The following is a 115,343-nucleotide window of genomic DNA, read 5'->3' on the forward strand; positions in this document are numbered from 1 at the left end:
GCTCGTCTATACCGCGTGTATCATAATTCCACACTTTGTTAATGTCCCACGCGCTGCCCTCGTTGCGGGTCAGGCGGAACAGGGCATCGTACAAGCCCGATTTATCGTACAGATAATCAAATTTGCCGTTATAGATATAGTTTTTGTACTCGCGCACATCATAAGCCTCGCCAATAAATATCAAACCGGGAAACTCTTCCTTTAATCTTCCTATCACCCATGCCCAAAACTCCATAGGCACATGTTCCACCATATCGCAACGGAAAGCGTCAATACCTTTTGAGGCCCAATAATGTAGAATATCATACATTTTATGCCACACCGATGGCACAGGATCAAAATGCACCTGGCGGTTATTCATATAATCCACCCCATAATTCAGTTTCACCGTCTCAAACCAATCGTTGATGGACGGCGTGGCGCTAAAAACATCGTTACCGGTTGCCCTGGCAGGGTTCTCATCAAAATGCCCGTCTTTTAGCGGGTGCTTAAACCCATCGCCGCCGGGATTATAGCCAGCCGGCGTAACAAAGGGCTGACCGGGGATATAGTAATAATCGTTTTGGCCATCGAAAGCTTTGGTATGATCATCATCTGCCCCAAAATCGCGTATGCCATCGGGCTTAACATCCGAGTGGTAGGAACGGGCTACGTGATTAGGCACAAAATCCATGATCACCAGTAAACCGTTGGCTTGGGTACGCTTAATTAGGGCTTCGTATTCGGCCATACGGTTAGGTATATCAACGGCCAGGTCGGGGTCTACATCGTAGTAATCCTTAATAGCATAAGGTGATCCGGCGCGACCTTTGATCACATCCGGATCGTCGTTAGGGATGCCATAGGCCGAGTAATCGGTCATGGTGGCGTGCTCAATTACCCCGGTGTACCAAACATGGGTAAAACCCATCAGCCTGATTTCCTGCAGGGCCTTATCGGTAATATCGTTAAACTTGCCAACGCCGTTCTCTTCAACCGAGCCGTAAACTTTGTTAAGGGTTTTGGTATTACCGAACAAGCGCGGCAGTAACTGATAGATAACTAATTTATGATCGGGGAAGGATGCTGCCATTTCTATTATTACGTCTCTCTCTGCATATCAGCCAACCGGCTGATACCTTGTTTAGTTTTTGATGAATTGGACGGCGATATTAATTAAAATAATCTAAATGTTATATAAATGTGAACATCTTGCGTTCATACTGCATTGCGATTGCATCGCGAAGAAGCGTCGCAGACGCTGAACCATTTTAAGCACTCGTCACAGACGAACGCAAGAAATTTAAAACACAATGTCATTGCGAGGTACGAAGCAATCGCACAGCCAAAGAGCATATATGCATAGTTCGCGATTGCTTCGTACCTCGCAATGACAAGTAGTGGTTAGTGTTTAAAAACCTCTTCCGTGCCCGCGCCTACCGAGTGTTCCTGGTCATATATCAGCAAGTCTATATCCGTATCCGATAAATTCTTTACCGTTACACCTTCCTTGCTTACCGTAATTTTTATAGAAACACTTCTGAACCCGATATGGAACGAAAAAGAAGTCCATTTCTCCGGCAGGAAGGGATTGAACGACAATTTCCCGTCGCGCACCCGCATACCGCCGAAACCTTCCACCACCGACATCCAGGTGCCGGCCATCGAAGTAATATGGCAGCCGTCCTCGGTATCGTTATTGTAATCGTCCAAATCAAGGCGCGATGTGCGCAGGTAAAACTCGTAGGCGCGTTTTTCGTCGCCCAGTTTGGCTGCTAATATGGCGTGTACGCAAGGCGACAGCGACGATTCGTGTACGGTACGTGGCTCATAAAAATCAAAATTGCGGCGGATGGTATCCATATCGTACCTATCCTCGAAGAAATAGATCCCCTGCAATACATCGGCCTGTTTAATATAGCATGAGCGCAGGATCCTATCCCAACTCCATTTTTGATTGATGGGGCGGTCGGCTGCCGGCAGGTCTTTTACTAAGATCTGCTCCTTATCCAGGTATCCGTCCTGTTGTAAAAATATCTGCTGCTGTTCATCGTACGGGTAGTACATTTTAGCGATGATATCCTTAAAACGCGCGGTTTCGGTATCGTAATCAAAGCCGATCTTAGCTGCCAATGCATCGTATTTTGCCTTGTCGGATGCTTTTAACTGATCAGTAATTTCCAGCGCGTACTGCATACACCAAACAGCTATGGTGCTGGTATACCAGTTATTGTTCACGTTATTTTCGTACTCGTTTGGCCCGGTGACGCCCAGCATTACATACAGTTGCCTGTCAGCCGACCAGGTAATGCGCTGCGACCAAAAGCGCGCGATAGCCAGCAATACTTCCAAACCGTAATCGGCCAGGTAAGCTTCATCGCCGGTGTAACGGACATAGTTGAATATGGCAAAAGCGATAGCCCCGTTCCGGTGGATCTCCTCGAAGGTGATCTCCCACTCGTTATGGCATTCGGTACCGTCCATGGTTACCATGGGGTATAGCGCCGCGCCGTTGTTAAAGCCTAATAGTTTGGCGTTATCAATAGCCTTGCCCAATTGCTTGTAGCGGTAAAGCAGTAAGTTGCGGGTAACCTGCTGCGGCGCGGTAGACAGGTAAAACGGCACACAATACGCCTCGGTATCCCAATAGGTTGAGCCGCCGTACTTCTCGCCCGTAAAACCTTTGGGGCCGATGTTCAGGCGGTCGTCCTCGCCGGTATAGGTTTGGTTTAACTGAAAAATATTAAAGCGGATAGCCTGCTGCGCTGAGGCATCGCCCTCGATAATAATATCGTTATGCTCCCATTTTTTAGCCCAGGCAGCGGCTTGCTCGGCCAGCATGGTGTCGAAACCTTTGGCGCTTACGCGATCTAATGTGGATTTGCATAGTTCAGCCAATTGTTCGGCCGGGTGGTTTTGTGATGACAGGTTAGCGGCGTATTTATAGATGGTAACAGATTGCCGGGTGCCAATTTGATGTTTGATATTAGCCCCTACATATTTTTCTTTGGTAAAGGGCTCACTTTTTAACACCCTTGGGTCACCATTCACCAAGGTGGTAAATTTCATACCTGTCGCTACTTCAAAGCCGGTTTTTTTAGTACGCATATGTACATAACCACCATCAACCCAGGCATCCTTGCCTACTTCATCCCAAAATTTTTCATCATAGTTAGCATCTTGGTTTTTTACATCACCGTCTATAAATGGATTTATAACCAGTTCACCGGCAAAATTTATAGATGTGATTTGATATTTAATAGCCGCTGTTTCATCGTCGGCCATGCTACAAAAACGTGTAGCCTCAACAACTACTTCTTTATTGCCTTTTGTTTTAGCCCTAAACCTTCTCTTTAGATATCCCTCTTTCATGTTCAGTTCACGATAGAAGTCGCTAACTGTGCAATGGGCTAAATCTAATTGCTCCCCATCTAAATGTATATCAATCCCCACCCAATTAGCCGCATTCAGCACCTTGGCAAAGTATTCGGGATAACCGTTTTTCCACCAGCCTACGCGGGTTTTATCGGGATAATATACCCCGGCTACGTAGTTGCCTTGCAGGGTTTCGCCGCTGTAGGCTTCCTCAAAGTTGGCCCGTTGCCCCATACGGCCGTTGCCCAGGCTAAAAATACTTTCGGATATTTTATGCAGATGCGGATCGAAGCCCTCTTCAATGATCCGCCATTCGTCAATTTTTATGTAGTCTTTCATAAACCCCCAAGCCCCCTAAAGGGGGAGTAATTAAATCAAAATTTATATTTTATTAAGCAGCCATTCCTCCTGCTCCCCCTTTAGGGGGCTGGGGGGCGGCACTTCATATAGTCCCTTTACTACCATATCAGCTTTAGTTAAAACAGACGGTTCGCCTATCCCTACAGCTTTCATCCCCCCTGCTTTTGCAGCTTCCACACCGGCAATGGCATCTTCAAAAACCACGCATTGGGATGAGTTTACACCCAACTCCTCTGCCCCTTTCAAAAAAACTTCGGGATCTGGTTTGGCTTTGGTGACTTTATTACCGTCGATAATGGCATCAAACAGACTGGTCATCCCTATTTTATCCAGTATCATCATAGAGTTTTTACTGGCCGATCCTAAAGCAGTTTTAATCCCGGCATCACGGCAAGCCTGTACAAACTCCCTGGCGCCGGGTAATATCTCATCAGGTTTCATGTGACTGATCATATCTACATACCAGGTATTTTTGCGATTAGCCAGTTCCTCCTTTTCAGCTTCGGTTTTGGTAACGCCACCCATTTGCAGGATAATCTCCAGCGAGCGGGTACGGCTTACGCCTTTCAGCTGTTCGTTATCATGTTCGGTAAAATCAAAACCCAGTTCGTTAGCTAAACGCTTCCAGGCCTGGTAGTGGTAAATGGCAGTGTCTACTATAACACCGTCCAGATCAAAAATACAGGCTTTTATGTTGCTCATCTCAATGGGCGAAAGGTACAAAATAGCCTTAAATACAGGCGGATTTGTTTAAATCTTTTGAATATGAAACCGTAACAGTTTTTACGCCGTAGGTGCTACATGTTTGTAGCTAACAAGCAAAATCCGGATTGCGCCATAGGTGCTACCCTTTTCTTCATCTGCAAAATAAAGGGTAACCCCTAACGGGGCATTATATACTTGAATATATTACTACAAACAGGTAGCACCTACGGCGCACAGAATTATGCTACATTTTACCCGCTTTGCTCAAAACAAAGAGCGCGCCGGCCGTAACCCACTCGTTCATCCGGGTTTTACTTGTGCCCCCCCAATCCACATAATCGGCGTTTAAGGCAATTTGTTGCGATACTTTATAATAGCTTTTCCCGGCCGGCCAGCCGCCGCCGGGTAATTGTTTGCTTTGCAGCAGATCGATTGCGGCCTTACACCTTGTATCATTAATAAAACCGGCTTCGGCCATCCCTTTTAAGCCGGCCAAAATATCATAGTGCCAGTATAAAGGGTAGTGCAGGCTTGTAAATTCGGGGTGGATCAGTTCGCCGTTACTTTGCTTTTTGTACAAATCCCGCTTCAGGAACACTTCAGCAGCCCGTTCCGCGGCTTTGGCAGCACTGGCGCTGCCTGTTGTTTGCGCATACAACGCTAATCCCCGTAAGGGTAACAAAGTTTCCATAAACGACGAATGGGTGGCATCGGGGTTTTTATCGCAGTTCCAGCCGCCGTCCGGCCATTGCCAGTGCAGCAGGCGTTCAACTAAATCATCCAAACGATTATCCTGTAAACCCAGTTTCAGCAGCATATATAAGGTATTGCCTTGCTGCGATGCGCAACGCCTGTGCCTGCCCTGCATAACGGGGACGCCGGCTTTTTGATAAGCTTTAGCCTGACTACCGGCTTCAAATTCGGTATAAAAACCTTCATCCAGCCAATAATCCAATAGTGCATTTTTTATAGGGATCAGTTGCTCATCTCCCGGTGGATAACCGATATCTGCCAGCGAGGCCATCACCCAGTGCGCCCCCTGCCATTTGACGTAAACACCCCGGCCCTGATTGAGTTGCGGATCATTTAAACCACTTAAGAGCTTTTTCGCTACTTCGCTATTCCTGATCTCATTTTGTAAGGCCAGCATTGAGGGGCTGTTCATATCCTCGCCTAAAACATGCGCCCTTATCTTCCAGCAGATGGATGGATTGGGAGATTGTAATAAAAGGTTGATCAAAGCCTGCAATACGTATTAATTTAGAGATTCCTGCATACTATGGCTCATATGATAAGTAACGTTATGATACCTGATAGAAGCCGCATTACAATATATTGTGGCTACGCTATCGGCATAAATAACATGCAGGGTACAATTTGTTTCAAAATGGAGCGGCTCCTGCCTGTTATGGTTCAGCGTGTTTAATATATGTTTTATTTTTCTGGCATCGGTATAATTAACCGTAACAGAATCTGCCACATCGCGGTAAAGCACCACCTTTATCATTTTTACGCCCGTACTGCTTACCAGGTGATTTTTACATCCCGCTAATATGATCACAACCACGATGATAAAATACCGCTTCATACTGCCCCGCTTAATTGAGTTTAAATTTAACGAAGCTATTTGGTAAAAGTGCAAATGTGGTGTAACAGCACTGTTATAATTTTAGCATTTGATTGCCGCATACGTCTCTTCATAAATAATTTACAAAAAAATGAAGGTATAATAAACATTAAACCCCTGCCTTTTGCAGGGCAGAGGTTTATTTGCAGGTTTAAATTAGTTTTAAGCGCAACTATAAAATATAGTATACATTAGAAGTTGTGGTTTTAGCCTGGTGTGTTTTGTGCTGTACCTCATCGTGCTGGCTATCGTTCAGCATTTGCTTTAAATCGCGCTCAATGGTTTGCGATATGGCTGTGGTAGGGGTATCAGTAGGTTTATTTTCAAACGGGTCCTGTAAATGGATAGCCATTTTCTCGACCAGTAAAAACGCGGCTGCTATCGCTACAATCAGCGGTACTTCAAAAATACCGAAGTATTCTATCAGGCCAAAAGGCAGTAACGCGATGAACAGGTACAAGCAAAAATGAATATACAAGCTATAAGTTGATGGGAAAACCGTGTTCTTTATCCGCTCGCATTTGCCCATGGCATCGCAAAGGCGGGTCAGTGTGCCATCAATCTGTACTTGCTGGTAATCGTTCAGCCAACCGTTTTTATAAGCCAGGCGCAAATCTAAACCGTGTAGTTTGAGCAGGCTATTGGGCATATTAGTAAATCGACGGGTAAATTGCACCTCCTCATCAACCAAAAAGTCGATGCTGCGGATGTAACTGTTTTGCCCGCGCAAAGTTTGGCTAAGGCTATAGCACCAGGCTATCTGGCGGTTTACATAGCGTTTTTTAAATACCTCCACCTCTTCTGATGCATCATCTGTATTTAAAAAAGTGGTAAGCTGCCGGGTTAATGAGCGCGACTCGTTTACAATGGCGCCCCATATACCGCGGGCTTCCCACCACCTGTCATAAGCCTGGTTTGATCTAAAAGCCAGCAGGAGAGATATAATAGTGGCCAAAATAGCGGGTACCGCTATGGGGATAGAGATGCGCCATGTTGGGAAAAATTGGTGGACCAGTGCTATCAGCACCGCGTAAGCAGTTACCATCAATAATTCGTTCTTTATTTTCCCAACAACATAATTTACCGGGATATTATCTTTTAGTAACATAGTTTTATTGTTTAAACAGGTGAAAAAAATACCAGGGCGGTCTTAAGCCTGCTCCAGTTCTAATTCCAGTTTTTGGATCCTCACTACCCTTTCGGCAGGCTGTACTTTGGTGAACGCCGATAAGCTTAATACCGGGTATCCGCTTCTTTGTACCAGCAATTCGGGGGCTATGCTGTTAGCGGTCAGTTTTTGATAGGTATGGCCGTTTAACATCACAATCATATCTATCTCTTTTGCTTCTAAAAAGTTTTTAAATACGGCTACAGTGCTGCCATAAAAAAACTCGGCGTGTAAAATTCCTATTTGTTCCGGGTGTTGCTGCCTTAAAAAAGTTAATTGATCTTCAAACTCGCCGCCAATGTGCAGGTATTCGCGGCTGCGGCGTTTCAGCATCAGTAACTCGGTAATAGAATCGGATAATTGCAGGAAATGAACCAGAGAAATATTGAACTTTTGGTCTGGGTGCTTCGCTATTAAAGTATTTACAGTTAATAATGTAGCTAAGCTAAAATCAGTTGGGATCAGGATGTTTGTGGTTTTCATGGTATGATGCTTTTTTGTTAACTATTGTTGTTTGATACAATAGTCGGCACCACGCATTAAAACGGTTTAAGAGCCAGATTAGAATCTGATTAGAATTTAATTTTCTTTAGAATGATGAACAGGGAGCATAATCCGGATCTCCGTGCCCTCATTTTCTTTAGATAGGATGGCGATGCTGCCTTTATGCAAACGAATAATATTTAAGGCCAGCGGTAAGCCAACGCCATGCCCGTCAAATTTCCCGGTATTTGAGGCACGGAAAAAAGGTTCGAAGATATGCTGAAGGTCTTTTTCGGGGATGCCGATACCTTCGTCTTTAACGCTGATGATCACACGGCTGTTTTCTTCAAGCAACTTGATGATTACTGTTTTATTGTCCGAATATTTACAGGCGTTTAAAGCAATATTACTAATAGCCAGTTTCATCAGATTGCTGTTCCCTAAAACGGTCAACTGATCCAGATCTTGCGGCAGGTCAGAAAAGTCCATGCGGATATTGTTTGATGGGATAATATGATCAACCGATTCCTTGATCTGCCATACCAGTTCATCCATCCTGATCACTTCCCATTTTTGCTTTTGACCATCAAACCCGGTTTGCGCCAAACCCAGCAGACTGGTTAATATATCCTGCAGGCTTTGCGCGCTTTTTAATATCTCGGTTAAAGTTTGCTGTGTACTGATATCATTAACATTGGTTTTTTTTAGCGCCAACTCGGCTTCGCCTTTTATTACGGCCAGTGGGGTGCGTAACTCGTGCGATGCATTACTGATAAAGTTATTCTGCGTTTCAAAAGCTGTCTCAAGCCTGTCCAGCATATCGTTAAAGGTTTGGGTCAGTTCGGCTATCTCGTCCTTACTCTTATAATCCTCTAACCGCAGGTGCAGGTTGCTGGCGGTAATGGTATTCACTTTTTTGATGATCTTCCGCACCGGCCTGAAGGTATCGTACGAGAACCGCCGGCCAATAAAATAAATCAGTACCAAGGATATCAGGAAACCGGTGATCAATATCTTCTCCAGGTTTTCCAACTCCTTAAAGCCATAAGGGTCAATGGCCGAAACGATAAAGATCACCTTCCCCTCAGGCAAGTTTGTCACCTTTCCGGCGTAAAAAATATTGCCGGTTTTATAGCGTGCTTTGCCTTGTTCTAAAATATCTTTAATTAAAGGCGCGGGGATATGTGGTACCGGTTTGCCGTTTAAATAATCGGCCGGTGTTAAGGTATATTGCTTTTCGTTTTGTAAATGCTCCAGGTAGCGCTGCCTGATCTCCTTATACATACCCAGGCTGTCTTTATCGCTTAGCTGGTGCATTTGGGCGGCAATATTAGCGCGTGCCTCTAAGCGCTTATAAAAATCATCGAATGTAAATTGGTGTACAAAGTAAAATATAGCCCCGCTTAGCAGCACTATAACCGTTGTGGTTAAACCAAAAAACAATAAAGCCACCTTGCGCTGTATACTCATTTTTAGTTGCCGCTTTCCTTTAAAATATAACCCATGCCTATTACCGTATGGATCAGTTTCGGTTCAAAATCCTTGTCCAGCTTTTTGCGCAGGTAATTAATATATACATCAACCACATTGGTGCCCATGTTAAAGTCAATATTCCAAACGTGTTCCAGTATTTCTATGCGCGATAGCATATGGTTTTTATTCTTCACCAAAAATTCTATCAGGCGGTATTCTGTAGCAGTCATTTCAATTAGCTTATTGCCACGCTTTACCGATTTTTCGTCCGTGTTTACAACCAGATCGGCTACCTGTAATACATTGGCCGATGGCGTTGGCCCGGCATTACGCCGTGCCAGCGTACGGATGCGTGCATTCAATTCGGCCAGGCTAAAGGGTTTAATCATATAATCATCGGCACCGGCATCTAAACCAGTTACTACGTTTTCGGTAGTGCCAAGGGCTGTCAGCATCAATACCGGCGCGGTTTGGTTGGCTTGCCTTAGGTTGCGGCAAAGTTCAATCCCGTTAATGCCGGGCAGCATAATATCCAGTATAATCAATTGAAAATCCATCCTGACGGCCATATCCAAACCGGTAATACCATCCATCGCCACGCTGATCTCATGGCCCTCAGCCGTCAGGTCGCGCTGAATGATGGATACTAACTGCGGTTCATCTTCAATTAAAAGAATCTTCATTGCCGCAAAGCTATTTAAAAAATGGTTTGAAGGCAACCCGCCTGTCGTAAGCCTAAAATTGGGTTAACACAACTTAACACAATTCGGGGGTTTTTCGATTTAAATATCTACAAATCAATATTTTAGCTTTTTATTGTGTTAACCCAATTGAAATCATCAAGTAATTGATAATCAAATCTTTACATTTTTTCAATATTTTCTAATAATGTAATTTCGTGATCAGCAACATCAAGCCTTACTCAAACCTTCCCCAAACGCACGCTGCTTTAGCGATGGCGCAAGAAGAAGGGCCTAAAAAGACTCATATCATTTTAGCATTTGCCCTCCTTTGCATATATTGCTTCATCAAACTATTCACAACAAATGAAGGTTACAAAGGCGCTGATATCTGTATTAGCTACGATAGTACTTATCCTGGTACTGGAGATCAAATGGAGCGATTCTATTCCGTCAATAGCCGTTTTCCTGAACCCGGCCACCGGTTTCTGGCAAAACGCCGACAGCAAGCATATCATTAAGGAAAGAAAACTAAAACTGAAAGGGCTGCAGGGCAAGGTAACCATCAAATATGATGAAAATATGGTGCCCCATATTTTTGCCGAGAACGAGCACGACCTGTATTATGCCCAGGGCTATGTTACCGCCGCCGACCGCCTGTGGCAAATGGATATCCAAACCCGCAGCGCGTCGGGCCGCCTATCTGAAATTGTTGGCCCTAAAGCATTGGAAGTTGACCGCTATCACCGCCGCATGGGCATGGTTTACGGCGCCGAAAACACTTTGAATGAAATGATGAAAGACCCGCGTGTGGCTGTAATGGTTAACGCTTATACCGAGGGTATTAACACTTATATCCATCAGCTATGGAAGCGTGATTATCCGATAGAATTTAAGCTGCTGGATTACGAGCCGGAAGACTGGAAACCGGTTAACTGTGCGCTGCTGCTCAAATTAATGTCTGAAACACTTGCTGGCAGTACCGATGCCCCGGCCATGACCAACGTATTGAAAAAGTTTGGCCCTGAGGTTACTAACGACTTATTTCCCGATTATCCTTATCGCGAAGATCCAATTATTCCGGCCGGCACCAAATGGGATTTTAAAGCTTTACCCCTGCCCAAGGCATCTGCCGATTTTATCAATTCAATGGTAGCTCCGGTTCAGCATAAGGAAAAAGTGGAAGGCATTGGCAGTAATAACTGGGTAATAGCCGGCAGTAAATCGGCCAGCGGCTACCCTATTTTAGCTAACGACCCGCACCTGAATTTAACGTTCCCATCTATTTGGTACCAGATACAGCTTTCGGCGCCGGGCATCAACACCACCGGGGTTTCTATTCCGGGTACGCCTTGTGTGGTTATCGGCTATAACAATCATATCAGTTGGGGCGAAACCAATGTGGCTGCAGATGTGCTTGATTTTTATCGCATCAAATTTAAAGACAGCAGCCATAACCAATACTGGTACAACAACAAATGGAATAAAACCACTAAGCGTACCGAGGTGATCAAGATCCATGGCCGCGCGCGCTTTACCGAAACGGTGTATTACACCCATCATGGCCCGGTAGTTTATGAAAGCGCGGATAAAAGGCCAAAATCGCGCGGGGACATCCCGGTAAGTGCCGCGGCACGCTGGATAGCGCACGATAAATCGGCAGATATCCTGACCTTTTACCTGCTTAACCGGGCTAAAAATTACGACGATTACCGCAAAGCCTTAAGCTATTATACCGCGCCTGCGCAAAACTTCATTTTCGCTTCCGCGGATAAGGATATCGCCATGACGGTTAACGGTAAACTGCCGCTGAAATTTAAGGAACAGGGTAAATATATTTTAGATGGCACCGACCCGGCCAACGACTGGCAAGGCTGGATCCCGGCCGAACAAAACCCCTCAGCTAAAAACCCGGCACGGGGCTATCTGAGTTCGGCCAATCAATCATCAACAGACTCGAGCTATCCTTATTATATCAATTGGAGCTTTGGCCCATACGAGCGCGGCAAGCGCATTAACGACCGCCTAAGCACCATGAAAAATGCCACTGTTGATAGCATGCGCTTATTACAGGGGGATACCTACAGCATCAGGGCGCATGATGTTTTACCGGCTATGCTGGCTGATATTGATGCAGCTAAACTAAACGGGCAACAGCGGCAGGTATTGCAATTAATTAAAAACTGGGATAAACGCTTTGATGCCAATTCGGTTGGGGCTACTATATATAACGAGTGGTGGGGTAAATTTTACACCACAGTATGGTCCGACTATTTTGAGAGCAAAAACAAGGAACTGATGCTTCCATCGCAGGACCGTACGATAAAGCTGCTGTTAAAAGAGCCTCAATCCAAATGGTTCGACCGGATAAAAACGCCGGCCAAAGAAACAGCCGTTGATTTGGTAAACCGTTCCTTTACCGCCGCGGCAGATTCGTTATTGCGTAGGTATGGCAAGCCCGGCCAGGCCTGGGAATGGGGACGGGTAAAACATACCTACATTAACCATTTAGCCAACCTGGATGGCTTTGGCACGGGCGACTTTGTTGCCGGAGGTATTGGTTCAACAGTTAACGCGCTGAATAACGGACACGGCCCATCGTGGCGTATGGTGGTGCAAATGGGGCCTAAAGTGCAAGGGTACGGCATTTTTCCGGGGGGCGAATCGGGCAATCCCGGCAGTTTATATTATGACGATATGCTAAAAACCTGGCAGGACGGTCAACTGAAGCCCCTATTATTCCTGCAATCGCCAACCGAACAGTCAACCCGTATTAAATCAACCTTAACCCTTAGCAGCAAATAATATGTTATTCATCATTATACTCATCCTATCCCTTATAGCCGGCTTTATTACCCCCTGGTGGGTGGCGGCTATTATTGCTTTTGTAACCGCGTTATACGCAGGCAAGAAACCAGCGCAGGCATTTTGGTCGGGTTTTGCGGCCGTATTTATTGTTTGGGTGGTGCTGGCCTTGTTTAAAAGCGTGCCTAATAACCATGTACTGGCCAGCCGTGTAGCCGTACTTTTCCACCTGCCAGGCTGGACGATACTATTGATCCTCACCTCGCTGATAGGCGGTTTGGTTGGGGGTATGTCGGCCTTATCGGGGGTGTTGGTGCGGAAGGTATGGGACAAATAACACTTTTTCTAAACGGCCACCCCCTCATGAATATCTGTCCAAATCTCTTTTGAAATAAACCGTCACGATCATTATGCCAGATTTCTTCGCCACCAGATCAAATGCTGCAACAGTGTTAGTCAAGCTTTTGCGGTCTTTTCCAGGTCACATAACGCCACAGAGGGTTGCTTTAGATCTTTTTAAACATCCCGATTACCCGAGCATGCTTTCACTTAGCGACGTTCTTACTAAAATGCATATCAAGAATGATGCATACCATGCTGACTTTGAACGCCTCTCAGAACTCAAGTGCCCATTTGTCGCTTATACCAATATGAGAGATCAAGTGTATGTACTGGTGGAGAAGGTAACGAATAAGTATTTTATCATTTCCAGTCAAAAGGAAAGCAACCAGAAACTGCCGACCGCAAAATTCAGGCTTATTTACAAAGACCTAGTCCTTACGGCGGAAAGGCCGGCAAATGTGCCACTTAACTCACGTATCCAAAAAGCATTGGCTCGTTTGCAAGGGCCACTGATTTCATCGGCTGTAATAGCGGTTTTTATAACAATGCTATGCTTTGATTCAGATTATTTCAAATATCTCGACCTACCTGTCATGGCGCTCACGGTGATAAAAGCAATAGGCCTCTCAACTGCGGTGCTGCTATTAATACAAACTATTGATAGCGATGATCCCTTGGTGCAACGCATGTGTGGAACTGATAAGAATGCTGATTGTAAAGCTATACTATCGTCCAGCACAGCAAAGGTTTTTGAGGGATTAACCTGGAGTGAGGTCGGATCTTATTACTTTGCTGGTACTATTTTAATCTTGTTCTTTGGTTCACACTCCTCCGCAAAAATGGAATGGCTAAGCCTGCTCAACCTCCTGGCACTGCCTTACACTTTTTATTCTATTTATTACCAGGTAAGTGTAGCAAAAAAATGGTGCCGATTATGTTGCATCGTTCAGGCAGTTCTTTGGGCTGAGTTCATAACGATGGTCCTTACAAAAGGATATATCTTACACGCACGTTCGTCGATCACGGATCGCAAAGATATTGCAATGATCTTCATTTGCCTGGTAGTCCCGGTTTTGTTTTGGTTGATAGCAAAACCTGTGGTCAGGCAGGCAAAACTTTATTGGCCCCTCAAAGAGCAGGCTGATCATTTTAAATATAACATGTCGCTGTTCAAAATGCTCCTTGAAGCTCAAACACAGTTCGTATCGCCCGACTCGTCCTGGAGCATCACATTAGGCAGTTCCACGCCTGAACATGTTATAACAATAGTTTCTAATCCTTTTTGTAAACCCTGCGCCGAAGCACATCGAGATTTAGAGGATCTGTTGGCGGGTAACGAACTTCTGCAGATCCGTATCATTTTCAAAGGAGGCGACCAGAAAGATCATAGGGCCGAGGTGCAACGACACCTGATGGCTATCAAGTTCGAGGGCAATGATCAACTTATGGCTGATGCGCTTCATACCTGTTATGCCCAACATGGAAAGAATTATGATAGGTGGTCTCTGACTTATCCTGTAAGCGAAGGACATAAACTCGCCAGCAAAGCGCTGGACCGTCAGTGGGAATGGTGTATTAATGCTGGTATTAAAGGGACCCCGGCCGTTTTTTTAAATGGTCGCTTACTCCCTTCTGCATATCAATTAGCTGATCTGAAATATATGCTGGAATGATCAAGCTATAAGACCAAGGCGATTGATTAAACTACGAAGCAACTTAGTACCATTCCCTAAGCTACTTCGTAGGATGATTTGCTTTGTTCACTAAGCACAATTGGTAACTGATAAACACCTATCATACTCTGTACAGAAACTATAACCGCAGACTAACGTAGGATCTGTCTGGGAACATACATAATATGGCCCGCTTTCATCGTAACATTGCCATAGAATAGGTGCGTCTCCACCTTTGATGTTTTTTAATTCATCTCTTGTTAGTTTTTTCATGTTAATAGTATTTAAAGGTTTATAAAGACAATGTAAAAAGATATAATGACAAAAACAATTTTAATTAATATTTAATATTGCATGTCGCTCGCTCTGATAGAACTAATCGTGTCAATTCTTTTCTATCTAGTATATCATCCCCATTGGGTTTGTTATTGTATAATTTTTAATTCTAGTTGAGCGACATGCTATTAGAAAAATAGCAAATAAACCGTAAGCCCATCGAGGAGGCGACATACTTTACCTATTTTATTAAAAAAGATGTAGACACACAATAGTTCGGAAGTGGGTCATGTAGGTATTCGAAAGATTTCAACACCTCAGATGATTATAGATGTATTATGATAATGCAGTTTACAAAACTATTCAACATATTCTCCTTATACTTTGCCCGAACATAAGTAAACACTGTATCAACCTGATTATAAAATGCGTTTTATGTCAATTTAGCATTCATTTGTTCATACCATATAAGATCTTACAACGCAGCCGCATCCCTTGTTACCGTATGGATATCGGGGTTTACGTAATCGTTCTCTATCAAACCATCGCGCATACGCACAATGCGGTGGGCGTGCAGGGCAATGTCTTCTTCGTGCGTTACTAATATAATGGTGTTGCCTTTGGCGTGGATATCTTCCAGCAGGCCCATAATTTCGATAGATGTTTTGGTATCCAGGTTACCGGTAGGCTCATCGGCCAGGATGATGGACGGATTATTGATCAGCGCGCGGGCCACGGCTACACGCTGGCGCTGCCCGCCCGAAAGCTCGTTAGGTTTGTGATCCATACGGTTACCTAAGCCTACGTTTTTCAAAGCGCTTTCGGCACGTGCTATACGGTCGGCTTTATTCGTGCCCGAATAAATTAATGGCAGGGCCACATTATCTAAAGCGGTATTACGTGGTAACAAGTTAAATGTTTGGAAAACGAAGCCAATTTCCTCGTTACGTACTTCAGCCAGTTCATTATCGGTCATGTGGCTCACATCAATGCCGTTTAGGATATACTGGCCTTTGGTTGGGGTATCTAAACAACCCAAAATATTCATCAGGGTTGATTTACCTGAACCCGAAGGGCCCATCAGCGCCACAAATTCGCCTTTATTAATGGTCAGCGAAACAGATTTCAGCGCGTGAATTACTTCCGAGCCGATCACATATTTACGTCCGATATCTTTAATTGTAATTAATGGCTTAGTTAATAATGGCTCCATGCAGGTGTTTTTTGTTGCTTTGACAGCGGTAAGGTAGTAAATGTTACACGCCAATTTAATTTTATGTGCAAATGTGCGTATATGCAGATGTGCAGATTATTATCGGTAGAAAATCGCGCATGTTCATATCATTTGCACATCCGCACATTTGCATATCTGCACATTTACCCTATCACTTTAGCCACATGGAAAAAATCCTGATCCTTTTTAGGGGCGTTTAACAGGGCTTCCTCATGGGTGATCTCTTGCTTAACCACATCCTCACGCAATACATTGGCATCGGTATTCATATAAACCAGGGGTTCAACGGTTGATGTATCCACCTCGTTCAGCTTATCCATAAAATCCAATATCCGGTTCATGTCCTTTATGGTTTCCGTTTTTTCTGCGGCAGATAGTTCCAGCCGGGCCAGGTGGGCAATTTTATCAACGGTATCCTGATCGATCTTCATGCGTTTACAAATGTTTATTTAACGAAGTTACGGGAATGATCTGAATTTACAATCAATTAGGTTAAGCTTGCTACATTTAAACGATGGCGGATGCAGGGATTGACGGCGTATCACCCTCTGTTTTTTGCCGGATGATCCCGTAAACCTGGTCGCGCAGGGTATCAGCATCTTCAACTGTCAAATGAGCGGTCTCGATAGGCTTATGCACATAAAACCGGGCAATGCCGGGCCGGGTGCCGTATTGGGTACCATCGTCCCAAAACATTTTCCAGGCGTTGGTGCCGCTTACCGGGATAATAGGCACTTTCTGCTCGATAGCCAAGCGGAACGGGCCATTTTTAAACTCAACCAATTGCGGCGGATAGTGCGGCGGGATGCCGCCTTCGGGAAATATCACTAAGGTTATACCTGCCTGTAGGCGTTCCGCAGCTTTTTTAAAGGCCCGGTATGATGACATTTTGCTGGCCCGGTTTACCGGGATATCCACCGTACGGAAAAACAGGCCGGTCACCAGGCCGTCGGTCAGTTCCTCTTTACCCATAAAGCAGCAGTCGTTTTTAACCATCATGCACATGGCCGATATATCCAGGTTAGAGGTATGATTGGGACAGATAATATAGGTGCGGCTCCAGTCGACAGGCTCCTCATATTTAAACTTGTAGAAAAACCCGGCCAATGCCGAGCTTAAAAAGGCCCAGGCCGCGCGAAACTTGTTCAGAGTATGGTAACGGCCCGGCTTGCGCGAAAACGAATAAAAGAAAGGCCAGAATATCAAATACAACAGGGCAACCATCAGCACATAAAAATAGCTGTGCGCTTTTTTTAATATCAATTTCATCTTTACCAAAAATATAAAAAATACTTACTTTCGCCACATGATGGAAACTGTTGTTAGTGGTATCCGGTCGACCGGGAAATTACATTTAGGAAATTACTACGGAGCTATTCAAAACTTCGTAAAAATGCAGCATCAATATAACTGCTATTTTTTTATAGCCGACCTGCACTCGTTAACTACCCACCCCACCCCTGATGACCTGCATGGCAACATCAAACAGGTGTTGGTAGAATATCTTGCCGCGGGTATCGACCCGGAGAAGGCCACTATTTATATCCAGAGTGACGTGCCAGAAATAGCAGAGCTATACCTGTACATGAACATGAACGCCTATATGGGCGAGTTGGAACGCAGTACATCATTTAAAGATAAAGTACGCGCCAACCCCGATAACGTGAACGCCGGTTTATTAACCTACCCGGTATTAATGGCGGCCGATATATTGATCCACAAAGCCACTAAGGTACCCGTGGGTAAAGACCAGGAGCAGCACCTGGAAATGGCGCGCACCTTTGGCAACCGCTTTAACCGCCTGTATAATAACGATTACTTTCCCGAGCCTTATGCCTTTAGCTTCGGCGAAAGCCTGGTGAAGATACCCGGACTGGATGGTAAGGGTAAAATGGGTAAATCGGAAGGTGAAGCTAACGCGGTTTACCTGTCTGATAGTCCGGAGGTGATCCGTAAAAAAGTAATGCGCGCCCTCACCGATGCCGGCCCCACTACCGAAAACCAGGAAAAACCGGTTGAGATACAAAACCTGTTCGACCTGATGAAAGTAGTATCAACACCTGATACTTATACCCATTTTGATAATCTGTACAACACGATGCAGATCCGCTACGGCGACTTGAAAAAGCAATTAGCCGAAGATATGATCATAGCCACCGCGCCCATCCGTGAAAAGATTAACGATATTGCTGCCGATGCGCCTTATTTGCGCCAGGTGGCCCGTCACGGCGCTATTAAAGCCCGCGAAAGCGCCCAGAAGACCATTAAGGAGGTAAGGGAAATTATTGGGTTCAGGAGTTTTTAATTGTTATTTATCATTATATTATCAACTTACTTAGTAAAAAATAATATACTTGTATAATAACATATCGAAACAATAACCTTATAAAATTTACGGATGCACATTGCTATTGTAGGAAATATCGGGGCCGGAAAAACAACACTTACTGAGTTGCTGGCAAAAAATTACGGCTGGGAACCCTTGTACGAAGCGGTTGATAACAACCCCTACCTGGAAGATTTTTACAGCGATATGAAACGCTGGAGCTTTAACCTGCAGATCTATTTCCTCAACAGCCGTTTCCGCCAGATTGTTGATATCCAAAAAAACGGTCGTAACATATTACAGGACCGTACCATATACGAGGACGCCTTTATATTTGCCGAGAACCTGCACGATATGGGCCTGATGACCACCCGCGATTACGAGAATTACCGGGCCATATTTGATAACATTACCGCTTTCATCAAACCACCCGATCTGCTGATCTACCTGAAGGCATCGGTACCAACGCTGGTAAATAATATTCAGCGCCGCGGCCGCGAATATGAGAGTGGTATCCGGTTGGATTACTTATCTAAGCTAAACGATAAATATACCAAATGGATCAACGGTTATGATTTGGGCAAATTGCTGATATTGGATAAGGATAACCTTGATTTCACCAATAATACCGAAGATCTAAGTACCATCATCCAGTTGATAGAGCGGGAGATTAACGGGTTGTTTTAAATCTCAAAACACAAAACATTATGTCATTGCGAGGAACGAAGCAACCGCACACCCAAAGAGCAGATATGCATTGTTCGTCCCGATAATTATCGGGATACCTCGCAATAAAAAACTTATAAAAGGCACAATGAAAAAGTGGCTTTATTTTATTCTTTCTTCCGTAATAATGATCTCCTGCCAAACTAAGGAGAAAAAAATCAATTTGGGTAAAACCCTTGATTTAGGTGAATTTACAATAAGCGTACCTAAAGATTGGAAAAGTGAAATCCCTAAAGATCAGGAAGATTCTTTCGTTGGCTATATAGCCGGACCTGCTGTTAAGTTAATGTTTGATTGCAGCAACATGGGTTATGCAAACCATTTATTAGAAACAGAATCCGAATATTTAGAAAGTAAAGATTGGAAACACGAAAGCTTTTTTTTAAAGCCAGGTGTAACATATACGGCAAATTTCAATGTCCATAATGAAAAGATGAGGCAAATGAAAGAAAAGGGCATTACTGATTCTTCATTAATTAAAGTTGAGGCAGACCCCAGTTATGAAACTATTGAAAAGTTACACGCTCCAACAGCACAGCAAAAACTAAAATATCCAAAAGCCGATTATATTGCCGATCTAACATATAGGGACAGTACCATTTTTGTGCCCATAGAAATTCCTGAAGAAATAAAAACCCATCATATTCAGATTGACAGCACCGACAAATACATCGTTAAAACTATTTGGCCTAAGGTAGCTGGCAGGGGTATGACCGGCGTATATATGCACAGCCGGTCATCAAGCTTTAATTTTCAAATGAACGGTAGTGACCTGACACCAACAGATCAAAGTTTAGCCTTACAAGCATTTAAAACTATTACATTTAAAAAATGAAAATCCTTGGCATTATCCCCGCACGTTACGCCTCCACCCGCTTTCCGGGTAAACCGCTGGTTGATATAGGCGGCAAAAGCATGATACAGCGGGTGTATGAACAGGCCAAAAAATGTGAGGCTTTGGCCGATGTATTTGTAGCTACGGACGACCAGCGGATCTTTGACCATGTAATTGCTTTCGGCGGTAAAGCCGTTATGACTGCCGACACGCACCCCAGCGGCACCGACCGCTGCGCCGAAGTAGCCCGCCTGCACCCTGAATACGAGATTGTGATTAACATACAGGGCGATGAACCGTTTATAGATCCCGGGCAGATCACAAAAGTAGCCGGCTGCTTTGACGACCCGGGCACCCAACTGGCCACCCTCATCAAAAAAATAAACACCACCGGCGAACTGCATAACCTGAGTACGCCCAAGGTGATCATCAATACCAAAAACGAGGCTATTTATTTTTCCCGCTCGCCCATCCCCCACGTGCGCGGGCAGGAGCCGCAAAACTGGCTGTACCATAATACCTACTACAAGCACATTGGTATTTACGGTTATAAAAGCGACGTACTGCAGCAAATTACCCAACTGCCGGTATCATCATTAGAGAAAGCCGAAAGCCTGGAACAATTGCGCTGGGTAGAAAACGGTTACCGCATTAAAGTAGCGCTAACTGATATGGAAAGCCACGCGGTGGATGTGCCGGAGGATTTGGAAAAGTTGAAGTATTAATCCTTCAAAACTGTTAAAATTTTAAAACCTTAGTATCGTTTAACAAACAATTAAACTTATCTCCCGCAATGAAATATTTAAATACACCTACACTTCTATTTAGTCTGCTTTTCCTGTTTGCTTTAAATGCAAACGCGCAATCTGAAGATTATGTAATTAATATTAACGGCGATACCGTTAAATGTGAACTTAGCTTATATAGCTTGGGTGGGCCAAAATATAAGGTACCTGATGGTAAGAAAGAAAAAATAGACATTGAAAAGATAAAAGAGTATTACCATGCGTCAAATGACCTGCGTTTTCGGGCGGTTTATGTAGACACTTTATCTAAACCCAAGTACATGCAGGTGATTGAAAGCGGTCCGATTTGCCTATATCAGTATGCACCTGCTAATTACAGTGGTACTATGGGCATGCTTACCACTTCGGCAATACAGTGGTTCGTAAGCAAAAAAGGTGATAGGGCAATCGCTTTAAAAAGTACCAGTTTATTAGGAAGCGGCAACAAGCAGGAACGTAAAGACACCTTATCGGAAATGCTGAAGGATAAGCCTGAAATTTATAATAAATACGTGGCTGATGACAAATTTAGCTTCAAGCAGATAATTAACCTGGTTCACCTATACAATACCGGCCAACCATATCAAGTACCACAGAAAAAGCCCGACCCAAATGCTAAAAAGGATGATATGTATTGATACTTCCCTCTAAGGCTTCAATAACAGCTACATCCTTTGCCGAGAGCATGCCGACCGGCTTAAAATAGCTATTCGCAAATTGGCTTCGCGGGAATATGCCGATGTGTTTCGTAATCATCCTGTCATACATCATTCCCAACTTTTCAACATTTACCAACAACTTCCCCGCATTCCGCAATTTTTCTTACCTTTGTATCCCGTACACAAACAAACTCCATGACTAAATATATCTTTGTTACGGGCGGCGTTACTTCGTCGTTAGGAAAGGGAATTATATCAGCATCGCTGGCTAAACTCCTTCAGGCACGTGGTTACCGCGTAACTATTCAAAAATTCGATCCTTACATTAATATCGACCCCGGAACCCTTAATCCGTACGAGCATGGCGAGTGCTATGTAACCGAGGATGGCGCCGAAACCGACCTTGACCTGGGCCATTACGAGCGCTTTTTAAACACCCCTACCTCGCAATCAAACAATATTACTACCGGCCGCATTTATCAAAATGTGATCAACCGCGAACGTGAAGGCGCTTTCCTTGGTAAAACCGTACAGGTAGTACCACACATTACCGACGAGATTAAACGCAATTTCCGCATTTTAGGCGAAAGCGGCGATTATGATATTGTGATCACCGAAATTGGCGGCACCGTAGGCGATATCGAATCGCTGCCGTTTGTGGAGGCTGTGCGCCAGTTTAAATGGGAAACAGGTTCGGGCAACGCGCTGGTGATCCACTTAACATTGATCCCTTACCTGGCTGCAGCGGGCGAGTTAAAGACCAAACCTACCCAGCACTCGGTTAAAATGCTGCTGGAGTATGGTATCCAGCCCGATATTTTGGTTTGCCGTACCGAACATCATATTAACCAGGATATCCGCAAAAAAATAGCCCTGTTTTGCAACGTTAACGTAAACGCGGTAATTGAATCTATCGATGCATCCACCATTTACGATGTGCCTTTGCTGATGTTGCGTGAGCAGTTAGATAAAACCGTATTAACCAAATTAAAGCTGCCTAATAAAAACGAGCCCGATCTGGAAAACTGGAAGGACTTTTTAGGCCGGCTTAAAAACCCTACTGCCGAAATTCGTATTGGCCTGGTAGGTAAATATGTGGAGCTGCCCGATGCTTATAAATCCATTATCGAATCGTTTGTACATGCCGGCGCTAAAAACGAGTGTAAGGTAAAGGTAGTCACCATACAATCAGAACACTTAACTCCCGAAAACGCTATTGATAAACTGAAAGGCCTGCATGGCGTTTTGGTTGCACCCGGCTTTGGCCAGCGTGGTTTTGAAGGTAAAATAGCCGCCATTAAATACGTACGCGAAAATAATATCCCATTCTTTGGCATCTGCTTAGGTATGCAATGCGCTGTTGTTGAATACGGCCGTAATGTGCTCGATTTAAAAGATGCCAGCAGTACAGAAATGAACGCGCAAACCCCGCACCCGGTAATAGCCATGATGGAAGACCAGAAAAACATCAGGAATATGGGCGGCACCATGCGTTTAGGCGCATACGCCTGCGATTTAAAAAGCGGCAGTAAAGCAGCGGCCATTTACGGTAAAACACGCATCAGCGAGCGGCACCGTCACCGCTATGAGTTTAATAATGAGTACCTTAAAGCGTATAAAGAAGGCGGCATGACCCCATCGGGCATCAACCCCGACAATGGTTTGGTAGAGATTGTTGAACTTAAAAACCATCCATTTTTTGTTGGCGCGCAGTTTCACCCCGAATTAAAATCGACAGTTGCTAATCCTCACCCACTTTTTGTTAACTTTGTCGCCGCTTCGCTGGCTTATGCCCGCAAAAATTAATGTACTTTAAGAAATAATGGATAGAAATACATTCACAGGATTATTCCTGATCATGATCATACTGGTGGGTTCATTCTTTTTAATGAGGCCATCTGACGCTGATATCAAGAAAGAGAAAGAAAGAAACCATCTCGACTCGTTAAAAAAAGCCGGACTGGCAAAAGCCCCGGCAGCGGCAACCGCAGCTAAATTTGATACGACAAAACACAATGGTGCAGTTGATTCGGCTGTTTTAAAAAGTCCTTTTGGTGCAGCTACCGTTGGTGTTGACCAATTGGTTACTTTAGAGAACCGCGACCTGCGCGTAAAGATCAGCGCTAAAGGCGGCCGTATCTATTCGGTTGAGTTAAAGGATTATAAAACCTTCAGCAAAAAACCGGTCATTTTATTTGAAGGCGGCGACAACCATTTTGGATTGAACTTTAAAGCCGGCGATAAAACCATTTACACCGATGGATATTACTTTAAGCCAAGCGCTGCTAATTTAACCGTTGCCGGTAAAGATTCGGGTTCGGTAACTATGCGTTTAAGCTACAGCCCTACCCAGTATATCGATTACGTATACACCCTAAAAGGCGAAGGCTACAAAGTTGGTTTAAACATCGTACCAACTGGTTTAGATAATGTAATCCCTAATACCGGCACCTTAAACCTGCAATGGACCGCCAACCTGCGTAAACAGGAGAAGGACTTAAAGATGGAACAGCAATACAGCACCGTGTATTTTAAAAATACCGATGGTGATGTTGACTACCTGAGCACCGGTAAGGACGATCAAAAAACCATCAGCGATAAAAAATTGCAATGGTTCTCGTTCAAACAGCACTTTTTCAGTAACGTAGTGATAGCTAAACAGGGTATCAGCAATGCCAGCCTATCGGTAAGCTCTAACGAAACCGATACCGCGCTTGTTAAGCAAATGAAGGCTAACGTGTTTATCAATAAAGATAATGCCGGTACCTATCCGCTGGAATTATACTTTGGCCCTAACCGTTTCTCAACCCTGCAACTGCAAGGTTACGATCTGGAAAAACAGGTTGACCTGGGCTGGGGACCGTTAAAATACATTAACCGTTTTGCGGTATTGCCTGTATTTAACTTCTTTAACCAGTTTAACTGGAACTATGGTTTAATCATTTTAGCATTAACCATTATCCTTAAACTGGTACTTTCTCCGCTGACCTACAAGTCATACCTATCCATGGCTAAAATGCGTGTGCTGAAGCCGGAGATGGACGAAATTAAAGCTAAAGTTGGCGAAGATAACCCTACTTTGTTACAACAAGAATATTTAAAGCTATACAAAAAAGCCGGTGTAAACCCACTGGGGGGCTGTTTGCCTTTAGTGATCCAAATGCCGATAGTGATCGCGTTCTTCCGCTTTTTCCCAAGTTTGTTTGAACTGCGCGGACAAAGCTTTTTGTGGATGCATGATCTGTCTACCTACGATTCGGTTATTAAATTTGGTACCAGCATCCCGGTATTGGGAGATCACATCAGCTTAATGTGTTTGCTGATGACCATCTCAACCCTGATCTATACCTACTTCAACAATCAGATCTCGGGTGCAACCGGTCAGATGAAATATATCGGCTACATCACGCCTATTATTTTCTTCGGCGCGTTGAACGGTTACCCATCTGGTTTGAACTATTATTACTTCCTGGCTAACATGCTTACCTTTTTACAGCAATACCTGATCAAGTTCATGGTTGATGATAAAAAGATCCATGCCCAGATCCAGGAAAATAAAAAGAAGCCTGAAGAGAAGAAAAAGAAATCAGGTTTCCAGGCCCGCATGGACGAAATGCTGCGCCAGCAGGCACAGGCTAAGAAGAAGTAGTTTTTAGTCCGGAAGTCGGGAAAGACCGGAAGTCCGAAAGATAGAATTTTGTAAAACCGATAAGCAGAAGCTTATCGGTTTTTGCTTTAAATAGTCAAAAAACTTTCGATCTTCCGGACCTTCCCAACTTGCTGACTTCCGGACTTAGAAAAATCTTTCGGACTTTCCGTCTTCCGGTCTTTCGGACTCCAAACTAATTAACTAACTTTGTTAGCAATGTACGCGATTGTAGATATAGAAACCACAGGCGGTCACGCCAGCGCCAACGGGATAACCGAAGTGGCTATCTGTATTCATGATGGTATGCAGGTAACGCACCGGTACCAAACACTGATCAATCCCGGCAGGGACATCCCTGTGTATATCCGCGCGCTAACGGGCATCAGTAACGAAATGGTGCAGGATGCCCCGCCTTTTAAACAAGTAGCGCACGAGATCTATCAATTACTGCACGATAAGATCTTTGTAGCCCATAACGTTAATTTTGACTATTCTTTTTTACGCTATCACCTGGCTGCTTCAGGGTACGATTTAAATTGCAATAAGCTATGCACGGTAAGGTTAGGCCGTAAAATATTGCCTGGCCTTCCTTCCTACAGTTTGGGCAAGTTATGCCATCATTTAGGTATCACTAATGAAAACCGGCACCGGGCCATGGGCGATGCCTCGGCTACTTCCGAATTATTTGGTTTGCTGTTGCGCAGCGATACCAATAAGCATATTTCCGCCTCGTTAAAGCATAACTCTAAAGAGCAAAACCTGCCGCCGCATTTGGCTAAAAACGTTATTGAAACGTTACCATTAATGCCGGGCATATATTACTTTCACGATGAAAAAGGTAAGGTAATTTATGTAGGTAAGGCGGTGAATATTAAAAAACGGGTATGCAGTCATTTTAGCGGCAACAACCCTAACCAGCAACGCCAGGAATTTTTAAAGAATATTTTCCATATCAGCTATCAGGAATGCGGTACCGAGCTGATGGCCTTAGCGCTGGAGGCAGTAGAGATCAAAAGGCTATGGCCTAAATACAACCGTTCGCTTAAACGCTTTGAGCATACTTTTGGCCTGTATACTTATATAGACCAACGCGGGTATTTGCGTTTAGCGGTTGATAAGCACCGTAAACATGCCCATGCAGTTCATAACTGCCGCTCGCTGCTGGAAGGCTATAACCAACTGCAGCAATTGATTGATGAGTTTGAACTATGCCCTAAGCTGTGTTTTATACAAAAGAACAGCGAACCATGTACCAGCAGCCATAAAGACCAATGCGCCTGCAATGGCCATATAGACGCGGATACCTACAATGAAAAAGTAGAACTGGCCATTAACAGCCTGAAAGAACAACTCCCTACCTTTGCTTTACGCGACAGGGGCCGCAATTACGACGAACAAAGCTGTATGCTGATTGAGAACGGCCGTTTTTATGGCATGGGCTATATCCCTAACGATTTTGAAGCCGATAATCTGGAAGTCTTAAAAAACCACCTCTCTCCCTATCCCGATAACGGCTATATCCGCAACATGGTGCTTGGCCATGCAGAGCGTTACCCCGCTAAGAAATTTGATTTTTTGGCTGTATTTGCTTAATTAAACACCATTATGGCGCAATAAATTAAGTCAAAAGTCATCACGCAAAATTTGATGGATGACTTTTGACTTCACACTTCTGAGCTTATTTCCCCGGCTCTAACTGGGTAGTTACCCCAATCCTGTTCCAGGCGTTTATGGTAATAATGGCCATAATGATCTGTGCCAGGTAGGCGGGTTCAAATAATTGAGCGGCTTTGTTATAAGTATCATTTGACACCCCATGATTACTGATCAGCGTTACCTCTTCAGTAAGGGCCAGTATGGCTTGCTCCTGTTCATCAAAGAAAGGGGTTTCGCGCCAGGCTGATAAAGTATAGATTCTTTGCTCGGTTTCACCAGCTTTGCGGGCATCAATGGTATGCATGTTTAAGCAGTAGGCACAACCATTTATTTGCGATGCGCGAATTTTGATCAGGTCCTTGTGTTTGGTAGTTAAACCGGTAGTTTCCATGTAGTGCTCAAGGGCCAGCATTGCTTTGTAAGCAGCAGGCTCGGCTTGGTTAATTTTAATTCGTGTGCTCATTTTCTTATTGTTTTGATATAACAAAATTGGGCATTAATATGCCCTCAAAAAATGAACTGAGTTTAAGAAATTAAACTTTTTTGGCCCTTAGCCGGCTCAAAAACTGCGGTGTAAAGCCCAGGTACGATGCCAGCATATACTGGGGCACACGCTGGGCAAAGCCTGGAAACAGGCTGATAAAGTGCCGGTAACGCTCCTCGTCGCTTTGGTTAAATATAAAACCGATACGGCGCTGCGATGCCACAAAAGCTTTTTGCATCATTATCCTGAAATAGCTTTCCATCTGCGGGATCTGTTCAAACACAAAAACACGGTTTTGCTCTGTCAGCAGCAGCATTTCGCAGGCCTCAATGGTTTGGATATAGGTAGTAGATGGGGCATGATTGAGCAGACTGTCCTGGTCGGCTATCCACCAGCTCTCTAATCCAAACTGGATGATCTGCTCGTTGAATTTACTATTCACAAAATATTGGCGGGCGCAGCCTTTGATGATGAAGTAATTACCCGGGCATAGTTTACCAGCCTCTAATACGTATTGTTTCTTTTTAAACTTTTTCAGTTCCAGTTTGCTGCAAAGCAGTTCCTCATTCTGGGCGCTTAGTGATACGTATCTTTTAATATGGGCTAAAATTTCGGGATACATGGTATTATTCAGATGGAGTTACCGGTTTTTCCTGCTCAAACACACTGGCTTTACTTTTCAATTGCTGTTCTACAGCTTGTTTTAAAGCCTCGTAATCGCCAGTAGGGATAATTGTTAAACTATTGGCAGGCATTAATCCGCTGGCAGTAGTAGTTATTACCGGTAAGCCTGCTGCAATAGCCTTTAACAATAGCCGGGGCCGATGCTCTATATAAGCCGGATAAACAACCATACTGATATTTTCAAACACATTGCGCACGGCAAATTCGGTAAAAACCCCATCCCAAAAATCGGCTCTTTCCATCGCCTTTCCTGTTATCACTACCTGCAGGTTTAATTCAAGAGCCAATCTTTTAACTTCATAAGCGCCCTTACGGCCAAGTGATGATGCCGGGAACAAGATCCTGTTATTTTTTATCACCTGCTTAGCCGCTACTTTAGGCAATACCCATTCTAACCTGATGGCTTTATTATTGAAGATATCAGCTACCCCCTTATGCGGTGTAATAATATGGCTCGATTTGGTTAATGCCCTATTTTCTATATCTACCAATTCTTGCGGCGCCCTGAAATCATTAAGTGTACTGCTCTCCGGGAACTTAGTATGGGCAAAATCCAGTTGTTCGTGCAACTTTTGCATGGGCAGGCAGATCATCAATACATCAAAGGTACGGCCACCCAATACTCCCTCCTGCCATAAATAAGGCAACAGGTTTTGCGCAATAACCAGGTGGGTACTTGCCAGCGGTATTTTACGCGCAGCCGCTTTTGCCACTTTTTCATCCAATTGCAGCATGACGGAAAACACATTGCGTTTTGCATACCAGCGCATAAGCAAGGCCCTTTGCAGGGTGGCAAAAAAAGTAGAGCGGGCATTCGCGGGATTTTTTAGAGACCAGTTATATCTGCTGTTGGAGATGAACCGATTTTTCAATACAGGTATAATAAAGAAATCCGTTTCGGCAGCTATGGATTTGATATATTCATCAAACTCGGCCCATTTATCGTCCAAAATGTAGGTGGTAATTGCCGTTTCGCGTTTTGCCGGGGCGCCTTCGGGATGTTTAAAGCATTGGTAATTACCACAGGAATAACAATCGTTTAAGATTGAGGATGACAAAAATGCTTGCGGAGGCTGCCCTTGGGGATTATTTTTTGTTGCGCTCCTGAATCTAACCACCAATTGATCTGCCGTAATATCAACCTCTATCCTAAAAGCATAGGCCGATTTAAACCGCAGATCTACATAATTCCATTTTACCGTAGCATCCCGGTCCCGTTCGGCCAGCGAACCCTTAATTACGTAGGTATGCTTGTGGCGTTCAATGATCTCAAAATCAGCTTTCAGGGCCGCGTCATACAAGGCATTAGATAGCTGGCACAATCCGCCGGCTATGGTTGGGATGATGCAGCCTTCCCTAATCTCGCGACCGACGACATACTTTTTGCCGATATTAGGATTGCCGATATGCTTCCAAAAACTGAATACTTTACCGGCAGGCACTTCTAAACCATTTAACTTTTTAGCGGCTAAACGTAAATTTTGTACTTTACCTGCAGTAAGTATCCAATTGAGTTGGTTATCATCGGTATTCCATAATTCACTGTCGGATATGGCTATTACAGGATCATGTATTAATTGTTTCCCGTCACGAAATTTAGCCGGGCCGGATATCAAATTCAACGCCTGCCTTTTTACTATAAATAGCGATACCTTTAAGCGAAACTTGGCTTCGCTTAGCAAATTATGCTGTTCGGCTAAAGGATTTCCACGGCGCATCGGCTTGGTTGAATTAGTTGCTAACGTTATGGCTGATCATATCGTATATTCTTCAGGTTTAAATAGTTAATTCTCGTAAACAATGAATGTTATTACTGCGCTTAAAGTACCAACTGCTGATGCAATTTTTCCAATGTTTTCGCCGCATCGGTGCATAAACCCGGGTGAACTTTAGAGCATTGCACAACCGTACTGCGGGTAGCCGTTAACCACCGGAAGCGCGATGCCGCGTCCAGCAGGGCTATTGGGCCACCTTGCGGGCTGCCGGTACAAATATACTCGAACATGCACAGGTGCTCCCGCAGTTCGTCCATATCCGGCTGGGTAGAAAAGCATTTCATCCGGCTGGCATCAAGCGTGTATATAGCTTGCAGGAATTTCTGTTTAGCACAATACAATATTACGCCTACGTTGATAAATTCCTCGCGTTCAACCCTGGGCACAACGCGGATGACCGCATACTCAAATAAGTGCCGTTCTTGCATGGTCTGCTTCGTTTACAAAAATTTGTGATGACGCGATACGGGTTTCCAGAAACCGCGCGTAAATGTCTCTTATTTCATCTGGGGCTTCCTGCCATTCCACGGCTATCCACTCATCCGGGATCAAATTGACGATTGAGCGGATAACTTCCGGGGTCAGGATAGCTTTCAGTTCGGTATCTGCCGCCTCCAGTTCGGATGCGTACTCCAGCAGCACATGGTCTTTTACCTGTACAAACGGACGTTTAGCCTGCTCCTCCCAATTATGCCAAGAATGATGGAAGTACAAAGCCGCGCCATGGTCTATCAGCCATAATTCGCGGTGCCAGGTCAGCATATTGGTATTACGGGGTGTACGGTCTACATTGGTAAGCAGGCAATCCATCCAAACTATTTTAGAAGCCAGCAAAGGATCAACCACCGTAACCGACCGGTCGAAAGTAATCGCCCCGGATAAATAGTGCAATGCCAGATTAAGGCCTACGCTGGCTTTTAGCAGGTCCTGTATCTCTTCGTCGGGTTCGGTACGGCCAAAGGCGGTATCCAGGTTGGCAAATACCAGTTCGGGGATCTTCAGACCAATTTTACGGGCTATTTCGCCGCCTATCAGTTCGGCTATCAGGGCTTTTACACCTTGTCCCGCCCCACGGAATTTAAGGACGTAAAGGAAACCGTCATCTGCCTCGGCAATAGCGGGCAGTGAGCCACCTTCGCGCAGGGGTGTAACATAGCGGGTTACATTAACGGTTCGTAATTGTGGTGGGGTGTTCATTTCGAACAAATATATAGATTTAACAACAGAGGTCGGCATTGCAAAGCGACCGCTATCGTTAAAATTCAGCCCAAAACGTTATACTTACGGTCAGGATGCAACAGGATAGCAATTTGAAAAATATACCATAACATAGAGCAAAATTTGCTACCCTATTAGCATTTTACCCAATAAAACCTATTAAATACTAACAAACCGGCAAAACCTAATGGCTTTATAGCAGCTTTAGCAGCGCGGGCTTTGTAACATCTATGATAAAATTGCAATTATGAAAAAGAAACTGGTGACAAAAGCAATGATGATATGCTTGCTGCCGTGTTGTTTATTTATTGCCGCTAAAGCACAAACAACACCCGGAAAAACATACAACGTGAAAGATTTTGGCGCCACCGGCGATGGACAGACACTGGACACCGACCCGATCAACAAAGCGATTACTACAGCGGCAGCAGCGGGTGGCGGCACAATCTATTTCCCGGCTGGCACTTATGCTTCGCACTCCATCCGTCTAAAAAGCCATATCAGCTTATATATCGATCAGGGGGCTACCATTTTGGCGGCGCCATACAATGCGGGCGGCAAGGGTTACGATGAACCCGAACCTAACGATTGGGGCGATAAACTACATTACCAGGATTTTGGCCACAGCCACTGGCATAACAGCCTGATATGGGGCGAGAATTTAGAGGATATCAGCATAATGGGGCCGGGTACCATTTATGGCAAAGGCCTTACCCGTGAAACACCCCGCAGGGTTGGCGAAGGTAATAAAGCCATTGGCCTTAAACTTTGCCGCAACGTGATATTAAAGGATTTTACGATACTGCTGGGCGGTCATTTCGGGATGCTGCTCACGGGTATCGATAACATGACGATTGAGAACATTAAGGAAGACACCAACCGCGACGGTATGGATATTGACGGTTGCCGTAACGTGCGTGTAGCTAATTGCACCGTAAACAGTCCGTGGGATGACGGCATTTGCCTCAAAAGCTCCTTTGCGCTGGGCTATGCGCGGGCGACCGAGAATGTGACCATTACCAATTGCCAGGTAAGCGGGTTTGACCGTGGTACACTGCTGAACGGCACTTACATGCGTACGGAAGGTAAAATGGTACCCGACCGCCAGGGGCCTACAGGCCGCATTAAGTTTGGTACCGAGGCCAACGGTGGTTTTAAGGGCATTACCATTAGTAACTGCATCTTTCAATACTGCCGTGGTTTGGCTTTGGAGACGGTAGACGGCGCATCGCTGGAGGATGTGACCATCAGCAATATTACCATGCGCGATATTGGCAACTCCCCTATCTTTTTACGTTTAGGCGCCCGCATGCGTGGTCCCGAAGGTGTGCCGGTTGGCAACCTGAGGCGGATCCTGATCAGTAATATTACTGTTTACAATGCCGATTCGCACTTCTCATCCATGATCGTCGGTATCCCCGGTCATAATGTGGAGGATGTAAAGCTGAACAACATCCGCATTTACTACCGCCAGATAGATTCGCCGCTGGTTAAGATACAGCATGCGGTACCCGAACATATTAAGGATTATCCTGAACCTGAGCGCTTTGGTGTGATACCGGCCTACGGCTTCTTTATCCGCCATGCTCAAAATATCGAACTCAACAATGTTGAAGTAAGCTATATGGGAAAAGAAACCCGCCCCGCCGTGATTTTGGAAGACGTAAAGGGCATCAGCCTGATTAATTTCAAGGCGCAAACCCCGGCCAATGTACCGGCCATTGTTTTGCGGGGAGTAGATGGGTTTAGCATCCTGTCGTCTCCATCTATCCCGGCAACTAAAATTAAAAAAGAACCCGTGCCGCCAACCGCGCCCGATCCGCCGGTGAATATGCGGCAGAAATAAATAAAGATCCAAAACACTAATCATCATTATCCACATGAATATAGCACATCATATCAAAACCAAACTACTGCTTCCCGCCATTGCACTCTCGGTTAGCGCGGTATCATCTTACGCCCAAAAAGCTAACGATGTAACTACTCCCCTGCACCTGCTTAAGCCGGCGTACGTTACCCCTTATGGTGAAACCAAACAGGCTGATGTTAAGGCGGTACTGGACAGGGTGTACCATTACCTGGATGGCGCTACACCCTACCAGCTGATAGATAAAGACAGTAAAGAGGTGATCACCGATTACAGTAAAGCTAACTCCAACAGCATATTTAAACCCGGCGATTTTCGACTGACCAGCTATGAGTGGGGTGTTACCTATACTGGGATGCTGGAAGCAGGTGCCGCCACCGGCGATAAAAAGTTTACCGAGTATACTACCAACCGCGTAAAATTCATCAGCGATGTGGTTGCCGGTTATAAAAACTATCTGAAGGCATCGCCTAAGGCGGTAACGCCGGTACGTTCGGTATACGATCCGCATGCGCTGGATGATGCCGGGTCTATAGCCGCATCGATGATCAAAACGGTCAGGGTAAATTCGTCAATCGCCACCTTAAGGCCGATAATTGATAATTATCTGAACTATATCATGACCAAGGAGTTCCGCCTGCCTGATGGTACCCTGGCACGTAACCGTCCGCAGCCTAATACCTTGTGGCTGGACGATTTGTACATGAGTCTGCCTGCCATAGTGCAAATGGGCGTATTAACCGGCGATAAAAAGTATTTTGACGAGGCTGTTAAGCAGTATCGCCTGTTCTCAAAACGGATGTTCAATAACGAAAAAGGCCTGTATATGCACGGCTGGGTGCAGGATATGGACCCGCACCCGCAATTCCACTGGGCAAGGGCAAACGGCTGGGCTATCCTGACCAAAATTGAACTGTTAGATGCCCTACCCGCCAATCATCCCGGAAGGGCAGAAATACTGGCGATGCTTAAAAAACATGCTTATGGCTTAGCCCAGCGGCAGGACGGGACCGGCTTTTGGCACCAGTTGCTGGACAGGAACGATTCGTACCTGGAAACATCGGCTACGGCTATTTACGCCTATTGCTTTGCCAGGGCTATCAACAAGGGCTGGCTGGATGCAAAAGCTTACGGACCGGCCGCATTACTGGCCTGGAACGCGGTAAGCACCAAGGTGAACGACAAAGGACAGGTAGAAGGTACTTGCGTAGGAACGGGGATGGGCTTCGATCCGGCATTTTACTACTACCGCCCTATCAACACCTTTGCGGCGCATGGCTATGGCCCTGTGTTACTGGCCGGGGCCGAGATCTATCGTATGCTGGAGAAACACCCGTTTGTGATTAACGACAGTTCGGTACAGATCAATAAGTAAGGTTGCAAACGTCACCGCGAGTTTGATAATGGACTTTTGAGGGGTTGTCACCCTGAGCTTGTCGAAGGGTGCGTGCGTAGGCCTGCCCACTATGGTTCGACAAGCTCACCATGACACCTTAAGCTCATGATATAAATTAGAGAATTTAAAAACCAATAATAAACCTGTTATTATGAGAACAAAATTATACACCATTATGGCCGCCGCGCTGTTGATCAGCGTTTCGGCATCAGCACAGATCGGGAGGCGGTTTCCGTCTGAACGTAAAGTGGTAAAAGACCCCGTTACCGGGACCATGCTTACCTTTTTAACCAGCACACCAGCGGGCGACTCCAAGATCTATCAAACACATAATCAATGGACATCCGACAGCAAATGGCTCATTTTCAGATCAAACCGGGCACGTAACGAAGCGATAGCGGTAAACGAACAAACCGGCGTAATGGTACAGGTAACCGAAGGCGGCTATACCGGCATGCTGAATATATCCCGTAAGGAAATGAAGCTTTTTTTTATGCGTAACCCTAAAGCGGGCGCGCCGGCTGGTTCGATGGAAATTGTAGAGGTTGACCTGGCTAAAGTTTTTGCGGATAGCGAAGCCGGCAAAATGAAATCGGCCGATAATTATCAGCGCGTTTGCGGCACCACCCCGCCCGAAATTGGCGCGGGCGGCGATATGGCGCTTGACGGTGGCGAGGACTGGGCTTACTTCCGCATAGGAAAAGCCGAGGCCGGACGGCGCATTGCCGCGGGGACTAAACTGGAAGCTGCTTTCGGTCCGCGTAAAATGGGCGCCGGTCCGTCGGGTATTGCGGCTATGAATATTAAAACCGGGCAGATAAAGCATGTGGTTGCGGTACCGTTCCAGGTTGGGCACATTCAAACCAACCCATGGATGCCGGGCGAGATTGTTTTTTGCTGGGAAACCGGCGGCAAATCGCCGCAGCGTACCTGGATCGTAAATTCGGACGGTACAGGTTTGCGCCCGCTTTACCCCGAATCCGAATATGAATGGGTAACACATGAAGCCGTAATTACTAAAGACGAAGTGGCCATAGCCATTATGGGCCACCGGCCGGTAGCGGGAACTAAGCCTGCTGCCGCCGGAACCGCGGTAGGCGGTGCAAACCCGGGGCAGGAAGCTGATTGGGGGCCATCAGGTACACGCGAAAAACCTACAGGATTGGGTATTGTCAACATCCGCACAAGGGAAATGATCATTATAGGCCAAACACCTTCGGGCAGCGGTTTGTGGCACGTAAACGGATCGGCTGATGGTAAATGGGCCGTGGGTGATGATTTTTCGAGGAGCCTATACCTGATAGACCGCCATACCCGCGAAATGATTATGCTGACCACGGGCCATAAAACCACCGCGGCCGATCACCTGCACCCAACATTTAGTCCGGATGGTACCCGGATCCAGGTACAATCGGCCATGCTGTCGGCAGATAACCGGTCGATGAACATTTGCATCGTACCCGTACCGGCCAGCTGGTTGAAGCGTACTTACGATAAATAAATCCATCGTCATTCTATCCCTGCCCTCTTTCCGCCGCAGGCGAAGAGAGGGCAGACGGGCAAAGCCTCGTCGGGTGAGTCGCGGCGTATGCAGAGCCGGCGAGTTAACTCACCCGCCCATCGCTTCGCTGGGGCACCTTCTCTTCGCCTGCTGCGGAAAGAGGGGAAAAGCACATCTAATTAAAACTCGTCATCCTATGTCTGTATAGGATGACGATTAGTATTCATGTTCACGCATACCTCAAACCGTGAATACACCCGTGAACACCCAAATGCGACAAAATCCATTAAACAACAGGCAGTAAACTAAACCATCCTGCCCTATCCTGAGTCTGTTAAACTACGCCAAATCTTTACCAGATTTGTGTAAACAATTACCCCTTAACCAATATAACCTTTAACCATGAAAAACCTTAAGAGCCTGCTGCTTAGCTGTACAGTTATGCTACTGTGTACATCTATGCGCGCGCAAACTACTACGCCGCCTCCACAGGCAACCGCACCGGGCACCGTAAAACTCTTTTTCGAAAAGGTTTTTATACATACCGACCGCTCGGTATACGCGCCAGGCGAAGATATCTGGATAAAGGCATACGTTATCAACGCCCAGGATAACCACCTGATAGGCACCAGCAAAAACCTGTATGTAGAACTGATTGCCCCGGCAGATACCATGGTTTACAGGGAGATCATCAGCCTGGATAACGGTACCGGCAAAGGTGATATCCCCTTACCGGCCCAATTGGCGGCGGGCAATTACCGTTTAAGGGCTTATACCAACTGGATGCGCAACTTTGGCAATAACTTTATATTCGAGAAAAATATCTCCATCACCGGTAATATGCTGCCGGCAAAAAGTTCGGCAGCAGCAAAACCGGCGGTTAAACCATCTGTTAAAACCACGGCGGTAAGCCCACCTGCAGGCGCGCCTGTTATCCGTTTCTTCCCCGAAGGCGGTTCGCTGGTGAATGAACTAAGCGCCATTGTAGCTGTAAAGGCCGAGGACGCGCTTGGTAATGGCATAGCGGTTAGCGGCCCTGTTCTATCCGCCACGGGCGATACTGTGGCCCGTTTCAGCTGCGACTCGTTAGGGATGGGTTTGTTTGCTCTGGTACCCTTAGCCGGTCAAAAATACCACAGCACCCTAAAATATAACGGCCAAACCATAAATGCCACCCTGCCCGACGCTTTAAACAGCGGCTTAAGCATGAAAGTAGTAAAACGGGATACGCTGATCTATATCACTATTGGCTGTAATAACGCCGCATCTGCGGCACTTTCCGGCAAAACGCTTAAGCTAACGGTTAAGCACGCGGGCACTGCCTATGTAGATCAGCAGATCCAGTTAAATGCTAACCAGGCCCTTGTCAAGATCCCCGAAAGCATTTTGCCAGAAGGTATTGCGGCCATTACCTTATATGACGACCAGCATAAGCCCAATTGCGAAAGGCTGATCTATGTTAACCATTTCGCCCACACGGCTACGCTATCGGTTAATACCGGTAAAACCACGTTTAAGCCACGGGAAAAAGTAACCGTAAACATCCGGGCAACCGATGCTAATCACCACCCGGTAACGGGCAACTTTTCACTGGCGGCCGTTGATGCCGGTGTGGATCCGTCGGCCGGGGGCAACATGATGGCTTATGTGATGCTGCAATCGGAAATTAAAGGACAGATAGCCCATGCCGAACGTTATTTTGATACAACCAATGTTAACCGCGCAAAACAACTGGACATACTGCTATTAACCCAGGGCTGGCGCGATTTTGTGTGGAAAAGACTGGCAGATACCGCTATCAAGATCTCCTATTTACCCGAACAGGGTTTTACCGTAGCCGGAAGTGTGAGCAACGCTAACGGTAAGGCCGTTATTCCAAACGCTAATGTAACCCTGTATAAAGCCAAAGCTACCGGCCCCAAATTATTTATGGCCAAAACGGATGCTGCCGGAAAGTATTACTTTGATAATGTACCCCTTACTGGAGAAGAGGCTATCACCATAACCGCCATGGATGACAAAGGTAAGGCCAATGGTATCATACAGGTAGATTCGCTGGCCGACCATGCCTTGCCGGTAAACAAAACCAACCGGGCCGACATGCAAGTTATTCCCGATGCTCTGACTGCCGAATTAGAAAGGCGCGTACCGGTCAACAAAAAACTGGACAGTATTACCAGGCTCAAAGAGGTACAAATCAGGGCCAGCAGGAATGTAAGGTTGCGCGATCAAACCGCGGTAAGCAGCGGCTATGCAGATGAAGTGCTGACCGTAACACCGAAAGACCTTAGCTTTCGTACCTTAAGGGATTATATTTTATATGCCTCAAAACAAGCCAAACCGGCCCCGGCTACAAGTGATTTCAGCGATGATATCGTATTTTTTGCGGATGGGAAAAATTATAAGCCACGCATTATTGTGAACAATAAAGAAGCCCCTTTTACCGATGAAGATGAGGATGATATAAAAAGCCATTATTATTCCACCTATTTTAACCTGCCTATGAATGTGGTAGAAAAAGTAGTTATTAAACGCTTGCTGGCCGGCTTAAAGGCGCCTAAAATCGGCGGCAGCCAAATAGCTAATGCCATGGGAAATACAGTTGCCGGGGCCCGTACCCCGCCTATTGAAAACCTGTTTGTGATTTACCTCACGCTAAAACCGGGTGCTATGCTCAGGAATGGCGGCGGGGTAGCCATTGCCAATTTACAAGGCTATTATGAGGCCCGTGATTTTTACAAGCCTTTGCACAACAGTACGGGCTTTGATTCGGCAAAACCCGACCTGCGTAATACCATCCATTGGGAGCCGGCTATAAAAACTGATGCTAACGGACAAGCATCCGTTACATTTTACAACGCCGACCCCAAAACCAACGTGCGTATAGTAGTACAAGGTGTTACCAGCACAGGCGATCCGGTGAGTACGGTAAAAGCTTATGAGGTGAAGTAAGTGATAACAAACGTAACAAAACGTAACCCATTCAAAACCAAATAGCTATACCATGTATGTTAAGCCAAGCGTTAACACTTAACATAAATATAATATTAAGCTAACATACATATACCGTATTTTTGCGCAAATACAATCAACCTATGGAAAAAAGTAAATCGGCCATCATTAAATCAGCAAAAAAAATAGCCAGGAAAAATATTGAGTTGAGCCTTATCGCTCACTTAAAAGAAATTACCGTTAAAACCGGCCCGGTATCAAAAAAACTGATCAAAGAAATTGAAAAAGGCGCTAAAAAGTTAGCAAAAAGCATAGCCAAAGAATTAGTACTGGCTAAACCCCTAACCCCCGAAACGGTTATCAAAACCGCAGCGGCAGCAACACCCGCCCCTGCTGAAAAAAAGCCGGAAGTTAAAAAAGCGCCTGCTGCCAAGCCCGCAGCAAGCAAACCCGTTAAATAATAAAATGTGATTTTTATAGGATCAGCCTGGCGTTGCCGGGCTTTTCTGTTTTATGCTTTCTTTGCTGATAAAGCTAAAACAAAAAACCTTGTAAGTTAATCCGTTACAAGGTTTTTTGTTTTAATAAGCTGCTGTCTTTAACGCATAAGCGCTGGTTCTCATTATTCTTATTTACCGATGCTCAGTACAGATTGGTCTGCTCCATAATGATAGTCGGCCTGGTTTTTTGCTTCGGCAACGTTTGATCCTTTAACAATAACCTGCTTGCAACGATCGCCGTTGATACTAAAGAACAAATCAGGCGGGGTTAAGGATCTCACCTGGTTAAAGGTAATCTGCCGGCTATTCTCAATATTTACCAGGGGTTTGGTATCCGTACAGTCAAAAATCACATTCTTTAAAGTAACGTTCTGGGCCTCCATAATATCTGCGCCCCGCTGCGACTTTATCGTTACGTTTTCCAAATAAATATCCTTGATACTCATCTCCGGCAGTCCGCGGATCAGCATGGCCCTGAGGGCCCCTTCACACACCAGGTTGTTGATATAGAAGTTTCTGAACTGCGGGGTACCTTCAGTTACGGCCGGGATCTCTACTTTTCCGTTGGTTTGGGCAAGAGTTGGCGCTTTGGTGTAATAGTACATATCAAAAAGGATAGCATCGTGCCCTATATCATGCATATAGATATCGCGTATAAAGATATTTTCTACAATACCACCGCGACCACGGGCAGTTTTAAACCGCAGCCCGTTGTCGGTTCCGATAAACGTACATTTCGATACGAAAATATCATGCGCCCCGCCCGACATTTCGCTGCCGATCACAAAACCGCCATGGGCATCATACACCACATTGTTTTGTATAACGATGTATTGCGATGGTTTCCCCCGCTGCCGGCCTTCCTCATCCTTGCCTGATTTGATACAGATCCCATCATCGCCGCAATCGAGCGTGCAATTTTCTACTTTAACGTATGAACAGGATTCGATATCCATACCGTCGCCGTTTTGGGCGTTTGGCAGGTTACGCACCCTTACGCCATCAAAAGTAAGGTTTTCGCATAACAGGGTATGCAGGCACCAGGCCGGCGAATTTTGAAAGGTGGTGTTTTGCAGCAGCACCCGTTTACAATTGACCAGCACCAGCATATTTGGCCTTAAAAAATCCTTGATCTCTTCAAAGTCTTTCATGGTTTTTGCAGCTGTTGTGTTTCCGCTGGCATTGCGGGCGCCTTTTGCATAGCTTTCAGATGGGTACCAGGTTTTACCGTCGGCGCTGAGCACACCCGAGGTAATCAGTTGTTTCCATTCGGGTTCGGTTACCCGGTCTTTCCCCAGCGCCCGCCAGGCTTCACCGTGCGCGTCAATCACACCATCACCGGTTATGGCAATGTCAGTCAGGTCGTTACCCGAAATTGGCGACTGGTTTCTGATGGTTTTACGGCCTTCAAAATTACCCTCTACCAAATGATACTGGCTTTTATCCGCCGTAAACTGCAACAAGGCCGAACGACTGATATGCAGGTTAACCTTACTTTTTAAAACAATAGGCCCGGTTAGCCATAATCCCGCCGGCACTAAAACTACGCCTCCACCCTTTTCGCTGCAGGCGCTTATCGCTTTATTAATACTCTGTGTATTCAGCGTTAAATCGTCTGCCCGGGCGCCGAAGTTAATAATGTTAAACGTATCGGCTTTAAACTGAGGCCGTATGATGCGGGGCAAATTATCCCACGAGTACGGTTGTTTTTGAGCGGATGCGGTTGTCAGCAAGAGTGTTGCCAACATCCCGGTAGTTATGATTTGATGTATTTTCATTCAATTATTTATTTCAGGGCTAAAAACCCGGCTCGGCCAGGCAATCTTTATATTCAGAAAGTAAAGAGAGCCGCCTTTCACGGCTCTCTTTCAAGCAAATTAATAACTCCACCTGGGGTCGCCGATAGGCGTACTCACATTACTTGCGGTGCGCAGGGGCGATCCAGCCGGCAAGGTAAAATCGGTAGTAGTGGCTGTCCAGCCAAGTACAACGCTTTGATTACCAATCATAGTGATGTTAGCCGTTGGGTAGGTTAAAGGCACAGGTGTTGCAGCGCCATTAGTAAAATTAAAGGTGTTATTATTATTAAAAACCGTGGCCGAACCTGCACCACTTGCCCTTAATACCACGTTTTGAACAGTACCTGCCGGCCTTGGAACATTAGCCAGGATACTATTGGTGATATTAAATTTAACCGGATTGGCGTTGGCATCCATCAACACGTATAGGCCCGACGCACCAAAATTATTGATGGTACAGTAATCAAAAGTGATCGTGGGCGCTGCGGAGGTTAATGTTGTTGAGCAACTCAGTAACTCGCGGCCGATATTGTACATGGTGGTTTTACTAAAGCTCAGGGTATTAAACTGCAGCTTATCCAGGTGCAGGAAAGTATAACCCAGTGTAGATGCCATATCATAAATAATACAGTTTTTCACAGTGATATTATCCATGGTATAGTCGCCGCCGGCAGCGCCGCGATTGGCCCGCATAAAGCTGGTTGTGGCGCCGTGTACAATACAGTTGCTGATAGTCACCTGTGTAAAGGCACACTTCTCGGCATCAGCGGCTACACCGGTTGGGTTAATAAAGTAAAGCGAGCCGGAAGCCGTCCCATCCAGTTCGATACCTGCAAAATTGATACCCGCGCCATTACCGCGCAAGGTGAACTCTTTATAATTAACCTTTGTATCCGTTGGGTTGCCCGATGTTGATTTAATAGAAACTGTTTTTTGCAGCAGTGTAAAGTTAGCCGATCCCGCGCTATAAGTACCTGGATTTAATCCGATTACAGCGTTATTGGCGGCGGCATTTACCGCGGCCACCAGGTCGGCACCCGAATTGAGTATGGTAGTGTAAACTGTTGCAGCCGGCGTGCTGAAGTTCAATAAGCCTTTACTTTTTGTCCCGGCAAATAGTTCGGCTACATAATCGGTGCCGGCGGTCAGTCCCGAAAACACTTTGATACCGCTGCCGGCCTCGCCGGTACTAATAGGATAGCTTGTTGATGTACCCGCTTTAGGGGTGATAGTAATATTTGTCAACCCGGCGGTCACGGTCCAGCGAAGCGTTACGCCGGTTTCCTTAAGTTCCAGATCACGGACCGGCAGAAAAAATTGTTCGCCGATGATGGTGAAGCCCGAACTAATCACCCAGTTTGATTCGGGTTGGTCCTGGTAGGCATTTGCTTTCAGGCGCATATAATATTTTTTGCGGATGGTGATCTTATCATCGGTTACAGTAAGACCGGCAGTATCTGTCTGCAAGGCAAATTCCGATGTCGCGAAGGTCGAGTCCTGCGAAAACTGCGCGGTATAGGTCAGCTTCTGGCCGGTGCTGAATAAAGAGGGTGTCCAGGTGATTTTTGCCGAAGTGGCGCTTGTTTTTACAGAAATGCCGCTGGGTTTAAATAAACGGGGCGGCTCCAGGCCCGCGTTCGGGTCATTCTTTTTACACGATGCCACGATAGCCACCGCTATGAGCAGGATGAGCCAGGCATTATTTTTAAAAGTTTTTAAGCTTTTCATATCTTTTGAGTTTTTAATAACCAAAATTTTGTTTGATGTTGGTATTTTGTAACAAAACCGACTGCGAAAAAGGTAATACCTCTTTTTTGTTCGACTCGAAATAGGTTGCAAATCCGTTAGAAGTACCTGTAATGGAAGTCTCGGAAAGTGCCTTACGCCAGTTCTTCGTCGTATAGCCCGTAGGCGCGGTAGCACTGCCTAAACCAGGTTGAAAAAGAGTGGCCGAAGGTGCACCGCCATAAGTGTCAAGTGTAGCTACTTCCTGTTGCGCAGTCACAATATTATAAGCTGCCGCCTTGGTATATACATATTGCGGAATAGCCGCGTATACGCCTTCGCCGTTCATCAGCTGACGCAGCTTCGTCCTTGTTTCGTCAAACTTGCTGGCCATTATATTCCACCTCATCAGGTCATACTTCCTGATGCCTTCGCCACCAAACTCTAATAACCTTTCCTTTACAATAGCCTGAAAAAACCCAGCGTAATCGGCAGGCATGGCAGGCATCCGGCTTTCGTAACCAACAAAAGCCCTTTTCCTTACTTCCATCAAGGCGCTTTGCCCGGCTGCTGTCGGGCCGCTGTTCAGTTCGTTATCCGCCTCGGCAAACATCAGCAGGATATCGGCAAACCGCAGCATAGGCCAGTTAACGGCCAGCGTTTGCGAAGTTCCGACGATATTGGTCCACGAGCGCCTGAATTTAGCGTCGGTCATATTGTCCAGCGTATTCATAATCTTCTGGCTGTTGGCGTCTATTTCGTAACAGGCTACAGTTACATCCCGGCGGCTATCGCCCAATTGGTCAAACTCGTAAAAATACGTCGCAATCATTAGCTCGCCACCGCCACCCTGGCCAAAGCGCGATGAAGCATTAATCCGCAATCCGTTATAATAACCCAGCTTAGTGTCGGTACGCGCGCCTGCACCATAGGCGCCGAGTTCAAACATCAGCTCATAGGTGGGGTCGCTGCGGGTTGCCGAATGCAATGATTTAAAGATATTCTCGTAAACCGGGTTCAGATCATGCTGGTCGCGGCGGGCCATCACATCCTTACACTCGTCATAGGCTATCTGATAGTACTTTTTATAGTCGCTGGTGCGCTCCATGGTATGGGTGTCCTTATTCATCATATAGCCGCCACGAAACAGCGCGATACGTGCACGGATGCCTTTAACGGCCCCCTTGCTCAGGCGGGTATCCGGATTGCCGGCTTCCGTGCGCCAGGGCACCAGGTCTTCAGCTTCCTTCAAATCATCCAGTAAATGGTCATAAATGGCAGAACCTGCGGTTACGGGCACATCTAACATAGGAGCATCGGCAGCTGGCACCCATTGCGCTACTACACTGCCCCAGTTACGTACCAGATGCAGGTAGAACTCGGCCCTAAGGGCCAGGGCCTCTCCCAAGTACTTGCCCATAACGGCCTTGGTAGTCGCGCCATCGGCATATAAAGGCGAATTGCGGATACCTTTGATACAAATATTGGCCCTTTCGATGCCCGCATACCATTGGTTGAAAGCGTTAGTGATCTCGGAGTTATCGGGCGTGGCGCCGTACATGCTAACCCCGCGGCGGTCCTGGGAACTGTAACTCCCCGACGTTTTAAAGTCGTCCGCGGTAAGCGCGTAGATGGTACCTTCCTTGGTCAGTCCGTTATCGCCGCATAACTGGTTATAGATCCCTATAATGGCTGAATTAGTATATGATGTACTGTTAAAGGTAGCTTCCTGCGATATGGTTGAAGGGGATTCAACATCCAGGTATTTTTTACAGGAACTGTTAAAAACAATGAGCAAGGCCGAAAGAATTATCGCGCTTGATTTTTTATAGTTAAGTTTCATTTTTTTCTGATTTATTGTTAAAAACTAACATCAATACCGGCAAGGACAAAGCGGTTACGCGGGTAAGCCGCGTAATCTACGCCCGGGGTAAGCGGGTTACCACGGCGGGTGTTGGCTTCGGGATCGTACCCTGTATATTTTGTAAAGGTGTACAGGTTATTAACCGTTGCATAAACACGGAACCTCGAAAACACTTTCGTCCGCTGTAAGAATTTCTTCGGCAGAGAGTAACCCAGTGTAACGTTGGTGATCCTTAAAAACGAACCGTCTTCAATAGCATACGAGGTCAGGATATACTGGCCTCCCGCCGGTGTCCAGAAAGTGGTATTTGCATTCAGCGCCGCAAGCTGGGTGGGGTCGGTAACACGTTGGCCATTCTCATCAAACGCCCGCCAGCGGTTAGCCACCTCGGCCAGCATGTTATTATCTTTATACAGGTACTGGCCGGTAAACTCTGTTTTATTGGCATTATAGGTTTTATTGCCGTAGGAGAAGTTCATGAAAACGCTGGCATCAAAACCTTTAAAGCTAAATTGCTGGTTAAAGCCACCTATAAACAGCGGCTGGGTTAAACCTAAAACCTTACGGTCGGCATCGCCCACTACACTGGTACCGTTGTCAACCAGTTTCTTCAGTTTCATATCGCCGGGCTGTGGCGCTTTTGAACCTAAAGCGGCAGCACCGTCATCGGCTATACCGGCTTTTAATTTATAGGAATAAGTATTAGCTGTGGAGTTGTAGGTTACATCAAAATCGCTGATCTCGTAACGGCCATCGCTAACATAACCGTAGATCTGCCCAACCGGGCCGCCAACCTGCGCAATAAAATCGAAGCCGTTAACGCCGCCCGAGGCCACCAGGTAAGAACTTTTTGGATTACCATACTGGTCTACCCCCAGGCTTACTATCTTATTACGGTTAAAGGCGATATTAAAACTGGCATTATAGGTAAACGCTTTATTGTTTACAATCACGCCGCTCAGTTGTAGTTCGACACCTTTATTTGAGGTTTTGCCGATGTTTTGAATTTGGGTAGTATAACCCGATGTAGACGGGATCTGTGAAGTAAGGAGCAGATCTTTGGTTGTATTGCTGTACACATCTATGCTGGCATTTAACCGGCCGTTAAATACACCGAAGTCCAGGCCCAGGTTACGCGAGATGGTGGTTTCCCATTTCACATTCGGGTTGGCAAAAGATGTGGGCGCAAAACCCGGCGTTACCGATTCGTCTACGGCGTAGCCGTTGTTGCTACTGGCCGCATAAAGCGTTTTATACAGATCTATACCAATGCGGTTATTACCGCCCGCGCCGTAACTCATCCTTAATTTCAGATTATCCAGCCATTTCAGGTCCAGTTTTTTCATAAAATCTTCCTCGGTAATACGCCAGCCTAATTGCCCTGAAGGGAAAACCGCATATCTGTTTGCAGGCGCGAACAGTGACGACCCATCGCGACGGACGATAAAAGAGGCCAGGTATTTTTCCTTATAAGCATAGGAGGCCCTGCCAAACAGCGAGAAAAGCCGCGTCCCGGATTCGGAAGTGGTGGGCGGATCCTGCACGGCGCCCGATGGCGGGGTTGCTTTCTGGATCCCGGCAAAGGCTTGCTCTGCTGTAATATCCACCGGCAGCCATTTGGTTTGATTACCTATACTGCGCGTTTTACCCTGGTTAATTTCTTCGCCGGCCAGCAAATTAATGCTGTGGTACTTACCTACATTGAAACCATAACTCAGCGTATTACTGTTGGTAATGGTTAATGTAGATGAGGTAGACAAGTCGACCACCGGCATATTGGCATTTTGGCGGGCTACACCAGTAACAGCACTACTAAACTGATCGGTCCTGCGGTCTGTTGATGTGATACCGAATACGGTTGAAATGGTCAGCTTTGGAATGATGCTGTACTGCGCATTAATACTGCTGATCACCTGGTTGGTATAATCGTTTTTAGTAACGGCATAGGCCCCTAAAACCGGACTGGTCAGATTGGTTAAGTTGGCATAATCCGGGTCGAACTGATCGATCTGGGTTTCCAGTCCCGGCGCTTCAAACGGACGGAACCTAACGGCGTTACGCAACTGGTTATTGCTTTGCGACCCTGTATTAGATGTACCCGCCCCAAATACGCGCTGGCGGCTGTAACGCGTATTAAAACCAAAGCGAAATTTATCCGACGCGATATTATCAAAACGGAAAGCGGCAAACGTGCGCTGGTTCCCCGAATTAAGCATGATACCATCCTCCTTAAGGTTGTTGGCCGTAAAGTTGTAGCTGGTAGTTTTGCTGCCGCCGTTAATGTTTACATTTTCTGATTGAGTAATGGCGTTCCGGCCAAAAACGCGGTCCTGCCAATCGGCAAACTTATAATTCTTATAAATGTCCAGGTCGCTGATACTCCCGTAGGTTTTTGTGAAAGCATCCTTAGTTTGTTGATCGGTATTGTAGTTATATAAGTGGTATTGGTATAAAATAAAATCGTAAGGTTTCATCACATCCAGTTCATTAGTAATCTTACGGATACCCGAATAACCGTTTAAGGTAACTACCGTCCGCGAGTTTTTGCCGGATTTAGTGGTGATCAATACCACGCCGTTAGCACCCCTCGAGCCGTAAATAGCTGTCGAAGCCACATCTTTCAGCACGTCAATCGATTGTATTTCTTGCGGTGAAATAATGGATAAGGCGTTTTCAACCTGCACCCCATCCACAATAAACAGCGGCGAATTGTCCTGCGTAATAGAACCGCCGCCACGTACGCGGATCAGGATATCAGCCCCAGGCTTTCCTTCGGTTGTAGTTACACTTACACCCGCCAGTTTGCCGGCCAGCGCTTCAGCAGCGGTACCAACCGGGAAATCGACCAGGTCTTTTGCCGTTACAGAAGAAACCGCGCCGACTACCGCGTTTTTGGAGATCGTAGAGTAACCGATGTTTACTACGGCTACCTCATTCAATTGGATCGCCGCGTCTTCCAACAGGGTAATGGTCACTTCTTTCTGGGCCGGGCTAACCCCAACTTCCTGCGGCCGGTAGCCAATATAGGAGGCTACAATGGTTACATTCCCCGCCGCCGGTATGTTCAGCTTAAACGCGCCGTTAATATCGGTTGCGGTAGCAGTGGTGGTTCCCTTAATTTTAATGGTAACGCCGATAAGCGTTTCATCATTCTTTCCAATTACTTTTCCCGTCAGCTGCCTTGTTTGTGCCCTGGCAGACATGCAGAAAAGCAACATCAGCACAACCTGAAGTAAAACTTTTTTCATAATTTGATTTTGGTTACACACCACAGCAGATCCGGGAATCCCTGACGGCGTTATTGTTTATAATTGATTTGGTTATTAAGGCAGCAGGAATGAATTTCATACTGCCCGAACGTTACAAACGTACCGGGAGGATCCCGAAAGAAGGTTCAATAATTATCGGAATGGGTTTGATAATTACCGCCAGGTTCGATTTTGTGCTGAATTATTAGAGTCCGCTTACGTCAGATTGGAAAATTTGCAGTTTTTCTCCTTTTTGAACAATAAAGGAACACTTCTCAAAACGAAGCTTTATGGCGTTATTGATCTGCATACCGGTTTTAGCGCTGATATGGACATCCTCAAAACGCAGGTTCTCCACGGGAGATTCGGGGATCCCCCAGATGATCAAAGCGCGGTCGGCATCAATTGCTTTGATGTTTTTGAAAACCATGTTACGGTAAACCGGGCTCCTGTCGCCTGGCGTATTGGCAACATCATCAGCAGGATTTTTGGGCTCGTGCGGGTAGTATGCTGATATATAAAAAGGCGTACGCACATTTTTCATAACCAGGTTGGTGTATTCCAATCCCTCCACTACCCCACCCCGGCCGCGCGAAGTTTTTATCCTGACGCCACAAGTTGTTCCATCAAACGTGCAATCACTTACTTTTAAATTGCGCAACCCACCCGATGTATAGCTGCCAATCGACAAGCCATGCCCATAACCGAACCGGCAATTGGTGATCAGCAGATTTTCACACTCCGGAACATTGCCCGCCTTACCGCCAAAGTTAATGGCTATGTTATCATCGCCGGTTTGGATATCGCAATCATCAATAGTGCAATTGCGCGCGGAAATATTAATGCCATCTGTATTATGAGAATTAGCCGGCGCGTTGATCCTGATACCATGAATATAAACATCGCTCCCGTCTTTCAGGGATATGTGCGTATTAGGGGGATTAAGAAAGGTAACGCCGGTAATTTCTATCTTGTTAGGATTACCGGCAAACAGCAGCTGCGGCCGGCGGTAGGTTAAAGCCTTGGCGTCATACTTTTCCCACCAGATCTTACCCTGCCCGTCTATAGTGCCTTTTCCCGAGATCCGGATATCTGCGCCGTTCAATACTTCTAAAAAGTTGGCATAGTGGTTATTGTTAATAACAGGATACTTTTCAATATCGTCGCTTAAACGCAGCACAGCACCATCGCTAATGATGAGTTCAGTCTTTGAATGCACGGTTAAAGGGCCGCAGAGGTAAACCCCGGCCGGGATCAGCACTTTTCCGCCATCGGCTCCCGCCAGGTCCAGCGCCTTTTGAATTACGGCGGTGTTCAGCGTTCTGCCATCAGCCACAGCGCCGAGCGTACTGATATCAAATACTTTTTCGGGTATAATGGGGAGGTGCTGGTACTGGGCAAAGGAGGGCATTTTAAATGCTAACAATAGCGTAAAAGCGACTAAAGCCACCAGGCGCATTCTGAACGTTGGTTTGAGACCCTGCTCTTGAAAGATATTGCAAACGACTGCTGACATACTTTTAAATTTTCAATCAAAATTAGGAGGAATAGCGCGACAGGAGGTCTAAAAAATAACGTATTGGGTTTAAAATTTGACCAACTTAACCTTAATGCGGTTTCGAAAGCGGGTCGGCATCGGTATGCTTTAACTTCAGATAATCGGATGGTGATAACTGATATTTAGCTTTAAAACAGGTGCTGAAATACTTCGAATTGTTAAACCCTACCGTATAGCCAACCTCTGCAATATTCTCCAAGCCGGCATCAAAGTACTGTTTGGCCCTTTTTAGCCGCATATCGCGCACAAATTCAACCGGGGCTATCTGGGTAAGGCTTTTAAACTTACTATAAAAGGCGGTGCGGCCCATGTTAACCATGCCGGCTACCGTGTCGATATTAAAGTCGGCATCCGCCATTTTCTCTTCGACTATTTCCAGCACCCGCTTAAGGAAGGTTTCATCTTTAGAGGTGATGGTGATCTCGCCCGGATTTAATTCTATCAACTTTTTGCCATTGATAAGGCCTTCGGCTATTTGCTTGCGCCTGTTAAGGATGTTGGCGATAGCTGCCAGCAAAAATTCATTGTTAAAAGGCTTGGTAATGTAATAATCTGCACCGTACTTAATGCCTTCTATCTGGCTCTCTATGGCGCTTTTAGCCGACAGTAGTACCACGGGAATATGACTGGTGGCCAGGTCATTTTTTAATTTATCCAGCATTTGTACACCGTTCAACCCCGGCATCATAATATCACTAATTACCATATCCGGTAAAATGCGCTGCGCTTTACATAAACCATCTTCCCCGTTCTCTGCCACTTCAACGCGGTACATGGCGCTCAGCTGGGTTTTCAGGAATGTTCGCATATCTGGATTATCTTCTACCAGCAGCACCAGCGGCGTATGTGCCCGATGCGCCCCGGACAATGCTGATACTACCGGTCCAGGTATAACGGTATCTTCCGGAGCATCTGCTAAAGCAGAATTATCTTGCAACAGGTCCGCAGCCACGTCGCCGGCAAACGGCCTGCTCGCCGGAAGGGTAATGGAGACGGTAAGCCCCCCTGCCTCATTATTCCTGGCCGTAATCCCTCCCTGGTGGAGTTCTACCAGTTCCCTGGATAAGGCCAGCCCTATCCCTGTCCCTTTTAACTGCTCGCCTTTACCGGGGGCACCCTCGTAATAAAGTTCAAAAATATCCTGCAATTCATTCGGGCGCACGCCTGTGCCCTGGTCTGTAACCTCTATCAGGAGCGCTCCGTCGCTTGCTTTAGTGGTGATACTCACCGTGATGGCTTTACCTTCAGGCGTAAATTTATAAGCATTGCTGATCAGGTTATACAGTACTGTTTCAATTTTATCAGCATCCAGCCAGGCATAAATAATAGCCGGATCACTCACTACGTGTAATAAAATATTTTTTTCGCGCGCCAGTTCATTAAAGTAAGCCCCGATATCCTTAACAAATGCCACAACATCAATTAAGGAGCAATTCAGTTTGGCTTTACCGCTTTGCACCTTGCGCAGGTCCAGCAACTGATTGATGAACCTGGTCATCCGGCTGGCATTACGGCGTACCACCTGCAGGTATTGGTTCCCTCTATCAGATAACTGCTCCGTTTTTGCGATCTCTTCCAGCGGATTAAGAATTAAGGTGAGCGGCGTCCGTAACTCGTGAGAGATATTAGTAAAAAATTTCACTTTCAATTCGGTCAGCTGGTGTTCTACGGCTATCCGCTGCCGCAAACGCAGCATAGCGAGGGCGGTACGCCGGATGATCTCAAAAATGGCAACAGCGATCAGTCCATAGATCAGATAGGCCCACCAGGTGCGCCAGGGCGGGGGCAGGATTGTAATGGCGAGTTGTTTAACAGGGACATTACGATAAAGATCTTTATTTACACATTTCACCTCAAACAGGTAGTCGCCTGGTGGCAGATTGGTAAAGGTGGCCCTCCGCTGGCTTTGATTATTTTGCCATACATTGTCAAACCCTTTTAGCCGGTACAGGTAGGTCTGCTTATCGCTGCCCCGGTAATCCAGCACGGTATAGTCGATACTGAATATATTTTGCCGGTAGTTCAGCCTGATCCCGCTGGCATTATTGATATTGCTGTTCAAAGCCGATCCTAACCCGGCCACGCTCATATCCGCACTATTAACCTGAAGATTAGTAAAAGCCATACGGGCATCTATCGGATAATCTTTAATGGCTTTTGGTGCAAATGATAAATAACCCTTAATTGTTCCAAACACCAGCGTGCCATCGTGCATGCGCTGGCATGATGCTTCTGAAAATGCTACCGGCACACCATCATAAGAATTGTAGTTCTGGAAACGTTCGTTTTCAGGCTCAAAACGCGAAAGGCCGCTTTGGGTTGCCACCCATAAATTATGGCTCAGGTCTTCGGTACAGCTGACTAAATAATCGTTTGGCAAGCCATTTTTGGTGGTGTACACTTTGAACTTAAAATCCGCCGAAAACGGGTCGCCGAGCGCCAGGTTGATTCCGCCGCCTGAAGTTGCCAGCCACATCCGGTTTTTTGAATCCCGTAAAATAAACTGCACATCGTTATTGCCGAGACTGGAGATATCACCCGGTTTTTTTCGGTGGCTGGAAATCCTGAATTTGGCTCCGTTAGGGTCCAGTACCGCCAATCCGTTGGTGGTACCTATCCAAATGCGGCCATTTTGGTCGGTGGTGAGGCAGCGTATTTTACGAAACCCGCTATGCGGATTGCCTACGGACAGATCGCCCAGCCTGGAAAAACCGAATCCGGATTTGTTGGGGACCACCAGGTTTAAGCCTTCGTCAAAGGTGCCTACCCATATCCGGCCCCGGGCGTCCTGCAGCAAGGCGTATATTTCATTACTGCTCAGTGTATGCGGATCATCCGGATCTGATTGATAATGGCTGAGCCGGTAGCGTGTTTCGGTGGCATTTACCGGTTCGGCACGATACAAGCCGTTGGCTTTTGTGCCCAACCAAATAGCGCCCAACCGGTCCTGCATCATACTGTATACTAACCCCAGGCCGTCTTTCGGCATATTTATAAAATCCATCGCCACCCGGCGCCCATGGTCCAGCACATACAGTTTTCCGCTTTTAACGCCAAGCCAAAGCCTGTTCTTCCGGTCGCAAAGCAGCCCCCGCACCTCGTTGTCCGACTTGAACATCCAGGGATCTATCAGCAATTGCTGGTTAAATCCATTTGGCTGAAAAATGACCTTTTCGATACCTCGCTGATCGGTATGAAGCCAAAGTATGCCATCCGGATCATAGTACGTTACATTGACGATATTTGAGAATAGCCGGTTTTGCGATCCTGGTTTATTGTAAAAATAGGCTATGCTATCCGCTGCTTTATCATAATATCCAAACCCGCCGTCTTTCAGCACGGTCCAGATCATCCCTTTGTTATCCTGAAATACCTTGAAATGACTGCCGGCATAATTGTATTTGGAATCATTTTTCTGTGAATAGGTTTTAAACGTATGATCGGCTATATGATAACGAATAACGCCTTTTTTATGCGGTTCTATCCACAAATTCCCGTCCCGATCATCATAAATTGAATATAAAGGGACATCCTTAATATAAAGTGCTGAGGAAAACTGAAGGCTGGACGTGTTTACGGTGATCAACTCGCCCGAAGAAGTCGCTACATAAAGCGCCTGCTTATCCGTGCTCAACTGCAACCCGTTCAAACTGCCTTTACTAAGCGCTAAACCAGTAAACAACTGCTTGCTTCTGTCATAAATAACTAACTGGCCTTGCCTGGTTGCAAAATATAATTTGTTGTTGGCCCCGGTAACCGCCGTGTAATTAAACCGCCCGTAATTACCGGATGTGTAAAGATGCGATTGAAAAACACCCTGTGCATTCTTATCCATATAAACCAGGCCATCCGGCGTCCCCAGCCAGATAGTGCCTTTACTGTCCTTATGCAAAAAATTCACCTTGTTAGATGGCAGCCGGAAGCCATCCGGATTTCCTTTACGATAAACGTAATAAGCGGAGGCATCGGCGCGCGTATCGGGCACCCAGATCAGACCATTATTGAGGGTTGACAGCCATAACATGTTTCCTTCGGAAGCCACAATACGGTCGAATGTTATTTGCGATGGCTCTTTTAGCTTAAGAATTGATGCAAGGGGCTGAAATTGTTGCGAGCTTTTATCAAACCGGTACACCTGGCCATCATAAGCTTTGATCCAAAGATGATTGGCCTGATCTTCGGTGATCTGATCGATCCGGTCATTCTTTAGTTGAGACATATCACCCGGAGATGATTTAAAAGACAGGAAACGGTGCCCGTCGAAACGGTTGATCCCATCCCAGGTGCCAAACCACATGAACCCTTCCCTGTCCTTAAACATACAGGTAATAATATCATGCGATAATCCATCTTCGGTGGAGTAGTGCTCTATCTTGCTTTTCGGCTGTGCAAATACGGTGCCGGCAGTAGCAATCAAAGACAAAGCAATAAAGAGTGGATTGATTAAAATTTTTCTCATCTGTTACTCCGTTACACCCCAAACACAGCATACCTCGTTATAGTGAGATAAATATAAACAATCGATTGTTTAAAGCTATATTTAAGTTTACTAATAATTGATTTATCTAAAAAAGATTTTTGAGGTTTATCAAAAGTAGACAACTATCTCCCGATAACGAAATGATTTCGTAATAAATCGGCATTGGTTTTCTGATTAAAATTCAACCCTTTCCGTCAATTTTTAAACCCCCGTGCTAAATAAGTAAGTTAGGTTTGATGAGTGAAAACTTACCGTTATGGAAACGCCGTATTTTGTTCAACTGCTGGCAAACAGCCGCCTGGTAAGGGAAGCAGTAAGGGCCAGTTCAATCCATGAAATTGATCTGCAGGATACCATTTGTATCCAGTCGGGCCCCGGCCACCTCAAGCTGATCGATTTTCGGCTGAGTGATGATGAGTGTTTTAAGTTGGTTGATATCAGCGTTACACGTTATGCAACGCTGTTAGATTTCATCTCTGCCGACCTGAAGTACTTCGAACAATCGGGTTATTACTTTAATGTTTATAATTCGGGCCGCAAAACATTTGTGCCTTACCGGATAGGCAGCAGCACCTACAATGCCCGGAGCAAGCGTATCGCTAATATACAATTATGGGGCCGCACATTACAAGGCACTATCCTAAGCTCCGATTTGTTTGGCTGTAAAATTATGCTCAGTTTTAACAGATAACAGCACACGGCTATTTATCGGCCAGCAGCAGTTTTAGTTCAACAATCTTACTGTGGGTTTGATCCATATTAATGATCCCCCGGCGCGGCCGGTCAAGGTCAAGGATAAGGTAGATGGTGAGCGAGGTCATCAGCGCGAAGCTGCCAACAATCACCCAGTTAAACCGTTTATCTTTAGCGCCGTAGCCGGTAACAAAACTGCCGGCCAGCGTCAGCAGAAACAGCATCCAGAGGATAGATTCGGGCACATGGGCATTTCTATCGGCATCGCGCGTGGTAGTAATATCCATCATATCATTAAGCGCCGGTATCATTTGCTGCGACCGTAAGGTATTTTCCTTGTCCTGCGCTAACCGCATGATCCGTGCCCATATCCGCGCGGAAATATCGCCGGCCTGCTGCAGGGTTTTGTTTAAGGCAGCCTCATTTACTCCTGCTTTATAGTAATTGATCCGCGCGTCTACGTACTGTCTAAAATCAGCGCGAAGCGCTTTGCGGATGCTATCGGGATAAAGGTCGCAACGTAAAATCGCGGTGCTGATATTATTAGCTTCCTGTACAATTACTTGCCGGCGGGTGTCGCTTTTACCGGCCGACATACTAAAGGTAAAGGATAGCAGTAAGGCCAGTAAACCCAGTAAGGAGCCCTCTACCGGGCCCAGGCCATCTGCAACCTGATCCGGGTCTTTAACCAAATTTCGCCTCCGTAAATAATGACCGGCATAATTAGCGATCAGCATCAGCGTGAACAAGATAATCGTAATAACGATTGCAGGGATTTGGTAAAGTAAGGAGTTCATAAGGTTGCTGCTAAAACTTAAAGCTAAGCAAATTCCGTAAATTTCAAGGTTAAATATACCTTGTTTTTGAATGCTAAAACATGCACTGCAATCATTCAATCGCCTTTTAGCTGCAGCAAAAATACTGCGTGCATTACGCAAGCCTTAAGCCTAAGTTTTAATTGGTTGATCATGTTAGTGAACTGGCAGGTAAGTATCAAAAAATACCTACCTTGTCTTTCAAAATGAAAACAGAATTATACCTCACCAAATTAATAGCATGCTGCATAACATTGCTTTGCCCTGCCTTAAACCTGATGGCGCAAACCGCCGATACCCTGCATGCACCCCCGCCTGTATTACCGGGAGTATATGCCGACCCTAATATCGCGGCTTTTGGTAAAAAGTTTTACATCTACCCTACTACCGATGGTACCAAAGGCTGGTTATCAACGGCGTTTACCTGCTGGTCATCAGATAATTTAACCGACTGGAAGAACGAAGGGGTAATCCTTGATCTGCCGCGCGACCTGACCTGGGCCAAAGAGCGCGCCTGGGCGCCTACTATTGCCGCTAAACACAATAAATATTATTTCTACTACTCGGCCAATGTTAATATTGGCGTAGCTGTGGCCGATAAACCTGCCGGGCCGTTTAAAGATCCATTGAACAAACCTCTGATAGCCAAAGGCACCCGCCGCGGGCAAATGATAGACCCGATGGTGTTTACCGATGACGATGGTACATCCTACCTATACTGGGGACAGGGGCAATGCAATGTGGTAAAACTAAATGATGACATGATTAGTTGTGATACGGCAAAAATCGCATCGTTTAAACCTCCGGGTTATAACGAGGGCCCGTTTATGATCAAACGGAAAGGCATTTACTACCTGATGTGGTCGGAGTATGACACCCGCGACCCGCGTTATTCTATCGCTTATGCAACTTCAAACTCGCCTTTGGGTCCGTTTAAAAAAGCGGAAGGGCATCCGGTATTAAAAGGAAAAGGCGTGGTAAAGGGCGCGGGGCACCACTCGGTTGTACAAGTGCCGGGCAGGGATGAATGGTATATTGCCTATCACCGCTTTAAAATACCCGACGGAGATGGCTATAACCGCGAAACCTGCATATCATCCCTGCACTTTGATGCCGAAGGCAATATGATGCCGGTAGATGTTTTTGAAAAATTAAAGCCGGTTAAAAAGATCAAATAAAACTTTTGGCATAAAACAGCCACAGGTAAGCGGGTCGGCCATATTTGTCGTATATCCGCTTACCTGTGACTGAGATTTTTTAGATAAAGGAAATCTCCTATATCCCTGTTAAATCATTTTCGAACCATTAGGTTCCTAATCCTATTGTGCCATCTAAAGCACCCCTGCCTTCCGCTTTATCATCAGGTAAATCAGCTAAACTGCCATCCTGATTTAATACTTTGAAGGGTTTACGTTTATTAGGGCCACGACTTTCAAGACCTTTATTGGTGGTATCATAGCCTGGCGTATGGCCTTCTTCCTGCGCCTTCTTCCATTGATTATTGTCCCGCTTATTTCCCGGGCCATTATATTCGGTATTCATAACATTTACTTTTAAATCCTAAACATCTTTCTGACTTCCCGACTTTCGGACTATTCTATATCCCTTCGGTACCAGGCTCGTGCCCTACCATACGGCCGGTTGTGCGTCCATGGTTGCCGGGTGTAAAATCGGTGGTAGCGCGTCCTTCAGATGGAAATTCATGCTCGCGCGGCGGGGTAAGGTCGGTTTGCTCGCTGTATGATGCATCGTTACCGTCATTATGTTGCTGCACTTCCTGCTGCTGTGAATAACCTTGCGATTCGTTATCAGCCTGTTCACGTTCAGGGGTTTCGTTTTCGTTATGTTTTTGTCCTGGGATTTCGTTTGGATCGGAATTACTGTTAAATCCGGTTCCGCTTTGATTATTTGTTTCCATAGGTTATTTATAATTTAAGTTATAATTAATAAACCAGTGGATTGGAGAAATTGTTTTAAGGAATTTTTACTCAACCTGTCATTCTGAGCGATAGCGAAGAATCCCAAACTATGCATTTCCCTCTGCTAACCGGGGATCCTTCGCTATCGCTCAGGATGACGGTTTTAGTGCAGAGGGCAGCCCGCTTCCTCCATGTCACTCCACCCTTAAAGTCTCGCAAGGATTTCATAACTCAGAATGACGGGAAACAAAAAAGCGGCTTAGCGCCGCTTTCTATACTTAATCTGTTTACCACCAGCCTAATGACTGATGACCAGTGACTAATGACTATTAAGCATTCACCAAACAAATATCTTTTACCTTGGCTACTGCATAATCAATCTCCTCTTTAGTAGTATACTTAGAGAAAGAGAACCGCACCGATGGCCTTGCCGGACTGGCACCAATGGCCGTTAACACATGCGAGCCGATATTGCTGCCCGAACTGCAGGCGCTGCCGCCTGAGGCCGAAATACCGGCAATATCCAGGTTAAACAACAGCATATCGCCCATATCCATTTCGGGGAAGGATACGTTTAACACAGTGTAAAGGCTTTTAGCTTCATCAGTTTCGCCGTTGAAAGCGATGCCCGGAACCAATTCTTCCAGTTGCTGCTTCATGTACGATTTTAAGCCCTGGATATGATCTTTATGTTGCTCCATTTCGGCATAGCAAATATCCAGCGCTTTGGCCAGGCCTGCAATACCGTAAATATTTTCGGTACCGCCACGCATATTGCGTTCCTGCGCGCCGCCATATATCATGGGTTTAATTTTTACCTTATGGTTTACATATAAAAAGCCAACACCTTTTGGCCCGTGGAATTTATGCGCTGCACAGGCAATAAAGTGCACTTTTAGTTTGCTCAGATCGTGCACATAATGGCCCATGGTTTGTACCGTATCGCAATGGAAAACGGCATCATACTTTTCGCAGATCTCGCCAACACGCTCAATATCGGTAATGGTACCTAATTCGTTATTGGCATGCATCAGGGATACCAGGGTACGGCCCTGGCCTTGCAGCATTTCTTCTAACTGATTGTAATTGATATTACCCTTGCTGTCTACATCAACAAACTTCAGGGTGATGGCACCGGCACGTTCCATAGCCTCCAGGGTGTGGATAACGGCGTGGTGTTCCAGTTTACTGGTGATAGCATATTTCAGCTCCAGATCATTAATACCACACCTGATGGCGGTATTATCGGCTTCGGTACCGCCTGATGTAAAAAAGATCTCGGCCGGCGAAACGTGGAGTAAACCGGCGACGGTTTTACGTGCCCGTTCCAGTAGCGATCTTGCTTCGCGGCCATGCGCGTGAATTGATGATGGGTTACCAAACTGATTTTCCATCACTTTGTAAATTTCCTTTAACACTGCGGGATCCATCGGGGTCGTGGCAGCGTTATCTAAGTATACGCGCATGTTTTTGTGGGTTTTTAGTTAGCATCCCATAGGTCGCAGCGATGTTTTCGCTTACGGATTTGCGGTCCGGACTTTCTGACTAACTGAGTTTTAAAATTTCTTTTATATCGTTAATAATTTTATTGGCCAGGTTGTTGGCAACCGTTTCCGAATTACCTTCCGAATAGATCCTGATGATCGGTTCGGTGTTTGACCGACGCAAATGTACCCATTCTTTATCAAATTCTATCTTCAACCCATCAATTGTGGAATGCGGCTGACTTTTATATTTCTCTTCTACCTTTAACAACAAGGCATCTATATCCATTTCGGGTGTCAGCGTGATCTTATTTTTAGAGATAAAATAATTAGGATAACCACTTTTCAGCACCGAAACCGGTTTGCCGAATTTAGCTAAATGCGTTAAAAACAAAGCGATACCAGCCAATGCATCCCGGCCATAGTGCAGTTCGGGATAGATCACCCCGCCATTGCCCTCGCCACCGATGATGGCGTTGGTGGCCTTCATTTGGTTCACTACATTTACCTCCCCTACCGCGGCCGCGTTATATTCGCCGCCGGCGCGCTCGGTCACATCGCGCAAAGCACGGGTTGATGACAGGTTGGATACGGTATTACCTACCTGATTTTTCAGGATATAATCGGCCACAGCCACCAGGGTGTATTCTTCGCCAAACATGTTTCCATCCTCGCAAACAAAGCACAGGCGGTCAACATCGGGGTCAACAGCTATGCCCAGGTCGGCACGTTTACCTAATACTTCCTTAGATAAAGCGGTCAGATTTTCAGGCAGCGGTTCCGGGTTATGCGGGAAATGTCCATCAGGTTCGCAAAATAGCTTGTGTACGGTTTTAACGCCTAAGGCTTCTAATAAAGCGGGGACAAATATGCCACCGGTAGAGTTTACGCAATCAATCACCACCTTAAAATCGGCTTTGGTAATCGCGTCTACATCAACCAAAGGCAGGGCCAGTATCTGGTCTAAGTGTTTTTGCAGGTAGCTGTCGTCCTGCCTTACGGTACCCAGATCGTTTACATCAGCGTAAATAAAATCACTGCGTTCGGCTATATCCAGCACTTCTTTACCATCGGCATCGCTGATAAATTCGCCATCGGCGTTTAACAGTTTTAGGGCGTTCCATTGCTTAGGGTTATGGCTGGCTGTCAGGATAATGCCACCTGCTGCTTTTTCCAGCGGAACAGCTACTTCAACAGTTGGTGTGGTAGACAGGCCCAGATCAACCACATCAATACCCAAACCCTGTAAAGTACCGATCACGATATGATTAACCATGGTGCCTGATATGCGGGCATCGCGACCGACAACAATTTTTTTGATGCCTGATTTTTTGACGGCCCAACTGCCGTAAGCCGATGTGAATTTTACAATATCCAGCGGTGTTAAACCATCGCCTGCGCTGCCGCCTATAGTGCCCCTAATTCCTGATATTGATTTAATGAGTGTCAAAGTGTAAATGTTTTAGCGGGTAAAAATAAAAATTATTGTGTTGATGTTGGTGGATTAATTGAATGTTTTAATGCGAACCATCAGCTCCTATATTTGTTTGGCTAAAGCCAATGGGGTTGCCATTTTATCCGTCCCTTAAAAGGGACGGCAATGAATTAACCGGTTTACCAATACTTCGATTTCATTGCCGTTGGCTTCAGCCAACGGATGGGCAAATGCAAAACAGGGGCTTTAGCCCAACAATTCAATTTATTGGTATATTTAACCGTTTACAAAACACTATGCCCGAATACCTATTACAGCTTGACCGCAAGTTGTTCTACTTTTTTAATCATACGTTATCCAACCGCTTTTTCGATTGGATAATGCCCTATTTACGCTATCCGCAGTTTTGGATTCCGGTTTACGTTTTTATACTTGTTTTTTGCATCTGGCGGTATAAAAAGCAGGGCGTTATCATTATTTTACTGCTGGTTGCCACTTTTGCGGTTTCAGACTATGGCAGCGCCAGTATAATAAAACCAATGGTGAAGCGGGTACGCCCCTGTAACGACCCGGCTTTGGCACAAACAGTTATCCCGCGCGTGGATTGCGGAACGGGTTTTAGTTTTCCGTCATCGCACGCCAGCGATCACTTTGCTATAGCCGTGTTTTTAATTCTGGTTTTTCACAGGCGCTGGCGGGGCATTTGGTTTTGGTGCCTGCTATGGGCCACACTGGTTTGCCTGGCGCAATTATATGTTGGCGTGCACTACCCTATTGACATTTTGGCGGGTGCTATTTATGGCACGATAGTGGGGTACCTGTTTGGAGCTGTTTTACTGAAAAAATTACAGCCCGGATTTTAATGGCGACCTGGAAAATACTTATCCTTTTTTTAGCCGCGTTTGGCGGCGGCATATCGGTGTTCCTGTTTAAAGGGGGCAATCACAAGCAATTAAAGCTGGTGCTGTCATTCAGCGGGGCTTATTTGTTTGGCATTACGGTACTACACTTAATACCCGACGCCTATCACGATGCTGATAACATGGTAGGCGTTTTTATTCTGATCGGCTTCCTGTTTCAAATTGTACTGGAACAGTTTTCGGATGGGATTGAACACGGGCATATCCATGTACACTCGCACGCGCACGATCAGATCGTTTTCCCTTTAGGGATTATGGTGAGCCTTTGCCTGCACGCCTTTTTAGAGGGTATGCCATTGGCCGAAGGACAGCAGAACCAACTGGTGTTTGGTATTGCCCTGCACCATATCCCGGCTGCTTTTGCGCTGGGTAGTGTGCTGTTATCCAGCAATATCAAAAAAAACGGGGTTATCTTTTATGTATTCCTGTTTGCCATAATGGCGCCGGCCGGTTACTTTTTCAGTTCGGCATTAAGTAGTGGCGGTATTGGCAACCTGCAGCATTATTTTAACCGGATAATGGGCATAGTGATCGGGATCTTCCTGCATATCTCTACCACTATCCTATTCGAATCGACCGAAGACCATAAGTTTAATATGCGCAAGATGATTGCGGTGCTGTTGGGTGTTGGGATTGCGCTGGGTGGGTTTTTGAGTGAGATGTAACCCCCTAACCCCCTGAAGGGGGAACAGAAGCAATGCTAACTCCCCCTTTAGGGGGCTGGGGGGCCTTACCCCCTCAGCTTATCCAACAAATCACTCAACTGCCCTGCCTCTTCCTCGGTTAAATTATTTTGCAGCAGGTCTTTAGATTTAAACTCATCATCCATTTTACACAGGGTTTCTAAACCCATTTCGCTAATGCGGATATCAACCGCCCGGCGATCCTTTTTATTGGTGCAGCGCGATACCATGCCTTTTTGAATCAACCGGTCTACAATGCGCGATGCATCCGACATTTTGTCAATCATGCGCTCTTTAAGCAGGTTAATGGTGGCAGGATTAGGATATTGTCCGCGCAAAATGCGCAGGATATTGAATTGCTGGGTGGTGAGATTATATTTCTCGAAGTTTTCGCGGGTAGCATTGGTTAACCAGCCATAGGTATAAGAAATATTGATGATCACCTTATGGTAGTTATCCTCAAATTTGGTGCTTTGTATTTCCTTATCTATTTGCATAACTCTATTTTAAACGTGGCAGCATCTTATTTATGCTCCTCATCGGTATTTTGTTTTGGCTTACCATAGTCCCAGGGGCAATGCAGGCATTTGTTTTTGCAGCAATAACCGCGCTTTAAATGGTATTCGCGGGTAAATACAAAGTTACCATCTTCATTTATATAATAATCAATATTTTCCTGCAGCATTTTTAGGATAACATTTTCACAAAAATAGCATTACTGAAGTGTGCTGCCAAATGTTTACCCTCGCCATGCAATGTCCATACTTGCTGAGGCTGGGTATGGGCTATTACCTGCAAAATATCGTTCCAGTCGGCATGGTCTGATAACATCAGCGTATCCTGTCCGTTCACCTGTAAATTTTTCCAGCCCGATGCAAATAAGCGCTTTACCCCCGTTGCCTTAAAATAACTGTCGAAAGTAAACGGCGGCACGATATATACATACTCATCCTGGTTTTTCATGAGTTTGCGGCTATATAACTCATACTTGCCCAGCGGATAGCCGGCCTTTTCATAAACCTGGTTCAACGGCATAATACGGTGATGCACCAGGATCTTTTTCTGCGGAATGATATCGTTCATCATCCTGATCAAGCGCTGGCTTTTGCCCAATCCATAAGCGCCCAGCAGGATATTCATTTTAATATCGCCCATTTTCCGCACTTCTGCTATCGGATCCGGGTGACTGGTTTCGGGATTGGCAAACGTACTTTCGGTAATCAGTACATCGGCCTTAACAAACTCATACGGCTCGCAACTGGCATCGGGCTGTAGTTTATAATCGCCGGTATACAGGTATTTAACATCTTCATATTCCATCAGCACCTGGGCCGAACCCAGGATATGACCAGCAGGGATCAGGGTAATTTTAACTTTGCCAACAGTAAAAGTTTGGTAAAAATCCACTACATGGAATACCTTACCTGCGTTTTTACCATAACGGACCAGCATAAACTGATGTGTGGCAGCAGTGCAATAAACATTGGTATTACCGCTCACGGCATGATCGCCGTGGGCGTGGGATATTACCGCGTTTTTTACCGGCTGCTGCGGATCAAGGTAAAAATCCCCGTAAGGGCAATATAAACCGGTAGCATTAAAATGGATAAAATCGGCAATGATCATTTACTTAGAGATAGGTACAACTGGTGTAATGCCAGCACCTGGGGGATCACCAGGCGGGTTTCATCATTACAGATGAGGTCATCAGCGAGTTCAATCTTCTTTTCTTCACTAAACTGTTTGGCGTTACGGCTTTCAGCCTCGGCCCGGGTAATATGATCGCGCTGTAAAACGCGTTTCAGCCGCAATTCCAGCGGAGCAGTCACCATCAGCGACCGGTTGCACAATTTATACGACCCGCTTTCAAATAACACAGCGGCTTCCTTCATCACATAGGGTACATCATGCTGCAAAGCCAGCCAGTTATCAAAAGCGCGGAAGGTGGCGGGGTGCACCAGCGCGTTCAGCTTCGCTAATTCGGCCTCGTTATTAAATACGATCCCTGCAATATGCTTGCGATTGAGCGAGCCATCATCAAAATAAGATTCGTTACCGAAGGTTTGCTTAATACCGGCTATCAGTTCCGCATCGCGCACCATCACGTCTTTGGCGTGGTCGTCCGCGTAAAAAACAGGGACGCCCAATAATTCAAATATTTTACTGATGGTGGTTTTGCCACTGCCTATATTGCCTGTGATGCCTACTTTAAACATTACTTTTTAACAATAAAATCAATATTACGGGGCACAATGCTCACTATTTTGCAAAAAGAAGGCTTGCGAGTTAACGTTACCGGCAAGTTGCTATAACCCTTATTACGCCACAGGTCCAGATCGGCGGTAGCTTCAAAAAAATCTTCGTCGGTTTCGGCATATTTATTCAACGAAACGGTGAAGGTTACCTTTATCTTTTGGGGGAAAATTTTAACGTTGTCGTAATTATGATTGATCAATTTTATCGGTATTTCCAGCGTTTTCTCGGTAAATTCATCAACCGGAATGCGCACTTCTACCGTTTTAGGATATACTACCAAACTGCCATCGTTAACCGGGCGCAGGTTTAGGCGCGTACTGTAGCTTTCGTTAATATCCTGCAATTTTAATGAATCGGTGGGCCAATTGTCTATTTTATCAATGCGACTTGCCGGGCCGCTAACCGTAATGTATGAGGGCTTGATCACAATATGATCGGACCGGTAAAAACCTTGCTGGTAATTAATAGCCAGCATAAGTTTTACCGGTATTTTTTTTACAGCCCGGTTGGTAAAATCAAAATACAGGGTATCGGGATTAATGGCGGCAATGTAATTTTCTGAATCCCGGCCGGCATTAATTTGTTTTAACTGACTGCTTAATACCACAAAGCTTTTACTCTCCAGCGTATGCAGGTCGATATCGATCACCCGGCTTTCGTTTTTCATTTGAGATAACAGCATTTGCCAGCCAGTGCCATGCATGGTTACATCTACAGTATCCGATTGCAGCGAGTGAAAAGCCCGTTTTTGCGGGGCATTTTTAAAATTGACGATCTCTTTGATCACATATTTATGATCGTTTGAGAGCGAAACAAATACCCACGCCACAACAGCCAGCACAAGGCAGGTAATAAATACCGACAGTCGCCTGCGTTCTATAGCCGAGAGCTTGATGATGCCCATTTGCGTATTTGTGTTTTGAACCTTTCTTGATGGCGATTTAACCACAAAGGTCACAAAGCTTTGCACGAAGGACACAAAGCTAAATGGATTTAAAAGCCTTAGTGACCTTTGTGTTGACTATTATGACATTCCTTAGTGACCTTTGTGGTTACATTACCACCCAATTTTATTTTTTACCTTAAAATAAAATGCCGTTCAATTAAAACCAAATTGAACGGCATTCCATGTCGGCGGCGTATGTTATTTTGTTACGGCCGGAGGTGTGTTCAACGCTTTTGTAGATTCAAGCGATATCGCTGATTTCTCAAACTTGATCTTTACATTATTATCAACCTCAATTAAAAAATAGGTGTCGGTTACGGTGGCAACTTTGCCATGTATACCGGCTGTGGTAACTACTTTATCCCCTATTTTAATCTCTTCCACTAATTTTTTCTGATCTTTTTGCTTTTTAACCTGCGGGCGGATCATAAAAAAGTAAAATACCACAATGATCAAAATCATGGGTACAATGCTGCCCAAACTGCCTAAGCCACCACCGGCGGCCTGTAATAAAACTGTTGCTATCATTTGTTATCTAAAAATTATTTTTTTGTTGCTGTTTCAATTACTTCACCTACCATGTGCACTACTGTATTAGCCGGTAAAGTATTGGCCACTATAGTAATTTGCTTATCCTGCAGTCCCGATTTCCCTTCGCTACTGAAGGTAACTTTAACAATGCCGCTATCGCCCGGTTTTATTGGCGTATGCGGCCACTCGGGTTTGGTACAGCCACAGGTAGCATAACTATCGCTGATGATCAACGGCGATTTGCCCGTATTCACAAATTTATACTCGTGCGTAACCTTATCCCCTGTTTTAATTTTGCCAAAATCAAAAGCCTCGCTATCAAATTTTATTACCGGCGCGTTCTCTTTGGTTAGGGCGGCGCCTGCTACTGGTTTTGTACTGCCATTGTTGCAGGCAGTAAGGATGCTTAATGAAAGGATGGCTATTAATACTTTTTTCATTTTTACTCTTCTATTAAACCGCGGCCAATTTTCCTGATCTTATTTTCTGTTTTAAGCTCTGATAAAATTTTGTCTAATATACCGTTTATAAACGAATTACTTTTAGGTGTACTAAATTCCTTGGCTATCTCCAGGTACTCGTTTATAGTAACTTTTACCGGTACCGATGTAAAGTTAATAAACTCGGTTATCCCCATTTTCATCAGCAGGGTATCCATCATAGCTATACGTTCGGGTTCCCAGTTTTGGGTTTTGGCGCTAATCAATTCCTGGTATGGGCTATCGTAACGGATGGTTTTTTCAAACAAGTCTACTATAAACTCACGGTCTTCTACCCAGTTGCCGGTTACTTCGGCCAGCTTATTCTGGGCTGGGTCGTCATAAGCGAAATTCTTAAACGTTTTTGCGATCAGCGCCTGCAATACATCCTTATCTACCGGCCAAAAGATAAACATATCCTCAAAAACCTGTTCGGCTAATGACGATTTCAGGATCACTTTTTTAAAGATGAATTTAATAATATCCTTATCAGTTGATATGGTATCGTCTGTTTTTTGCAGGTACTCTTTATACTCGTCCGAGTTTTTAAGGATATTAAATAAAGCACGGGCCAGCTCCGGATCAAAACTCCAGGAAACCTTATATTTTTTTAACGCCGTAATGTATTCTTTATTTTGTTTTAACGAGGTAATGAACCTGTTTTCCAGGATTTTGAGGTTAGGTTTCAAATCCTCGGCAGTGGGCAGGTGCTTGTTCGCGCGCTCGTCGGCATCGGTCGATGCATAATCAATAACTTCAGAAATAAGCGACAGCATCCAGATGTACATTTCGTACACCTTATCAATGCTTTGCAGCAGTTGTTTCTCGTGATACTTAACGTCTTTCGAATCTGATTGGTGATAGGCGTACAACGCCTGTAATACTTTTACCCTAAGGTGCCTTCTGTTTAACATGGTAAGAACGATTTGTAAGGATTAAATCCTTGGTATAATGAAATTATTAGTATGATGTTTTAATTTTCTTAATATCGGCTATTCTTTTTTCTGCTATTTTGTTTGCTGCTTCAATGGTTGGGATGTTTTCGCTCTTCGATAATTTTAAAATGCTGCGTGTAGCATCGTAAATATTTTCGGTTAGCTGCAGGGTGCGCTTGCGGGTAAAACCCATCAATTCCGAATAGGCGTTGATCAAACCACCCGCGTTGATCACGTAATCGGGTGCCAGGATAACGCCTTTGTCCAGCAGCATTTTGCCATGCAGGGCCTCATCTTCTAACTGGTTATTGGCCGAGCCGGCTATAATGGCGCATTTTAGCTTTTTAATGGTACTGGTATTTATAGTTGCACCTAAAGCGCAGGGGGCATAAATATCAGCATCTATATCAAAAATATTATTGTTGGATACCGGCTGGGCGCCGTATTTTTTAGATACCTGCCCTACCCTGTCTTCATTAATATCGCTTACGTATACTTTGGTGTTCTCATCACGCAGCAAGCGTACCAGTGTTTCGCCTACGTGGCCCACTCCCTGCACAATTACAGAACGGCCGGCCAGGGTATCGGTTCCATATACTTCCTTTATGCAGGCTTTTATGCCCATAATTACACCCTTGGCAGTAATAGGCGAAGGGTCGCCGCTGCCACCTATTGTTTCGGGATAGCCGGTAACATGCTGGGTTTCCATCCGGATATATTCCATATCGCGTGGGTTGGTACCCATATCTTCGCCGGTAATAAATTCGCCGTTCAGGTTTTTGATGAAACGGCCCAGGCGGCGCATCATGGCCTCGGTTTTATCTTTTCGCGGGTCGCCAATAATAACGGCGCTGCCGCCCCCAATATTTAAGCCCGAAATAGACGCTTTATAGGTCATGGCTTTTGATAGCCGCAGCACATCGTTCAGGGCATCTCGTTCAGATCGGTATGTCCACATGCGGGTACCGCCCAAAGCAGGGCCTAAAGTAGTATCGTGAATAGCTATGATGGCTTTAAGCCCGGTGTCGGGGTCGTTACAAAACACTATTTTTTGATGCCCGTATTCTGTTAGCTGGCTAAAAATGGAAAGATCGTTATTGTTAGGTACAGGCATTGCAGATATGGTAGTGTTGTCGGGACAAAAGTAGGTGTTTTTTTGGTTGAAGCAAATTTCTTTTGCTTAGTCCGGAAGACGGAAAGACCGAAAGTCCGAAAGTACATTGTCATACATGGCGTTTTATTCGGCTTTCAGTCTTGCCGGCTTACCGACTTTCGGACTAATCCCCTATCTTTGACTTTCGGTCTTCCGGTCTTCCGGTCTTCCGGACTTTTTATCATGAAGGACCTTGCATATCTAAATAAATTCCTGTGGAAATATCGCTGGCGCCTGTTGCCGGGGATTTTGTTTGTGATTATTTCCAACATATTTGGCGTATTACCGGCACAGGTTATCCGCATCGCTTTCGATTTGGTTACCGATAATATCGGCACCTATCACCTGTTTGCAGGGTTTGAACGGCAAAGTATAATTTATACCATTTTTGGGCATAGCCTGCTGCTGTTTGGTTTCCTGGTGCTGGTTTTGGCTTTATTGAGGGGCATGTTCCTCTTCTTTATGCGGCAAACACTGATATTAATGTCGCGCCATATCGAGTACGACCTGAAGAACGAGATCTACAGCCACTATCAGGTACTATCGCTGGCTTTTTATCGCCGCCATAATACCGGCGATTTGATGAACCGCGTTACCGAAGATGTGAGCCGTGTGCGCATGTACCTTGGTCCGGGCATTATGTATACCATAAATACCGTGGTGCTTTTTATCATGGTGATATATGCCATGCTTACGGTAAATGTGCGGCTGGCCATATTTTCTATTTTACCAATGCCTATACTGGTGATAAGTATTTACTATGTAAATAATATCATTAACTCGCGCAGCGAGAAGATCCAGCAGCGGTTATCATCATTATCGGGTTTTGTGCAGGAGAATTTTTCGGGGATCAGGGTGATCAAATCATACGTACGCGAAAAATCTGTTCAGGAAAGCTTTGCTAAGGAAAGTGAAGGTTATAAAACGCAATCGATGGCGCTGGTACAGGTGCAGGCGCTGTTTTACCCCATGATGCTGTTATTGATCGGCATTAGCAACGTTATTATCATTTATGTGGGCGGCGTGGAAGTAATGAAGGGTAATGTAACCCCCGGCAATGTGGCCGAATTTGTAGTATATCTTAACCAGTTAATGTTCCCGGTCATATCTTTAGGCTGGGTTACCTCACTCATCCAGCGGGCGGCGGCATCGCAAAAGCGCATTAATGAGTTTTTGCATACTAAATCCGAAATTGCATCTATTAGCAATGAGCAACGCAAAATAAACGGGCAGATCACTTTTAATAACGTTTCCTTTATTTATCCCGATACCGGTATCCAGGCGCTTAAAAATATATCCTTTACCGCCGAGCCGGGCCAGATGGTGGCCATCATTGGCCGTACGGGCTCAGGGAAATCAACAGTGGCTAACCTGATTATGCGGATGTATGATTGCACCGATGGGCATATTGAGATAGATCAACTGCCGCTGCACCTGCAAAACCTGGAGCATTACCGGGCGCAAATAGGCTTTGTACCGCAGGAAGTATTTTTATTTTCGGATACGATAGCTAATAATATTGCGTTTAGCGCCGATGTATTAGATATGCCTGTTGTAGAACAAGCCGCTAAGGACGCCGCCGTTTATGATAATATTATTGAGTTTGAAAACGGCTTTGAAACCATGATAGGCGAACGCGGTATTACCCTATCGGGCGGGCAAAAGCAGCGTGTATCTATAGCCAGGGCCATTGTTAAACACCCGCAGGTACTGATATTTGACGATTGCCTGTCGGCGGTTGATACCCGTACCGAGGAGGCTATATTAAATAACCTGGGGCATATTATGCAGGGTAAAACAAGTATTATTATTGCCCACCGCATATCAACCATTAAAAACGCCGATAAAATACTGGTAATGGACCAGGGCCAGATTATTGAGCAGGGCACCCACGATAGCCTGATGGAACTAAAAGGCAGTTATTTTGAATTATACGAAAAGCAATTATTAGAAGAGGCCGAAAATAGTTAGGCTTGATTTAACCTCTCTTTGAAGCTAAACCCATAAACTAATAAAATAGTATTAAAAAATACGCTAAAATTTTTAGATATTATTGAAATTAATACTTGCTGTTTGAAAAAATTTATATATTTATCCCAAACAAACTAAACAAACACTTATTATATGGGAGATTTTGACAATAGAGAGCGCGAGGAGGTTTTTTCAAAAAAGGTAAGAGCAGGCAAGCGTACCTACTTTTTTGATGTAAAGGCAACAAGATCAAATGACTATTATGTTACCGTTACCGAAAGTAAGAAACGTTTGGAGGATGGTGTTTTTGTGAAGCACAAAATATTTCTGTATAAAGAAGACTTTGAAAAATTTGCCGAAGGTTTAAAAGAAACCATCGACTATATTAAAGCCAACCAGGAAGTTGTGGAAAAACGTTACGAATTCAGCGAAAACCACGAACCAGCACGGGCATCAGCCGACGAAGATTTTTCATTTGAAATTTAAACTCCTCCCTAACCAATTATAAAGCAAAAAATCCCCCGGTAGTTTACCGGGGGATTTTTTGCTTTTATATAATTTATGTCATTTCGATGAGCAAGGGAGGGAATGCGCGGTTCGTTCGAATGACATAGTGGTTATCCAAGCATGGTGCCGTTACAACAATGTACCACTCATAATCATTACCGCTATACTAAAGTAAATGATCAGCCCGGTAACATCAACCAGCGTAGCCACAAAGGGGGCGGATGACGTGGCCGGGTCGGCGCCAACTTTTTTGAGTAACAGTGGCAGCATAGAGCCTGCTAAGGATCCCCAAAGCACTACCCCTATCAGCGCCGTACCAACGGTAAAACCAACCAATATCCAATGCGGGCCATAGAGTGTAGGAAAGATCATCGTCCAAACAAAGATCCGCAGAAAGCCAATAATGCCCAGGGTGATGCCCAACATAGTACCCGACAGCAATTCGCGGCGCATTACACGCCACCAATCGGCAATGGTAACTTCTCCCAGGGCCATAGCCTGTATAATTAATGTTGATGCCTGCGAGCCGCTATTGCCCCCGCTGGATATGATCAAAGGAATAAACATAGCTAACACTACCGCCTTCGCTATCGATCCTTCAAAATACTGCATAGCGCTTGCAGTCAGCATCTCACCTAAAAACAAAACGATGAGCCAGCCTACCCGCTTTTTAACCAGGCGAAACAGGTTAATATCTAAATAAGGTTCGTCCAGCGCTTCGGTACCACCAATTTTCTGGATGTCTTCGGTATATTCTTCGTTAGCTATCCACAGGATATCATCCACAGTAACAATGCCCAGCATAATGTTATCATCATCCGTTACCGGCAAAGCTGTGCGGTTATTCATACGGAAAACGTTAATGGCTTCCTGCTGCGGGTCTTTTACATTTAATGCGATCAGGCGGCTATCCATCAGGGCGCTCACCTTGGTTTCGGGTTTAACCAGCAGTATCTCCCGGATGCGGATATCATCCAGCAAAACACCGTTATTATCAATCACATACAGCACATCAATAGTTTCGGAGTTTTTACCGTAGCGCCTGATGTGCGACAGTACCTTGGTAACATCCCAATCCTGTTTAACGGTGATGTAATCGGGCGTCATTAAACGGCCAACGCTATCTTCTTCATAACCCAATAAAGACAGGGCTTCCTTCCGGTCATCCGGCGGCAGGTGCAGGATCAGGTTCTTTACCGCGTCGCCATGCAGTTCGCTAAACAGCGCGGTACGGTCATCCGGCGGCAGGCCATTAATAAGTTCGGCAATTTTTGTCCCGGTAAGTTTTTTAATGATACGCTCCTGCGTCGGAAAATCCAGGATACGGAAAACATTAACAGCGCGGTTAATCGATAATGTTTCGATAAACCTAGGGCCATATTCCGGAAACTCATCTACCAGCTGTTCAACATCCGATATATTAAGATGGTTAAGATAATCGCTAAGCTGCTTATCGTCGTTTTGCTCCAGCAATATTTCTACTTCCTCCAACATCTCTTTTTCCATATGTGGCCCCTCCGTTTTTACATGTTATGGTTGATTTTATGCCTATTGATAGCGCCCGCAAAGGTGCGTTTAATTTTTCAAAAAAACAGGCCGTTTTTTCTGTTATCTTTGCGCGATTTTAGTCCATAGCCCATGGACCATAGTCGATAGCGTTTTTGCAATCTTACTATGGACTATCGACTATGGACCATCGACTAAATTTAATAAAACATGGGACTACAATGTGGTATAGTGGGTTTGCCAAACGTGGGGAAATCAACTCTTTTTAATTGCTTATCAAACGCTAAAGCGCAGGCGGCCAATTTTCCGTTTTGCACAATAGAACCCAATGTGGGAGTTATTACTGTTCCGGATGAGCGCCTGACCAAACTCACCGAAATAGTGAACCCTAAAAATGTGGTGCCTAACGTAATTGAGATTGTAGACATTGCCGGCCTGGTTAAAGGTGCCAGCAAGGGCGAGGGTTTGGGTAACCAGTTTTTGGCCAATATCCGTGCTACCAACGCCATATTGCACGTATTGCGCTGCTTTGATAACGATAACGTAATACACGTTGATGGTTCTGTTGACCCGATACGCGATAAGGAAATTATTGATACCGAACTACAACTGAAAGACCTTGACTCGATAGAGAAAAAGATACAGAAGGTTGAAAAAATGGCCAAAACCGGCGGCGACAAGGAGGCCAAAAAAACCTTCGACGTGCTAACCATTTACAAAAACCATTTGCTGGAAGGTAAATCGGCACGTACCGCTCCCGTTGCCGAAGAAGATCAGGAATACATTGCCGATATATGGCTGCTAACCGCCAAACCTGTATTATATGTTTGTAATGTAGATGAGGCATCGGTTAACACCGGCAATGCTTATGTAGACAGGGTGAAAGCCGCTGCCAAAGCAGAAGGCGCCGAAGTGCTGGTTATATCAGCACAAATAGAATCGGAAATTGCTACGCTGGAAAGCTATGAGGAACGCCAGTTGTTTTTGGAGGATCTGGGTTTAACCGAATCGGGCGTTAATAAGCTGATTAAGGCCGCCTACAAGCTGCTTAACCTGGCCACCTACTTTACCGCCGGTGTGCAGGAAGTACGCGCCTGGACCATCACCAAGGGCTTTACTGCCCCGCAGGCAGCTGGTGTAATACACAGTGATTTTGAAAAAGGCTTTATCCGTGCCGAAGTGATCAAGTACGATGACTTTGTAAAATACAACGGTGTGGAAGCTACTATTAAAGAGAACGGCAAACTGGGTATTGAAGGCAAAACATATGTAGTTGAAGACGGCGATGTAATGCACTTCAGGTTTAATGTGTAGCCCCCCAGCCCCCTAAAGGGGGTGTAAGTAGTCGAAAAGTCGGGAAAGACCGAAAAGATATAATTAAAACAAAAGGCGCTTCGGTAAACCGAAGCGCCTTTTTTATCATCTGCATATTTGCACATTTTCTCATCTGCACATTTGCTCCCCCTTTAGGGGGCCGGGGGGCTTAAAGCTTATTCCCATTCAGCTTCGGATTTTGGCTGGCGTTAACCTGGTAGGTATTGATGGTATTATCCACCCCAACCTCTACAATCCTGTAACCCTTATATTCAGTTCCCCAATTACCGCCAAAGTGCGAATCGAACAAATGCGGGAAGTTTTTACCGGTATAACGTACTCCATCCAGCGAATGATCGTGCCCGTGGAACGCGGCTTTAATATTTGGATAGCTGTGCAGCAATTCAATGATATCGGGGCAATTTAAAAATATCGTTTTCTCTTCGGGCAGCCAGGTATGCGGCGGAACGTGCAATACCGCAAATACAATAGGTTTAGCTTTAAATTTGTCAAACGATGCCTTTAAAAATGCGGCATTAGGGCAAACATACTCGCCCTTTGTATTTGCTGTATTGGCCAATACAAAGCCGATATCGCCCTTATCAATAGTATAATTATCCTCGTACCCGAATACGTTTTTCCAAACCTGAGCATCGGCAAAATCGTGGTTGCCGGGCAGTGTGTGGTAAGGCACAGGTAATTTATCTAAATAAGTAGTTTTTATTTTAGGCAGCAGGTCGGGACGGTTATGCACCAGATCACCGTTAACAATTACCATATCCAGGTGGTTATCATGATGCTCTTTATGCATCCAGCTAACCATGTTGCTGTAAAAAGTATCCGAATCGGTATCGGGCTGCGCATAATGCCCATCAGAAACCAGCGCAAAACGCAGTTTAAACTTAGCATCCGGCTTGGTATAACTGTTACCATCTACAGTCCCGGCAAACGAGTTGATGGCCGGCAGCAGGTTAATACCTGCCATGCCGATGAGTGTTGATTTAAGAAATTTGCGTCTGTTGTTCATGTTGATGTTATTGGTGTAAATTAAAGGCGACCATTACCCTGATGGTATAGCCATTTTGTGAAGCCAGCGCGCCTACATCCCTGATAGCTGCGGAAGGTACCACGGTACTATGTGTAGCATAAAATACGGGGCCGCCGCATACCGAAAATGAGAAGCGGGAGCGGTATGGGTTTACATTGATAGATGGCCCGATCAGCAATTTGGCGCCGCCTTCGGCTTCGTCCTTTTCCCAAAAGCCTTCCAGGTCCTGCCCTACGGCTTCTATACCGGCAAAAAATGGCCCGGCAATGCAGTGCTGAAAACCAACACTGGTAATCAGATCTATACCGTCGCGGTTTTTATTAAAGGCTTTCTCAAATTTCAGGTTGCCCCCAACGCGCCAGGCTGCGGCATCATAGGCGGCTGTAATGCGGCTAAATATGGCGGCGGTGTTTGAAAAATCGCGGTTAGCGCCTAAGCCTACACCAAAACGTGCGCCTATGGCTTTTTGCCCGCCAATAAAATCACGGATCACTTCGGCCTGCTGTGCGCTGGTAGTCCCACCCGAATTGGCAAAACCCAGGCTGGCAGCCGCCAAAAAGGTAAACCGGTTACCCAGGTAGCCTTTAACAGCTAATTGCTGGTCTACACCATCATAACCGAATGATCCTGCTGTGCGCTCGCCATAACCGCCTGCATAGTTTACGCTCCATAATGGCGTATTTGCAGTAAGTGTGTTAACAGAAAACAAAAAGGGCTGCGGCGCAGTCATTGCCGGCGCCGGTTTTATATCGGCCGCGTTTTGCGCTTTTACCTGTATGTTAATAAAGCTAATAACGGTTAAAGCGAATAGAATTTTCCTCATAAGTAAGCAGATGTTTGACATTGGTAAATATCCGGCAATGATACAACAGGCCCGTTAATTTGTTGTTAAATTTATATCAATGAAATCTTTATATAAAATTTTCGGCACATAATTTTATATCAACTTTAAAGTAACTGATCCTTTTTTATTTTATCAGTTTATAATAACAAGCAATAGGTTATATTTGCGCCATGCTCCCGTAGTTCAACGGATAGAATTATGGTTTCCGGTACCATCGATATGAGTTCGAATCTCGTCGGGAGCACTTAAGGAAATGGACTTAATTGGACATTTCCTTTTTTTATGCACTTAGCGGATATTAATTAGCATTAATAATTGATAGACTTACGGTAAGAAGTATAGCCGCCAATGGCAAACTTTAGGCCCACAACAATTTGGCTCATGGAGTCATTTTTTTTGCTGTATTGATTGTTGGTAGGGTTAACGCCATCTAAATTATCGCTTAAAACATAATTAAACTGATAACCAAAATCAATTTTAGCCCATGGCTCATTATAACTATTGAATAGTTTAAACTCATATCCGGCCTTTAACGGGATAAATACGTTACTACTCTTACTTTCGGCCGAGAGCTGGCCGGTATCATAGTTTTTAACATCGGTATAAATTACGCCAACACCGGTGCTGATATAAATATTTTTAAAAAAATTACTGAACTGACTTCTTGAATAGTCCATAATTTCGCCCATTTGCAATTGCGCCCTGAAAGTTACCATGCTATAATCATTAGTGAAACTAAGGTCGCTGCCCGGTATTACTCCTGTCAAATCGCTGCCATTAAGGCCGCCTACCTGTATCTCGGCTATATAGTTAATAAACGGACTGTAGTTGTACGTGAAATGGATCTGGGCTGCATAGCCCGATCCGCTTTTTGCAAAATCGGTGTAGGTGGTATTAACTGCTCCCGATAGGCCAAAATCGTACTGGGCGTAGTTATATCCAACCTGGGCATAAGCTGCCGCAAACGAAACACCAATGAGCAGGGTAAAAATGAACTTTTTCAAACTATAGGTTTTGAGTTTAAATACCAGATAATTGGCAGCCTGGCGCGTTACTATGTCAAATGTATATATTTTTTTATTTGGACAGTAAAAATTATAACGATAAATTAAAAACAATATCCCAATAAATAAATACGTCAAAAGCTAAAGCGCAACCCACTGACCTGTAAAACCCTTTAGCACAGCGATATTTTTGGGTTCTCCGGTTTTTCTTTATCTTCAACATAAAATATAGTTATTTATGCTTTTTAACTCGGTTGAATATGCCATATTTTTACCTTTAGTATTCATATTTTACTGGTTCATTTTAGAGCGGAAATTACCTCTGCAAAACCTATTCGTTTTACTTGCAAGCTATTTGTTTTACGGATGGCTGCAATGGAAACTGCTGTCCCTGCTTTTTATCACAACTGTAGTTGATTACTTTGTAGCCCTTGCATTAAACCGCACAACACAAAATTCGCGACGTAAAGCGCTGATTATTGTAAGCATAACCGCCAACTTAAGCCTTTTAGGCTTCTTTAAATACTATAATTTCTTTATTGAAAATTTCATTACCGGGCTTTCATGGCTTGGGATAAAAGCTGATTTTTTTACGCTAAGCATCATCTTACCCGCCGGAATAAGCTTTTATACGTTCCAAACCATGAGCTATACCATTGATGTTTACCGGCGCAAGCTTACTCCCACCAAAGATTTTATTGCTTTTGCGGCATTTGTAAGCTTTTTTCCACAGTTAGTTGCCGGGCCCATAGAACGTGCTGAACATTTGTTGCCCCAGTTTCTTAAAAAACGCCGGTTTGATCAGGCTAAAGCAGTTGATGGCCTTAAGCAAATGCTTTGGGGCTTTTTTAAAAAGATTGTAATTGCAGATAACTGCGGCAGAGTAGTTGATCTGATCTATGCTAATTCACACGATTACACAGGCTCCGCTTTATTATTAGCTGGGATATTTTTTACGATACAGGTATACTGCGATTTTTCGGCCTACTCGGATATTGCTATAGGTTCGGGCCGCCTTTTTGGATTTGAACTGATGCAAAATTTTGCATTTCCATACTTCTCGCGAAACATTGGTGAATTTTGGCGGCGATGGCATATATCACTATATAGCTGGTTCAGGGATTATGTTTACATTCCCCTGGGAGGGGGCCAGGGCAGTAAAGGGCAAAAAATACGCAATGTGTTTATCATTTTTTTATTAAGCGGTTTCTGGCACGGCGCATCGTGGAACTTTATTTTATGGGGATTGTTAAATGCACTTTACCTTTTACCCTCGCTGCTTAGTTCCCGCCATATCAACTACAAGGATACTGTAGCCCCCAATAGCAATACCCCTTCAATAACCGAGGTATTTCAAATGGGCCGAACATTTTTGCTGATATTATTGTCTATGATGGTTTTTCGGGCTAAAAACTTCCATGAGGCGGTTTATATGGTTACACATTCGGTATCGGGCCTTTTCAATATTGGCGCTTACCGGCAAACCATAAAAATTATTCAGGAAACAGGGTATGTTTTTATTGCTTTAGTAATTGGGGTTTTTGTAGTTGAATGGTTTGGGCGCCGCCAAAGGTATGCCCTTGAAAAAATGCCGGCCGCGTTAAGTCCGTTTGCAAAATATGCCTTTTATTACAGCATTATTTTAATCATCATCCTTTTAGGCAACTTTGGCGAAAATAAGTTCATTTATTTTCAATTTTAAATATGAAATCATTTGTATATAAGGTTTTAGGCATCTGCCTGCCCTTAATCATCATACTGGTATTAGTTAATTATTTTGGAGATGCTGCCAAGATATTTTCTAATAATTATGAGAAAAAGATTGCCGGCATGCTGTTGTCCCATAAATCGGTCACCAATATCAGTAACTATAATGAACGCCTGGTACAACAGGAATGGATAAAGAAGTTACCCTTTGCACCTGATATTGCCGTAATAGGATCAAGCAAGGCGATGCTTATTGACTCGGGCATGATTGGAGGATATCGATTGATTAATAATTCAATTAGCGGGGCAACGCTTACAGATATTGAAGCTGTTTATCACCTTTACTTGCTAACAGGAAAAATCCCCCGCCGCATCATTATCGGTATAGATCCCTGGACACTTAATGATGATGCAGAACAACAGCACATAGCCCAAAAATCAGGCGATCATAAAATCGATAACGGTAAACAAACACGGTTGAACAAATTCACCACACTTTTTTCGTTAACTTATTTTCAACGTTCGCTGCCTGCTTTGTTAAGGAAAATCCGCGGCCATGATCAGCCGGTAGCTACTACAGAAAAATACAATGTTTCTAATACCAAAAACCCAGATGGTTCTTTAACTTATAACGATGCTTATCGAAACAGCAGCGAAACAGCGGTAAAATCACGGGTTGAGATTTACCTGAAGCGGGGGGATATTGCTGATTTGAAACTGTTAAATTCGGTTTCCGCCGGCAAATGGAAACAATTATTGCAGTTAATTAATGATATGCAAACCCGACATATCCGGGTCTTCCTGTTACTGACTCCTTATCATCCTTCCATTTATAAAACTATCCTTAACAGCTATCCGTCGGGATTAAATGCAGAGCATCTGATCAAACAATTCGCTGATCAAAAAAAAATAGAACTGATCGGTTCATTTGATCCTGCAAAATGTGGTTTATCAAACAGGGATTTTTATGATGCTGTACATTGTAATGAGCATGGACTTCGATTGATTTTGAATAAGTTTGTATTACATTAACGGATTGGGTTTCATTAAATCAGCAACTGATCTGTATAAAAATAAACTAACCAATAATAATAACCTTAACCACTTAATATGATCACCGATATAGTGCTAAGCGTCTTTAAAAAAGACCCCATCTTTAAGAGGAACATATTAAAAACAATTTCCTGGCGGGTAATTGGGTCTATAGATACGATGTTGCTGGGATGGTTTATTTCCGGAAGCTTTCATATCGGGGCAAAAATTGGACTGGCAGAACTACTGACCAAAATGATTATCTATTACCTTCATGAACGAATTTGGCAAAAAACAACTTTTGGGCTACCATCGAAAAAGGATTTGGCAAAGATCACCAAACTGGAGAACCGGCCTAATTTATTTAAACAGACAGGTAAGATAACCCGGGCCGATCGCGAAGCATCAAATAACAATAAAGCCTTTACTATCTGGCTAACAGGCTTGTCGGGATCAGGGAAATCAACATTAGCGAATAACATTGAAGAATGGATTTTCCAAAAAAAAGGAAAAGTTTACGTGCTCGATGGTGATAACACCAGGTTGGGTATCAATAGTGACCTATCTTTTACAGAAGACGACCGGACTGAAAACATACGGCGGGTGGCTGAAATATGTCATTTATTTAATGATGCCGGCATTATCGTTATCGCTTCATTTATATCTCCTTTCCTGGCCGACCGGGAAACGGCTAAAAAAATCATTAACAAGGATAGTTTTATTGAGATCTATTTAGACGCCAGCCTGGAAGTTTGTCAAAAAAGAGACGCAAAAGGCCTTTATAAACTCGCATTGGAGGGGAAGATCAAAAACTTCACTGGCATTAGCAGCCCTTATGAGCCCCCGGTTAAGCCCGATATCTATTTAAATACAGATCAGGCATCTGTTGAAGACTGCATGGTTACCATCAAAAACCACCTGACAAATAAAATGTATTTCCAAACATATGACGATACGGTACAGTTACCTATTTCATAGAAAATAAAAGATCCCCCTCTATCAAATTCAAAACAACCGCTTAAAAATTACCCGGCTGAATAGGCTTACCATTTACTTTCAAGGTACTGGGTAAGGATGTCCAGATCCTTTGCTATCGGAACGGTCATTGAGCGAATGGATCTCCAGTTTTTTGATTGCGCTTCCCATATATGACGGTTCCGCATAGTAAGGTCGAAGTTTTTGGGCAGCATCCCCTGCCCCATCATGATCACATCAAACGCGTCAAGCCCAAAAATATCATCCTTAATTGATCCCTCAATCATTCTTCTTAAGCTTTTGTCCGAACTGCCCAGCAAGCCCGTTTCGTAATACAGGTCAATCATCCATTGTATATTGCTCACATCGGTTTCTTCCCGGCAATCTTTCCAAAATGGCGTATCAAATTTCTTGTTGTATTTGAAATGCAGGGCTAAAAAATCGCGCAGATAATCCCAGTGCCCGTTCATATCGTCGTTAATACGTTTCCTTAGGGTAACTGATTTTTTAAGATTATTAAAATTATAGGCAAGCACCTTTGCCTCCTTAATAATCATATGGATGCCGGTTGATTCAAGGGGCTCAACAAAAGCAAACGAATTGCCAATTGCAAACACGTTACCAATGCACATTTCGCGGTGCCGGCCCGCCCTGAATTTTACGGTACCGCCCGTTGCTATGCCCGGATTTTTGGCCTTAAGCTCCTCCAGGGCCTGATCAACCGAACAATGTGCCGATGAAAACACATAACCGCGATGGTCTTCGCCGCGTATAGGCGTATTCCAGCTCCAGCCATGATTCATAGATTCGGCATAGGTATAGGGTTTAACTTTCTCTACATCTTTTATACAACCGACTACCGCTGTATCGGTAAATAAACAGTTGCTATACGGAACAAACGGCGAGCCGAGTATCTTTTCGAGTAAAAGCGACCGGAAACCAGTACAATCTACATAAAAATCATATTCGTGGCGCGTGCCGTCTTCAGCAATAACTGCCTGCAAACCTTCCGCATCGGTTTTCCTTTCCGCGTCAACAATCAACAAGTCTTTATAAATAATGCCGGCTTCATCAGCTTTTTGTTTCAGATAGCCTACAAATGCCTGGTTTTCGATATGAAGGGCGTAAAACAGATCGTCAGAAAGTGTGGAATACCGCTCATTACCTTGCTGGTCTTTTGCAGAAACAACAAATGAAGAATCGTTATCCATTAAAGTAGCGGTTAACGACGACTGGTTGATATTTCCGGTGGCAGCGAAGGCGCTTTTTAAATCTAACTGGCCAAATGGGTAATTAAAGTAATAATCTCCGGGTAAGCCCCAAAAAAACTTAATCCCAAGCTTCCAGGTTGGTTTTACCTTATCGTAAAACTCGTGCGGAGAAAACCCTAACGACTCAAACAAAAAGCGTCTTATTTCAGGCGTTGTCGCCTCGCCTACACCAATAATGGGTATTTTAGATGATTCGATCAGCGTTACGGGCAAGCCCGGATAAGTTTGCTTCAGCAACAGTGCTGCCAGGTAGCCGGCCGTTCCACCGCCTATAACAGCTACATTATTGTATTCATCTTCTTTCACCCCAGGCGTTTTACCATTAAAAGCCCGGTCTACAATCTGATCGACAGAATTTAGAAACTTGCCCAGGGATACTTTATAATCAATCAATTTATCCGATGTATTTTCCTTTACACTGTTTTCAAATACCGGATAAATGTATTTTGATTTGGGACGGCTGTTTACCCGCTGCTTAAAATCGTACACGTATATATGATCAACCAGCTTTAACCTCTGCGCGGGGTCATCATCGCGAATGATCTTTATTTCATTCAGCAATATGGCAAAGGCACTATAAAATGTAGGCAAGTGCTGTTCCAACAAGGCCCCATCCAGCTTAGTGGTCATTAAATCATTTAGCGATGTTTTACTACTACCGCCCTGAACATTTTCCTGGTGCAGCTGAATAAAACACGAATCGATACCGGCACTTTTACCCGGGAAGTACGCCGGACCAACCATTAGCCGCCCTTTCCATAACGACATGGCAATGTATCTTTTACCGGTTTGTGTGCAAGCAGCGCAAATAGCTGTTATTTCACCAAACGAGATATCCTGCAGGGGTAAAATCAGCAATGCATCATCTGGCGCCTGCTTTATCTGGCTAATTGGAAGCGCGGTACAATTTAACCAGCTAATATTACTAAACTGCGCATACAAGAAATCGCTAAGCAAATCTCCGGCCTGCCGGGATATCAGTGTAATGTTATATGGTTTCATTTACTATTTCTAAAAATCCGGCCGAAATAAATTCCTTAACCAGCGCCAGTTTACCATCGGCGGTAGCAAGTCCCTTTATATCGGCTATTACAAAGGGATCATCTTGTAAAAAAAGTGTTTTATCTATAAACGGAGGCACAATTAACTTTTGCCCGCCAAAACTTATGCGCAGTTCATTTCCGGCCTTTTTAACTATATGGATAAAGCCTTTCCGTTTCACAACCCGTGAATTTATGGTTAGCGTTTCCATTTGTAGTGAATTAAGTAAATACCCTTTAAAATCGAGACTTTGCTGCGAAACAAAATTTTCCTGTTGCTTTTTAAGCAGTTGAAGGTGCGGCACTTTTTTAATTAGTTCGGCTAATTTTAAGCTGAATATTTCCATATAGGCTTTTTTATCTTCGTCGCTGCTATAGCCGTGAGGCACCGTTTTACGGAAAAACATATCGTCTTGTTCTGCTATCTCGGCCAAATCCTCAATCAAATGAAATCCATAGTGCGGTTTACAGGAAAAGTTAACATGTATGGTTGATACCTCCGATGCAAATGCCTCATGCACGGTACCGCGCGGCATGTATAAAAAATCGCCCGACTGTATATCGAGTTTAAGAACAAGCTTAGGATCGTGCTTAAACTTACGGTATTTTGTAGGTAGTTCTTCGCCCGAATTGTATAGCTGCCAGGTTTTAGGCCCTTTTATTTGCATCAGGAAAATATCATGCGGATCATAATGCATGGAAAATCCCTGCGAATGCGGAGGGGTTACATAAATATTCGACTGTATCTTCAGCTGCATTTCCTGTTCAAAACAGCGGCAGGCGTTTGCCAGGCGCGGGATAGATTTTTCGGCAGAATTAATAATAATTGTAGCGCCGTTATTAAAGTATTTAAACAGTTTTTGCGGATCGACAACGGTTTTAACAGTACCGTCAATCAGTGTTTCGGCTTTGGTCCAATGATTTGGTGTAACGGCTTCTCCTTTATTCATCAGGCGGATGCCGTCGGGCAGTAGATATTGCTGACTTAACAGATCGTCAATATCCGAAGGCTGCAAAACTGAATTAAAATAGCCTGTCCCGTGCTTAAGATGCAGAAATTGCTTTTCCCAATAACTTTCAAAAAAGCCTTCAACAGCCAGAGGCGCAACAAGTAACGCAAGACCAACTGTTTCTTCCATCTGGTAAGTTTTAATATTTTTTTAACAATAAAAAATCATTAATAATGGCGGTACATTGCAAATCAACCAATTCAACATTGCGCCCAAAATGGAGCCGCCTTATAGGGATATTCATCGCAATCCGCGCAAGTTCCTCAAACTCCTGTTTCCTAAGGTCAGGAGTTATAATGTAATTTCCAAAAGTATTACTATGCAAATCAACCATTCCACCAGCATTTACCGGCTCAACAAACGGGGTATCATTATCGTTAACGGTTTCCCCTAAAATATAAATAGCCCCCAGTGGCAAAGGCGTTTCCCAAAAATGCTCCAGGATATCTGAGTACCGGCTATCCCGGTGCGAATGAACAGAAGCAAATTGCTCCTGCGGCCCCGGATGAAGAACCGCCAGTGATTTTGGCCTGAGCCTGACTTTAGGATAACCCGGGTATACGTAAAACTGATTATTGATAGTGGTTATCGCAGCAATATCATCGGCCATTACCTTGTAGCCATGCCTGGCAAGGGCTGCGGCAGTGGTTGATTTACCGCTTTTCTTTCTGCCTAAAAAAACAACAGCCATATCCTGTATCCGCACTACCGAAGCATGCAGGCACAGTATGCCGCGCAAACGTAAAACACAACCTAAAACCGCCCCTATAAAATACGAGTCCAGATTACTTGCCGGTTCATCCGCACTGTATATCATCCAAAGACGATCTTTAGCCGGAGAAATAATAACATCAAAACCGCCGTAATCAGTAACAAAACGCAATTTATGATATACACCTTCGGCAGTTTGCGCCTTAAAATAAGTAATCCTGTCCCTTGCCCTCAGGCTGTTAGTAATAACCTCGTGCCAATGCAAGGCGGCATCCGGAGTTTCGGAAATATCCGTTGTCCAGCAGGCTGACAGATCGGTAATGAGGTCTTGCTTTTCGTCTAAAACCCCTATTTTACGGGAACTATTGACAGACAATCCATAAATTTGATATTGAAAATTCATTATTAGTTCCTGAATTCGTTAAAACGTCGTAAAAATTCAATAAGGTAAATACCTTGTGGAACAAAGTCCCTGGCCGCCTTTTCAGCAAATGTGTTAAATTCGCTATCGTACAGCGGTATTGCTGCTAAAGTTTTTAATTTTTCTACATCTACAATTTTTCTCACCGGGTCAGTCGGCGAAATATTTGCTAAATAAGCTTTTGCCTGCATTGACTGATCATTGTACCGGCGGTTATAATCTGGAGAAAAGGCCCCTTTGGATATTCGCCACTGAATTTCTGGCGGCAATATCCCGTTCAGTCCAGCCCGTACCATATACCGCTCGTATCCATTCTTTATTTTCAGATCAGCTGGTGCGGATATGCAAAACTCCAGCAAGCGTTTATCCATTAAAGGGTAACGCAGTTCAACCGGACCTAAATTTGCCGTGCCCTGGGCCTTAGCTTGTTTAAGCTTAAGCAAAGCCACCTGGTTTTTGCGATGAAACGGGGATACCTCACGCGAAGCTAACTTTATTTGATCTCTTCCTGTTTCCAGTCTTTCCTTAAGCATAACGGCCAGTTCAGGCTGGATACAATGCTCCCGCGTTTTATCAAGGCCCGTGGCGCGCCCTCGCAAAGCATCAATGGCAGACCCCATAAACAAAGGCCTGATAACCTGTTGTTTAATATCCGAAAGCATAGTGCTTTCATAAATCGCGTTTCGTTTGGTTAATTCGTTCCAAAGGGTTCGCCAGCGCATTTTCATAAAAAGTTCGGCGTGAACGCCCGTCCCATAAAATGAAACACCAAACTCGCCGCCAAGGCCATCCAGTATAACATTTGAACCCAAGGCCTGTGCACCTTCTACAAAAGCTGTGTATAAATAATGCCTTGATATCAGGTTAGGGCTATGAATAACGTTTTGCAAGGCTTCCAATCCACTAAAGAAACCCTTACCAGGGGCTGTTACATAGTTAATATTAACATTAGGAAAGCTGCGAAACTGATCAATAAAATAGCGCTCATCGGTCATCTCTCCCTGATCGCCTGCAGGCAACACTGCAGAAAACACCTGAAGTTGTTTGTTTTGTTTCTCCAGAATTTTAGCAACTACACTAACAATCGACGAAGAATCGAGGCCTCCGCTTAACAGGGCGCTTACCGGTGTATTACTCCGAAGCCTATCAATTACCGATTTGGACATCACATCATAAAATGCTTCGCCAAATTCTTCTTCGTTTTTAAAAGATTGTTCTTTGCTTTCTGTCGGCACCCAGTATTTTTGCTTACGCAACCCGGTATGATCAACAATTATGGTGGTGGCAGCCTGCAGTAGTTTAACACCTTCAAACCAGCTTTCCTCCCAAAATAAATGCTTGGCCTCAATAAAAATAAGCGTGGCTATTTTATTGTAATTAATGGCGGCCGGAACCCCATCAACAGCAGTAATTACCCCGGGCGATGAAGCAAAAATAAATTTGCGCCCATCATAATAATAAAACATGCCCCGCAGCCCGAAATGATCGCTGGTACACAACAACTTTTGTTGTTTGCCATCCCATAAAGCAATTGTAAAATCGCCGAGTAAATGAGCGGGAAAAGCTTCGCCCCATTTTTGATAGGCAGCAATAACTAACCGGTAATCGCCAATTTGTAATCGCACCGTGTGCGGGATGTTTAATGCAGCACACAGTCCATCGCGGTCATCCAGCCGGATATCGCCCATTACAGTTATATCACTTTCTGCATCATAAAAAGGGAGATCTTGATTATCTGCTTCGGGAGCTATTTTAACAGACCGCTGGCTAAAAGCCAGTTGGTTGTTACGCCAGGAAACAAAAGCACTTCCAGTTTCCACCGGAAATGCTTTTTCCATTAAAGTAACTCCGTGGGTACCTGCTCCCTGTTGATTAAAAATACCGCAAAATTCTACCATCTATATGAAAGGGCTGCTCAACAAAAGAAAAAAACATAACGCCGTACTCTTAATAGTAATGATAAGGCTTTCCAATTCTCTAAAGCGTGGTCTGAATTGATTGAATGAGCTATCTAATATCGCAATAAAAACTTTGCACTCACTGATTTTTGGCTGCCACAGGCGACATATTATAAAAAAGGCAAGCCAATCTAAGCTTGCCGTAGAATATTGTAGCATGTTACCGGATCAAACCAAGTGATTATCCCGATGTACAATCAATCCATCGTGTCTCACCATCACGGCCACGATTCGGGCGAAGTTGAACCAACTCAGCTAAAGAACCATAATGCAGTACCTTAGGAGAATGGTAAACTTTTTTGGGGGTATTCAAACCTCCCGATGCAGTAGGATCTGCATCATTTAAATTAGTTAAATAATCCATAATAGGTAAACTTTAATTTGGTTTAATAGGATCGGTTTATTATTGATAATTATATACCGGATCAAAGCAAGTGATTATCCTGATGTACAATCAATCCATCTCGTCTCACCATCACGGCCACGGTCCGGACGAAGTTGAACTAACTCAACTAATGAACCATAACACTGTACTTTGGGAGAATGGTAAACTTTTTTCTGGTTATTCAAACCTCCTGCTGCAGTAGGGTTCGAATCATTAAAATTAGTCAAATTATCCATAGTAAGTAAGGCTTTAATTTGGTTTTATAAGATAGGCTATTGATATTATCGGTAACTTCCCATAAAATATTGTAGCATTGCCACCTGATCAATCAGTTGATTATCCGGATGTACAATCAATCCATCGTGTTTCACCATCACGGCCGCGGTCCGGGCGCATTTGAACCAACTCTGCTAAAGAACCATAACGCTGTACTTTTGGCGAATGGTAAGCTTTTTTGGAGTCATTCAAACCGCCTGATGTGGTAGGATCCGAATCATTTAAATTAGTCAAAATATCCATAATAAGTACGGTTTTAATGGGGGTTAATTAAGAATAGGTATTATTGGTTTAATTAGATAAAGATATAAAACTGTTTATTTATTCCAAACAGAATATTAAAATTTGAATATTTTTTATATGCAGTTTAATATTTATAACTGTAATATCTATTAAAAACCAATAATCCTAACGGTAATTTGGGGCAACAATTCATTTTACCATAGCACGATGAACGCGATTGGGGAAAATCTGTATCCGCTATTTTAAGGGGTATTTGTATGTACTACAAAATAAGGCTGCTAAATGTTTCATACAAACTAATTTTATCATCAGGCGCAAGCGGGAAACCCTCATGCTCCAGCCAGGCATGGGCCTTAAGCTTTCCTGCTTCTTTCATGGCACCAAATTTAAGCTCGGTTTTTATACCCTTACGCTTCAGCAAATACCAAAATGCTACAGAAATAGCCAGGCAATTAATTAAAGGGTGCAAATTATACATCATCAGAATCATATTCCGGTGATATTTAAGCACAGCTATTTCATTTTCGGGCGCGGTAAGTATTGGGCTAACCTTCAGTAAGCCGGTCAGTTTTTTAAAGCTGCCAATTTTTAGAAACAGCCGGATAAACAACGCCAGTGCAGCCGCCCGTAGCAGAAATAACTTATCGCGTACGGGCAGACGCCAAAACGTTGCCAGTTTTTTTAAACTAATTTTCAAACGAGATTAATTTTTCTTGCGCTAATTCTGTCAGGAGCACCGATAAATCGTATTTTAACGTTTGTTCATCTGTATCATACTCCGTTAATAACAATTGAAGTGCCATTGCTGTATCCCCGTTTTCAGACAGGATCTCCCATATTCTGGAGCCTACATCATCCAGGCCAAAATATTGTTCGCTTTCCATATTAAGTAATACGCATTCGTCATTAATTTGCTGGAAAAGCACATTATCAGAAATTTTTACGGTTTTAGGTAAGGATAAGTTTGTCATAATTTTTAATATAATTAGTATTTTGGTTGTTCACCTGCCAGTACCTTCCCCCCGGTCATTCCAATCATTAACCTGCCATCATTTTTATACCTGGCATTGGGGCCGTTTGCATCAACGTAATGAAGGAATAACTGTATCCAATGGCGGTCTTTAAACTCTTCGCGCCAATGGGGTATCTCGCAGCCTTTATAAGCCAACAAATCTCCCCTTTGTAATGATACAGGAATTTTTTCTTTTTTGCTTTGTACCCAAATAGGATAAGGTTCTTTTGCATCGTAACCCACGGTAAGGGTTGCACTGATCTCGCAAGTTGGCCTATCCACATGTTTTTTCAGGATACCACCTTTTTGATATATCCTTAATACAGAATTAGTGGGATGTAATGATAATCCGGATAGCTCCTCCATCAGGGGTTGAAGGTGCAGCAGCAGGCTCTCGCCAAATACATCTGCATAACGCCATTTTGAATTCGTAACCTGGTCGTCCAGATAGTATTTATTAAACCGTTGCATTAACGTATAGTTCTCAAACACCTGGGCAAGTGCTGGTTCCAGGGCTTGTTTAACTACACAATACCCCCGCTGCTTAAACAGGTCTATAGCTTCAGATGTAACCAACGGCGGGGCTATATTATTCATTATTATTTGTATTACGCATGGCTTGTTCTTTAAACGTGGCGACAACCCTTTTCCCTATTATGGCAAATTTATTTAATGCCAGAACGTGAATATTATAATAATTTATTGCTTTGCCAACGGCCAGCATTCTTTTTGAGAAATCGGGCACCGCTTCGGGCGATAATAAAGGCACCTCATCTGCAAGTGGTTCAATATTTTCGCGCAGGTAAACCACCGAGAGGCTAACCCGCGGCTGCACGTTCGGGCTTGACGTTGTACCCCAATGTATAACATCGCCCTCCCAGGCAAGTATGCTTCCGGGCGGCACAGGCAGGGCTTTGGTGCCTTGCAGCAATGCTTTAACCTCACGATGGCCCAGGTCCTCCATCCGCAGCCATTTGCCCAGCAATTCGTCAGAAACACGCTGTTTGGCAATAATATACATACAGCCATTATCTATGGTGGCATCACTGATAGAAAACCATACCGTAAAACGGTCGTCGCGTTCAGAAAAATCAACGTGGGGGCTCCAGCCTGCGCCGGTTTCGGGGTGTACATAATGCACCACCACATGCGGCATTGCCTTAAAACCTTCACCCAGGTGCTTTTTTAACAGGTTTACAAGCGATGGCGTACGGGTTACCTGCCAAAATTCGTCGTATACAAATGCCCATACCTCATGCCAGCCGGCTTTTCTCAGGTTTTCAACCCCCTCCAGCATATTGGCAGCAACATCAGCCGCTATTAATGGCTGATGCGTACTGAAATAACCATCCCTTTTTAGTTTTTTCAGCATATCGCCTGATTCGTCCCCACTGATCGCGTGCGATTCAAAATGATTGAACGGCTTGTTATCGCATACACTTAGCTGAGGGTTTAGCTGGCGCCAATATTCGGGCGAGCATGCTTGCTGAAAGCGCATTTCAACTTCTTCGTCCGAAAAAACCTGCTTTGCAAGCAAAGCTTTTAAGATGGATTGGCCGGCTTCTTTCTTTTCAAGTTTCATAATAGGCTAACTGTTGCGGGTTCTGTACCAGCCCTTCAGGGTTTTAAATATGTTTTAATAAATGTTGCCAGATCGGGGTTTTGCCTGAACCATCCTACGCCTACCGTTCGTTTACCCGTTTTCAGCGGGGCCAGCCTGTGCTGAAGCCCGGGGTCTATCTTAAAAATAAAGGCATCCCCGGCCTCGGTTTGTCCAAATTCCCTCAGCATTTTCTCCGAGCCCAGCTCGCGTAATTGGAAATTGGCCCCGGTATATCTGTCAGTCCCTAAATTAAGTGTCATGGCAAGCAAGCGGCTGTCGGCATTATCGCCGTGCCAGTTAATTTCGTGCCCCCCGCCTTCTTCGCTGCGGTGAATACGGCCAACAAAATTCCCTATCGGCGGGCAGCCAGTAATTTTTTCCAGCAGGGTAAACAGCTCTTTATTATTAAACATCATTTGAAATGTAAACAAAATGGTGGCATTTAGCGGTACAAATAACACCTTGCCAAATTTATTTTCATCGTCGGTTTCGTATTTGGTTTCAAACTCAATACTACTGATTTTATTGATAAAATTATCAAGCGCGTTTTTTTTGAGTAAGCCAGGCAAAAACACACAATTAGTGTTGGCATATTCCAACTGATAAGTATCCAGTTTTGATTCGTCTATATAAAAATTGGTCATTCCAGGCTTATTGCTTAAATAAAGCTGCTGGTTGATTGTCCATGAACCATCCTGCAGCAGCTGTGCGCGGATGTTGGCCTGTTGTTTTTGTAACCCGATGCTGAAGGTGGGGCGATACTTTAAAAATGTGCGTATCGCCGGGATCGCCGCAACTCACCTCCCGCAAAAACTCATCCGAATCCTTTCTCCTGATCTGGAATACCCCCCCGTTGAATTTTTCCAATCCCAAATTCATACTCACACCAATCAGCCTGTGTTTATCAATCGTATCGTCGTGCCAGTCAAGGTAATGGTTGGCGCCGGGCAGGTTCCGGTAAATGCGGGCGGTAAACCCTCTAACTGTGCCGCAACCTGTTATATCTTCCATTAAACGGAAAACTGCTGGGTTGTTTAGCAGAAAATTAACCTGATGCAAAGCTACATTGCTGCCCGCGATTGACAGATCGGCAGCAAAAAGTTTATTCTCCTCGCTATAGTGCTCATTCTCAAAAAAAGAAGCAGCCCCGGCGCTTACAGCAATTTTTTGAAAGAGTTCATCTTCAATCAAGCGCGGTAAAACAATACACTGGCGGTCTTCAAATTCATCCTTCAACGCTGTTACCAGCGCATCATCCACCCCTTGCAGGCCTTTCCGGGTCAGTTTAATCATTTATTCAAAGTTATTAATTTAAAACATTCTCCCTCAGGGGAAAATACATTTGGCACAAGCGCTTCTTTAAAGTAAAAGTTATCAATATATTTGAACAACATAACCTATATGCTGCAACAGTTTACCTTTACCGAACTCATCGTGGTGATGCTGTTAGGCACCTGGCTGCTACTAACCATCAGCTATGCTGCTTTCAACCGTTTTACGGCAAAACTTATTTATAGGTTTAATCTTTTCAATTGGGTATCGGCTTATCAGTTGTTTACAGAAACGCCCAGGGAATACCACATTTACTATCGCGATGAGTTACAGAACGGCGAAATGACTGACTGGTACCCCCTTACACTTATTCCCCGTTACAAACTATGGCATGCCCTATGGTATCCCGGTAACCTTATCCCGCAAACAATTTTATCTACTGCCGATAATTTGATGCAGAGGGTTACCTCGGCACAAGATAAAGAAAAGATCAACTTTTCAGAACGGTTCAATTACCGGGTTATACTGCATTATATTTTGCGGTTGCCTGCCCCGCAAAACCTGAAGGCCCGGCAATTTAAAATTGAAATGACGGAAAAGCTGCCCGGTAATGCCAGCAGCTTAAAGCAATTCATTTCAGACCTGCACACGCCATGATGTTTTCCCTCACCGCTCAGCAGGCCGTCATCTGGGTGATCCGGTTTATGGCCTTGTATATACTGATAGACTCGGCAGAAAAACTATCTGTTTCCCGTGAATTCAGGCAAGGTGGATTGTTTGATTGGCGCACCATCCGGCAAAACGGATATTTTAAAAAGCGTTCCGCATGGTTCCTGCAGTTTACCGATCTTATTTTTAACTATCCTTGCTGGATAGTTGTAATGGCAACACGCGGCTGCGCCGGGTTGATCCTAATTTTGGCGCCAGAGCATAATGAGTTAACTAAAATCATGTTGCTCATCGTATTCCTTACCGGATCGTTAATGAACTTACGTAATACGCCTTTCGGTGCAGAAACAGAAAACCGCTTTGCCCTGATGATTGCCGGGGCGCTGTTACTACGATGCTTTGTGCCAACTCCCTTGGTTACGCTTGCCTGCTTGTGGTTTATTGCCTTACAATCATGCCTTTCATACGTAACTGCCGGGGCCACTAAACTGTTTAATCCCGAATGGCGAAACGGAAACGGAATCTTGCATATATTTGATTCGCCCAGTTTAGTAGCAACGGAAAAAGTTGCACACTGGTTAAAGAGCCATAGCACATTTGCCAAATTACTTACCTGGGGCACCCTGGGTATGGAGTGTATTTTCCCGTTAGCGCTGGTAGGTCAGCCGCTTTTATGGCTGTTTTTGGGATGGGGTGTTTTACTTCACGCCGGTATCGCGATATTTATCAGGCTGGGGAAATTCTTTTGGATTTGGATAGCAACTTACCCCGCTATTATATTCGTAGCACATTAACTATGGAAGCCAGGCAACCTCATATCATTTTCATTCAGGGTATCATGCCGCGTAGCGGGACGCATTTCCTGTCGAACTTGTTAAGCCATCATCCCGATTGCGAAAAAAGCGCGATACCGGAGGATGGTCTTTTGGAGCGCTCGGCTATCCTGGCCAAATTTGTAAACCGTAATTATGAACGATGGTTAAGCGAAGGCGGCCTGCCCGATATACCTGCCAGGGAGTTGCTGATGGAAAGCCTGGGCGAAGGCCTGCTCACCTTTCTTCGCCGCGCATGGGAAGCGGCAGAGGCAAAGGAAGGCATCATAGCAGACCGAAAAACACCAAAATTCCTGGTGGCAAAAACGCCGCAGGTAGCTAATATCAGTAAGTTCTTCAAGTTGTTCCCCCATGAAAAATTACTTATAATTGTGAGAGACGGGCGGGCGCTGGTAGAATCGATTGACCTGTCGTTTGGTTATGGACGTGAAGAAGCCATGAGGGACTGGGCCCAGGCGGCCCGAAGAATACATGCGTTTGTACAGGCATGTCAGGAGGCTAAAACGCAATATATGGTTATCAAATTTGAAGAATTGCATACAGATACCGAACAGCAAATGCGAAAGATCCTGGCGTTTTTGGAACTGGACAGCGAAAAATACGATTTTCAAAGCGCCTTGAACATCCCGGTAGTAGGATCGTCCGTTTTTAAAGGCGGCGAAAGCGCCTTACACTGGAATCCGGTGCATAAAACCAATGAGTTTGATCCGCTGGCCAGGGCAGCAAACTGGACCCGCCGGCAACACCAGCGGTTTAACTGGCTTGCCGCTAAGGAGCTTATTCTATTCGGCTACACCCCTCTTCACTTCGCAAACGCAAATTCGGGGCTGCAACTACGCAACCGGCTGCTTGATGCCCTTTATAATACGCAATTATGGTTTCGCCGGTTTACAAAATTCATCGGATTTATAGGCGACAGGATGCGAAGGCATCTTCATACAAACGAAGCGTAACCATAATTGTAAAGCAAACATTGCAGCTATATACCGAACACACAACCAATGAAACTTCAGCCCCATACCATACTTAAACGAAGCAGCCCGATTGAACTGAATATCGAATCGGTTCATAAAATCCGGTTAACTTTTAATCATCAACAGGAATTATTTTCCAACCACGCACTGGCCATACTTGATGTTTTTGCACAGCCAGAATCGTTAAACGAAGGTTTGAAAAAGCTGTCGGCTGCCGGCACACGCGGCTGGATTGAATTAACCCTTACTATTCATAAGCTTTATCTTATCGGCGCCCTGCATATTTACGGGGAAGTACAACCGGTGGCAGATAAGCAATGGGCAAGCTTCGGCTCGGCGCCTATTCATATTGCCATGCTTAACGACAGAACCCGCACCGACCTGTTCATGCATGCGCTTAACGGCCTTGTTGGTAAAGATGATGTTGTGCTTGATATTGGTACCGGAACAGGTGTGCTGGCCATAGCCGCGGCACGCGCAGGCGCAAAAAAAGTATATGCGGTTGAAGCCGGAGGTATGGCCGACGTGGCACAGAAAACCATTGACCGTACAGAAGTAGCGCACAAAATAGAAGTGATCAGAGATTGGTCTGCAAATATCACCTTGCCCCAAAAGGCTGATGTGCTGATTAGCGAAATTATTGGTAACGATCCTTTTGGCGAGAAAGTACTGCAAACATTTATTGATGCCCGGCAGCGCCTGTTAAAGCCCGGCGCGCGCATTATTCCAAATGCTATGAAGGTTTTTGTGTTGCCAGTACAAATCCCGGTTTCGTTATTAAAAACCCAGTTGGTGCAGGCAACCGATCTGCAGAACTGGCAAAGCTGGTACCATATTGATTTTTCGGCACTTGGCGAACTGGAGGTTGACCAAACCGATTTTTTTATGATGGCCAATTACGAAAGGCTTCAGCAATTAACCCTGCATAGTCAACCTGTACTGCTTACCGAAGTGATGTTTGCCGAATTTACCGCGCTCACCATCAGTAATGAAGTTACTATAAAGGCAGCCGGACCGTTCAACGGCCTGCTCATGTATTTTGAGCTTGATTTAGGCCATACGGTTTTAAGCACCCACCCACAGATAGCCGGCCAAACCAACAGCTGGCGCACGCCGGTTTGGCATTTTCCGGAAGCTGAAAAGCTGGAGCCCGGTGATCAATGCACTGTTCATTTCAATTACAACGAATCTAAAGGTTCGCGGTTAGCTATAAGTATGGATGCAATAAAAACAGTATGAAAAGCGATGAAGCATCTTCAGCCATTGTGCTTAAACGCGGGAACCGCATTGACATAAGCATAGAATCTACTTATTCGGTTCACATTACCGTTAATCAGCACCGGCATCTTTTTTCAAACTACGCGCTGGCCATATTGGGCGCTTTTACACAGCCCCGGCCATTAAATGAGGTTTTAAAAAATCTGCCCGTAAACGGCATAGCCGATTGGATGGAAATTACCAGCACCATTGCCAAACTCCGCAAAATTGGCGCACTGACAGAACATGGCAAAACCCCGGTAACCGCAGATAAAAACCCGGAAAGCTTTGGTTCGGCACCTGTACATATTGGCATGCTGAATGACAAAATACGTACTGATGCATTTATAAATGCCATAAAGGCAACCGTAAAACCCGGGGATGTGGTACTTGATATTGGCACCGGTACCGGGATACTTGCCATAGCGGCAGCACGGGCGGGCGCCAGTAAAGTGTACGCTATTGAAGCAGGCACTATGGCCGATATTGCGGAGGAAACTATCGCCGAAACTGAAGTTGCATCCAGGATCGTATTGATAAGGGGTTGGTCGACACAGATCACCCTGCCCGAAAAAGCCGATGTGCTGGTGAGCGAGATCATCGGGAACGATCCTTTCGGCGAAAATATTTTGCAAACATTTAACGATGCCCATCGCCGGCTGCTGAAGGCCGGCGCGCGTGTCATTCCTTCGGGCATGGCACTATTTGGTTTGCCTGCCAGGATTGCGCCATCCCTGATCAAAAACCGAATTTTGCAGTCCGAAGAGCTGGATAACTGGAAAAACTGGTATGGTATTGATTTTAAGGCGCTGAATAAAACCAGCGTAAACCTAAGCCAGTCGTTTCTGCGTATCAACACCAACATCAGCACCGAAATTGAAATTTTCGATGAGCCGGTTTTATTGGCAGATGTTGATTTTAATACGATTGCTGCAACAGAAATAAAACATAAAGTAAGCGTGCAGTCGCAGCATAGCTTCAATGGATTAATGCTTTATTTTACGCTTACGCTTACCAATGCGTCACTCACAAGCAAACCACATATTGCCGGCAGGGCAAGGCACTGGCTAAACCCTGTTTGGTATATACCCGAAGCAAGTAATTTGGCACCTGGAAGCGATCTTGATATAGAATATCGATACACTCAGGGAAAAAATTCGGAAATACATGTTTTAAATAAGGATAAACCATAATGCCTTACAGTATATTTTTTATATCGATGTGCGGTATCCTGATATGGGTAACCATCGGAAAAAAGGACCTGTTTCCTTTTTCCTGGTATCCCATGTATTCGGGCGCATACCGGGCCCAACAGGTACGCGTTTTGCGTATCGCGCTACAAGATAAGGATGGGGGCATTACCTGGTGGAAAACAAAATATTACAGGTATCCTGAATTTACCGCAAGGAAACTGGATAAACTGATGCAGGCAACGGTAAACCATCAGATAGAAAGCAGTATAAATTTGCTGGGGCAAAAGCGCGTCCTGGCCGAAGTGCTTCGTTTAATAGAGCAGGAAGAAGGCTCGTTAAAAAACCATATCGCTTTCCTGCTGATAGAACGCCGTACAGATGCCTCGCTTCAGGTATCCGAAGTGGTATTAAAAACTTTTTTATTTAGTGAAATAAGGCATGGATTGGTTTGCTGATCTGTTTAAACCTTCGGGCTTAAACCACCCGGCGTTGTTCGCAAAATTATTTTGCGCGGTATTGGCTATTCAGCTTTTGTTCAGCTTTAGGGAGCAGTACCTGTACTTCCTTACCAAACCCGAAAAAATTTACGGTGCGCCGCCTAAACTATTGGGGCTATTTCGCATACCCAGGCCGGGGAAAACATTATTCCTGCTGTCGGGGTGCCTGTTATTGCTTAGTCTGTGCGCGGTAACCGCCGGTTTTTCCCCAAGGTTCTTTGTACTGATTGCCCTTCTGTCCTATTTCTTTTATTTCACGCCTATCATGTCGCTGGCTTACATTCAGCGAAAAACAAACCTGCTGCCTTTTGTATTATTGGTGCTATTGTTTTCCCCTTCAACCGGTAACTCCATTCATACGCCTGGCACAGCATGGGAACTTACGCTCATTAAAATAGCAATTGCCCAGCTTTATCTTTCGGCTGGGTTGCAAAAGATCAGGCACTCGGGTTTTACCTGGCTCAGTGGCAAAAGCTTACAGGCTTACCTGCTGGAAAACTATCTTTGGAGCGATCAAAAAGCCGCGCTTCAACTGGCCTTAAGGCCCCGGCTTTGCCTGTTTACAAGTGTATTGGTTTTACTGTTCGAACTTAGTTTTTGGATCATCATACCCATTCCGTCACTTACACTGATTTATGTAGCCGGCGGACTTCTTTTTCATATCGGCACACTTGTTACCATGCGCATCAATTACTTAAAATACTTGCTGCCGGTATATATGATATTCCTGACGGACATGATATTTAAACTGTTAACCGGAGCGGGCATATGATACCAAAACTTTCAAACGAAGTACTATTGCTTGAACTGGCTTCCCGTAAGGGCCTGATCCCAATTGCTATAACAGAAAAAGGCGAGCAGATGATATGGCAGGACCTGGAAAATTACCATTTTTACGAAGGCTTTTTTCATAAATCGCTCAGTACTTTTGCAGCCCTGAAAGGCGGTAACGTTGAACAGTTTATTACAGATGTTTCAGTACTAAAAAATCAGAGCATAGCCACCGGTTCACTTTACCCTACCGGGTTTATTTTTCATGCCGGGCGGTGCGGATCTACCACCCTGACTAAAGTGCTGGCCCGTTCAAGGCGAAACCTGGTAATTGGCGAGAGCGATCAGCTAAACCGTATATGGCAAACACTAACGCAAAACGGCGCCATCCCGCTGCTGCCCTCGGCTGATAACCTGGCTATGTACCGCGCTTTGGTATTGGCCGCGGGACGCAAACGCGTTAAAACGCACCAACGCTACTTTATTAAGTTCAGCTCGTTTAATATCCTGTTTTTTGATTTTATTCATGCCGCGTTTCCTGATGTTCCATGCATCTTTCTGAGGCGGCCTATCACCGAAATTTTAACATCCTGGCAAAAAAGATTACCAGGCTGGCTGGGTACCGATGACCCGTGGATGATGGAATTATTATCTGAAAAAGCCGGCGCCGGACTAAAAGAAATTGTCGAAGGTTTTTTCCGCACCGCATCAGCAAAGGATCAATCACTACTTAAACATATCGACTATCAAAACCTTAATACTGAAGGCCTGCCGAAGATACTGGCAGACTTTAACGTTTTCCCCGAAGCGGATGAACTGCAACTAATGGCCTCGCAGTTTCATTTTGATGCCAAAACAGAATTTAATAAAAAAAAATTCGGGGGATGATTACTCCAGTTTCTGCTTATCATACATTTTTCTGAAACGCCCGTTCAGGCTAATCAGGGTATTAAAGTCGCCACATTCAACAATTGCACCTTCGTGCATGACATAAATTTGATCGGCCAGCTTAATATTATAAAGCCTGTGCGAGATCAGCACGATCATCCTCCCCTCCGAAAAATTTTTCAGGTTAGTGAACACTTCGTGTTCTGATAAGGCATCAAGGGCACTGGTGGGCTCGTCAAGCACAACAAGTTGCGCCCCGCTATAAAATACCCGGGCCAATGCCAGCTTTTGCCATTGCCCGCCGCTTAATTGTTCGCTATGTTTAAACGTGCGGCCCAACCTTGTTTGATAACCGCCTGCCAGCTTATTAATGAAAGATTCGGCACCCGAAAGCCGGGCCGCCTGCGCAGGGTCGCTCCCCTGCCCTTCTGAAACAGAACCGAGCCTGATGTTTTCTTCTACCGTCATGAGGTATTGCCCAAAATCCTGAAACATGAAAGTAGTGTTTGCTGCAAAGCTATCCGTCGATATCTCTCCTAAGGGAACATCACCCATGGTTACGGCGCCGCTTGTTGGCTGATATAAGCGCGATAATACTTTTACCAACGTTGATTTGCCCGAGCCGTTTTCTCCAACAATGGCCACAATTGCGCCCGGTTTGCATTGTAAACTTACCTCATGAAGCACTGGATTTTCGGTACCGGGATAGGTAAAAGACAATTTGTTAACCGTTAGCCCATCGTTTGTTTTGGGGAAAGGCTGGCCGCCGGAAGGTATAGATTGCACCGGGATATCCAGAAACCCAAACAAATCGCCCAGGAAAAGCCGCTGCTCAAACAATTGTACCAGCGATTGCAGCAAACTTTTAGCCGTACTTTGCAGGCGCTGAAAACCACTGAGATAAATAACAAAAACACCGGCGCTTATTGCCCCCATCCAGGCGCTTTTTGCAAGCATCCCAAAAATCATGGCTACAATTACTATCTCGCAGGTTTCAACCAATAAACTATAGCGCATCAGCTTTACATGCAAGCCGTGCTTTTTTTGGTAAATAGTATTACGAATGGCACCGAATTTAGCGATAAATGAAGCCCCGTATTTAAACGTTCGGACCTCTTTCGAATACCCCTGCCCGGTTAATACCTGGTATAAATAGTTTGCTTCCCGTTCCAGCGGAGCAAAATCGCGCTCGGCCGCGTACATTTTATGTGCGTAATACCATTTAACAAATGCCAGCGGAAGCGAAAGGCAGATAAACAGCACCGCATACAGCCAGGACATGGAGATAAATAAGCTGGCCAGGAAAAAAAGCGATAAGAAATTTAACAGCAAAGCATTAAATATCCCCAATAATACGGTAGCGCGATAAAGCGACTGCTGCTGGGCCAGGTGCAGCGTATCATAATAAGCCGGGTTTTCGTAATATTCCAGGTTAACATTTATGGCCTTATTAAGCACCATTGCCGACATTTTATCCGTCAGTTTTTGCTGAAACATGGCCGTAATATAGGCAGATATCTGGCTGGTCAGCACAATAAGCAATTGCACTATGCTAAAACCTATAATAGTTGGCACAATTTCGGTAAACGCCACCTTGTTACCCTTCAACACCTGCTCTACCAGTAAACGGATAAAATACAGCGATACCACCGGAAGCAGTGCCTGGCAAATAGTTGTAATAATTGTGTAAGTAGTAAGCCGCGGGCTACTGTTTACCACCAATAGCAGTGCGCGCCGAAGATCGTTTTTTAAACTGCTGAGTTTAGTTTTCCGGCTTTTCATTATTATCTGCTACAAGCGTTTTAATTTTGATTTACCTGCGTTAAACAGCAGCCGGAAAGGCCGCATAATAAAAAGTACAGGTAATGCATAAACAGGTAATTTGCTCTCGTTAATATCAATATAGGTAGGTATAAAGCTATAAAAGAAACAACGTATTACAAATTTACATTGCTGTAGTAAATTATCCTGAAGCCCGATGGCCCGTTTCAGAAACACCGGTTCGTTATACTGCAGGCGCGGCAAAAGTAATTTTGGGCTTAACGGTGTTTTCAAAAAAATCGCGGGCGAACTTGCCGAAGCAAATTTAGGGTTTGATGCAATGCCTAATAATTGGTTCATCAGCACCAGGCCTGCTTCAAGTCTTTTTTCAAACTTGTATTTTTTTGCCAGCGTAAACACCAAATGGCCATCGGGTAAACCCGGATGCTTTTGCAGGAAACAGCCAATATCTACCAGGTATTTAAACTTGATAAACATATCCTTAACAAAATGATTAGACAGCATCACTGCCAAATCATATTCCGGCTGCAGCCGGGGATATTTATGGCTCCCGTCTTCCGGTTCCAGATGCTGTACAAAAAATTGATGTGCCGGAAATTTACCTGCAAAACGGTTGGTCATTCTCCAATGCAAATCAATAGCGCAGTTTTTGTTGGCGCCGGTTTCGGGTGTTGAGTAAACTATTTCTTTGAAAAAAGTAGTATAGTATTTAAGAAAAGGCCTTGGAACGGTTTCCCTGGGCAAATATCCGTTTTCAATAAAATAATCTTCAATGCGGGGCAAATCGGCAGGGCTAACCAGCAGATCAATATCCGCAATTTCGCGCAAGCCGGCAGATTGGTAATAACGCTGCGTAAAAACAGCCCCTTTGTAGGGTATAACGGTAATACCAAGCGCGGCCAGATGTTTAACAATCCCTTCTATTAATAACAACTTGCGTTTGTTACTTAACAGGGTCATTTTATAGCCTTCCTTAATGGTTTCTGTGTACTCCGCCGGAGCTTCAAGCCCGAATTTATCAATGATATACCAGGTAAATGGCCGCATGCCATGCTCCCGTACCAGTTTATAAAATATTTTCCAGTTAACAGGGCGCTCAGCTATAAAAGCGGCAACTTCGGCAGTACTTGCTGTTGAAAAATAAAGCCTCGCAAACAGAATTAATAAAACCTGTTCAGTAGAATAAAGGGATTTCAGTTCCTTTAGCGGGATCATTCCCGTTGCGGCTTGTTTATTCACAAAATAACTTAGTAATACCAGTTTATTTCACGGCTAACTGCACGTAATTTGTGCCTGGCGAATGAATATACAAATAATATAAAAAAATTTGAGAGATTAATGTATAATCGTATTCTCATTGCAGATATGGACACCGGCAACTCTATTTCAATCATCATTCCCAGCAAAAACAGAAACGATTACCTTGCAAGGGCGCTCGATTCTGTTGTGGCACAAAACTATCCGGAGCTCCATGTTTATGTTGTTGATAATAATGACGATGAACAACTAACCAGCGGCATAAAAACCCTCATAGCAGCGTATCAGGAAAAAAATACATTACAGAAATGGACCTATCTGCACAGTAATAAAAAAAACTCTTCGGGGGCCAAAAATGATGGGATGGCTTTGGTAACCACTAAATATCTCTGTTTTTTGGATGATGATGACGAACTGCTTCCCAACAGCTTATCAGTAAGGGTAAAGGAACTAATGGCTGATGATGAACTTGCCTTGCTATATTGCGCCGGATATTCAAAAATATTCCGTTACCCGTTTAAAATGTACAGATACTACCATCATTGGCCAAACGCTGATCACCAGGAGTTAAAAATGATGTCCTGCTCGTCTATGATCATCAACCTGGATATTTTTCGGAAAGAGCACATCCGGTTTGAGGAAACACTTAATCGTTTGGAGGATTACGATTTAGGGAAACAACTAATTTCCAAAGGGCTGAAAATCAAATCAATTCCGGAGCCGCTGGTACTGATACACCAGCACCCGCGCGAGCGTATGTCAACCCATAATCCGCAGACGATAGATTTTAAGGACGTGGTTATTGAAAAATGGCCCGGAGCAGGCGACTATATGTATCACTATATAGCAGGGCAGTTTATATGGCGAAGCTGTTTTGGTATCGAAAAAAAACCTTATCGCGAGGTAGCCCACTTTTTACAAACCGACTTTAACCGCAGGCCTTCGGCCGTTTTTAAATACCAATATCTTTTGGCATCATTTAGTCCATTGGCCTATTTAACGTTATATCATTTTTCGCTGGTGTTTTGGCAGTTTTACTGCAACAGGAAGCAAAGTAATAAACTACGTAAATAATAGAAAAACTACAGGATTAAATATAAATCAATCATTTTTAAAGTTTATATCAGATGATAGTTTAGATTTAATAAATTTGGAGATATTGACCAATATAAATCTATGTATAAACTATTACTTTCAGCATTGTTCTGTATTGTGATTACCTGGACTGTAACGGCACAGGACCCTATTAAAAATTTACCCAAAAGGGCTCAAAAAGGACAGATAACAGAACAAGAGATTCAACAATACAAACAGCAAATGCAGGATAATAACCTGACATTTGACCAGGTTTCACAAATGCTGAGCGATCGTGGTTTCTCTAAGGAAGAGATTGAACAGGTTAAAACGCGTATGGGCGGCGACAAATCCTCGGCCGCTATCAATTCAGCATCCCGTGAAACACCTCAAAAAGAACATGAGGTTGTGATGAATGGACAAGCTCCGGTAAAAATTTTCGGATCCAGCATGTTTACTTCTTCATCACTGTCGTTTGAACCAAACCTGCGGATAGCCACGCCTGCAAATTATGTACTCGGGCCGGATGATGAACTGCTGATTAACGTTTCGGGTTACCAGGAAGCCAGTATAAAGGCACAAGTACAGCCCGAAGGCACCATAAGCATCCCGCAGGTGGGTGTAATAAGCGTATCGGGCCTGACCATAGAAGACGCCACCGGCTTAATCAGAACCCGGATGAGCCAAACCGCCTACCCTAATCTTAAAAACGGGCTTACGCGGCTAAATATCACCTTAGGAAAAATCAGAAGCATACGTGTTACAATTATTGGTGCGATAAAGCCCGGTAATTATACCGTTTCTTCATTAACCACAGTGTTTAACTCATTGTTTCTTTGCGGCGGGCCCGATACAATTGGCACCTACCGCGCAATTGAACTTATACGTGGCAGTAAAATAATTAAAAAAATTGACCTTTACCAGTTTTTAACCAAAGGCGATCTGACCGGGAACGTGCTGCTTCAGGAGGGCGATGTTATTAATATTCCTGTTTATAAAAAACGGGTTACGCTAACAGGCGAGGTTAAAAGAACCGGCATTTTTGAACTTACCGCAGGCGAAAATCTTGACCAGTTACTATTTTACGCCGGCGGCTTTACCAAAAACGCTTATACGGCCAGTATTAAAATAAAACAAGTTACCGAAACCAACAGAAGTGTTAAAGATATTGCAAAAAGTAGTTATTTAAACTATTTGCCGGCTAATGGCGATGAAATTATAGTGCAACGTATTCCCGAACGCATTGTTAACTCGGTAAGTATAGATGGGGCCTTATATATGCCTGGCTTCTTTGAATTTTCGCAAGGCATGACTGTTGGCGATTTAATTAAAAAAGCCGGCGGCTTAAGGGAAGATGCCTTTATGGACCGCGGCATGATTACCAGGATACGCGACGACAAAACCAAAGAAAATATCTCATTTAAAGTAACCGATGTTGTAACAGGGAAAAACGATGTTGTATTGCAAAAACAGGATATTGTCAATATTTCGTCTGTTACCACATTTATAAGCGACTATTCCATTTACATTGAGGGCGAAGTACGCAACCCGGGCTATTACCCTTATAAGGATAACCTGTCATTAAAAGATATATTATTCCTGGCCGGTAGTTTTACCGATGCGGGCACCTCCTATCATATTGAAGTGAGCCGCCGCCTTACAGCACAGGGCACTAAACCGCTTACAGATTCTATTGCAAAGGTTTTCTTTATCGATACGGAGAAAAACCTGTTGTTTGAAGGCAATTCATTTATATTAAAACCCTTTGATATTGTCAGTGTCAGGCGCAACCCTATGTATAGCGTACAGCAAAGGGTAACCATTACCGGCGAGGTTTTGTACCCCGGGCAGTACACCATTACCAGTAAACACGAGCGCTTAAGCGATCTGTTTAAAAAGGCAGGAGGCCTTACACCATCAGCTTATATTAACGGGGTTTCTTTAGTCCGCAAAGCTAAAGACGATGGCATTTCTAAGGATACTACGTTAAAAAAAGCAATCGAATCTATACAGCACAGCATTAAGGATACTACCCGTAGCGTAATTAGGGATATCCGGGCTACCAGTGTAAAAATAGCCGTGAACATGGATCAGGTGCTTCATGCGCCCGGCTCAAAAGACGATTACGTACTGGAAGAAGGCGATGCCGTTACCGTTGCCAAATTAGACCCGCTGGTTAAAGTAAGCGGCGAAGTTTTATATAGCAGTAAGGTAAATTACGAAGATGGAGAGTCGGTAAAATACTACCTGCGCAGGGCAGGCGGTTCAACAGACAATGCAAGGCTTTCAAAAATATATGTCATATATGCCAACGGACAACTGGACCGTACCAACACCCATTTATTCGGGTTGATCCGTTCATATCCCAAAATCAAAACAGGCTCCGAGATTGTGGTTCCTGCAAAAATGCCCAGACGTGGGTTAAGTACGGCCGAAACAATTGGCATTACGTCTGCCCTGGTATCTATCATTTCACTTGTGGTGGTAACGCTCAATTCAATTTCAAAATAATGCTGCAGGCATTTGGTAAAATCTCCAGCAACTGGCAAGATATTTTGCAGGATATTTTAATCTTCATTAAAAAGAGGTGGTATATACCGGTTACTGTATTTTTAGTTGGAGGAGCAATGGGTTATTTAAGTATTTATCGCAAAAAACCTACTTATACGGCCACTATCAGCTTTGTGCTATCTACCGAAAACAGGCAAAGCGGCAATTTCCAGAACCTGGTAGCACAGCTTGGGTATGATGCCAGCACAAGCGGTTCAGAAAATATTTTTACGGGTAATAATATTGTTGAGCTTTTTAAATCGCGTAAGATAGTTCGCAGCGCGTTGTTTAACCGCCTGCCCAACGGCCAGTTGCTGCTTAATTTTATAGCTAAAGCACAACACGGCGCCAATCCTTTTCCTGCCGATACGACTAAGTTTTCCCAAACCCAAAAGAACTTGCTCAGGATAATTGTGAGTGAAGTGGCCAACTCTTTCACCGTATTTAATAAGAATGACCTGGTATTTTATTACATCAGCGCCAAATCCGAAAATCCGTGGGTAGCCAATTATACAGCCAGCAGCATGTTGCGTGAAACCGCGCGATATTTTATTGAAACCAAAACACAGGTGGCAACCAGTAGTTTAAAACTACTTGAAAAAGAAGCCGATAGTATTAGTGTAGCGCTTAGGCATTTGTTTCAATCCAGCGCCAGTGTAAATGACATGACCTATAATATTAATCCATCGCTTATGTTTCAACGCTCCAGCGTGCTCATTAACCAGGCAAAGGCAACAGCTTTGGGGGCGGCTTATACCGAGGCCGTGCGTAACCTCGAAATGGCGAAGATCAATTTACAAAAAGAGACTCCATTATTCAGGATAATAGATGAACCCGACATGCCACTGAAAGCCGAAAAAAGAAGCGCGCTTAGCTTTGCGTTATTTAGAGGTACTGTATTTTTATTTTTAGCTTTATTCATTATGGCTGCCATTAGGTTAGTGGTTTATCTTAAAAAAACGGCATTATAAATACGGGATATGGGAATTACAAACAGTTTCGCCAAATTTTTACTGCTTTCAAAAAAAAATGGCGCAGATTTTAGCCACACACTTACACTTGGCCGCCTGCGTTTGTATACCGATAAGCCGAGCTTAAACAGTACAGCCCGGCAACTGGGATTAAATATCAATTTCGACGCTACGGCAGGCGACGAATATGCTGAAAAATTTTTCGGGCTGCTTGGCGCCCAAACAACCGATAGCATGGATTACTCAGACTATGAGCAGGCCAACGTTATTCATGATTTGAACCAGCCGCTCCCCCAACAATTACATGGTAAATACACCGCCGTGATAGACAGCGGGACACTGGAACACGTTTTTAATTTCCCGGTAGCTGTTAAAAGCTGTATGGACGCCCTTACAAAAGGCGGTTTTTATATTGGCATTACCCCCGCAAACAACCTGCTGGGGCATGGCTTTTACCAGTTTAGCCCCGAACTTTTCTTTCGCATCTTTTCACCGGCCAACGGCTTTACTATGCATCACGTAATGCTGGGCGTGCTGGGTAAAGATGGCGAGGTAGAAAAATGGTACACTGTTAAAGATCCGGCAGATGTTAAAAGCAGGGTTACCATAAAAAATTTCCGGGAAACATTTTTATGCGTGGCGGCTCAAAAAACCGAAACAAAAGATGCATTAAGCAGTCCGCCTTTACAAAGCGATTATGCCGAAGCCTGGCGTATAGCCGATGATGGCCCGGTAGCCAATCAATCTGCTGCTAAAGCCATATACAAAAAATATGTCCCCGGTTTTATCCAGGCTGCAGTACAAGTGATCAAATACAAGCTTTTTTCGTCAAAACGCCTTCAGGATGATTTTATTGGCGTAATTGATCCGAAACATATTCAGGAAACCAAATTATAGCAACATGCGCCAATCACCCTATTACCGCTTAAATTATCTTCCGTTGATTACGCAGGATAAAAATGCGGCCATACTTGATTTTGGATGCGGGGGCGGAAACATGCTAACCTTTTTGCACGCACAGGGATATACCCGGCTTAACGGTGCGGATATCTGCGAAAATGATTCGTGGACGTTGTTGAACAAGCAGGGCATCCGTACAGAAAAAATTAGCAAAGCGGATGATTTTCTTCGTTCAATACCCGAAACGTATGATCTGATCATTGTTAAAGATGTGATCTATTATTTTAAGGATGACGAGGTGCTTAATATCATACAGTTGCTGAAACAAACCCTAAAACCTAACGGAAAAATACTGTTTGAAATTGTAAACGGTGCCGTGTTTACCGGGCCATATGTTAAATATAAAGATTACCATATACGGCTGATACTTACCGAGCATAGCATAAAGGCCATGATAAAAGATGCCGGCCTGCAGCTTCATCACATCAGCGGCGATAAGGTACCGGTAACCGGGGTAAGGAGTTTGCTTTATATTTTCATGAATGCATTGTGGCGGGGTTTCCTGCGCCTGGTTTATTTCGCCGAACGGGGGTTTGATGATCAGAACCCGCGAATTTTAGCAAGAAAAATCATTATCCTGGCAAGCAAGACTTAAAACCATATATCATAGCAAGTAAATCACCGGGCGGTTATCTCAGGGCCGTCTTTCATACCGCATTAAAAGTAAGCCCTCTGGCAGCAATCAGGCTGGGTTGCGGGTTTCTGCGCTCAAAAATATCGGCCATTTTTTTAGGGGCGGCCGGGCTGGGTTTGCTGGGGCAGGGTAACCAGTTTTTACTTATTATCACCGGCCTTGGCTCGTTAGGGATGGTTAACAGCATGATGCAGCAGATCAGCAAGCACCGGGAATCCGGCAATGCGGAGCAGCTTCGCAGTATAAAGGGTACAGTGCTGGTATCGCAATGTATATCGCTGGGTATTATGGTTGCCGTGTTGCTGCTTACACTTCATCAACTCGGTGTTTTTCTTTTTAATAATGCAACGGGTACGTACGGCGGTGTGCTGGCCCTTATCATTATTACAGCGCCGCTTAATGTATTGGCATCAAACTATCTGGAAGGTTTTTTTGTAGGATACCACCGATTTGATCTGTATGTGCGGGCATCTTCCATTACCACCATTCTCGGCCTGTTTATTTTTGTGCCTTGTGTTTATTTCTGGGGGGTAAAAGGCGGCCTTATTAATATTGCGGTTGGCGAGGCATCCCTGTTTTTGCTTTTCCTGTACCACCTGCTTAAAATAGAAACCTGGAAAGAGATATTTGTTTTCCGCTTTAACCGGTCGCTGTTTAAAGGGATGTTTACCGACGGCATGATTAACCTGATATGCGGCTCGCTGCAAATTTTATTCAGCCTGCTGGTACGTCAGCTTATCTTATCGCAAAAAGGGGCATTTTTTAACGGCATTTATCAGTTTAGCACCTCTATAACCGCTTATTACGCGCCTTTTATAACAAACATGCTATGGGCTAAATACTTCCCCGAAATAAGTGCAAAAGGCATGACCGAGACCACCGCGAAAATGCTTGAACACACCATACTTTTTATTTCGCTGGCCACAGCTGGGGTTATTACCGGCATGATGGTTTACCCGCAACTAATGATACGCATCCTTGCTTCGGCCGAATTTTTGGAATCGCAAAAATACCTGGCCCTGCAGTTTGCGGGCGATTTCTGGTACTTTATTTTTTATACCTATACCGTATTTCTGCTGGCCATGCGCACAACGCGTAAATACCTGATTGTATGGCTGCTGTTTCTGGCCACACAATACGTCGGCGTAAAGCTGATGATGGGCTATAGGGGTATTGAAGGGGTAATGATCGCCTATGCCATCAGTTCGGCTTTGATGGGCCTGGCAGCGCTGTATCATTTTGGACTGATATTAGGGAAACACATCTCTTTTTCGGGCACTTACTTGATCATATTCACACTGTTTTTAATTGTTGCCGCACAAAGCGCGTTAACCTACAACGCTTCGCCGGTAATATACCGTATCGGGGTGCTGGCGTTTGGTGCGCTGATCATGTACAAACCTATCCGAAAAGCATTTTAGGCTTTGCGAACAGGTGTTTTTTTTAATACATTAGGAATCCAATATATAAACCCATAAAAGTGCTTAAAGGCCCAAATCTTCATGTTACGCATCTATGGTGCGATTATTATATTAACGCCGATGGGAACCCGCATGAATATTTAAAACGGACCGGAAACCGCTCAACCATTATCTGCTCAAAGTTTCTTACAGATACGCTGCAGTTTTCGCCCGATATCCACGCTTTCTCTATCAAAAAGATCAACGGGCCGAACGGAACCCGCCAGTCGCTGCTTTCCAGGATCTGGAACAAGCTATACCGGCCGCTCTTCTGGATGAACTACCGGCGCTGGGTGCACCGCCTTGTAAAAGCCGACAGACCGGATATTTTCCACCTGCATTTTGGCTATACCGCGGTAAGGTTGCTGCCCATGCTCAAAGCCGAAAAAATACCTTTTATTATCACCTTTTATGGGGTTGATTGCAGCAGTATGCTTGCCCAGCCCTATTGGGTAAAACAATATCAGGAAGTGCTTAAACATGCTTCGTTTATCATAGTGCTTTCTGAAACGGTGCGGGAGCGTTTTCGCGCGATAGGCTGCCCCGACAATAAAATTGTGGTATGGCAAATCCCTATCCGCCTTAATAACTATCAGTATTATCATACGCCAAGGGTTGCACACATACGCTTTATTACCGCAGCCCGCTTTGTAGAGAAAAAAGGTTTCCCATTCCTGATTGCAGCGTTTAAAAAAGTACTGGCCGAAATACCCGGATCAACCCTGACCATTATTGGGTATGGCGCCGGGAAGGACAAGATTTTAGCGGAAATTGAACGGCAGGAACTAAACGAAAGTATTACCCTGATTGACACCAACCTCCGCACAGATTTTCCGGAGTTTTATGCCGCACAGCTAAAGGAACACGATATTTTTGCCTTACCCTCTACCACCTCAAAAAACGGAGACGACGAGGGCGGGCCGGCCTTAACCCTGGTAGCCGCGCAGGCTTCGGGGAAACCTGTTGTGTGTACGCCTTTTGTGGGTTCGGAAATATCGGTTACCGACGGCAAAACGGGGTTGATCTGCTTACAGGATGATGCCGGTTCCTTAGCCGAGAAAATGATCTGTCTGGCAAATGATCCGGCGCTTGCACAAATGCTCGGTCAATCGGCAAGTACACTGGTGCATTCCCTTTTTTCCGAGGAAAATCAAATGGATAAATTATTAGAAATCTATCATAAAGCGATAAATGGCGGCAATTATACAACTTCCTGAATTTACCGATTCGCGCGGGGGGCTTACAGTGATCGATAATATTGAGAACCTGATCCCTTTCCCTGTTAAGCGAATTTTTTATATTTATGATGTTGATGATTCCGTACGCGGCGGCCACCGGCATCACGCCACCCGGCAGGCAGCCGTTTGTATCAGGGGGAAATGCATTGTTTCCAATAATAATGGAACAGAAAGAGAAGATTTTTTGCTGGATTCGCCGTCAAAATGCCTGATACTGGAAACAACAGACTGGCATCAGATGCATCATTTTACACCCGATGCCGTGCTACTGGTATTTGCGTCAACCGTTTTTAGTCCCGACGATTATATTTATGAGCCTTACAGCAACCAATAACATAGTCTATGAGGACCTTGCAAAAGTAAACAAGCCATTCAGGGAAACGTTTGCCGGGCAATTTCAGCTTATACAGGAGCGCGGATGGTTTGTTTTGGGCCAGGAAGTGCAACTGTTTGAGGAGGAGTATGCAGCATTCCATCATGCGCCGCATTGCATTGGGGTAGCTAACGGACTGGATGCCATGATCCTCGCGTTCAAGGCCCTGGACATTCCGGCGGGTTCAGAGGTAATTGTGCCCTCCAATACCTATATCGCGTCAATCCTGGCCATTCTGCATGCCGGCCTGGTGCCGGTGCTGGTTGAGCCCGACCTGCAAACCTATAACATTAACCCGGCACTGCTTGAACAGGCTATTACGCCTGCCACAAAAGCCGTACTGGTAGTGCACCTGTATGGCAAGTGCTGCGATATGGGACCTATACTTAACCTTACCGCCAAATACGGATTGGCGCTTGTTGAGGACTGTGCACAATCGCACGGGGCCATGTACAAACAACAGCTTTGCGGCACTTTCGGTGATGCGGGAGCATTTAGTTTTTATCCCACCAAAAACCTGGGCGCCCTGGGCGATGGCGGCGGCATTTTGTGCAAACAGCCTCAATTAGCAGCCAAACTGAAACAGTTCCGTAACTATGGTTCTGATATCAAATATCATAATGAAGTTATTGGCTACAATTCCCGGCTGGATGAAATACAGGCAGCATTTCTTCGCACCAAACTGAATAGCCTTAACCAGATCAATAACCATAAAAGAGCCTTAGCCTCGTTATACCTGGAAGGCCTGAAAAATGATTTTATTAAACCTGCAACTCATCCGGATTTTTTCGACGTATACCACATTTTCAACATCAGGCATGAAAAACGGGATGAGTTAAAAGCATACCTGCATAAAAACGGCATCGGTTCGGAAATACATTATCCGGTTGCCCCGCACCGCCAAAAGGCGCTTGAGCATTTGTTTACAGGCAAAACATTCCCTGTTTCCGAAATAATACACCAAACCACGCTTAGCCTGCCCTGCTCGTTTGGCCATACAACCCAGGAAATTGAACGTGTCATTGAAATATTGAACGAATTTTAACATACATCTGATGCAAAAAACCGAGTTTCCTTTTTTTAGCGTTATTATTCCTTCATACAACCGGGCACACCTGATCGAGAAAACGCTCTTCAGCGTGTTTGCGCAATCGTACAAGTTTTACGAAATTATAGTTGTCGATAATTGCTCTACAGACAATACGGTCGATGTATTACAGCCATATCTAAAGGATGGCCGCATTAGCCTGATAAAAAACGAAGAGAACCTGGAACGGTCGGTATCCAGAAACAACGGCATGAAAGCCGCCAAAGGCGATTTCCTTACATTGCTTGATTCGGATGACCTGATGCATCAGGATAATTTGTATGATGCCGCGGCTTTCATCCGCAAAAATCCCGATCTCAAATTCTTTCATAATTTATTTCATCTGGTGAACGAAAAGGATGAAGTTATTTACACGCCCAGGCTAAGGGATAATAAAACAGCGGTAAAAAGCATTAGCTACGGAAACTTTTTGGGCTGCATAGGTATTTTTTTAGCGCGCGAAGTATATCAGCAATATCACTTTGATGAGAACCCCGTGGTTATTGGCTCGGAAGATTGGGACCTTTGGATAAGGGTAATTGCCCAATACCCGGTTGGCAGGATACCTAAAATAAATAATTCGGTAGTTGAACACGGCGCCCGTTCCATCTCGGCCTTTACGCCCGACAGCATTCTGAAACGCAGGGTATATATTCTGACTAAAATCAAAAATGACCCGGCGCTCCGATCAGTTTATGAAAAGTATTTAAATGTAATGGAAGCCTCGGGATATGTGCTGGCTGCCTCAACAGCAAATGCTGCGCAGGCTTTTAAAGCCGGAAAAAAATATATACTCAAAGCTTTATATACCAATCCATTGCTTATATTCGACCTACCCTTCCTCAGGATCATTTATCTTAATGCGACAGGGTCGGTTTTTAACCGGAAAAATAAATCAATATAAACTAAAATCTTATACTCTATTTTAATGAAAACAATACTGATCACCGGTGGCACTGGCTATTTGGGCAAAAGGCTTGGCATAGCTTTGAAAGGCACTTACCGGGTTGTTTTAACGGGTCGTAACAATAAGCAAAACTTTATGGCTCAAAAGTTTAGCGGTTGCGAAGTACTGCCGTTGGATGTAACAAATATTGAATCGGTACGCGATGTAGTTAATGAGATCAGGCCCGATATAATTATACATGCCGCAGCCACAAAATTTGTGGATCTATCCGAAAAACAACCGATGGAATGTGTGGATGTAAACGTAACAGGTTCGCAAAATGTAGCCCGTGTTGCTGTTGAAAAAGGTATTGAAATGGTAATTGGCGTATCTACCGATAAGGCATCGCCACCTGTGCGTAATACTTACGGATTAACCAAAGCCCTGATGGAACGCGTTTTTTGCTCCATGAACGGAAAAGGGAAAACACGCTTTACCTGTGTACGCTATGGTAACGTAGCCTGGTCTACCGGATCGGTACTGCCTATCTGGAAAAAAATGAAACAGGAAACGGGCATAATTGGAACCACCGGCCCCGAAATGCGCCGTTTCTTTTTTACGGTTGATGAGGCCGTCCGTTTGGTAATTACAGCATTAGAAAACATTGACATAGTACAAGGCAAAGTACTTTCGAGGCAAATGAAGGCAGCGCAAATAGGCGATATATTGAGGGTTTGGACTACCAACCACGGCGGAACCTGGGAAAAGATAGCAGGGCGCCCCGGCGAACGGATAGACGAGTTCCTGATTGGCGAAGCCGAATTACCGTACACCCGTCAGTTAACATTTGATAACATCCCGCACTACCTTATTTCATTTAACGAACAGGTTAGCGACCCTATTGCGATTGGACCATCATCGGCAAATACAGAAAAGCTGACCGATGAAGAGATCCTGTATATTATCAATAACCCTCCGGCAGAGGAATTAAACTAAAAATTATGGGTATTTCGCATACGCTTATTATGGCAGCAGGCAGGGGATCAAGAATGGTGCCCCTAACAAACGACATCCCTAAAGCGATGGCGAAATACCGAAATACCACCCTGATTGCCAACTCGATAGATAAACTAAAAAAAAACAGTCAGCATATTTATATCACAGTTGGATATAAGGGCGCCGACCTGGCCAAACATGTGATTGAACAAGATGTTTCAACCATCCTGAACACCGAGGGTAAGGGTAATGCCTGGTGGATATTTAACACCCTGATCAAACACCTGGACGAACCGGTATTAGTACTTACCTGCGATAATATTATTGATTTGGATATAGATCATATTTATGATGATTATGTTTCACTGAACAAGCCTGCATGTATGGTAGTGCCCGTAAAACCGGTTGACGGTTTGGAGGGCGATTATATTTTTCATGAAAATAACCGGGTAACCGAACTTAACCGCTTTAAACCTTCGGAAAGCTATTGCTCGGGTATACAATTGTTAAACCCGGCTGTAATCAACAAGCACTGTACCCCTACCGAAGATTTTTATTCGGTATGGAGCCAGTTGATGGAAAAAAATATGCTTTATTGCTCAAGGGTGTATCCTAAAAAATGGTTTACGGTAGATACAATGGCGCAACTGGAGTTTGCAAATAACACGAAAGAATAAGCATGGCATCAGTTAATTCACCGATACGAACGTATATTAAACCGCTCCTGTTCAGGCTAATGGGCAAACGGGGCTATAAATATGCCCAGCTATACGGTAAACTGCGCGATATTAAATACCGGCTTGTTGAGGAACGCGAGATGAAGCTATTGCCGGTGTTAGTGGCCGAAGGCGATACCGTACTGGATATTGGCGCAAACTTCGCCTACTATACCGAGAGGCTTTCCAGGCTAACGGGAAACAGCGGGACGGTAATTGCTTTTGAGCCTATTCCCTTTACTTTTGAGGTATGCCGGATGATTGTTAAAAAACTGGGCCTTAAAAATATTACGCTTTACAACAAAGGCGTATCCGATAAAACGGCCCAGGTGCAATTTTCGGCGCCTAAGCTTGGTTTTGGCGGCATAAGCGCCGGGCAGGCACATATTGCCGGCAGAAAAAATGAAGAAAAAGACCGTAAAAAGTATTATAATTTTTCGGAAGACGAATATTTTGATTGCCAGGTGGTTGATTTGGATTCGTTTGGATTAAGCCTTACCAAACTAACGTTTGTTAAAATTGATATTGAAGGCGCCGAGCTGTTTGCCATAAAGGGTATGGAAAAGCTGCTGAGGCAACATCGCCCCGTATTGTTAATTGAAGTACAGCCTTATTTTTTACGGGGATTTGGCATCGACGCAAATGAGTTTCAGCAGTATATTACCGATGAACTTGGTTACATCATTTGCTTTATGGATAAGCAAACGGATAAACTGGTTAAGCTCAGCGGCGATTTCTTTGATGATAATTTCATCTTATTACCTGCAGAGCGTATAGCAGATTATCAAAACTTACTGGTATGATACAGGAATGTTTGACAGCTATAAAAAAGATATTTGCCGAAACGGACGACCGTTACGAGGTACACGCACGCTGCAAGCCCATACTTGAAAAACTTACGGCTTCGCCCGATTTCCTGTATTCAGTGATCCGGCAAAACCTGAGTGATCCGGCCTTTCTGAGTAAGAAACGGCATTACTCTACCCTATCCATGACGATCAGCGAATCGCCTGAATTTTCGTTTGTTGTAAATATTTTTCCGCCGCTTCCC

General features: G+C 44.7%; 105 protein-coding genes and 1 tRNA gene (2 of these 106 only partly in view). 49 read left to right on the plus strand and 57 right to left on the minus strand.

Features of this window, described 5'->3' with window-relative positions; genetic code table 11:
* The 9 genes from AC07M6_RS10110 to AC07M6_RS10150 all read right to left on the minus strand — a co-directional run.
* Positions 1–1,072, minus strand: the 5' portion of a protein-coding gene (locus tag AC07M6_RS10110) for an alpha-amylase family glycosyl hydrolase (protein WP_494888986.1). It extends 644 nt beyond the left edge of the window; 1,072 of the gene's 1,716 nt are visible here — the first part of the coding sequence; its start codon is at positions 1,070–1,072; the stop codon falls past the left edge of the window.
* Between the two features lie 311 nt (positions 1,073–1,383).
* A complete protein-coding gene (locus AC07M6_RS10115) occupies positions 1,384–3,693 on the minus strand; it encodes a glycoside hydrolase family 65 protein (RefSeq protein WP_494888988.1) in 2,310 nt (769 codons plus the stop codon).
* A 42-nt stretch (positions 3,694–3,735) separates the two neighbouring features.
* The gene (pgmB, locus tag AC07M6_RS10120; protein WP_494888990.1) at positions 3,736–4,416 is read right to left on the minus strand and encodes a beta-phosphoglucomutase; all 681 of its coding nucleotides are present in this window, start codon (positions 4,414–4,416) and stop codon (positions 3,736–3,738) included.
* A gap of 247 nt (positions 4,417–4,663) precedes the next feature.
* Positions 4,664–5,668: a hypothetical protein gene (locus AC07M6_RS10125; RefSeq protein WP_494888992.1), complete on the minus strand. Its 1,005-nt coding sequence runs from the start codon at positions 5,666–5,668 to the stop codon at positions 4,664–4,666.
* A gap of 6 nt (positions 5,669–5,674) precedes the next feature.
* On the minus strand, positions 5,675–6,007 hold the full coding sequence (locus AC07M6_RS10130) for a hypothetical protein (RefSeq protein WP_494888993.1): 333 nt from the start codon (positions 6,005–6,007) through the stop codon (positions 5,675–5,677).
* 211 nt (positions 6,008–6,218) lie between these two features.
* Positions 6,219–7,154, minus strand: a complete 936-nt coding sequence (locus AC07M6_RS10135) for a bestrophin family protein (RefSeq protein ID WP_494888994.1) — start codon at positions 7,152–7,154, stop codon at positions 6,219–6,221.
* 42 nt (positions 7,155–7,196) lie between these two features.
* Positions 7,197–7,697 (minus strand): hypothetical protein, encoded by a 501-nt coding sequence (locus tag AC07M6_RS10140; protein WP_494888995.1) that lies wholly within the window; start codon positions 7,695–7,697, stop codon positions 7,197–7,199.
* Positions 7,698–7,793: 96 nt separating this feature from the next.
* Entirely contained in the window at positions 7,794–9,167 is a 1,374-nt protein-coding gene (locus AC07M6_RS10145; protein WP_494888996.1) for a HAMP domain-containing sensor histidine kinase, read from the minus strand.
* 2 nt (positions 9,168–9,169) lie between these two features.
* Positions 9,170–9,853, minus strand: a complete 684-nt coding sequence (locus tag AC07M6_RS10150; protein WP_494888998.1) for a response regulator transcription factor — start codon at positions 9,851–9,853, stop codon at positions 9,170–9,172.
* 363 nt (positions 9,854–10,216) lie between these two features.
* Between AC07M6_RS10150 and AC07M6_RS10155 the strand changes: the two genes are divergently transcribed.
* The 3 genes from AC07M6_RS10155 to AC07M6_RS10165 all read left to right on the plus strand — a co-directional run bounded on the left by AC07M6_RS10155 (position 10,217) and on the right by AC07M6_RS10165 (position 14,670).
* Entirely contained in the window at positions 10,217–12,655 is a 2,439-nt protein-coding gene (locus AC07M6_RS10155) for a penicillin acylase family protein (protein WP_494888999.1), read from the plus strand.
* Between the two features lies 1 nt (position 12,656).
* Entirely contained in the window at positions 12,657–12,992 is a 336-nt protein-coding gene (locus AC07M6_RS10160; protein ID WP_494889001.1) for a hypothetical protein, read from the plus strand.
* A 73-nt stretch (positions 12,993–13,065) separates the two neighbouring features.
* Positions 13,066–14,670, plus strand: coding sequence for a vitamin K epoxide reductase family protein (locus tag AC07M6_RS10165; protein WP_494889003.1), 1,605 nt, complete (start codon positions 13,066–13,068; stop codon positions 14,668–14,670).
* A 90-nt stretch (positions 14,671–14,760) separates the two neighbouring features.
* Here AC07M6_RS10165 and AC07M6_RS10170 read toward each other — a convergent pair whose 3' ends face one another.
* The 4 genes from AC07M6_RS10170 to AC07M6_RS10185 form a co-directional block, all read right to left on the minus strand.
* Positions 14,761–14,985, minus strand: coding sequence for a bacteriocin-like protein (locus AC07M6_RS10170; protein ID WP_494889374.1), 225 nt, complete (start codon positions 14,983–14,985; stop codon positions 14,761–14,763).
* 436 nt (positions 14,986–15,421) lie between these two features.
* Positions 15,422–16,159: an ABC transporter ATP-binding protein gene (locus tag AC07M6_RS10175; RefSeq protein ID WP_494889005.1), complete on the minus strand. Its 738-nt coding sequence runs from the start codon at positions 16,157–16,159 to the stop codon at positions 15,422–15,424.
* Positions 16,160–16,323: 164 nt separating this feature from the next.
* Complete coding sequence (gene gatC, locus AC07M6_RS10180) at positions 16,324–16,611, minus strand: Asp-tRNA(Asn)/Glu-tRNA(Gln) amidotransferase subunit GatC (protein WP_494889007.1); 288 nt, start codon at positions 16,609–16,611, stop codon at positions 16,324–16,326.
* A 76-nt stretch (positions 16,612–16,687) separates the two neighbouring features.
* Positions 16,688–17,449, minus strand: a complete 762-nt coding sequence (locus AC07M6_RS10185) for a lysophospholipid acyltransferase family protein (protein WP_494889009.1) — start codon at positions 17,447–17,449, stop codon at positions 16,688–16,690.
* Positions 17,450–17,489: 40 nt separating this feature from the next.
* Between AC07M6_RS10185 and trpS the strand changes: the two genes are divergently transcribed.
* The 8 genes from trpS (at position 17,490) to AC07M6_RS10225 (ending at position 26,753) form a co-directional block, all read left to right on the plus strand.
* Positions 17,490–18,485, plus strand: a complete 996-nt coding sequence (gene trpS, locus AC07M6_RS10190; RefSeq protein WP_494889376.1) for a tryptophan--tRNA ligase — start codon at positions 17,490–17,492, stop codon at positions 18,483–18,485.
* A gap of 93 nt (positions 18,486–18,578) precedes the next feature.
* A complete protein-coding gene (locus tag AC07M6_RS10195; RefSeq protein ID WP_494889011.1) occupies positions 18,579–19,193 on the plus strand; it encodes a deoxynucleoside kinase in 615 nt (204 codons plus the stop codon).
* A 127-nt stretch (positions 19,194–19,320) separates the two neighbouring features.
* Entirely contained in the window at positions 19,321–20,067 is a 747-nt protein-coding gene (locus tag AC07M6_RS10200; RefSeq protein ID WP_494889013.1) for a hypothetical protein, read from the plus strand.
* Entirely contained in the window at positions 20,064–20,792 is a 729-nt protein-coding gene (gene kdsB / locus AC07M6_RS10205) for a 3-deoxy-manno-octulosonate cytidylyltransferase (protein WP_494889015.1), read from the plus strand. The genes AC07M6_RS10200 and kdsB overlap by 4 nt, the downstream gene beginning before the upstream one ends.
* Before the next feature lie 68 nt (positions 20,793–20,860).
* A complete protein-coding gene (locus AC07M6_RS10210; protein WP_494889017.1) occupies positions 20,861–21,490 on the plus strand; it encodes a hypothetical protein in 630 nt (209 codons plus the stop codon).
* Positions 21,491–21,706: 216 nt separating this feature from the next.
* Entirely contained in the window at positions 21,707–23,317 is a 1,611-nt protein-coding gene (gene pyrG, locus AC07M6_RS10215) for a CTP synthase (RefSeq protein WP_494889019.1), read from the plus strand.
* Positions 23,318–23,333: 16 nt separating this feature from the next.
* Positions 23,334–25,160 (plus strand): membrane protein insertase YidC, encoded by a 1,827-nt coding sequence (gene yidC, locus AC07M6_RS10220; RefSeq protein ID WP_494889021.1) that lies wholly within the window; start codon positions 23,334–23,336, stop codon positions 25,158–25,160.
* 216 nt (positions 25,161–25,376) lie between these two features.
* Positions 25,377–26,753 (plus strand): exonuclease domain-containing protein, encoded by a 1,377-nt coding sequence (locus AC07M6_RS10225; RefSeq protein ID WP_494889023.1) that lies wholly within the window; start codon positions 25,377–25,379, stop codon positions 26,751–26,753.
* 85 nt (positions 26,754–26,838) lie between these two features.
* Here AC07M6_RS10225 and AC07M6_RS10230 read toward each other — a convergent pair whose 3' ends face one another.
* From AC07M6_RS10230 to AC07M6_RS10250, 5 genes are all read right to left on the minus strand, one after another.
* Entirely contained in the window at positions 26,839–27,279 is a 441-nt protein-coding gene (locus AC07M6_RS10230; RefSeq protein ID WP_494889025.1) for a carboxymuconolactone decarboxylase family protein, read from the minus strand.
* Positions 27,280–27,349: 70 nt separating this feature from the next.
* Positions 27,350–27,922, minus strand: a complete 573-nt coding sequence (locus tag AC07M6_RS10235; protein WP_494889027.1) for a Crp/Fnr family transcriptional regulator — start codon at positions 27,920–27,922, stop codon at positions 27,350–27,352.
* Positions 27,923–27,926: 4 nt separating this feature from the next.
* Positions 27,927–29,702, minus strand: coding sequence for a VanW family protein (locus tag AC07M6_RS10240; protein WP_494889029.1), 1,776 nt, complete (start codon positions 29,700–29,702; stop codon positions 27,927–27,929).
* A gap of 101 nt (positions 29,703–29,803) precedes the next feature.
* Positions 29,804–30,187, minus strand: a complete 384-nt coding sequence (locus tag AC07M6_RS10245; RefSeq protein ID WP_494889031.1) for a DUF3037 domain-containing protein — start codon at positions 30,185–30,187, stop codon at positions 29,804–29,806.
* Complete coding sequence (locus AC07M6_RS10250) at positions 30,165–30,956, minus strand: HipA family kinase (protein ID WP_494889033.1); 792 nt, start codon at positions 30,954–30,956, stop codon at positions 30,165–30,167. Before AC07M6_RS10250 ends, AC07M6_RS10245 begins: the two co-directional genes overlap by 23 nt.
* A gap of 268 nt (positions 30,957–31,224) precedes the next feature.
* Here AC07M6_RS10250 and AC07M6_RS10255 point away from each other — a divergent pair, with 268 nt between their 5' ends.
* The 5 genes from AC07M6_RS10255 (at position 31,225) to AC07M6_RS10275 (ending at position 39,154) form a co-directional block, all read left to right on the plus strand.
* Positions 31,225–32,823 (plus strand): rhamnogalacturonidase, encoded by a 1,599-nt coding sequence (locus AC07M6_RS10255; protein ID WP_494889035.1) that lies wholly within the window; start codon positions 31,225–31,227, stop codon positions 32,821–32,823.
* A 34-nt stretch (positions 32,824–32,857) separates the two neighbouring features.
* Positions 32,858–34,219 carry a glycoside hydrolase family 88/105 protein gene (locus AC07M6_RS10260; RefSeq protein ID WP_494889037.1) on the plus strand — a complete coding sequence of 454 codons (1,362 nt, stop codon included), beginning with the start codon at positions 32,858–32,860 and terminating at the stop codon, positions 34,217–34,219.
* 172 nt (positions 34,220–34,391) lie between these two features.
* On the plus strand, positions 34,392–35,741 hold the full coding sequence (locus AC07M6_RS10265; protein ID WP_494889039.1) for a TolB-like translocation protein: 1,350 nt from the start codon (positions 34,392–34,394) through the stop codon (positions 35,739–35,741).
* Positions 35,742–36,143: 402 nt separating this feature from the next.
* Positions 36,144–38,693 carry a carboxypeptidase-like regulatory domain-containing protein gene (locus AC07M6_RS10270; RefSeq protein WP_494889041.1) on the plus strand — a complete coding sequence of 850 codons (2,550 nt, stop codon included), beginning with the start codon at positions 36,144–36,146 and terminating at the stop codon, positions 38,691–38,693.
* A 143-nt stretch (positions 38,694–38,836) separates the two neighbouring features.
* On the plus strand, positions 38,837–39,154 hold the full coding sequence (locus tag AC07M6_RS10275; RefSeq protein WP_494889043.1) for a hypothetical protein: 318 nt from the start codon (positions 38,837–38,839) through the stop codon (positions 39,152–39,154).
* Positions 39,155–39,321: 167 nt separating this feature from the next.
* Here AC07M6_RS10275 and AC07M6_RS10280 read toward each other — a convergent pair whose 3' ends face one another.
* The 6 genes from AC07M6_RS10280 to AC07M6_RS10305 form a co-directional block, all read right to left on the minus strand.
* Positions 39,322–40,971 (minus strand): glycoside hydrolase family 28 protein, encoded by a 1,650-nt coding sequence (locus AC07M6_RS10280; protein WP_494889045.1) that lies wholly within the window; start codon positions 40,969–40,971, stop codon positions 39,322–39,324.
* Positions 40,972–41,070: 99 nt separating this feature from the next.
* Positions 41,071–42,720: a DUF4957 domain-containing protein gene (locus AC07M6_RS10285; protein ID WP_494889047.1), complete on the minus strand. Its 1,650-nt coding sequence runs from the start codon at positions 42,718–42,720 to the stop codon at positions 41,071–41,073.
* Positions 42,721–42,733: 13 nt separating this feature from the next.
* Positions 42,734–44,560: a RagB/SusD family nutrient uptake outer membrane protein gene (locus tag AC07M6_RS10290; protein WP_494889049.1), complete on the minus strand. Its 1,827-nt coding sequence runs from the start codon at positions 44,558–44,560 to the stop codon at positions 42,734–42,736.
* Between the two features lie 17 nt (positions 44,561–44,577).
* Complete coding sequence (locus AC07M6_RS10295; protein WP_494889051.1) at positions 44,578–47,829, minus strand: SusC/RagA family TonB-linked outer membrane protein; 3,252 nt, start codon at positions 47,827–47,829, stop codon at positions 44,578–44,580.
* A gap of 205 nt (positions 47,830–48,034) precedes the next feature.
* Positions 48,035–49,240, minus strand: a complete 1,206-nt coding sequence (locus AC07M6_RS10300) for a glycoside hydrolase family 28 protein (RefSeq protein ID WP_494889053.1) — start codon at positions 49,238–49,240, stop codon at positions 48,035–48,037.
* Positions 49,241–49,436: 196 nt separating this feature from the next.
* Entirely contained in the window at positions 49,437–53,846 is a 4,410-nt protein-coding gene (locus AC07M6_RS10305) for a hybrid sensor histidine kinase/response regulator transcription factor (protein ID WP_494889055.1), read from the minus strand.
* A gap of 277 nt (positions 53,847–54,123) precedes the next feature.
* Here AC07M6_RS10305 and AC07M6_RS10310 point away from each other — a divergent pair, with 277 nt between their 5' ends.
* Positions 54,124–54,558: a hypothetical protein gene (locus AC07M6_RS10310; protein WP_494889057.1), complete on the plus strand. Its 435-nt coding sequence runs from the start codon at positions 54,124–54,126 to the stop codon at positions 54,556–54,558.
* 10 nt (positions 54,559–54,568) lie between these two features.
* On the opposite strand, the gene AC07M6_RS10315 is transcribed toward AC07M6_RS10310, so the two are convergent.
* A complete protein-coding gene (locus AC07M6_RS10315) occupies positions 54,569–55,357 on the minus strand; it encodes a bestrophin-like domain (protein WP_494889059.1) in 789 nt (262 codons plus the stop codon).
* Positions 55,358–55,581: 224 nt separating this feature from the next.
* Here AC07M6_RS10315 and AC07M6_RS10320 point away from each other — a divergent pair, with 224 nt between their 5' ends.
* Positions 55,582–56,553 carry a family 43 glycosylhydrolase gene (locus AC07M6_RS10320; RefSeq protein ID WP_494889061.1) on the plus strand — a complete coding sequence of 324 codons (972 nt, stop codon included), beginning with the start codon at positions 55,582–55,584 and terminating at the stop codon, positions 56,551–56,553.
* Between the two features lie 127 nt (positions 56,554–56,680).
* Here AC07M6_RS10320 and AC07M6_RS10325 read toward each other — a convergent pair whose 3' ends face one another.
* The 4 genes from AC07M6_RS10325 to glmM form a co-directional block, all read right to left on the minus strand.
* Positions 56,681–56,917 carry a hypothetical protein gene (locus AC07M6_RS10325; protein WP_494889063.1) on the minus strand — a complete coding sequence of 79 codons (237 nt, stop codon included), beginning with the start codon at positions 56,915–56,917 and terminating at the stop codon, positions 56,681–56,683.
* 55 nt (positions 56,918–56,972) lie between these two features.
* A complete protein-coding gene (locus AC07M6_RS10330) occupies positions 56,973–57,293 on the minus strand; it encodes a hypothetical protein (protein WP_494889065.1) in 321 nt (106 codons plus the stop codon).
* A gap of 330 nt (positions 57,294–57,623) precedes the next feature.
* Positions 57,624–58,760 carry a cysteine desulfurase family protein gene (locus AC07M6_RS10335; protein ID WP_494889067.1) on the minus strand — a complete coding sequence of 379 codons (1,137 nt, stop codon included), beginning with the start codon at positions 58,758–58,760 and terminating at the stop codon, positions 57,624–57,626.
* Positions 58,761–58,839: 79 nt separating this feature from the next.
* On the minus strand, positions 58,840–60,228 hold the full coding sequence (glmM, locus tag AC07M6_RS10340) for a phosphoglucosamine mutase (protein ID WP_494889069.1): 1,389 nt from the start codon (positions 60,226–60,228) through the stop codon (positions 58,840–58,842).
* A 281-nt stretch (positions 60,229–60,509) separates the two neighbouring features.
* Here glmM and AC07M6_RS10345 point away from each other — a divergent pair, with 281 nt between their 5' ends.
* Together AC07M6_RS10345 and AC07M6_RS10350 are read left to right on the plus strand one after the other, a co-directional pair.
* Positions 60,510–61,076 (plus strand): phosphatase PAP2 family protein, encoded by a 567-nt coding sequence (locus AC07M6_RS10345; RefSeq protein WP_494889070.1) that lies wholly within the window; start codon positions 60,510–60,512, stop codon positions 61,074–61,076.
* Positions 61,076–61,798 carry a ZIP family metal transporter gene (locus AC07M6_RS10350; protein ID WP_494889071.1) on the plus strand — a complete coding sequence of 241 codons (723 nt, stop codon included), beginning with the start codon at positions 61,076–61,078 and terminating at the stop codon, positions 61,796–61,798. The genes AC07M6_RS10345 and AC07M6_RS10350 overlap by 1 nt, the downstream gene beginning before the upstream one ends.
* 65 nt (positions 61,799–61,863) lie before the next feature.
* On the opposite strand, the gene AC07M6_RS10355 is transcribed toward AC07M6_RS10350, so the two are convergent.
* The 9 genes from AC07M6_RS10355 to AC07M6_RS10395 all read right to left on the minus strand — a co-directional run bounded on the left by AC07M6_RS10355 (position 61,864) and on the right by AC07M6_RS10395 (position 68,077).
* Positions 61,864–62,313: a MarR family winged helix-turn-helix transcriptional regulator gene (locus tag AC07M6_RS10355; protein WP_494889072.1), complete on the minus strand. Its 450-nt coding sequence runs from the start codon at positions 62,311–62,313 to the stop codon at positions 61,864–61,866.
* A 26-nt stretch (positions 62,314–62,339) separates the two neighbouring features.
* Complete coding sequence (locus AC07M6_RS10360) at positions 62,340–62,501, minus strand: C1orf53 family protein (RefSeq protein ID WP_494889074.1); 162 nt, start codon at positions 62,499–62,501, stop codon at positions 62,340–62,342.
* 2 nt (positions 62,502–62,503) lie between these two features.
* Entirely contained in the window at positions 62,504–63,442 is a 939-nt protein-coding gene (locus AC07M6_RS10365) for an MBL fold metallo-hydrolase (protein ID WP_494889075.1), read from the minus strand.
* On the minus strand, positions 63,439–64,032 hold the full coding sequence (gene coaE / locus AC07M6_RS10370) for a dephospho-CoA kinase (protein WP_494889076.1): 594 nt from the start codon (positions 64,030–64,032) through the stop codon (positions 63,439–63,441). Before coaE ends, AC07M6_RS10365 begins: the two co-directional genes overlap by 4 nt.
* Positions 64,032–64,976: a CdaR family protein gene (locus AC07M6_RS10375; RefSeq protein ID WP_494889077.1), complete on the minus strand. Its 945-nt coding sequence runs from the start codon at positions 64,974–64,976 to the stop codon at positions 64,032–64,034. Before AC07M6_RS10375 ends, coaE begins: the two co-directional genes overlap by 1 nt.
* A gap of 240 nt (positions 64,977–65,216) precedes the next feature.
* On the minus strand, positions 65,217–65,546 hold the full coding sequence (gene yajC / locus AC07M6_RS10380; RefSeq protein WP_494889079.1) for a preprotein translocase subunit YajC: 330 nt from the start codon (positions 65,544–65,546) through the stop codon (positions 65,217–65,219).
* Between the two features lie 14 nt (positions 65,547–65,560).
* Positions 65,561–65,989, minus strand: a complete 429-nt coding sequence (locus tag AC07M6_RS10385) for a DUF1573 domain-containing protein (RefSeq protein ID WP_494889081.1) — start codon at positions 65,987–65,989, stop codon at positions 65,561–65,563.
* A gap of 2 nt (positions 65,990–65,991) precedes the next feature.
* Positions 65,992–66,942, minus strand: coding sequence for a transcription antitermination factor NusB (gene nusB / locus AC07M6_RS10390; RefSeq protein ID WP_494889083.1), 951 nt, complete (start codon positions 66,940–66,942; stop codon positions 65,992–65,994).
* Positions 66,943–66,988: 46 nt separating this feature from the next.
* Positions 66,989–68,077, minus strand: coding sequence for a Glu/Leu/Phe/Val family dehydrogenase (locus AC07M6_RS10395; RefSeq protein ID WP_494889085.1), 1,089 nt, complete (start codon positions 68,075–68,077; stop codon positions 66,989–66,991).
* A 222-nt stretch (positions 68,078–68,299) separates the two neighbouring features.
* Between AC07M6_RS10395 and AC07M6_RS10400 the strand changes: the two genes are divergently transcribed.
* The gene (locus tag AC07M6_RS10400) at positions 68,300–70,087 is read left to right on the plus strand and encodes an ABC transporter ATP-binding protein (RefSeq protein WP_494889087.1); all 1,788 of its coding nucleotides are present in this window, start codon (positions 68,300–68,302) and stop codon (positions 70,085–70,087) included.
* A gap of 153 nt (positions 70,088–70,240) precedes the next feature.
* Entirely contained in the window at positions 70,241–70,573 is a 333-nt protein-coding gene (locus AC07M6_RS10405; RefSeq protein ID WP_494889089.1) for a DUF3276 family protein, read from the plus strand.
* A gap of 150 nt (positions 70,574–70,723) precedes the next feature.
* On the opposite strand, the gene mgtE is transcribed toward AC07M6_RS10405, so the two are convergent.
* Positions 70,724–72,100: a magnesium transporter gene (gene mgtE, locus AC07M6_RS10410; RefSeq protein ID WP_494889091.1), complete on the minus strand. Its 1,377-nt coding sequence runs from the start codon at positions 72,098–72,100 to the stop codon at positions 70,724–70,726.
* 210 nt (positions 72,101–72,310) lie between these two features.
* On the opposite strand from mgtE, the gene ychF reads away from it, so the two are divergent.
* The gene (gene ychF / locus AC07M6_RS10415; protein ID WP_494889093.1) at positions 72,311–73,414 is read left to right on the plus strand and encodes a redox-regulated ATPase YchF; all 1,104 of its coding nucleotides are present in this window, start codon (positions 72,311–72,313) and stop codon (positions 73,412–73,414) included.
* A gap of 169 nt (positions 73,415–73,583) precedes the next feature.
* On the opposite strand, the gene AC07M6_RS10420 is transcribed toward ychF, so the two are convergent.
* The gene (locus tag AC07M6_RS10420) at positions 73,584–74,441 is read right to left on the minus strand and encodes a metallophosphoesterase family protein (protein WP_494889095.1); all 858 of its coding nucleotides are present in this window, start codon (positions 74,439–74,441) and stop codon (positions 73,584–73,586) included.
* A gap of 7 nt (positions 74,442–74,448) precedes the next feature.
* A complete protein-coding gene (locus AC07M6_RS10425; protein ID WP_494889097.1) occupies positions 74,449–75,285 on the minus strand; it encodes a hypothetical protein in 837 nt (278 codons plus the stop codon).
* Between the two features lie 193 nt (positions 75,286–75,478).
* Between AC07M6_RS10425 and AC07M6_RS10430 the strand changes: the two genes are divergently transcribed.
* Positions 75,479–75,550: transfer RNA gene (locus AC07M6_RS10430), tRNA-Arg, on the plus strand.
* A 64-nt stretch (positions 75,551–75,614) separates the two neighbouring features.
* Here the strand turns inward: AC07M6_RS10430 and AC07M6_RS10435 are convergent.
* Positions 75,615–76,310: a DUF6089 family protein gene (locus AC07M6_RS10435; RefSeq protein WP_494889099.1), complete on the minus strand. Its 696-nt coding sequence runs from the start codon at positions 76,308–76,310 to the stop codon at positions 75,615–75,617.
* A 238-nt stretch (positions 76,311–76,548) separates the two neighbouring features.
* Here AC07M6_RS10435 and AC07M6_RS10440 point away from each other — a divergent pair, with 238 nt between their 5' ends.
* From AC07M6_RS10440 to cysC, 3 genes are all read left to right on the plus strand, one after another.
* On the plus strand, positions 76,549–78,012 hold the full coding sequence (locus AC07M6_RS10440; protein WP_494889101.1) for an MBOAT family O-acyltransferase: 1,464 nt from the start codon (positions 76,549–76,551) through the stop codon (positions 78,010–78,012).
* A gap of 2 nt (positions 78,013–78,014) precedes the next feature.
* Positions 78,015–79,049, plus strand: a complete 1,035-nt coding sequence (locus AC07M6_RS10445; protein ID WP_494889103.1) for a hypothetical protein — start codon at positions 78,015–78,017, stop codon at positions 79,047–79,049.
* Between the two features lie 78 nt (positions 79,050–79,127).
* Positions 79,128–80,027 carry an adenylyl-sulfate kinase gene (cysC, locus tag AC07M6_RS10450; RefSeq protein ID WP_494889105.1) on the plus strand — a complete coding sequence of 300 codons (900 nt, stop codon included), beginning with the start codon at positions 79,128–79,130 and terminating at the stop codon, positions 80,025–80,027.
* 65 nt (positions 80,028–80,092) lie between these two features.
* Here the strand turns inward: cysC and AC07M6_RS10455 are convergent, their stop codons facing one another.
* From AC07M6_RS10455 to AC07M6_RS10510, 12 genes are all read right to left on the minus strand, one after another.
* A complete protein-coding gene (locus tag AC07M6_RS10455; RefSeq protein ID WP_494889107.1) occupies positions 80,093–82,297 on the minus strand; it encodes a tryptophan halogenase family protein in 2,205 nt (734 codons plus the stop codon).
* The gene (locus AC07M6_RS10460) at positions 82,284–83,474 is read right to left on the minus strand and encodes a cupin domain-containing protein (protein ID WP_494889109.1); all 1,191 of its coding nucleotides are present in this window, start codon (positions 83,472–83,474) and stop codon (positions 82,284–82,286) included. Before AC07M6_RS10460 ends, AC07M6_RS10455 begins: the two co-directional genes overlap by 14 nt.
* A gap of 10 nt (positions 83,475–83,484) precedes the next feature.
* A complete protein-coding gene (locus tag AC07M6_RS10465; protein WP_494889111.1) occupies positions 83,485–84,459 on the minus strand; it encodes a hypothetical protein in 975 nt (324 codons plus the stop codon).
* A 2-nt stretch (positions 84,460–84,461) separates the two neighbouring features.
* Positions 84,462–86,315 carry an asparagine synthase-related protein gene (locus tag AC07M6_RS10470; protein WP_494889113.1) on the minus strand — a complete coding sequence of 618 codons (1,854 nt, stop codon included), beginning with the start codon at positions 86,313–86,315 and terminating at the stop codon, positions 84,462–84,464.
* A 301-nt stretch (positions 86,316–86,616) separates the two neighbouring features.
* A complete protein-coding gene (locus AC07M6_RS10475; protein WP_494889115.1) occupies positions 86,617–86,799 on the minus strand; it encodes a hypothetical protein in 183 nt (60 codons plus the stop codon).
* 357 nt (positions 86,800–87,156) lie between these two features.
* The gene (locus tag AC07M6_RS10480; protein ID WP_494889117.1) at positions 87,157–87,339 is read right to left on the minus strand and encodes a hypothetical protein; all 183 of its coding nucleotides are present in this window, start codon (positions 87,337–87,339) and stop codon (positions 87,157–87,159) included.
* Positions 87,340–87,601: 262 nt separating this feature from the next.
* On the minus strand, positions 87,602–88,036 hold the full coding sequence (locus tag AC07M6_RS10485) for a lasso peptide biosynthesis B2 protein (protein ID WP_494889119.1): 435 nt from the start codon (positions 88,034–88,036) through the stop codon (positions 87,602–87,604).
* A complete protein-coding gene (locus AC07M6_RS10490) occupies positions 88,026–88,310 on the minus strand; it encodes a PqqD family protein (protein WP_494889121.1) in 285 nt (94 codons plus the stop codon). Before AC07M6_RS10490 ends, AC07M6_RS10485 begins: the two co-directional genes overlap by 11 nt.
* 14 nt (positions 88,311–88,324) lie before the next feature.
* Positions 88,325–88,948, minus strand: coding sequence for a hypothetical protein (locus AC07M6_RS10495; protein ID WP_494889123.1), 624 nt, complete (start codon positions 88,946–88,948; stop codon positions 88,325–88,327).
* Positions 88,941–89,933 carry a phytanoyl-CoA dioxygenase family protein gene (locus AC07M6_RS10500; RefSeq protein WP_494889124.1) on the minus strand — a complete coding sequence of 331 codons (993 nt, stop codon included), beginning with the start codon at positions 89,931–89,933 and terminating at the stop codon, positions 88,941–88,943. Before AC07M6_RS10500 ends, AC07M6_RS10495 begins: the two co-directional genes overlap by 8 nt.
* A 35-nt stretch (positions 89,934–89,968) precedes the next feature.
* Positions 89,969–90,598, minus strand: a complete 630-nt coding sequence (locus AC07M6_RS10505; protein WP_494889125.1) for a hypothetical protein — start codon at positions 90,596–90,598, stop codon at positions 89,969–89,971.
* A 7-nt stretch (positions 90,599–90,605) separates the two neighbouring features.
* On the minus strand, positions 90,606–91,247 hold the full coding sequence (locus AC07M6_RS10510) for a 2OG-Fe(II) oxygenase (protein WP_494889126.1): 642 nt from the start codon (positions 91,245–91,247) through the stop codon (positions 90,606–90,608).
* 90 nt (positions 91,248–91,337) lie between these two features.
* Here AC07M6_RS10510 and AC07M6_RS10515 point away from each other — a divergent pair, with 90 nt between their 5' ends.
* Genes AC07M6_RS10515 through AC07M6_RS10550 form a run of 8 tightly spaced genes read left to right on the plus strand, consistent with a single transcriptional unit; the run spans position 91,338 to position 98,308 of the window.
* Complete coding sequence (locus tag AC07M6_RS10515; RefSeq protein WP_494889127.1) at positions 91,338–91,883, plus strand: hypothetical protein; 546 nt, start codon at positions 91,338–91,340, stop codon at positions 91,881–91,883.
* Positions 91,880–92,689, plus strand: a complete 810-nt coding sequence (locus tag AC07M6_RS10520; protein WP_494889129.1) for an HTTM domain-containing protein — start codon at positions 91,880–91,882, stop codon at positions 92,687–92,689. The genes AC07M6_RS10515 and AC07M6_RS10520 overlap by 4 nt, the downstream gene beginning before the upstream one ends.
* A 2-nt stretch (positions 92,690–92,691) precedes the next feature.
* Entirely contained in the window at positions 92,692–93,681 is a 990-nt protein-coding gene (locus AC07M6_RS10525) for a sulfotransferase family protein (protein WP_494889131.1), read from the plus strand.
* Positions 93,682–93,729: 48 nt separating this feature from the next.
* The gene (locus AC07M6_RS10530) at positions 93,730–94,941 is read left to right on the plus strand and encodes a 50S ribosomal protein L11 methyltransferase (protein ID WP_494889132.1); all 1,212 of its coding nucleotides are present in this window, start codon (positions 93,730–93,732) and stop codon (positions 94,939–94,941) included.
* Complete coding sequence (locus AC07M6_RS10535) at positions 94,938–96,152, plus strand: 50S ribosomal protein L11 methyltransferase (protein ID WP_494889133.1); 1,215 nt, start codon at positions 94,938–94,940, stop codon at positions 96,150–96,152. Before AC07M6_RS10530 ends, AC07M6_RS10535 begins: the two co-directional genes overlap by 4 nt.
* The gene (locus AC07M6_RS10540) at positions 96,152–96,607 is read left to right on the plus strand and encodes a hypothetical protein (protein WP_494889135.1); all 456 of its coding nucleotides are present in this window, start codon (positions 96,152–96,154) and stop codon (positions 96,605–96,607) included. Before AC07M6_RS10535 ends, AC07M6_RS10540 begins: the two co-directional genes overlap by 1 nt.
* Positions 96,591–97,421: a hypothetical protein gene (locus tag AC07M6_RS10545; RefSeq protein WP_494889137.1), complete on the plus strand. Its 831-nt coding sequence runs from the start codon at positions 96,591–96,593 to the stop codon at positions 97,419–97,421. The genes AC07M6_RS10540 and AC07M6_RS10545 overlap by 17 nt, the downstream gene beginning before the upstream one ends.
* Positions 97,418–98,308, plus strand: coding sequence for a hypothetical protein (locus tag AC07M6_RS10550; RefSeq protein ID WP_494889139.1), 891 nt, complete (start codon positions 97,418–97,420; stop codon positions 98,306–98,308). Before AC07M6_RS10545 ends, AC07M6_RS10550 begins: the two co-directional genes overlap by 4 nt.
* Here the strand turns inward: AC07M6_RS10550 and AC07M6_RS10555 are convergent, their stop codons facing one another.
* Together AC07M6_RS10555 and AC07M6_RS10560 are read right to left on the minus strand one after the other, a co-directional pair.
* Positions 98,309–100,090 carry an ABC transporter ATP-binding protein gene (locus tag AC07M6_RS10555; protein WP_494889141.1) on the minus strand — a complete coding sequence of 594 codons (1,782 nt, stop codon included), beginning with the start codon at positions 100,088–100,090 and terminating at the stop codon, positions 98,309–98,311.
* Between the two features lie 9 nt (positions 100,091–100,099).
* Positions 100,100–101,329 carry a nucleotidyltransferase domain-containing protein gene (locus AC07M6_RS10560; RefSeq protein WP_494889143.1) on the minus strand — a complete coding sequence of 410 codons (1,230 nt, stop codon included), beginning with the start codon at positions 101,327–101,329 and terminating at the stop codon, positions 100,100–100,102.
* A gap of 99 nt (positions 101,330–101,428) precedes the next feature.
* On the opposite strand from AC07M6_RS10560, the gene AC07M6_RS10565 reads away from it, so the two are divergent.
* From AC07M6_RS10565 to AC07M6_RS10585, 5 genes are all read left to right on the plus strand, one after another.
* Positions 101,429–102,421 carry a glycosyltransferase family A protein gene (locus AC07M6_RS10565; protein WP_494889145.1) on the plus strand — a complete coding sequence of 331 codons (993 nt, stop codon included), beginning with the start codon at positions 101,429–101,431 and terminating at the stop codon, positions 102,419–102,421.
* A 102-nt stretch (positions 102,422–102,523) separates the two neighbouring features.
* Positions 102,524–104,932 (plus strand): SLBB domain-containing protein, encoded by a 2,409-nt coding sequence (locus AC07M6_RS10570; protein ID WP_494889147.1) that lies wholly within the window; start codon positions 102,524–102,526, stop codon positions 104,930–104,932.
* On the plus strand, positions 104,932–105,942 hold the full coding sequence (locus AC07M6_RS10575) for a hypothetical protein (RefSeq protein WP_494889149.1): 1,011 nt from the start codon (positions 104,932–104,934) through the stop codon (positions 105,940–105,942). Before AC07M6_RS10570 ends, AC07M6_RS10575 begins: the two co-directional genes overlap by 1 nt.
* Before the next feature lie 9 nt (positions 105,943–105,951).
* The gene (locus AC07M6_RS10580) at positions 105,952–106,839 is read left to right on the plus strand and encodes a hypothetical protein (protein WP_494889151.1); all 888 of its coding nucleotides are present in this window, start codon (positions 105,952–105,954) and stop codon (positions 106,837–106,839) included.
* Between the two features lie 4 nt (positions 106,840–106,843).
* On the plus strand, positions 106,844–107,497 hold the full coding sequence (locus AC07M6_RS10585) for a class I SAM-dependent methyltransferase (protein WP_494889153.1): 654 nt from the start codon (positions 106,844–106,846) through the stop codon (positions 107,495–107,497).
* A gap of 52 nt (positions 107,498–107,549) precedes the next feature.
* Here the strand turns inward: AC07M6_RS10585 and AC07M6_RS10590 are convergent, their stop codons facing one another.
* Positions 107,550–107,723 carry a hypothetical protein gene (locus AC07M6_RS10590; RefSeq protein WP_494889155.1) on the minus strand — a complete coding sequence of 58 codons (174 nt, stop codon included), beginning with the start codon at positions 107,721–107,723 and terminating at the stop codon, positions 107,550–107,552.
* Here AC07M6_RS10590 and AC07M6_RS10595 point away from each other — a divergent pair.
* The 9 genes in view from AC07M6_RS10595 to AC07M6_RS10635 are tightly spaced (at most 59 nt apart) and all read left to right on the plus strand, a layout consistent with a single transcriptional unit that may run on beyond the window.
* Positions 107,722–108,957, plus strand: coding sequence for an MATE family efflux transporter (locus AC07M6_RS10595; protein WP_494889157.1), 1,236 nt, complete (start codon positions 107,722–107,724; stop codon positions 108,955–108,957). The two genes, AC07M6_RS10590 and AC07M6_RS10595, sit on opposite strands and share 2 nt — an antisense overlap.
* 59 nt (positions 108,958–109,016) lie before the next feature.
* On the plus strand, positions 109,017–110,213 hold the full coding sequence (locus AC07M6_RS10600; protein ID WP_494889159.1) for a glycosyltransferase family 4 protein: 1,197 nt from the start codon (positions 109,017–109,019) through the stop codon (positions 110,211–110,213).
* Positions 110,188–110,568, plus strand: a complete 381-nt coding sequence (locus tag AC07M6_RS10605; protein WP_494889161.1) for a sugar 3,4-ketoisomerase — start codon at positions 110,188–110,190, stop codon at positions 110,566–110,568. Before AC07M6_RS10600 ends, AC07M6_RS10605 begins: the two co-directional genes overlap by 26 nt.
* Positions 110,546–111,652 carry a DegT/DnrJ/EryC1/StrS family aminotransferase gene (locus tag AC07M6_RS10610; RefSeq protein WP_494889163.1) on the plus strand — a complete coding sequence of 369 codons (1,107 nt, stop codon included), beginning with the start codon at positions 110,546–110,548 and terminating at the stop codon, positions 111,650–111,652. The genes AC07M6_RS10605 and AC07M6_RS10610 overlap by 23 nt, the downstream gene beginning before the upstream one ends.
* 10 nt (positions 111,653–111,662) lie before the next feature.
* A complete protein-coding gene (locus AC07M6_RS10615; protein ID WP_494889165.1) occupies positions 111,663–112,598 on the plus strand; it encodes a glycosyltransferase family 2 protein in 936 nt (311 codons plus the stop codon).
* Positions 112,599–112,622: 24 nt separating this feature from the next.
* Positions 112,623–113,576, plus strand: a complete 954-nt coding sequence (locus AC07M6_RS10620) for an SDR family NAD(P)-dependent oxidoreductase (RefSeq protein ID WP_494889167.1) — start codon at positions 112,623–112,625, stop codon at positions 113,574–113,576.
* Between the two features lie 5 nt (positions 113,577–113,581).
* Positions 113,582–114,253: a nucleotidyltransferase family protein gene (locus AC07M6_RS10625; protein ID WP_494889168.1), complete on the plus strand. Its 672-nt coding sequence runs from the start codon at positions 113,582–113,584 to the stop codon at positions 114,251–114,253.
* Between the two features lie 2 nt (positions 114,254–114,255).
* Positions 114,256–115,095 (plus strand): FkbM family methyltransferase, encoded by an 840-nt coding sequence (locus AC07M6_RS10630; RefSeq protein WP_494889169.1) that lies wholly within the window; start codon positions 114,256–114,258, stop codon positions 115,093–115,095.
* A protein-coding gene (locus tag AC07M6_RS10635; RefSeq protein WP_494889170.1) for a hypothetical protein crosses the window boundary here: on the plus strand, positions 115,092–115,343 show its 5' portion. The gene runs 711 nt beyond the window's last position; only the first 252 of its 963 coding nucleotides appear in the window; its start codon is at positions 115,092–115,094; its stop codon lies off the right edge, out of view. Before AC07M6_RS10630 ends, AC07M6_RS10635 begins: the two co-directional genes overlap by 4 nt.

Source organism: Mucilaginibacter sp. GW821-FHT07H05 (genome assembly GCF_059418485.1).

Excerpts from the sequence above, each read along its gene's own strand:
- AC07M6_RS10115 (WP_494888988.1), bottom strand. The coding sequence starts at position 3,693 with ATGAAAGACTACATAAAAATTGACGAATGGCGGATCATTGAAGAGGGC.
- pgmB (WP_494888990.1), bottom strand. The coding sequence starts at position 4,416 with ATGAGCAACATAAAAGCCTGTATTTTTGATCTGGACGGTGTTATAGTA.
- AC07M6_RS10130 (WP_494888993.1), bottom strand. The coding sequence starts at position 6,007 with ATGAAGCGGTATTTTATCATCGTGGTTGTGATCATATTAGCGGGATGT.
- AC07M6_RS10135 (WP_494888994.1), bottom strand. The coding sequence starts at position 7,154 with ATGTTACTAAAAGATAATATCCCGGTAAATTATGTTGTTGGGAAAATA.
- AC07M6_RS10140 (WP_494888995.1), bottom strand. The coding sequence starts at position 7,697 with ATGAAAACCACAAACATCCTGATCCCAACTGATTTTAGCTTAGCTACA.
- AC07M6_RS10145 (WP_494888996.1), bottom strand. The coding sequence starts at position 9,167 with ATGAGTATACAGCGCAAGGTGGCTTTATTGTTTTTTGGTTTAACCACA.
- AC07M6_RS10150 (WP_494888998.1), bottom strand. The coding sequence starts at position 9,853 with ATGAAGATTCTTTTAATTGAAGATGAACCGCAGTTAGTATCCATCATT.
- AC07M6_RS10155 (WP_494888999.1), top strand. The coding sequence starts at position 10,217 with ATGAAGGTTACAAAGGCGCTGATATCTGTATTAGCTACGATAGTACTT.
- AC07M6_RS10160 (WP_494889001.1), top strand. The coding sequence starts at position 12,657 with ATGTTATTCATCATTATACTCATCCTATCCCTTATAGCCGGCTTTATT.
- AC07M6_RS10165 (WP_494889003.1), top strand. The coding sequence starts at position 13,066 with ATGCCAGATTTCTTCGCCACCAGATCAAATGCTGCAACAGTGTTAGTC.
- AC07M6_RS10175 (WP_494889005.1), bottom strand. The coding sequence starts at position 16,159 with ATGGAGCCATTATTAACTAAGCCATTAATTACAATTAAAGATATCGGA.
- gatC (WP_494889007.1), bottom strand. The coding sequence starts at position 16,611 with ATGAAGATCGATCAGGATACCGTTGATAAAATTGCCCACCTGGCCCGG.
- AC07M6_RS10185 (WP_494889009.1), bottom strand. The coding sequence starts at position 17,449 with ATGAAATTGATATTAAAAAAAGCGCACAGCTATTTTTATGTGCTGATG.
- trpS (WP_494889376.1), top strand. The coding sequence starts at position 17,490 with ATGGAAACTGTTGTTAGTGGTATCCGGTCGACCGGGAAATTACATTTA.
- AC07M6_RS10195 (WP_494889011.1), top strand. The coding sequence starts at position 18,579 with ATGCACATTGCTATTGTAGGAAATATCGGGGCCGGAAAAACAACACTT.
- AC07M6_RS10200 (WP_494889013.1), top strand. The coding sequence starts at position 19,321 with ATGAAAAAGTGGCTTTATTTTATTCTTTCTTCCGTAATAATGATCTCC.
- kdsB (WP_494889015.1), top strand. The coding sequence starts at position 20,064 with ATGAAAATCCTTGGCATTATCCCCGCACGTTACGCCTCCACCCGCTTT.
- AC07M6_RS10210 (WP_494889017.1), top strand. The coding sequence starts at position 20,861 with ATGAAATATTTAAATACACCTACACTTCTATTTAGTCTGCTTTTCCTG.
- pyrG (WP_494889019.1), top strand. The coding sequence starts at position 21,707 with ATGACTAAATATATCTTTGTTACGGGCGGCGTTACTTCGTCGTTAGGA.
- yidC (WP_494889021.1), top strand. The coding sequence starts at position 23,334 with ATGGATAGAAATACATTCACAGGATTATTCCTGATCATGATCATACTG.
- AC07M6_RS10225 (WP_494889023.1), top strand. The coding sequence starts at position 25,377 with ATGTACGCGATTGTAGATATAGAAACCACAGGCGGTCACGCCAGCGCC.
- AC07M6_RS10230 (WP_494889025.1), bottom strand. The coding sequence starts at position 27,279 with ATGAGCACACGAATTAAAATTAACCAAGCCGAGCCTGCTGCTTACAAA.
- AC07M6_RS10235 (WP_494889027.1), bottom strand. The coding sequence starts at position 27,922 with ATGTATCCCGAAATTTTAGCCCATATTAAAAGATACGTATCACTAAGC.
- AC07M6_RS10240 (WP_494889029.1), bottom strand. The coding sequence starts at position 29,702 with ATGCGCCGTGGAAATCCTTTAGCCGAACAGCATAATTTGCTAAGCGAA.
- AC07M6_RS10245 (WP_494889031.1), bottom strand. The coding sequence starts at position 30,187 with ATGCAAGAACGGCACTTATTTGAGTATGCGGTCATCCGCGTTGTGCCC.
- AC07M6_RS10250 (WP_494889033.1), bottom strand. The coding sequence starts at position 30,956 with ATGAACACCCCACCACAATTACGAACCGTTAATGTAACCCGCTATGTT.
- AC07M6_RS10255 (WP_494889035.1), top strand. The coding sequence starts at position 31,225 with ATGAAAAAGAAACTGGTGACAAAAGCAATGATGATATGCTTGCTGCCG.
- AC07M6_RS10260 (WP_494889037.1), top strand. The coding sequence starts at position 32,858 with ATGAATATAGCACATCATATCAAAACCAAACTACTGCTTCCCGCCATT.
- AC07M6_RS10265 (WP_494889039.1), top strand. The coding sequence starts at position 34,392 with ATGAGAACAAAATTATACACCATTATGGCCGCCGCGCTGTTGATCAGC.
- AC07M6_RS10270 (WP_494889041.1), top strand. The coding sequence starts at position 36,144 with ATGAAAAACCTTAAGAGCCTGCTGCTTAGCTGTACAGTTATGCTACTG.
- AC07M6_RS10275 (WP_494889043.1), top strand. The coding sequence starts at position 38,837 with ATGGAAAAAAGTAAATCGGCCATCATTAAATCAGCAAAAAAAATAGCC.
- AC07M6_RS10280 (WP_494889045.1), bottom strand. The coding sequence starts at position 40,971 with ATGAAAATACATCAAATCATAACTACCGGGATGTTGGCAACACTCTTG.
- AC07M6_RS10285 (WP_494889047.1), bottom strand. The coding sequence starts at position 42,720 with ATGAAAAGCTTAAAAACTTTTAAAAATAATGCCTGGCTCATCCTGCTC.
- AC07M6_RS10290 (WP_494889049.1), bottom strand. The coding sequence starts at position 44,560 with ATGAAACTTAACTATAAAAAATCAAGCGCGATAATTCTTTCGGCCTTG.
- AC07M6_RS10295 (WP_494889051.1), bottom strand. The coding sequence starts at position 47,829 with ATGAAAAAAGTTTTACTTCAGGTTGTGCTGATGTTGCTTTTCTGCATG.
- AC07M6_RS10300 (WP_494889053.1), bottom strand. The coding sequence starts at position 49,240 with ATGCCCTCCTTTGCCCAGTACCAGCACCTCCCCATTATACCCGAAAAA.
- AC07M6_RS10305 (WP_494889055.1), bottom strand. The coding sequence starts at position 53,846 with ATGAGAAAAATTTTAATCAATCCACTCTTTATTGCTTTGTCTTTGATT.
- AC07M6_RS10310 (WP_494889057.1), top strand. The coding sequence starts at position 54,124 with ATGGAAACGCCGTATTTTGTTCAACTGCTGGCAAACAGCCGCCTGGTA.
- AC07M6_RS10315 (WP_494889059.1), bottom strand. The coding sequence starts at position 55,357 with ATGAACTCCTTACTTTACCAAATCCCTGCAATCGTTATTACGATTATC.
- AC07M6_RS10320 (WP_494889061.1), top strand. The coding sequence starts at position 55,582 with ATGAAAACAGAATTATACCTCACCAAATTAATAGCATGCTGCATAACA.
- AC07M6_RS10325 (WP_494889063.1), bottom strand. The coding sequence starts at position 56,917 with ATGAATACCGAATATAATGGCCCGGGAAATAAGCGGGACAATAATCAA.
- AC07M6_RS10330 (WP_494889065.1), bottom strand. The coding sequence starts at position 57,293 with ATGGAAACAAATAATCAAAGCGGAACCGGATTTAACAGTAATTCCGAT.
- AC07M6_RS10335 (WP_494889067.1), bottom strand. The coding sequence starts at position 58,760 with ATGCGCGTATACTTAGATAACGCTGCCACGACCCCGATGGATCCCGCA.
- AC07M6_RS10345 (WP_494889070.1), top strand. The coding sequence starts at position 60,510 with ATGCCCGAATACCTATTACAGCTTGACCGCAAGTTGTTCTACTTTTTT.
- AC07M6_RS10350 (WP_494889071.1), top strand. The coding sequence starts at position 61,076 with ATGGCGACCTGGAAAATACTTATCCTTTTTTTAGCCGCGTTTGGCGGC.
- AC07M6_RS10355 (WP_494889072.1), bottom strand. The coding sequence starts at position 62,313 with ATGCAAATAGATAAGGAAATACAAAGCACCAAATTTGAGGATAACTAC.
- AC07M6_RS10360 (WP_494889074.1), bottom strand. The coding sequence starts at position 62,501 with ATGCTGCAGGAAAATATTGATTATTATATAAATGAAGATGGTAACTTT.
- AC07M6_RS10365 (WP_494889075.1), bottom strand. The coding sequence starts at position 63,442 with ATGATCATTGCCGATTTTATCCATTTTAATGCTACCGGTTTATATTGC.
- coaE (WP_494889076.1), bottom strand. The coding sequence starts at position 64,032 with ATGTTTAAAGTAGGCATCACAGGCAATATAGGCAGTGGCAAAACCACC.
- AC07M6_RS10375 (WP_494889077.1), bottom strand. The coding sequence starts at position 64,976 with ATGGGCATCATCAAGCTCTCGGCTATAGAACGCAGGCGACTGTCGGTA.
- yajC (WP_494889079.1), bottom strand. The coding sequence starts at position 65,546 with ATGATAGCAACAGTTTTATTACAGGCCGCCGGTGGTGGCTTAGGCAGT.
- AC07M6_RS10385 (WP_494889081.1), bottom strand. The coding sequence starts at position 65,989 with ATGAAAAAAGTATTAATAGCCATCCTTTCATTAAGCATCCTTACTGCC.
- nusB (WP_494889083.1), bottom strand. The coding sequence starts at position 66,942 with ATGTTAAACAGAAGGCACCTTAGGGTAAAAGTATTACAGGCGTTGTAC.
- AC07M6_RS10395 (WP_494889085.1), bottom strand. The coding sequence starts at position 68,077 with ATGCCTGTACCTAACAATAACGATCTTTCCATTTTTAGCCAGCTAACA.
- AC07M6_RS10400 (WP_494889087.1), top strand. The coding sequence starts at position 68,300 with ATGAAGGACCTTGCATATCTAAATAAATTCCTGTGGAAATATCGCTGG.
- AC07M6_RS10405 (WP_494889089.1), top strand. The coding sequence starts at position 70,241 with ATGGGAGATTTTGACAATAGAGAGCGCGAGGAGGTTTTTTCAAAAAAG.
- mgtE (WP_494889091.1), bottom strand. The coding sequence starts at position 72,100 with ATGGAAAAAGAGATGTTGGAGGAAGTAGAAATATTGCTGGAGCAAAAC.
- ychF (WP_494889093.1), top strand. The coding sequence starts at position 72,311 with ATGGGACTACAATGTGGTATAGTGGGTTTGCCAAACGTGGGGAAATCA.
- AC07M6_RS10420 (WP_494889095.1), bottom strand. The coding sequence starts at position 74,441 with ATGAACAACAGACGCAAATTTCTTAAATCAACACTCATCGGCATGGCA.
- AC07M6_RS10425 (WP_494889097.1), bottom strand. The coding sequence starts at position 75,285 with ATGAGGAAAATTCTATTCGCTTTAACCGTTATTAGCTTTATTAACATA.
- AC07M6_RS10440 (WP_494889101.1), top strand. The coding sequence starts at position 76,549 with ATGCTTTTTAACTCGGTTGAATATGCCATATTTTTACCTTTAGTATTC.
- AC07M6_RS10445 (WP_494889103.1), top strand. The coding sequence starts at position 78,015 with ATGAAATCATTTGTATATAAGGTTTTAGGCATCTGCCTGCCCTTAATC.
- cysC (WP_494889105.1), top strand. The coding sequence starts at position 79,128 with ATGATCACCGATATAGTGCTAAGCGTCTTTAAAAAAGACCCCATCTTT.
- AC07M6_RS10455 (WP_494889107.1), bottom strand. The coding sequence starts at position 82,297 with ATGAAACCATATAACATTACACTGATATCCCGGCAGGCCGGAGATTTG.
- AC07M6_RS10460 (WP_494889109.1), bottom strand. The coding sequence starts at position 83,474 with ATGGAAGAAACAGTTGGTCTTGCGTTACTTGTTGCGCCTCTGGCTGTT.
- AC07M6_RS10465 (WP_494889111.1), bottom strand. The coding sequence starts at position 84,459 with ATGAATTTTCAATATCAAATTTATGGATTGTCTGTCAATAGTTCCCGT.
- AC07M6_RS10470 (WP_494889113.1), bottom strand. The coding sequence starts at position 86,315 with ATGGAAAAAGCATTTCCGGTGGAAACTGGAAGTGCTTTTGTTTCCTGG.
- AC07M6_RS10475 (WP_494889115.1), bottom strand. The coding sequence starts at position 86,799 with ATGGATTATTTAACTAATTTAAATGATGCAGATCCTACTGCATCGGGA.
- AC07M6_RS10480 (WP_494889117.1), bottom strand. The coding sequence starts at position 87,339 with ATGGATATTTTGACTAATTTAAATGATTCGGATCCTACCACATCAGGC.
- AC07M6_RS10490 (WP_494889121.1), bottom strand. The coding sequence starts at position 88,310 with ATGACAAACTTATCCTTACCTAAAACCGTAAAAATTTCTGATAATGTG.
- AC07M6_RS10495 (WP_494889123.1), bottom strand. The coding sequence starts at position 88,948 with ATGAATAATATAGCCCCGCCGTTGGTTACATCTGAAGCTATAGACCTG.
- AC07M6_RS10500 (WP_494889124.1), bottom strand. The coding sequence starts at position 89,933 with ATGAAACTTGAAAAGAAAGAAGCCGGCCAATCCATCTTAAAAGCTTTG.
- AC07M6_RS10505 (WP_494889125.1), bottom strand. The coding sequence starts at position 90,598 with ATGACCAATTTTTATATAGACGAATCAAAACTGGATACTTATCAGTTG.
- AC07M6_RS10510 (WP_494889126.1), bottom strand. The coding sequence starts at position 91,247 with ATGATTAAACTGACCCGGAAAGGCCTGCAAGGGGTGGATGATGCGCTG.
- AC07M6_RS10520 (WP_494889129.1), top strand. The coding sequence starts at position 91,880 with ATGATGTTTTCCCTCACCGCTCAGCAGGCCGTCATCTGGGTGATCCGG.
- AC07M6_RS10525 (WP_494889131.1), top strand. The coding sequence starts at position 92,692 with ATGGAAGCCAGGCAACCTCATATCATTTTCATTCAGGGTATCATGCCG.
- AC07M6_RS10530 (WP_494889132.1), top strand. The coding sequence starts at position 93,730 with ATGAAACTTCAGCCCCATACCATACTTAAACGAAGCAGCCCGATTGAA.
- AC07M6_RS10535 (WP_494889133.1), top strand. The coding sequence starts at position 94,938 with ATGAAAAGCGATGAAGCATCTTCAGCCATTGTGCTTAAACGCGGGAAC.
- AC07M6_RS10540 (WP_494889135.1), top strand. The coding sequence starts at position 96,152 with ATGCCTTACAGTATATTTTTTATATCGATGTGCGGTATCCTGATATGG.
- AC07M6_RS10545 (WP_494889137.1), top strand. The coding sequence starts at position 96,591 with ATGGATTGGTTTGCTGATCTGTTTAAACCTTCGGGCTTAAACCACCCG.
- AC07M6_RS10550 (WP_494889139.1), top strand. The coding sequence starts at position 97,418 with ATGATACCAAAACTTTCAAACGAAGTACTATTGCTTGAACTGGCTTCC.
- AC07M6_RS10555 (WP_494889141.1), bottom strand. The coding sequence starts at position 100,090 with ATGAAAAGCCGGAAAACTAAACTCAGCAGTTTAAAAAACGATCTTCGG.
- AC07M6_RS10565 (WP_494889145.1), top strand. The coding sequence starts at position 101,429 with ATGTATAATCGTATTCTCATTGCAGATATGGACACCGGCAACTCTATT.
- AC07M6_RS10570 (WP_494889147.1), top strand. The coding sequence starts at position 102,524 with ATGTATAAACTATTACTTTCAGCATTGTTCTGTATTGTGATTACCTGG.
- AC07M6_RS10575 (WP_494889149.1), top strand. The coding sequence starts at position 104,932 with ATGCTGCAGGCATTTGGTAAAATCTCCAGCAACTGGCAAGATATTTTG.
- AC07M6_RS10580 (WP_494889151.1), top strand. The coding sequence starts at position 105,952 with ATGGGAATTACAAACAGTTTCGCCAAATTTTTACTGCTTTCAAAAAAA.
- AC07M6_RS10585 (WP_494889153.1), top strand. The coding sequence starts at position 106,844 with ATGCGCCAATCACCCTATTACCGCTTAAATTATCTTCCGTTGATTACG.
- AC07M6_RS10595 (WP_494889157.1), top strand. The coding sequence starts at position 107,722 with ATGATGCAGCAGATCAGCAAGCACCGGGAATCCGGCAATGCGGAGCAG.
- AC07M6_RS10590 (WP_494889155.1), bottom strand. The coding sequence starts at position 107,723 with ATGCTGTTAACCATCCCTAACGAGCCAAGGCCGGTGATAATAAGTAAA.
- AC07M6_RS10605 (WP_494889161.1), top strand. The coding sequence starts at position 110,188 with ATGGCGGCAATTATACAACTTCCTGAATTTACCGATTCGCGCGGGGGG.
- AC07M6_RS10610 (WP_494889163.1), top strand. The coding sequence starts at position 110,546 with ATGAGCCTTACAGCAACCAATAACATAGTCTATGAGGACCTTGCAAAA.
- AC07M6_RS10615 (WP_494889165.1), top strand. The coding sequence starts at position 111,663 with ATGCAAAAAACCGAGTTTCCTTTTTTTAGCGTTATTATTCCTTCATAC.
- AC07M6_RS10620 (WP_494889167.1), top strand. The coding sequence starts at position 112,623 with ATGAAAACAATACTGATCACCGGTGGCACTGGCTATTTGGGCAAAAGG.
- AC07M6_RS10625 (WP_494889168.1), top strand. The coding sequence starts at position 113,582 with ATGGGTATTTCGCATACGCTTATTATGGCAGCAGGCAGGGGATCAAGA.
- AC07M6_RS10630 (WP_494889169.1), top strand. The coding sequence starts at position 114,256 with ATGGCATCAGTTAATTCACCGATACGAACGTATATTAAACCGCTCCTG.